Raw genomic sequence first — 115,343 nt, 5'->3', positions numbered from 1 at the left:
CCAGGCAGTTGATGAGGATGGTGATGGATTTGATGCTCGGGTGGATTGCGATGATAACAACCTGAATATCTTTCCGGGTGCTATAGAATTATGCAATGGGTTAGATGACAATTGTGATTTGAATATTGATGAAAATTCAATTGAGGTATTTGTTACGGCACTGGGAGAAACTAATATCTGTTCTACCGGTTTCGTAAAACTAAAGGCCAATGGAGGTTCCGGCTTAACGTATCAATGGTACAAAGACGACCTGCTCCTTGCAGGAAAAACCAATCAAACTTACAAAGCAACTGTTCCGGGAACTTACAAGGTATTAGTCACTAATCTCAGCTTTTGCAGCAATACTTCAACTCCTGTAAATGTGTTTAGCTTTTGCAAGGAAGATTCAGTTGCTCAGTTAACAAAGATTGGCACCTTCCTGCTGTATCCAAATCCAACGAGAGACAACTTTGTGATTGAATTAACTCCCGGTAATTCCAGTGCTGCAATGAGTGCGAAAACCATACAAGCAAACATTAGCATTACCAATCTTTTCGGACAGATCGTTTATGCAGAAAACATTCAATTGGTTAATGGCGAATTGAAAAAGGAAATAAAATTATCCGATTCCTTCATCGAGGGAATGTATCTGGTAAAAGTGATACTGAATGATGAAACAGCTACCAGCGAAGATGTGCAATGGACAGGACGGATTATGATACAGAAATAATATTTGTCAAACTCCGGTGATGGCATCAGCATGTCACCGGAGTTTTTTTCAATGCAGCAGCATGATACAAAATATGTTTGTAACCACTTTCATCCCTACACATTTCAATAGCAATATTTTTTAATAGCAGGAACACAACTTTCATATCGCTGTAGTTTATTGACAACAACTATTGTTGAAGATTCTCCATATTAAATTCACTGTTTATTTCTTATTCATGCAGCTATCGAAGATTTTGAAGTGTCTTCACTACCTACTTCAAATCATTTTTCTTTATGAAAAAATTAGCCGGCAGCTTATTCATCATGCTAATACTGTCATCCTGTAAAAAGGAATCAACGAATCCTGCAGACAATGGTCCTTATTTTTCACAGGTGAAAACAATTGTTGATCAACACTGTGTCAGTTGTCATTACCAGGGTGGGCAAGGGATGCCGGTGATATTGACTGAAGATTCTGACATTGTAAATAATGCAGCCAATATTAAATCAGCCACCATTGATACACCATCATGGTTTAATAAAAGAATGCCTCCGGATGGTGAATTGTCAGATGCTGACAAAACAACTATTCAAAATTGGTTTGATAATGGGGGGCAAATCGATGATTAAAAAAAGTATTCGGTTGTATATTATTTCTGCAAATCAATTATCAATACAAGAGAGCTCACTCCCTAACCAGGCGGCAAGACGTGTTGAACCTGAATCATTCAAATGATTTTCATCTTTAAAATTTTCAGGGTCAGAAAAAATTTCAGCAGGAGGAATAAGTACCGTTCCATATTTTTTGTAAAATAAATAGGCGTTTGGCATTTGCTTTACAGGATTAAAACCCGGCAGAAAAACAAATTGGAGTTGCACATTATTGACGCTGGCAAGTGCTGCTATTTCCGAAATGAAATGCTCAGGAAAATTCATTTTCATATCCTGCAATAAAGAACCCTGATCCGGCTCAATAATATTTAATGCTGGCACTTGTTGACGCGCTGAGAATTTTTCCGTTGAAGCACCATAACCATACAATGATAAAGCAACGGTGCGCTGTTCAAAATCTTGTGGACGAATATGCAAGTACGATTTTAATAAAACTATTCGCACTTGTAATGCTTTCCAAAAATCACTGAAGTAACGTGTATTGAAAAATACAGGTTTCAAAACATCTGCTGAGGAAGCAACATATCCGAAATCAAGATGACTATAAGGATCTTCATCTTCCCGGACTTCGACCACCAAATTTTTAATTTGTTTTGATGCAAGCAAATCCTTCACTACTTCGTAATCAAAGTTGCGCCCGAACCGGCAATAGCCAAGGTTAGCAACATGCAGCGCATTGCCACACCTTTGCTTAATCAGAACCTCCAGCAGTGAATCAGGAATTGCATGAATGGTTCTGGATGAGCCAATAAATGCGATGTCAATACCTTCAGGATTATTCATTCTGCCATAAATCCAGCTCGCATGGTTGTAACAATCATCTTTTATGAAACGATAACCAAACTCCTTGTTAAACGGAATCACAAAAAGGAATCCTATAATAGAAACAGGAAGCAATGAGAATATTAGAAGATTAATAATCAGTTTGCGCGTCATGCTTCAGAATTGAAAATAAATGAAAGTAGGTGCAGCTTCATACACTCCAAAAAGAACTATCGCTGCAATCATTGCATAATAAAGAGTCCAACGGATTGCTTTGGGGAAAATATTTTCAATCAGTTGTATTCGTTTTGACTTTATGAGCCACTCTGCTACTGCAAAAATTACTAATAAGATGATCAGGAAAACCGGAAAAACAGGGTGCAATTCCTGAGCAGCAAGTTGGTGCCAGACAGTTTGAAAATCCATTGCAAAAGTTTCAGGATTAAACTGCAGTGATTTAACAATCTCGAGTGCAGTGCTTAAATTTTTCGCACGAAAAAAAATCCATGCAAAGCTGACGAGATTGAAAGTGATGACCACGCTCAAAAAGCTATTCAGTCCGCTCAAATGCTGCAAACCGGTGATGCGCTTCACTTTATTTCTTAATGCAAAAGAATATTTTTCTGTAATTACAAACACACCATGCAACAATCCCCATATAACAAAAGTCCAATTTGCACCATGCCATAATCCCGAAACGAGAAAAACAATAAAGATGTTGAATGTCCATTTAAGAAGAGATACCTGATTACCTCCTAAAGGAATATACACGTAGTCCCTGAACCAGGTTGATAATGAGATGTGCCAGCGACTCCAGAACTCACTTACAGACCTGGATGAATAGGGGCTGTCAAAATTCTTCATCAAGCTGAACCCCATAACTTTCGCAGCACCGATAGCAATATCAGAGTATCCTGAAAAATCACAATAAATCTGGATCGCGAAACACCAGGTGGCAATAAGCTGGAAATTGCCATGATAGTGAGCAGGATTATTATACACGGCATCTGCATACATGGCAAGATTGTCTGCAATTACCATCTTCTTGAAAAATCCCCACAGCATTTGTTTTAAACCGGAAGTGACGCGGTCATAATCAATTTCATGTTTTTCATAAAACTGGTGTAGCAAGTTTTGAGGACGCTCGATGGGTCCCGCTACCAACTGCGGATAAAACATAACGTACAATGCATAAATACCAAATTTCCTTTCCGGTTGCTGGTTGCCACGATAAACTTCTATTACATAACTCAAGCTCTGAAAAGTGTGAAATGACAGGCCAATCGGAAGAATCAGGTTCAATGCTGCAATGGAATAGTTACAATGAAAAAAAGTGGCTATGAATGCAAAGTTTTCATTGAAGAAATTGAAATACTTGAAAATAAGTAGTGCAATGCACGTAGAAAATATGCTGACCATCAAATATAGTTTCCTATGATTAGGGTCTGAGGATGCAATCATTCTTGCTGCAGTGTAATCTATCAGAATCAGCAAAAACAAAATGAGCAGGTATGCCGGAATAAAATACATGTAAAAAATGCAACTGGCTGTAAGCAGCAGGAGCCACCGATAGCGATGCTTCAGAACGAAATATAGTATGGTAACAACAGGAAAAAATATGAGGAAGTCACCAGAGTTGAAACGCATCCCGCTTTATTTCAAATGTTAACTGCAGATTAAAGAACCGGAAAATTTACAGCGTTCAAAAGATACATCGATTTTCAGAAATATTCACAAATCATCAAGGTTGCGGCGAGAGCTGATGATACTAAAAAAGGTGCAGCAAAAAGTCTCGGGTTCAGGTTATTGAGATTAATGCAGAACTTCAGTCCTCTAAAATAAAAAACCCGTCCCGACAAAGTCGGAACGGGCTCTGAATCTTGAAGATATTGGAAGAAACAACTTACCAGCAGGTAAGTATTTGTCCCGACCCTAGGGTCGGGAACTTGCTCTAAAAAGGAGGTATTCCAGCCGCACCTTCCGATACGGCTACCTTGTTATGACTTAGCCCCAGTTACCGGTTTTACCTTGAACGACTCCTTACGGTTATCGTCTTCAGGTACACCCGGCTTCCATGGCTTGACAGGCGGTGTGTACAAGGTCCGGGAACGTATTCACCGCGCCATTGCTGATGCGCGATTACTAGCGATTCCAGCTTCATGAAGTCGAGTTGCAGACTTCAATCTGAACTGAGACGGGCTTTTTGGGATTAGCTCCTTGTCACCAAGTGGCAACCCATTGTACCCGCCATTGTAGCACGTGTGTAGCCCTGGACATAAAGGCCGTGATGACTTGACGTCGTCCCCTCCTTCCTCACTGCTTACGCAGGCAGTTCCACTAGAGTCCCCGGCATTACCCGATGGCAACTAGTGATGGGGGTTGCGCTCGTTGCGGGACTTAACCCAACACCTCACGGCACGAGCTGACGACAGCCATGCAGCACCTTGCAAACAGTCCCTTGCGGGAAAGACACCTTTCGGCATCGGTCTGAATGCATTCTAGCCCAGGTAAGGTTCCTCGCGTACCATCGAATTGAACCACATGCTCCACCGCTTGTGCGGACCCCCGTCAATTCCTTTGAGTTTCAACCTTGCGGTCGTACTCCCCAGGTGGATTACTTAATGCTTTTGCATAGACCCGTACAGTGTATCGCACAGATCGAGTAATCATCGTTTAGGGCGTGGACTACCAGGGTATCTAATCCTGTTTGATCCCCACGCTTTCGTGCCTCAGCGTCAATGTCAGTTTAGCGAGCTGCCTTCGCAATTGGTGTTCTGTGTCATATCTAAGCATTTCACCGCTACACGACACATTCCGCCCACCTCAACTGAATTCAAGACCAATAGTATCAATGGCAGTTTCCCGGTTGAGCCGGGAGATTTCACCACTGACTTAAAGGCCCGCCTACGCACCCTTTAAACCCAGTAAATCCGGATAACGCTTGCACCCTCCGTATTACCGCGGCTGCTGGCACGGAGTTAGCCGGTGCTTATTCCTCTGGTACCGTCAAGCCCCGTAGAAACGGGGTGTTTCTTCCCAGATAAAAGCAGTTTACAACCCAGAGGGCCTTCATCCTGCACGCGGCATGGCTGGTTCAGGCTTTCGCCCATTGACCAATATTCCTTACTGCTGCCTCCCGTAGGAGTCGGGCCCGTATCTCAGTGCCCGTGTGACTGGTCGTGCTCTCACACCAGTTACTGATCGTTGCCTTGGTAGGCCGTTACCCTACCAACTAGCTAATCAGACGCACACCCATCTCTTACCACCGGAGTTTTAATCTTTAGATGATGCCATCCTAAGATTTTATGGGGAATTAGCCCCGATTTCTCGGAGTTGTGCCCCAGTAAGAGGGAGGTTGTGTACGTGTTCCTCACCCGTCTGCCACTCGTCAGCATGTATTGCTACACCTGTTACCGTTCGACTTGCATGTATTAAGCCTGCCGCTAGCGTTCATCCTGAGCCAGGATCAAACTCTCCGTTGTAAAAAAACTTGAGTTAATTCTAGCTTAAAACACTTACCTTTTTTTAATGCTGGCTTATTGTTATCTTCCAATACTTCAAAGAACATTATCCCGACAAAACCGGGACTTGCAAATTGCCGGGAAATCTCTTCCCAACTACCTGATATTTTTAATTACTAAGAACTGTTTTAAGGAGTGCTTTTTCAAAAGCGGGACACAAAGGTAAAGGGAATTATTGAAAATGCAACCGCAGCTTGAAAATAATTTAAAGCTGTGCAAAATCCACATTCCATAGTAGTTGAATATCAAATCATTAGGTGAAATATTCCGTGGATAAAATAATCTTCTCAGGGTCTGCATAAGTAATAAAAAGGTACCACAATTCGAATTATGGATAATTTATGCTGCTATTTAAAATGCAAACTGCCGATGACTTAAATTTAATTGATGAACACAAAACCATTATGAAAACCAATTCAAATGAATTGTATTCCTTCGATATAATCAGACCTCAGCTTCATCCTTTGACGCTGGCCAATATGCGTTAATAACGCATTATCTGAAACCTGTTTCCATAAGACTATCATTTTAAAAGATTCATTTATCACCCCTTCATTGTAACTGAAAATTGATACTGGATAATTTTTCATTCCAGCATTAAATATTCCTGTTGTCGAGCCAAAATGAAATCTCTCAAATTATTGGTGTTGCCCGAGGTCTTGTTAAGAGCTGTTATCTCCTATTCTTTTACCTTTATCGAATTATTAAACCAAAAAAATACAGTTCAATACCTTCTAAATGCACTTGATTGAGTGTCGTGTTTGATTTTCTAAATAAAGATGTAGCAACCATGCAAAAGAAGACTTCTACTCTAAGAATCAATCGTTGGCATTTTTGTAATTCTTTCCTTATTGCAGTAACTTTTCAGTCTTTCATTTTCTTTTCATCTCAAATTACCGCCGTTTGAAATTACTATCAGTCAGAACATTTGTAGTACTGGCACTGCTGAATTTATATTGTCCGTTAGCGCATGCACAAAATGAGACGGATACACCTTCTCGGATTGTGCCTGATAGCAGCCGATGCCCGGTAGAGGACCTTGCTGATGTAATCCGCAATGGGAAACCGCGAAAAAATGAGAAGCCGCCAAAAAACCATTATATCTTCCTTACGCCGGTAATTGGATCATCACCGGCTACAGGATTCATAGTAGGTGCTGCCGGACAGTTGTCCTTTAAGGGAATTGACCCTAATGATAAATACTCCGTTATCAATTCAAACTTGCAGTTAACAACAAAGAACCAGGTCCTTTTCCAGATCAAAAACAATCTCTTGCTCGCTCATAACAAACTTTTCATGTCAGGTGATTTACGGTTATTTATTTATTCTCAACCGACTTATGGCTTAGGCACTGATGCACTCAATAAAGATGTAGACGGCGGTGGAATAATAATTGGTAATGAAAGCATAGAAGCTGATTCTGTAGCACAGAGTATGAAATACCACTATTTTAAATTACATCAACTCGCTGCCTACAATTTCAATGGCATTTTCTATATAGGCGCAGGAATCAAGTTTGATGTATATAACAAGATAAGTGTGGAATATCCGCTGCTCAATGGAGCAGATACTTCTTTTCACACGGAGTACAGCTTGCTGAATGGGTATGATTCAACAAGGTATTCGTTAAACGGCTTTAGTTTGAACGGTATTATTGATACAAGAGACAATCAGATTAATGCTACCAGGGGTATGTTCATGAACCTGAGCTTTACTTATAATCCGCAATATGCGTCAGCAAATCATCCGTCAGCGCAAAAACGAAGTTCCATTTTTGAAGGTGAATTGCGCTACTTCAAAACGTTTAAGGTGCGCCATCATGATAATACGGTGGCTTTATGGGTTCTTGGTACCTGGATCGCCGGCGGCACAGCGCCTTATCTTACTTTACCGGCCATCGGCTGGGACCAACGCAGCCGGAGTGGCAGAGGATATGCGCAGGGAACATTCAGGGGAGAGAGCTTCCTCTATGGTGAGTTTGAGTACCGTTTTCCAATTACTTGTAATGAAGTGCTGGGAGGAGTTGTATTCGTAAATGGCACCACCACCAGTGACCGTTCGCGTGACCTGCCGCTCTTCCGCTACATACAACCTGCATTTGGTTTCGGACTACGGATTCTGATAGACAAGGCCTCGCGCACCCATCTTGTATTGGATTATGGTATCGGAAAAAAATCAAGCGGGTTTTATCTGAATGCCGGAGAAACGTATTGAAATAATTGCAATTGAAAAATCAGTTTCAAATTGTTTACGCTAAATTTTATAAAAACATCCCCGCTTTCATCGGAGGATTTTTATAGCAGATGCCATGATAACAACATGCAATTTCATTTTCAAAATCGATCTCTTATAAAACATGCAGCAAACATAAAATGAAACAAATCACACTTCGCATGATCAGTCTTACAACGCTGATCTATATATCATTTCTATTGTGCACTATCAATATGGTTCAGGCACAAACACAAAAGAATTCCGGTATCCATTACATTTACCTGGTGCGTCATGGTATTTATGACTATGATGCAAATGCCACCGACAACCGCGTATCCAATGCCCTCAATACATTGGGCCATGAGCAGGCAAAACTGATTGGTAAGCGTTTGGCCGCTCTACCCATAAAATTCACACACTTCGCCAGCAGTGAATTCCTTCGCGCCAAACAGACTGCCGATGACATGGGAAAGATTATGAATCTAACTCCCCTGCGTGACAGCTTATTGAATGAATGTATGCCGTCTTCAAACAATACTGATTTAATGAAAGGTGGAAGGCCTGCAGATTTGAATGCCTGCGATTCTGCACGCTACAGGGCCTGGAAGCATTGGTTCGCTGCTACTCCTGCAAGTGACACTTATGATCTGTTGGTATGCCATAGTGGAGTAATTACCTGGACGGCATTGCATGCAGTGGGCGCAGATACCAGAGATTGGAACAACATGGACATTGGGAATGCGTCCCTTACAATTATTGCCATTAAGCCTGATGGAACGGCATCGCTGGTGATGTACAGTGATGTAGGTCATCTTCCTGTGGAGAAACAAACGTGGAGTGCAACTGGTGGAGGTTGGGTGAAATAACACCAGATAACCACTTAGAACATATGATCAAAAAAATGCTCCGTCAGGATTTTTGAATTAACCAGTGAAGGCCAACCTGGTTTCACTGAATTTTCATGAACCTATTTTGAAATCAAATTCACAAACAGCCGGTAAGCTCCCGGCACTCCCGCAGGCAGTTCGCGAAAGAAAGAAAGTCCGGTGTACACATATCGACCCTTTCCATAATTGCAGACGATCAATGATCCGTCAAGTGGTTGTTCTCCTTTGTCATTCATCCCAAAAATCTTTTTGTAATTACTGTCAACATCAGTAAGAAAGTAAAGGCCTCGTTCCTGTATCCATCCGTCAAAATCGTTATCCGTTATTTTATTAGGAGTAAACAAAAGCTCTTCATCCGGTTCAAGAAAAGTAACCTTTGCATGTTCATCGGTTACACGATCACGTGAAATCTTAAATGGATACGGACCGATATTATTCATTACCAGGTCACTTCCACTGGTGTTGTATTGAACCAGCATCACACCACCGTTTTTTACATACGTCAGTAATTTTTCATTCAGAAACTTTAGTCGTTCATTGGTATTATAAGCCCTTATGCCTACAATAATAGCATCATAAGCCGCAAGATTGCCATTTGCAATTTCTTCATCGCTGAGCATGGCAACTGAATAACCTACCTGTTTCAGCATTTCAGGAATAACATCGCCTGCACCTTTTACGTAACCGATATTTTTTCCCTTAGTTATCAGTGGAACGCTTACGAGCTTTGCCTGCGACAACGGATAAATAGTGATAGCAGGAATATGATCGTAACTGATCGCAAACAGTCCGCGATCGTAGGTGTTGCCATTCAATGTTACTACCGCTTTCATCGTGTCCACTGCTGCAACCAATGTATGTGTTGCCGGAATCACTGAAAAACTGACAGTCGTTTCATCGCCTTTCGCTTTTAATTCAAATGTATTCCCGACAGGTATAACTACCCAACCCTGCGGAACATTTAATGAAACAGACCCTTTTGCATTATCAATACCACTCTTAAGATCCACTTTCACCACTCTTGACTGCACGCTGTTGAAGATGTACGTTGAAGCTTCAATAGTTGCAGTAATGGGAGGGGAAACTTCTAACGGGCGATACACTTCGCCTCTCACCGGATCAACGGACTTATAAACGAGCGGACGTTTGTATGTGATTGCTCTTCCTGAAATCTCAAAGTTGAATGTTGCATTGATGACCGGTTCATTTTCCGGCCTGCCTATGTTTGATTGCTTTGGAATTTTAAACATACCTGGTCCGTGTGGCTGTTGTAACCAATAGGGTTGCGTGACAGCAGTTGCAGCATCCAGCAATTGCTTTCGCTGAAGCGTGAGCATTTCATTATTAGCGAGGGTTTTATTCATCGTTGTATCAAATTGTTGCAAGGTTACCGATTTCAATACCACCGGCACTACTCCCCTATTGATGGCTTGTAGCTTCCATTCAAAAGTATTACCGGCAGCAAGCGTTGTTTGTGTTGCATATGCTTCAAACCACAATCCTGAACAAAGGCAGATCAATTGCTCCACTTCTTTTTTCTTTTGTGATTTCCAGTATCCTTCAGGCAATTTTTCCACAGCATCATACACTTCCAATAATCCAGCAACAGATGCGGAAGGATTTTCCGGTTTAAAATCAGCTATCAATTTGCTCACCAGCGATTGAATTACTGCACCACCTGCAACTCTGTTCCATCCCGGATTCACATCATCAAACAAATCGGTTTTAGGTGCAGCACCTTCCATTGTTTTAAAATATTCCAATTGAGTTCCCCTGTTTTTTCCGGAACCAAATCCCTGGCTTTTATGCATGGTGCGGCTTTCCGCGGCGATTTCTAAATAACCTTTTCCAAGCAACTGATTGTAAACACCCACATCAACTTTAAGCTGATCATCAGCAGTTGTATTGTTGCCACCGAAGTTGAAAGTGTTCCACATCAATTTTTGCCTGCCATACAGCAACCGTTTTCAGTTGTTCAGGATAACGATTAGGATCGGCCGCAGCTACAAAAGCTTCCTCTGCTAAAATCGCGGAAGCGGTATGTTGTCCGTGACCACCTTCGCCTGTAGTTGGAAACCTGCAGATGATTACGTCGGGTTGAAAAGAACGAATCACATACACCGCATCAGCGAGTATGGAATCTTTATTCCAGAAAGTAAATGTTTCTTCCGGATTTTTGGTGTACCCAAAATCATTCGCGCGTGTAAAAAACTGTTCGCCGCCGTCAATCTTTCTTGCTGCTAATAATTCCTGTGTACGAATCAAACCAAGCAATTCACCTAATTCATTTCCGATCAGGTTTTGACCACCATCGCCACGTGTAAGTGAAAGATATCCGGTTCGGTACAACTTCTCTTTTGACAGGTAAGCAATCAAGCGTGTGTTTTCATCGTCGGGATGCGCAGCGAGATACAACACACTTCCCAGCACATTCAATTTATTGAGTTGAAGTTTTATCTCCGCGGCATTGGCGGCAGGAGCTGTCTGGGCATTTGCTGTTTTAATGAAAAAAGTCAGCAATAAAACACATCCTGCAAACAGCATCGAACGTTTGGTCATGTCTGTAAAATTTGGGGAGTTCAAAAATAGAAATATTAGCAACTGAAACAGGGGAATAACGGTTCATCTTGCATCAGTATCGTCATAAAATGCATAAAAAAAGCAGGACAATGTGCCCTGCTTCTTTCAATATCAGAATAGAAATTATTTGCTCACGATCAGTTTAGAAACAACCGGTGAACCATTGCCTGCTTTTAACGAAACCATGTAAGCACCTGCATTTACATTGCTAAGATCAATGTTGCGCACATAAGATCCACCGGCATCATTGGCTTTGTAAAGATTGGTAACCAATCTGCCTGAGATGTCATAGAGATCAATGGTAACATCAGATGCCGTACGTAAACCGTACAGAATTTGCGTTGAATTGTTTGCAGGATTCGGATAAATGGTGGTAAGATCAAGGTTATCGAAATTATCAGCCACACCTGTTAATTCAGTATTGATTGTCACCTTAAACCAGTCAATCCAGTTTTGAGCAGCAAAGTATCCGATTGTATTGCCTTGAGCATCCACATATACAATATTAACACATTTGGTAACCGAAGGAATGAAAGGGGGATATCTCATATAAGAAGTCGCATAAGAACTTGGAGAGACAGAACCACCCTGGCCATCATCCAGGCAACCACCCACTACTGCAAAAGTGTCTTCCTTGGTAGCGTTATGATAAATGAAATTGAACGCTGCTTTCTGCCCTGGATCAAGTGTGTATCCAGGACCAAATCCTAGCACAAAAGCATCGCCTCCTAACCAATCATTGCTTCCTGAAAGCCCGAAATCAACAGAATCCTTATTTGACCACAAGATGCTGGAAGCACTCTGTGAAGGTGAACCATTGCTAAGTGTCTTTACGATCTGTGCTTCAATTTTATCGAATGTTCCGGAATTATTTTCATGAGCAGCGATCATATAAATACTGTCGATCGTAACCTGAACATTGCTGGGAAAGGAATCATTCAAACCAAAAACACTCCAGTCAGCCAATGAATTGGCGGGATCCGCAGCATCTGTATATCCAACGAGGTTGTTCAATACCACCGCGGAATAATTAAGAGCCGTATCAACACCTGTGTAATCTGAACTGAATTGAAACAGATAAGCAACATCATCATAGTTAACGTAACTGTAATCCACATACATTTCATAAATGTCACGTGTGTTACTTCCCAACGCAGGGCAACGAGTTGATTTCAGATGTTGAATTTCAGCGCCTGATATTTGACCGGGCTTTAAATTCTTAAACGGCACCTGTGCAGAAGCACTCAATGCGGTAAACATAATAATAAAGGCTAAGTAGTAATTTTTCATTTTAAGGAGGTTTTAGGTTCGCAATTTATGGATTTTGAATCAAAGAAAAAAAAATTGTCCGGTTATTGAAAACAATAACACTTTAATGACAAAAATAAAAACGCTCAAGCATTAGTACATTGGTCAATCTACTACCAAGGGAAAAACGTGCTGTTCCAGTACATCAGAAACCTTCACAAAGTAGATTCCTCCAGGTAACTGCTGCAGATCTATGGTTTCTATATGCTGGCCGGCTTTAAGCGAGCCTCGTTCTTTTTTTTGAATGATTTCTCCGCGATCATTCATCAGACAAATGGTCACCGTTCCGCTTTGGTTGATGCTATAAATAAGACTGGTTTGTTTCAATGCAGGATTGGGATACAATTTTCCTTGCATTGCTGTTATTGAAGGGTTTTGAAAGCCAACATTAAAAGGAAGATCCATGACAGGAAAAATAGCCAGATCGATATCAGCTAACCACGAATTTATTAAAGTATGCCAGCTATTGTTAGACCATTGTTCCCAGGACCAACCTTCATAGGAACGGCAGCCTGCCATTGTTGAAACGATGGCAATGGTATCACCGGTTACAATGGGGAGTAATACACTCACAAAAAAAGAATCGTCAACAAGAACAGGCACGGAAAATGAAAAAGTGTTGACCGAATCTGTTACCTCAATATCATTAATCGGGATCGGAATGGAGGTCGCTAATAAAGTGCCTGGTCGAAATCCATTAGTATCCACCGCATAAATATTAGCATAAACTCCACTGGAACCCGCCATTGAAGTTTTTAATCCAATCAGTACCTGTACACTTTGCACATAAGCAGGTGCAGTATAGCCCATCTGATGAAGACTGTAGAATTGCGCTTTCTGAAGATCGCCATATTTATTATTGCCGGTTACGTATCCTGAATCAGGAGCTGGATAGATGCCTGTTTCGCAGCCTAACCCGCCGGCATCCTGAGAAATAAAACTGGTGGCCTTTAGCGTATCAATATAATCGCGGGTATCTCCGGGATTGCTTAATTGAATGTTTATGGGTTCAAAAACACCTACCGGTCTTTGTGCCAGCGTGTAAAAATGAACCATCAGTAAAAATGCTATCAGTGGAATACGCTGCATAAAAAATGTTTGCGCAAAAGTAATTGAATTCGAAAGACGGATCAATTTGCCACGGATTTGTGGGCCTGTTTTATTTAGGTTTGCAGAAACCATTTATTACAGTCATCAGTTTTTTCTTCCGGTTTCAAAACAAATCAATCAGCAGGAATCCGATTTCAAAAATATGAACGCATTATTTCTAATGAAAGAATATCTGCATTACCTGCTGAAAGCAAGAGGAGTCGGGAATATGCATTCGCCGTTTGTATATGATTTCATGGTACGGGTGTTGAATGACAAACGTCATTTCTATGCTTATGATGAAATTGAAACTTTACGCAACCGGTTGCTCTTACAAAAGGAGGAAATTGACATTACCGATTATGGAACCGGCGCCACTGCAACAACTACTTCACAACGCACGATCAGTTACCTTTTAAAAACTTCAGCTAAGCCACCTCGCCAGGCACAGCTACTTTTTCGGATAGCCGTATTTTATCAATGCCGGCAAATATTGGAGTTGGGAACTTCGCTTGGGTTTTCTGCCATGTATCTGGCGGCTTCAGGTGCAAATACAAAAGTGATCACCCTGGAAGGTGCTCCGGCATTGGCTGAAAGGGCCAGAAAAAATTTCGAAGCACCCGGAATGAAAAACATTGAAGTGATGGCAGGACCATTTGAGAAAACATTGCCGCTTGCGCTTCAACAAACCCAAAAAGTTGATTTAATTTTTTTTGATGGTAATCACCGAAAGGAACCGACATTGAATTATTTCAGGCAGGCACTTGATTATACAAATGATGATTCCATTTTTATTTTCGACGACATTCACTGGTCACCTGAAATGAAAGCTGCCTGGATTTCCATCAAAGCACATCCGCAGGTAACTCTTACCATTGACCTTTTCTTTTTTGGAATTGTTTTCTTCAGAAAACAATTGTCGAAGCAGAATTTTGTGCTCAGATTTTAGTATCCAATAGTATATCATTATTTGCCCGGCGAATTTTCCACAACCAGCATCTAAACCATATCTGGGACAACCTTTGCGGATAATGTCGCCCTTACAGGGCTTCGTTTAAATTTATTCTTTTGGGGCTACCATAATTTCGCCCCTACGGGGCTTTAAAAATTCAAATCCTCCACAGAGGTGAAATCATTGCAGCAATATTTCTTGCAGGAATCAAATCAACTCTGTAAAAGTGAAATTGAAATAGCGATAGTTTCTGCAAACACCAAAGTCTTTAATGGGCGGAATTATTTTTTTAGGCAACAATTTTTTGTCGGACAACAATGAAATTATATACTGAGAACCCAAACTAATTTCAGCTTCGCTGCAACAATTAAACAATCAAACAATTAAACCATTTAGCCCTTTATCAAAAATCGCAAACGCAATTTACAGTTCCCACCATTCAATCCTTCATAAACAACTTTCTCAGTTCAGCGGCATCTTCCACTTTCATTTTTCCACCAAGTATTAATCGCACCTGCCTGCGGCTGATGGCACCTTCATACAGACGTATTTCTGCTTCTGTTTCCGGATGAATTTCAGCTACAGGAATCGGCTGACCGGCTTCATTCAGAGCAACAAAAGTGTAATAGGCTTCATTGCATTTGATCCTGGTATTCTTCGGAATATTCTCTGCCCACACTTCAATAAATACTTCCATAGAGGTTCTAAAAGTACGGGTGACTTTAGCGATGATGGTAACAAAGCTTCCCAGCTCGATTCTGTTCTTGAAAGAAACACCATCCACCGAAACGGTTACTACAATGGCGCGGCTGTGTTTGGTTGCACTAATGGCTGAACATTCATCCATCCAGTACATTAATTTTCCTCCATGTAAGTTGCCCAATGGATTGGTATCATTCGGTTGCACCACCTGCGTCATGATGGTTTCTGTTTGGAAGGGACGCTTTAGTTCGCTCATAAGAACCGGAATTTGTTGAATGCTGTTTAATAAATTGAAAGCTATACCACCGCGCTGTTGATAGAAATCTGCTTGCTGATTCGGCGAACCATTCCACTAATTACGTGAGGGGGGCCACAGTCAACAAAATCATTGGCGCCATCCATCATCATGTTTTGAATGGTTGTAGTCCACCGAAGAGATTTTATCTGCTGAAGAGTAAGATATTCCCTGATTTCATCGGTGTTGATGGTTGCTGTTCCCGTAACATTCGGATAAATTGGACACTTCGGTTCATTGAATTTAATCGTTGCTAATTTCTTTTCGAGGTAATCTACAACAGGCTGCATCAGTGGTGAATGAACTGCTCCTCCCACCTGCAACGGTACAAAACGTCTTGCACCTTCTTTGGTGAGTGCTTTGCAGGCTGCCGCAACTCCTTCCGTTGTGCCTGCTATCACCAGTTGTCCGGGACAGTTATAATTGGCAGGCACCACCATCTCCTCTATAGAATCACAAACCCTTTCAACAATTGCATCATCCAGTCCCAACACGGCTACCATGGCTGCAGGCACTTTATTAAATGCTTTCTCCATTTCCACCGACCGTTCATTCATCAGCATCAATCCGTCTTCAAAGGAGAGACAACCGTTGGCCACTAATGCTGTAGTTTCTCCCAGGCTGTGACCGGCTACCATGGAAGGTCGAAAATCATTGCCTTCTTTCAAGGCACTGATTAACGATACAAGATAAATGGCATTCTGCACCACTTGTGTTTCAAATAATTTTTCTTCAGGGCCATTAAACATGATGTCAGTAATCCGGTAACCGAGCAAGTCATTCGCCGCTTCAAAATAATCCCGCGCAAGCGGAGAACTTTCATAGAGCGATTTCCCCATTCCTACGTATTGAAATCCCTGACCCGGGAATAAATATGCTCTGTTCATCTCTTACTTTTACTTTGCTTTTTTCTTGTTTTCTTATTTGAAGAAGAATAAAAAAATACGGTTTTGTCAGATTGCAGCTGTTATCGCATCTTTGTTAATTTTCTTTACCAAACCCTGCAAAACATTACCAGGTCCGCATTCAATAAAAGCTGTTGCGCCATCGGCAATCATGGCTTGAACAGACTGTGACCAACGTACCGGTGCCGTTAACTGCGCAATCAGGTTCTTCCTGATTTCATCCGCATCCATCACGGCATTTGCGGTTACATTCTGGTACACCGGGCAAACAGGTGTTGAGAAGCTGGTATTTAACAGTGCAGCTTCCAGTTCCTGGCGCGCGGGTTCCATTAATGGCGAGTGAAAAGCACCGCCGACAGATAATACCAAGGCCCGTTTTGCTCCTGCCGCTTTCATTTTTTCGCAGGCAATATTTATTCCTTCAATAGAACCACTGATCACCAGTTGGCCGGGACAATTGTAATTGGCCGGCACCACCACTTCTTCAATAGAGGCACATATTTCTTCTACCACATTATCAGCCAAACCTAAAATCGCGGCCATGGTAGAGGGTTGAAGTTCACAAGCCTTTTGCATAGCTAAGGCTCTTTTAAATACCAGTTGCAATCCATCTTCAAATGACAATGCCTTATTCGCTACCAAAGCAGAAAATTCACCTAAGGAATGTCCAGCCACCATTTCCGGCATAAAACTATCACCGGCCACCATCGACTTGATAACAGAATGAATAAAGATAGCAGGTTGTGTAACCTTGGTTTGCCTTAAATCATCATCAGTGCCGTTAAACATTATATCTGTGATCCGGTAGGCCAGTATTTCGTTGGCTTTTTCAAAATATTCCTTCGCAATTGTATTGGATTCATACAAATCTCTACCCATGCCTGCAAACTGCGAACCCTGACCTGGAAAAATGTATGCTTTCATACTGGAAGATTTGATGCTGGCTGATAAATCGGGCGCAAATATAATAAGAAAAGGGAGGGAAAAGGCTGGATTTCCAGTAGCACCTCAGTAAGATAAATTCTAAAAAAATTACGACGGAAGGAAGGAAATGAACGGAGAATAATAAATCAGTTTACCTGATATTACTGCATCAGATCAGCAGAGATCAGTCTGAGAATTTTGAACGTGTTCGCTCGTGGAAATTGCCACGGGGGTACAGCACTTCACGGAGAATAATAAGTCGATTATTTTTTCAGTGTCCGCCTTGAAATAATTGCAAAAGAAGCTGACTACATCTTCGAGACATATTTTACAACACTGAATGCTGACTATTAATGCATCAGATCAGCGGAGATCAGCCTGATAAATTCTGAACGGGTTCTTTCCTGCGCAAACTCACCGGTAAAGGCCGAGGTGGTGGCTACTGAATTTTGCTTTTGAACACCACGCATCATCATACAAAGGTGCTTTGCTTCTATCACTACCGCCACACCAATTGGATTGAGGGTGTTTTGAATACAATTAAGGATTTCATGGGTAAGGCGTTCCTGCACCTGCAAGCGCCGGGAGAATGCGTCCACAATGCGACCCAGCTTGCTAAGACCTACGATGTAACCATTCGGTATATAAGCAATGTGAGCCCTGCCAAAGAAAGGAAGTAAATGGTGCTCACACATCGAATACATCTCAATGTCTTTTACAATCACCATCTCGCTGTATTGTTCTTTAAACATCGCCGATTTCAAAATAGCTTCCGGGTCCAGTTGGTATCCATGTGTCAGGAACTGCATGGCTTTAGCGGCTCGCATAGGGGTTTTTTCAAGACCTTCACGAGTTGCATTTTCACCTAGTGTAGTGATGATATCGCGATAGTACTCAGTCAGCGAATGAGTGGTATCCTCTTTGTAAATTTCCAATTTTGAATAACGTTTTTGTAAATCGGTCTTGCTCTTTTTCTTTGACTGAGCTTTAACAATTTGCGTCATGAATAAAGGTAGGTTGAATTGTTGAAAATCAATCATTCAATAACCATCAACATCTTCAAAAGTTCAATCTCCGTAGTATTCAGCAAAAATATTTTCTGTTTCATACAACCGCACACAATGAAGTTTACACCCGGAAATATGTGGTTCCAGCTCCATCCAGATTGCCCTTGCAAGATTTTCGGTACTCGGAATGATGCCTTTCAAAAAGCCAATTTCCAGGCTCAGGTTCTTATGGTCGAGCTTATCCACCACGGTTTCCCTGATAGTTGCACTCAGTTCTTTCGCATTAATAATCAGACCGGTTTCAGGATCAGGTTCTCCTTTCACGGTAACGAATAAGTCGTAATTGTGCCCATGAAAATATTTGTTGGAGCACTTACCGAATACCGCTTCATTTCTTTCATCGCTCCAGTTTGGATTAAATAGCCGATGGGCTGCGTTAAAATGTTCTTTCCTGGTAAGGTACAACATGGTGATTTATCATTTTCTGCAAAGATAGTTGTGTAACAGACGTTTTTATACATCAAAACAGGACATCGGCAGACCATAATATATTTATTAAATATATTCTCTATGCTAAATAATTAAATGCGCGGCTTCTTTGGCCGCCGTATTTCAGGTGCTCCTCAATTAAGAAAACGTGATTGAGTACATAGCATCCCATTCTTCATGGGAAGTACAAACTGTGCGTTTAATTCTACTTTTAACACATGAAGATCCTGATAGTAGCTGCTACAAGAATAGAAGTGGAACCACTCGAACAATGCCTCCTTCAATGGGATGAACAAGGCTTGCTGAAACAACATGCCATTGAGTTGATGATCACGGGTGCAGGAAGCGTATTCACAGCTTTTAAGCTTGGTAAAATGCTACCATTGGATAACTGGGATCTCGCTATTAATCTTGGCATCTGCGGAAGCTTCAACAGAAATTTTCCCATTGGTACAGTTGTAAATATTACTACCGACACTTTTGGAGACTTCGGTGCAACGGATGACCATACATATTTAAATGCGTTTGAGATTGGATTGGCGGATGGAAATGCATTTCCATTCTCAAATGGATTGATTTCGAATACTATCGATCCAAAATACAAGGTGATTCAATCACTTCCAACAGCGCGTGGAATTACCATGAATACCGTATCCGGAAATGAAAACAGCATCAGGCGACTCATCGAAAAATTTCCCGCTGATGTTGAAAGCATGGAAGGCGCTTCTTTCCTGTATTGTTGTTTGAAAGAAAGTATTCCTTGTGTTCAGTTGAGAGCTGTTTCAAATTATGTTCAGAAGCGCGACAAGTCTAGCTGGAATATTCCACTTGCCATCAAAAATCTCAATCATACTGCCACCAGTTTAATAATGGAAATGATTGACATTGATAATTCTCAATTCCTAATTCTTAATTCTTAATTCCGCATCAGGTAATAAAAATAAACCATCATCAGAATTCCCATCAGCATCACTATTTTAATCACGCTGCTCACCAGTGAAAATTGCTTTTGCGCATCCGCTTTGTAAAGCAGATATATTGCTATTCCCAAGGGAATCTCCAGCATCGTAAAAAGATTTAGAACAGAAATATAATCACCTCCGTTTGCCTGCCTTACCTGGAGATATATGAGAAATGCTACCATAAGTGCGCTGATGGCATACACCAACCATTTAGTCTTCTGAACACCAACGACTACCGGTAGTGTTTTGCAACCATAGAGTTCATCTCCTTTCACATCTTCCATATCTTTAACGAGTTCTCTTACAAGGGAGATTAGGAAGGCGAACAGGAAATAAAAAAACACAAGGATAAATATGGTGTACGCGGCTGCATTTACAGCAATTGTATCTGGCTTAAATAAGTGTTGTTCATACAAGGCTACAATCAAAATTACAAGTGCAGTTAGAAAGGAGATTATAATATTGCCAATCAGCAATTGTCTTTTATAACCTGTAGAATAAAACCATAACAATCCGGATACGATCGGGTGAATAAAACCTAAGCGTATATTTCCGGCTTTCCACGCAACATAAAAACCAAGCAACACCCCTGCACCAGTCAGGGCCTGGTGCAACAACATTGCAGAGCGTCTTTTGATTGTCCGGTCGATAAAAATGCGTCGCGGCTTGTTGATGGCATCTATCTTCACATCAAAATAATCGTTGATAACGTATCCACCTGCTGCAATTAAAACAGTGGATAACACCAGTAAACTAAAATTAAACACATCAAGCGTAGGTACTACGCCGGCTTGTCCAAGAATGGGCTTGATAATAGTATATTGAACCAGGCATTGCGTGAGCGCAATGTAGAGCAGGTTAACGTACCGGATGAGTCTCAGGAAAGAGATGATTCCTTTCATTCAGAAAATAGATTGCGGCAAATGTATTGAAGTCCGGTAGGATTTGATGACGAAAAATGAATACTAATTAAAAGTACACAGTAAAAATTCTACTGCCACTTACCCTGAAGCTTCATCACTTTCTCCATTACATCTCTTACGCAACCTTTGCCGCCGGCAATTGGTGATATATACTTTACTACAGATTGCACTTCTGTAACTGCATCCAGCGGACAACAGGGAATACCACACAATTGCATTACGTCAAGGTCGGGTATATCATCGCCGATATAAATTGTTTTTGAAAGATCCATCTTCAGTGCAGCGGCAAGCTGCAAAAGCGCTTTGGGCTTATCTTCCACACCGGCCATCACATAGAGAATACCTAACCTGTTCAGCCTCCGAACAACCCCTTCTGATTTACCACCGGAAATAACCGCCACTGTATAACCTTTCTTAACAGCCAACTGCAAGGCATAACCGTCGCGAATATTCATGGAACGAAGTTCATCACCGTTGTTAGTTACCAGTAAAGATCCATCTGTCAGCACACCATCAATATCCAATACAAAAGCATTTGCCTCCTTAAAAAGGTCGAAATAGTGTGGGATTGTTGTTTTCTTTTTGGCCATTGAGAGAAGTAAGAATTAATGTGCCGATGATTTAATGTGTCGATGAGCAGGAAGTAATGACCCATTGACTGATGACTATTGACTATTTGACAAATTGCCCAATGACCAATTTGCTAACGACTCAGGACTAACGACTAACGACTTTTTCTCACTTCCCCTGATTATCCCGCCATTCATACACCCACGCCGATTGAATCATTTCCAAATGGCTTTCATTACTTTCTTCACGCTTGCCTGAAAAGCCCGGAATACTCAGTACCCATTCAATTAATTCCGTAAAACGCAAACGGTAGATTTTCGATTCATTAAAATCATCGCCGAATTTTTCATACAGCTTTTGAGCAATGTCTTCGTGGTCATTCCAATGTATTGGTGGTTCGTGCATTTTAATGCTGTTTTATAGTTTGATGGGTATTGGGGAAAGAGGGCTATATGGTTACATACATGGTTAAATGGTTAAATTGCTAAATGGTTAAATTGTTGTTTTACTCCTTTCACCTTCGTGTCAACAATTGAGCAATTTGACAATTAATTCAATTCTTAATTTAAGAAATCACCAAGTGATTGAATTCCAGTTCGTCTTCAGCTTACACTTCGTGTCAACAATTAAACACAATTAAACAATTATCTAACCCATCCTATTCTCCCAAAATTCCCGACTGATCCGGCACCACCACTCTTATCTCTCCTTCTCCTTCATTCAACAAACACTGACAGGAAAGTCTGGAACTCAGCTTTGGGTTGCGTGCACGGTCAATAAAATCTTCTTCTTTATCGGTCATCTCATCTACAAAATCAGCTCCTTGTTCCAAATAAATCTGACAGGTACTGCAGGCACACACGCCGCCACAATTATGATGCAGATGAATATCATTTTTTAAGGCAACCTCCAACAATGTGTCTCCTTCCGGCGACGTTACCGTCAATGGTGCAATCTCCTTCTCCTCAAATGTGAAATGAATGGTGTACATCTTGCTTTGGTTATGCTGATAAACGTGCAAAGATACTATTAGCGCGTTAACATATTTTGCAAGAATAACAGAAGCTGTTTTGAAATGATCTTGAAATTCTAACATATCTCCTCAACCATTCGACCACTTGTCCTGAGCAGGTAGAAGGAGGCTATGAATTGAAAAAAATCAACCTCAGCTTAGAATCTGTTTTGAAATCAATTAATTTTTTTACAATGCTCTTTGGCCTTGGCTTTGCCAGAAGCGCACCCTGAGCGCAGCCGAAGGGTAAGTGATGTAACAATTATATTGACTGATTTCAAAACAACTTCTTAGAAGCCGTGAAACATAATTCAGTTTTTAATAGATCTGTTGAGTACCTGATTTTGAAGAACAATCAATTCTGCAGATTACCAATATCAGATTTAACAGGTTCCCATCGCTGTATATCATCCGTGAGAATTTTATAAATCTCTGCAAACCTTCCGTCATTTCTCAGAAATTCTAAATGCTTTTGTATAGTAATCTCATCATGACGGATGGCAGGACCTGTTTGTACGTTCGGCGGATCATGATTTTGAATTTTGCGCACCGTTTCATTGATGAGTGGCTTGAAGATTTCGAACGATAATCCACTTTGTTCGAGTAATACCTGAGAGATAGTAAAGAGATGGTTCGTAAAATTATTGGCAAACACTGCTGCAACGTGAATGGCGAAACGTTGTTCATCATTTACTTCAATGATTTTACTCGTTAACGTTCCTCCAAGTTCCCTCAATACCAACAAGGTCTTTTCATTCGCAGCATCCACACAAATCGGAATTACTGAAAAATCTACCGACACATTTCTCGACATGGTTTGCAATGGATAGAAAATCCCATAATTCTTGCTTACCGTTTTCAACACACTGCCGGGTACACTTCCTGAAGTATGTGCAATTACCTGACCGTTCAATTTTAGTTGTTCGGCAACTTCCTTAATTGCATCATCTTTAACCGTTACGAGATATATATCCGCATCCTGCGAAATATCATCGTATGAATCGGTACAGGGAATATCCATCAGGTTGCCAATCCATTTTGCGGAAGGTAAATGCCTGCTGAATACCTGCACGATCTCGTGCCCGCTGTTGTGAAGATGCCAGGCCATCTGGTAGCCCACATTACCCGAACCAATGATTACGATTTTGTATGCCGTCATTGCACTAATTTTTAAGGGCGCTAAATTATCAATATTACGTTGCCGGTTCCATTTAAGGACTGCTGATTACTTCCCTTTTTGATTTAAATTTCTTTTGCCAGATACGAACCAGGCTGATTAAAAATCCAAGGATAGTGACCACTATACCTAACCACAATAAGTTGATGTAAGGGAATACAATAGCGGTCATCACAATAAAATCAGGTTGCACTTCTTCTTCTGCAATCTGCAGATCCACTTTATTTTCTTCCGGAATAATTTTATTCAACCTGAAAGTCAATCCCATTTCCGGCAATTCATCATCAATTAATGTTGCCCTTTCACCGCGTATATAAAACAATGGTTTCGCCGTAAAACTTTGTCCATCCAGTTTTTTCACCACTAAATTGGCAGATACTGCAAGGTCACCTTCAGCAATCACCACCTTTTTTGAATTGATGACGCGTTCAATAGATTCCAGAACCACATAACTGTTATTGGTGAATACTGTATCACCTTTTGAAATCAGGTGTGATTTGAATTCTTTGTCTACTCTTTCATTTTGCTTGGACTTATCAGGAACCGATGTTACATGTGTATACAAATCGCGGTTGAGATAATGTCGCGTATCAGGATTGGCAATCAGTCCCATCTTTGGATTAATCTGTGCATTGGGATACAAGGTGAATCGATCCGTCGATTTTCCGGTTGCAGAATCAAACACTTCATAATTTACTTTGTAATAAAAATTAGGCTGTGCGACAGAATCCCCAACATAGGTCACCATGTATTCTTTCATCTTCACCGGCACATTTTTATACAACAACATATTTGACCGCTGTGCATCCTCCGAAAATTCTTTTCCAAAATTTACGCCCATCGAATTATGAGAGATGGTTTCCTTCTTTGCGGAAGAAAAAAGTATTCCTAACAGCGTTAATGCAAATCCGAGGTGAGCCACTGCCGCACCTGATAATTTCCATTTTCCTGATAAGACAATAATGAAATAATACAAATTAGAGATGATACCAAAAATGGCAGCAAATAATAAAACGATATTCGATACCACATTAAATTGCCCTGCATAAGCAATAATGGCTGTTAATGGAATAGCTATCGAAACCATCACCAGCATTCTGCGGTAAAATTGTTTTGTATCCGCCTGCTTAAATTTCAGGTAGAGCGAACTGGCCGAAAACAAGGCAATAATTATTGCTGCCCAAATCTGTACTTTATTATAAAACGCAACGGCATCAGCAGGAACAGCGAGGTTGGCGCCAAACAATTTGTTCCACACCGGAAGTGACGTATTGAATGCAATATGAAGCGAAGACAACAGGAAGACCAGTGAGCCGATGAAAATCCAAAACTCCCGCGACAGTACATTTTCATCTTTTTTCACCGAAGGAATTTTATTCCAATACACTGCAAGCAATACAATAGCAGGAATAGAAAGACCGGCCATATAAAAAATCAATTGTCCGCTCATGCCTAAATCAGTGAATGCATGCACGGAAGTGTCACCCAAAATTCCGCTTCTCGTTAGAAAAGTGGAATACAAAACAAGTATGAATGTGAGAATGAAAAAGATATACGTTGTTCTGAGTGAACGCCCGGTTTTATTGAACACCAAAGCAGTATGAACGCCTGCAATTAATGTAAGCCAGGGAACAAGCGATGCATTTTCTACAGGATCCCAGGCCCAGTAACCGCCGAAGGTGAGTGATTCATAAGCCCATGCTCCACCCATCATAATGCCTGTTCCCAATACCGCTGCAGAAAACAAAGCCCAGGGCATTACCGGTTTAGTCCATGCAGTGAATTGGCGATTCATCAAACCCGACATGGCAAATGAAAATGGAATTAAGGTAGAAGCAAATCCCAAAAACAAAATGGGTGGATGAATAACCATCCAATAATTCTGCAACAAAGGATTCAATCCATTTCCGTCCTGGATGAAACTCAGGTAATCGGCACGTTGAAAAATCGGTGCATTCGTCATTTCATTACGAAGCAAAGCGAATGGTGTGCTGCCGATTTTATAGCCAAACACATACAGGCCGAGTAACATCGAACCTAAAAATCCCTGCACCACTGCAAACACGCTGAGTACACGGCTTTCAGATTCTTTAAGTGTAAAAATGAGAATGGTCCCAAGCACTGCATTCCAGAACATCCAAAGGAGAAAACTACCTTCCTGTCCTTCCCAAAAACACGACAACAGGTATTTCATGGGTAGCGCTTTGCTGGAATGTGACCAGGCATAATAGTATTCGAAAAAATGACTGTGAATGATGAGATACAGATTCACAATAATGGCGAGTACACCAATGCAATGAATGAAAAAGGCAATTCTGCCAGCCCATTTCCAGGATAACTTATGTTCTTCATTCTTAGAAAATGAAGCAATGAAAAAAGCTGCAGCAGCTACTAACGCAAAAATAAAAGCAGTGTAAACAGCAATCTGGCCGAGCTGACCGGGAAGTAAATGCTCTCCCTCAAAATTAATTCCCATCAGGTATTCGATTTGTATTCTGTTACTTCCAATTCGTCCACCTTATATTTTGATGGGCATTTCATTAATATGTGTGAGGCGTGAAATTCTGATCCATCCATTTTACCTGTGAGTACAATTTGTTCCGAACGGTCAAAATCCTGCGGTTTGGTTCCTTTAAAAACCACTTTGCACTGATCACCATTCTTATCCTGGAGAAAAAAACTAAAGTAGTTGGGATCTTTAATCGGATCATAAAACTGCGCCTGATCCTTTACCAGGGTGCCAACAATATGAAAATCCTTCTTGGTTTCTCCTTTGGCAGAAGAAAAGGTTTCGTACTGACTGTAGTCGCTGGCCATCGTCACAATAAACCCAATGGCAACGGCGATCAGTACAAGACCGGCAATGTGCATCTTTTTCATAGGTGGTGGTTTCGGCAAAATTACAACATTCCAAAGGATTCACTTGGTTGAAAATAAAAAGGCGGATGTATTGAAGCGTTGTAATCTGAAAATAAATAATGATTCGGTGGGTAAACGACTTTTCTTCAAAATAATTTGCATCCAAAGGCGCAAAGCAGGAAGATTTTCTTTACTCCCGGCTCGCCTTAGCGCGCAACTTCTTGTCAGCATTTTGGTACCGCTTTAATCCTTGTAAACAGTTCTCCTGTACTCACCTCACTTATATTATCTTTGAACCCTTGTAAATATCCTTGCAAAAATGAATAAAGAAGAAAAAATCGCTGCATTTGACCCGAGCAGCATGGCGGAAGGTGATCAATTATTTGGGTTGCCGTTTTCTGAATCAGAATCTGATATTGTTATTTTACCCGTGCCCTGGGAAGTTACAGTTTCCTATAGAGCGGGAACAGCGAAAGCACCGATTGCAATTCTTGAAGCATCGCGACAGGTTGATCTATATGATGCGGATGTGCAGGATGCCTGGAAATATGGTATTTACCTGAAAAAGGTAAATAAGAAGATTGCAAAATGGGGTAAAGAATTGCGTGCGAAGGCGGAGAATTATTTGTCTTTCTTGGAAGATGATGCGGATACTGCTCCGGATAAATCGCTGCTCAAAATGCTGGAAGAGATCAACGTTGGTGGCGCGGGTTTAAAAGACTGGGTGCAGGAAGAGATGCGCGACATTCTTCACAAAGGAAAGATGCCCGGATTGCTCGGTGGTGACCACAGCACGCCATTGGGATTTATACTGGCACTCGCGGAAGTATATCCTGAATTTGGCATGCTGCAGATTGATGCCCACTGTGATTTGAGAAATGCCTACGAAGGCTTTACGTATTCTCATGCGTCAATCATGTACAATGCATTAAAGATTCAGGAAGTAAAAAAGCTGGTACAGGTCGGTATTCGTGATTTTTGCCAGGAAGAAATAGAGGTAATAAAGGGCTCCAATGGTCGTATAAAAACTTTTTTTGATGCTGATTTGAAAAGAGCGATGTATGATGGTGATTCATGGAAAATGATCTGTGACAATATTGTAAATCACCTTCCGCAATTGGTTTATGTGAGTTTTGATATTGACGGACTGGATCCAAAACTGTGTCCAAATACAGGAACACCTGTTGCAGGAGGTTTGGAATTCGAACAGGCAGTTTACCTTATTCATAAAGTAGTCCGTTCCGGTAGAAAAATTATTGGATTTGATTTGAATGAAGTGGTGCCGGGCGAAACGGAATGGGATGCAAATGTTGGCGCACGGATGCTTTACAAGCTTTGTAACCTGATGGGACTGAGTCAACGGGTGTTTGCAGATAATGCGCAAAACGAACTTCCAACGAATGATGAATTGGTGATTAAGCAAAAACCATTAAAGGAAGATAACGCACAGCAAGAAGATTTTGGAGATTAAAAATATTTCTACAAAATCATGAACCATAACATTGAACGATGCACTTAGCAACTTCTATGAAATGGTCGATCAACTTTGTTATAACCGAAGCGATTAACTTTACCGCTACCTTTTAAACATGTCAAAACCAAAACGCGTCCCGAACCTTGTCTATTCCGATGGCAGTGGAATCATCAGTGATGATCCCAACCTGCTGATGTCGGGCCGTTCCGGTTTTGATGCTGTCGCTTTAACAGCTGATGATTTTATTGAATTACCTGAGGGAAGTGATCTTTTTGAATTGCCAGGTCGGAGGCCAATTGGATTTGATAAAAAAACCGGCGCACTCACACTTTGCGATAAGGGTGTAGCAGTTGCAGCACAGATGGCACCTGCGCATACGCAACTTTATCTTTCCAGCTATGTGAAAGAAAAAAAAGATTCCCCTACGCTTCCACTGTTTGCATATACTGCTGTCGGCTGGCTCGATGGAAAATATTATGTGCCTGCAGTACGGATTGATGCAGATATCCGCCAGGAACCAAAAGGTTTTGATCATAGCCAGGTAGAGTCAGGTGTAAAAGCACTGATCGAAAAATTTCCGGAGAACAGGTTGTTGCAGCACATTGGTTACAATTGCGCATTGACTTATTACTGTCCTGCTGCAAGAAATTTTTTCCTCAACAGGTATGAAGCTCCCATACCGACTTCACCTGCCTGTAATGCCAATTGCATCGGTTGCATTTCCTTTCAGCCGGAACTGGAAAGTATTCAAAGCACACAGGAACGGTTGACATTCAAACCGACTGCGCTTGAAATTTCACAGTACACGATTGATCATTTGGAAAATGCGCCGCGACCGATTGTAAGTTTCGGACAAGGTTGCGAAGGCGAACCTTTATTGATGTGGGAAACCATCCGTGATGCTATTCGTGCCATCAGGAAAAAGACACAGCGTGGAAGTATTAACATCAATACCAATGGCAGCATGCCGGAAGCGGTGGAGAAACTTTGCAAAGCAGGACTTAACAGCATACGTGTGAGCACCAACAGTGTGCGGAAAAATATTTATGAAGCGTATTATCTTCCGAATAACTACTCATTCGAAGCATTGGCTGAATCCATTAAAGTAGTGCGCAAATTCAATGGCTGGGCATCCATCAACTATTTTGTGTTTCCTGGAATGACAGATGAAAGAGAAGAATTTGAAGCGCTCCGCAGATTCATTCGGGACACTGACCTTAACATGATTCAATGGCGCAATTTCAACATCGATCCGGATTGGTATTTGGAACGAATCGGTGTAACGGATACCGGCGAAATTATAGGTGTGAAAAAAGTGATGGACCTCATCAAAGAAGAATTTCCGCATATCACCTTTGGATATTTCAATCCACCGATGGAAGTTATTAAAGAACGGATGAAAGTGCTTTCATTGTGAAATGCATCTATTAATTCCTTTTTCTTTTGTCCCCTCAATGGGACGCCTTAAAGTGATGGAGTTATCGGATGACTGCATATGCAATTCAATCCGAAAATTATTGAAGTAAGGAAAAGTCACCCCGGGGCCACGGGGTGACTTTATCGCACCTTTCTCATCTGCCTCACTGCGTCTTGCACTTTTTTCACCGGCAACAGACACGTTTTATTTTCACAGACATAAATCATCGTTTCACCTTCCACATATTTATTTTCAAGCAATGGCAATGTGCTTTCATTCAAATCTCCAGTCAGCATTTTATCCGGTAAATAATAATTCCCGAACTCAGCTCTCCGATTATTTGCATCTTTCCCTATAACAGCCACTTCATAAAAAGGCGCGGCATAATTCATCAACAACATGCACCAGTTTGAATAACTGCTTCCCCATTTCACTACGTTGCGTTGCATGGTATGCATCATCTGTTCAGCAATCTGCAAGTATTTTTCATCATCAAAATAATGTCCTATCAGGAAAAGCTTATTAGCCATCACAGAATTGGATGCCGGAATCACATTGTCCTGCAATTCCATTTTTCGCGCAATCAGAGAAACATCCAGGTCAGAAGTAAAATAAAATAGTCCGGTGGCACTTTCCTGATCATGAAAATGCGTGATGGCATAATCAGTTAATTGCTTTGCACGATCCAGCCATTGCCGGTTGAAGGTTGCCTGGTAGAGTACAATACAAGCGTCAATCACAAAACCATAATCTTCCAGAAAACCATTGATAGAAGAAGTACCGTTTTTATAACTGTGGTTCAATCCACCGTCCGTACGAACTTGTTTACTGAAAATGAATTGTGCATTTTTTAAAGCAGCTTCTAAAAATTTTGGTTCATCAAAAGTGACATATGCATCTACATAACCACGTATCATCATCGCATTCCAGGAAGTGAGCGTTTTATCATCCAGTCCGGGATGAATCCGTTGCTCACGTACAGCCAGCACTTTTTGCTTCATCACTTCCATTTTATGCTGAAGCGTTTCTACGCTCAGGTTATTTGCCTTTGCAATTTCAGTGTCGGTTTTCTTACGAAGCAATATATATTGATCTTCCTCCCATACACCAATTTCATTCACATTAAAATAATCAGCAAACAGTGTAAAATCATTTTTCAAAATAGTTTCCAATTCCTCTTTCGACCACACATAATATTTTCCTTCCACTCCTTCTGAATCCGCATCCAGCGCTGAATAGAAAGCACCTTCATCGTTTGTCATTTCCCGGCTGATCCATTCCAGTGTTTCATGCACAACAGCTTTATACAATGGATTTTTATTTTCCTGGTAAGCTTCGCAATAAAGTGAAACCAGTTGCGCATTGTCGTACAACATTTTTTCGAAGTGCGGCACTTTCCACAATGAATCAACCGAATACCTTGCAAAGCCGCCACCTATTTGATCATAAATGCCGCCATAGGCCATCTTCATCAATGTGAGATCAACCTGCCTTTTAATTTCTTCATCTCCGGTTGCAACTGCATATCGCAACAGGAAACGATAGTTGTTGGGAAGTGGAAATTTGGGAGCATGTGAAGGACCTCCTTCCATGCTGTCAAAATAATTTTTCCAGCTAGTAATAGTTTCATCAAGCGTGCTGAATTTAAATTCAACAGCGCCAGGATTTAATTTCACCAAATCACTTTGCTGAATTCCTTCCGTCAGCTTTTCAGCATATTCATTTGCCTTATCAGGATTGGTTTTGTAAAGATCCGCCAGGTTAAGCAATACATTTTGCCATTGCTTTTTCTGAAAATAAGTGCCGCCGTAAATCGGTCGACCATCGGGCAATACAAAACAGTTGAGCGGCCAGCCGCCGCTTCCCGTCATCAGTTGAACAGCATTCATATATACCTGGTCAATGTCAGGCCGTTCTTCACGATCCACTTTAATGCATATGAAATTTTCATTCATGATGCGCGCGGTAGCTGTGTCTTCAAATGATTCATGCTCCATCACATGGCACCAGTGGCATGCTGAATAACCAATGCTGATGATCATTAATTTATTTTCCGCTTTCGCCTTTTGCAAAGCTTCTTCGCTCCATGGATACCAATTCACCGGATTGTGTGCATGCTGCAGCAGGTATGGACTTGTTTCATGAATGAGGTGATTGGTGTATGCGAAGTTTGAATCGTGATCTGGCTGCATGTTGTTTGAAAGGTCTGACTGGTTTGAAAGGTTTGTACGCTGTTGACAGGCTGTGATTATGAAACTTAAATACAACAGGCAAAATAGATTTGTTTTCATCTTGCTGATCAATCATGCACTTCTTTATGCAAAGGTGAATAAGAAAAAGTAAACGGCAGTAATAAAGCGTTTAACCACTCTTCTCTAATGCAATGGTCTTTTCTTCACCATTCCGCCACGTGTATCGCTGATAGCCTGTTGAATGATGAATGCATGCCTGTCAATTTTCTCCACTTCATTTTTAAGCTTCTGCACTTCAAGTCGGGTGATCACGGTGAAAATAATATCAAGATGAAGATCATTGTGTTCATGACTCCCAAAACCTCTTTTACCATTGTAAATGGTTACGCCACGTCCGAGTTTCTGAATAATCACCTCTCTTATTGAATTGCTATGCTCCGAAATAATGGTGATACCGGTATATTCTTCGATACCGGTAATGATAAAGTCTACCGTTCTTCCCGCAGCTAAATAAGTAAGCATGGCATACATCGCGGTTTCAATATCAATCAGCAATGCTGAAGTGCTGAAAATGATAATGTTGAATATCATAATCACATCACCTACTGAAAGTGTTGACTTTTTACTGATGTAGATCGCGAGCACTTCCGTTCCGTCAATCACAGCACCTCCACGGATACACATTCCGATTCCTGCACCCAAAAAGAATCCTCCAAACACGGCGACCAGCAATGGATCAGTAGTAACTTCAGGAAAAGAGATAAAGGCCAACACCAATGAAAGTCCGGCAATAGCGACCATGGTTTTTAAAGCAAAAAAAAGTGATACCTGCTGATAGCCAAGCAAAATGAAGGGGATATTAATAATGAAAATTAACAATGGTAACTGCATCCCTGATAAACGGTTAATAAGCAAAGAGATACCGGTAACACCACCATCCAAAAAGCCGGAAGGCAATAGAAAGCCCTTTAAGCCCAATGCAGCAGACAAGACTCCAATTGCTATAAATGCGGTTTGACCAATAGTTTGCCAGAGTATGATTCTGTTCAGTAGCAGGTTTCGGGTTTCTGAATTTTTCATGCAATATTCATTTACGATTTAACTAACAGGGAATATTGCAAGAATATGCATAACGTGGCAAATCGTGGAATAAAATTATTTTTGCAGCCTTGTTTTAGTGAATGGTGAATGGTGAATGGTGAATGGTGAATGGTGAATGGTGAATGGTGAATGGTGAATGCAATGACTAAATGACTAATGACCAATATACCAATGCCTGATTTTCGGTCCCGTAGTTCAATGGATAGAACGGAAGTTTCCTAAACTTTAAATGCAGGTTCGATTCCTGCCGGGATCACACAATTAGTCTTTAATGTCTGGTAAATCAATGATTTACGAGGCATTTTGATTTATAGGGTAAACATTGTCAACTAAGGAACCATCTCGTTAATCCGGATTTGTAATCACAAGTGTTTGAAACATCATAAAAGCCTTATCCAATATATATCGTAGCTCTTTTCACAGGAACTTATTTTGAAGTAAGTGTTCCGTTCTGATTATGACGCTGATTTTTTTGCAGAGTGAAAAACATTTAAAGAACAATTCATGTTTAATTTAACCTTCAATTTTATTCGCTGAAAGGATCATTGTAATCCATGCCAGTAAGGGCTTTCAAAGGTTTCGAACACCTATGATTTGTAATCACAGGTGATCGAAACCTTACTAGCTTTCAGCTTCGCTGAATAATTCAAAGAAATTCAAGTTTGAAATTTACACGGACGACGGCCATGAGAGGGGAACAAAAGCAATGTCACACTGAGCGCAAACTATTTTATATCGAGTTCTTTGAGAATGACACTTTTAACACATCTTCAAAATTAATTGATCAAACCAAATGTCATTAGCAATGCATCGTCCAATCAAAGCATCGTCCAATCAAAGCGTCATCCCGAATTTATTTCGGGATCTCCAATAAGTAGAAACGATGTCACTATGCATCTAAAAACTGCAACTCAAAAAAAACAATCCAGGCCTTTGGATACGAAGTTCAAATTGGATGGGATGCCGAAATAAATTCGGCATGACAGCCCCGTGGCGAGAAACGCTCTATCAACCCTTCATCAAGAATCAACCATCGTCCAATCGTCGCCTCATCACGAGTGCAAACTATTTTGCAAATCGATTTCTTTCAAACTCCCTCTTTTTTCACATCCAGAAAATCAAATGATTAAACTATGTGTCATTAGCAGCACTTCGACTACGCTCAGTATAAACTCAGTCGAAGTGAGACATTGCTTTCGTGGTCAGTTCTTCAGAAAAAATACCATGCTTCGACTCCGCTCAGCAAGACATTTTTTACTACTCTCGTCACACAATGTTTCGAACACTTATAATTTGTAATCACAAGTGTTTGAAACATCATAAAAGCCTTATCCAATATACATCGTAGCTCTTTTCACAGGAACTTATTTTGAAGTAAGTGTTCCGTTCTGATTATGACGCTGATTATTTTGCAGAGTGAAAAACATTTAAAGAACAATTCATGTTTAATTTAACCTTCAATTTTATTCGTTGAAAGGATCATTGTAATCCATGCCAGTAAAGGGTTTCAAAGGTTTAGAACACCTATGATTACAAATCCGGACTAACAACGGATCAGGAAGGTTTATAAAGTAGTTTAGCAGCATGCCACTTCACCATAAAATGGAAATGAAATTACTCACCCAAAGAGATCCACGGGTATTAATTAAAAAGTTCAGAATTACTCTGTGATAATAATTTTTGTTGATGCTGTTTCATTGCCTGAAGCAACCGTCAAAATATAGATTCCCGGCGAGAGTCCTGAAACATCCGCTTCTTCAGTATATGCTCCTTTTGGAATATGACTCAGGTGTTTTGACTTTACTATCAGTCCAATCTGATTAGTGATGGTCCAATCAATTTCATGTTCCGGAAGGGTAGTCAAAAAATGCAACTGTCCTTCCACAGGGTTGGGAATTACTTTCAATGGAAGCAAACCGACGGATATTGATTCTGAGTCAGAGGTATAAAAACTGCTATCCAAAATAATATCTTCATCACCGGGCTGGTAATCAATTACCCAAAAACGTGCAGACATCATTTCAGCGGTGGTTGCTTCGCCGGCAGAGATATTCTGAGGAGGGTTAAAAGGGTTATTCGGATTATTGATCGTATTGTCAAAAACAGCTTCTCCAAAGATCTGTGCACCTGCAGGTATCTTAATTATTTTATTAAAGAAATAACACATCTGCCAGTTGAAATTCCAATTAGGTATGTAAATCAGATTCGTGGTGTCACCCGGAGCAGTCACCATAAATATCTTCCACGACTTACCTATCAGATGACAATGCGGTTGCAAAGCCAGCAATGATAAATCTGTTGTAAACACTTGCGACTGCTCATGAAATGCTTTTACCTGGTTGGCAGGTATATACAAGGGCCCATCAATTAGTGAAGGCAGATGCCAGTATAAATAACGGGGAACAGTAACTGTTCTCACATTAGTTGAATCAATAAACCTGAGGTTAACTTTTGTGCTGTCTGTTTTCCCAAGGCTGTTTGGCGCATAATGAAAAGCTAATACATAGTCTGTTCCTGCCGGCATTCTGAATCCCATATTCGGAGGCAGCGTCAGCAGATCACTTCCCGGAATCCATCCTCCTATTAATTCTGCTGCCTGACTGGATACACCGGCTCCATCACTTGGATAACCAGGACCCGGAGAGAGCGAATCCTGTGTAAAAGAAATATTCGTAGAGTCCTGGAACATCAGCAGGTGATGCACCATGGAAAAGTCGCCCGGAATGATTTCAATCTGATTTACAAATTTTGTTTCAGCATACCCGGAATGCACAACGAACGTACGGAAATCGTCAACTTCCTCAGTCACCTCATAAACCGGCATATGTACCGTATCATCAATTTGTTGCATCGAAGAAAATCCATTATAAACAGGCGGCTCAGGTGCCTGATTCAAGTCACCCGCAGGCATTCCACCATCCACCCAATTATTGATTGCAGTGAGTTCCGCTTCCGTCAAAACTTTTTCATCTCTGAAATGACTGTAATCCGGATCAGGTGGCCAGGGTGGCATTTTATGCGCATTCACATTAGTCTGAATGGAAAATCCATAGGTAACAGCGGCATCATACGTCATCAGGGAAAATGGAGCAATGGCTCCTTCGTGATGGCAAGAGGTGCAATTACCATAAATAATGGGAGCAATGTCAGTACTCCAAACAGGTGTTTGTGAAAATAGTAAACAGGGAAAAGAAACAATACTGAGGAGGAATGTAAATTTTTCTTTCACACAGCAAAAGTAATTAAATAAAGCAAAAAACATGAATCTGTCTTATCACAGGGAGTGCATTTTTAAGCGGAATTTTTAAGATAAATAATTCTTGACTGATAACACCTAAAAAATCACGAAGACATCGGAGGACGGATTCATACCTCCGTTAACTTAATGATATGCTTACGAGTTTGGGTGAATTCTCTTCATAAATTGGAACGGATGGACCATTTAAACACATTTTTTTATGATATAGCTTATTCCAATACGTAACCCTGCATGATACTGCTTCATATCTATTTCCTGATGCAAAAGAAAATACTTTACGAATGCATTTGCATGCAAATTGATATTATCGGTAGCTTGAAAATAAAACCCTCCCTGCGCCACTAATGCAAAATCAACATTCCTGAATAATTCGGCTTCAGATACTATTTCCTCGGTTCCATTGCTGTAATAAATTGTAGCGTGGTATTTTTTATTCATAAGAAAATCTGTTGCACATCCGGCGGAGAGGAATGGTGAAAATTTTCCGGTTGTAAATTTATATTCTGCTTCCAGCGGCAAACTTATAGCTATAGCTTCTTCGGTGTAAATAACATGTGAATCATTAAAACCTGTTCCGTTAAAGTCCTGGTAGAAATGCAATCCATCGAGTCGGTATTCGAGTTGTTTGTTTTCAATACCAGGAGAAAATTTAATCTTAAAACGATCATCAATGTAATATGCAGTAATGATGTTACCTGAAAAATTCCAGACACCGGTTATACTTTGTGTTACATCTTCCGGCAAACTGTTATTATCCTTCAGCACCGCATTATTTGCAAAGAGTCCAGCTTCAAAACCTATGGAAAATTTGCTTTTACATTGTACGCTTTCGAAAGATTGTGCTGTTGCTGATCTGTTAATTTGGAATACCATCAATGATAGGAAAAACCAGATTGCTATACGGTTCATACAGATAGATTTTAAAAGTTCAGTTATTTGAAAGATGAAATAAAGGTCTTGTAAACGAACGTGGGAACTTTCAAGTATATGAATTAAAAACAAAAGTGGCTGGTGCACAATTGAACTTCTTAGCAAATTATCGATATTCAAAACCGGACTGCTGAGTATTTGCTACGGTTCGTACTTTTGCAATTAATAAAACAATTCTACATTGCACGTATCCACCACTCAATTTATACCATCAACCACTCTTGCTTTCAAAAAAAATAATCTGCATCTGTCCAAATCCCTCAGTGGATACTTATTTAACGGTTAATGAATTGAATCCTGCTGTTTTAAACAGGACCTTCGATGAACAACATTATCCGGGTGGCAAAGGCATTCATGTGGCTATTGCTGCTACTGAACTGGGAGAACAAGCGGTGGTGCTTGGATGTTGGGGTGGCCCTACCGGGAAATGGCTGAAAGAAAAATGCGTGGAGCTTAATGTTGCCTGTTCAGGCCCTGAGGTGAATGGCTGGAATCGCATCAATACCACCTTACGGTCAGAAGGAGTATGGAATGATACAGAGCTGGTAGCGCAAGGTCCTCACATTACTGAAAATCAGTACCACATTTTATGCAAAGAATTTGAAGCCTTATTACCTGAAAGCGGTGCGGTAGTGATGAGTGGCTCCTGGCCGCAAGGTGCGCCTGCTGATGCGTATGGTCCCTTGATTGAACTCACTAAAAAATACAGAATACCTGTTTGGATTGACTGCAGTGGAGATTTATTGTTAAAGGCACTGTTGCACCGGCCGTTCGGCATTCACATTAACCAATCGGAATTGAATGCGGTGTTGCCTAAACATTTTGAAAATAAGCCTGCCGATTACTTTCTTCATTTCGTTCAACAGGTTGCACTTACAGCCGGAGCAGCAGGGTTGCAGCTTGCAACGAACAAAGAAAGCTTGCGTGCAAGCTGCTCCCTTGAAAAGATTTTTAGCGCAGTAGGCAGCGGCGATTGCCTGACCGCCGGCTTAGCGGTTGCGCATTTGCGTGACTACGACCTGAAATCGACAGCGAGATTTGCTGCGGCTTGCGGAAGCGCTAACTGTATCCGCGAAGAGCTGGGGTTGTTATATCGAAAAGATGTGGAAGCACTTCTTGAAAAAGTGGTAGTTAGTCCCATGTAGCATGAGCAATCATGTTTACTGCAAATCAATTTTTTAATGCTGAAATAAGGTTGATTCTTCTTCCGGGTGCTGTATCATGTATCCTGCCAGGCGCATTCTCTTTTACCTTAGCTATAGATTGTACTCTTTGCCAGCATCATTCGATCATATTGCTCCCTATTATGATACCGTGGCTTCCCTGGTGTTCGGTACAAAACTGACTACTGCGAAAAAACAGTTTCTGAACCACCTGCCTTCAAACGGAAACATTTTATTGATTGGTGAAGGCACGGGAACGATCTTAAATTATTTGCTGAAAATATATCCTGCACTGACTATCGATTATATGGAAGCTTCCGCAAAAATGCTGAAGCTGGCCCAAAATAAAGTGCACGGACAATTTCAAGAGCGCGTACATTTTATTCACGGAACGCATTTGCAGATTATGACAGAAAAAAAATACGATGCTGTGATCGTATTTTTCGTGATGGATTGCATGCCACAGCAGGATGCGTTGGAATTTGCGACTAAAATAACACAGTCGTTAAAAAATGATGGCTGCTTTTTATTTGCAGATTTTTTCCCGCCAGAAAACTGGTATCACCGCTTGTTGTTGTGGTTGATGTACCGGTTCTTTCGATTCACTGCAGGAATTGATGCCGTACAGTTACCTGAATACGATTTCATATTCAAGGAATTAAAATTAAAAGAACTGGGAAGAAAAAATTTTATGGATGGATTTATGCAATCGAGGGTATATAAAAAAACATCATGATACTGCTGAGTTTCCTGAAGTGTGCCGGAGTATTACCATTCTCTTTCAACAAACACACGATCCTTTCCATCAAATTCAGGTGCCTGAATGGAAAGCACTTTCATCGGAGTTGCTGAAGTGACTTTCAATGCATGAATAGTTTGCTTCGGAATGAAGATTAAATCACCGGGCTTCACTTCCATCGTCTTTTCACCCAACAACATTTTACCGGTTCCTTCCAAAACATATACCTGTTCAGAATGAATAGTATGCACATGGGGTTTTACTTCTTTCTTTATCCAGATCACAATACTTGTAACATTCGAGTCTGAATTTAATAGTTGCGATGATATGTTTTCATAAGCTTCCTTAGGAATAAGCGAACCAATATTGGTCTGCGTTTGCGCCGCAGCGATAAAAGAGCAAAAAATAAAAGTGATGAAAAGCAACTTCATCATGCAACTGATTATCCGCAACAAACCAATGACTTAATGACTCATGACCAAATGACAAATTCTCACGCAACCTTTAGGTGTCGCAACTTAGATTTGTCAATCTTTTCCTGCGCCAATTCAAGCGTGACAGTAAATTCTTTGATATCCTTTTTCGAAGGAATTGTAAACATAACATCCGTCATTATAGCTTCACAGATTGAGCGCAATCCACGCGCACCAAGCTTGTATTCGATAGCTTTCTCTACAATAAATTCAAGTGCATCATTATCAAAAGTCAATTGAACACCTTCCAGCTCAAACAACTTTTTATATTGTTTCACCAAAGCATTTTTGGGTTCGGTGAGAATACGCAGTAATGATTCTTTATCCAGCGGTTCCAGGTAAGTAACAATCGGAACACGGCCAACCAATTCAGGAATCAATCCAAAGCCTTTTACATCCTGAGGCGTTACATACTGAATCAAATTACCACGATCCAGCTTGTCACGTTCTTTATCCAGCTTATAACCAATCGCGTGTGTTTTGTTACGTTTGGCAATAATTTTATCAATGCCTTCAAATGCACCACCGCAGATAAACAAGATGTGCGTGGTGTTCATTTTTACCATCTTTTGTTCCGGATGTTTTCTTCCACCCTGTGGAGGAACCAGCACATCCGTTCCTTCCAGCAACTTCAGCAATCCTTGCTGTACTCCTTCACCGGAAACATCACGTGTGATAGATGGATTATCATTCTTTCGTGCAATCTTATCAATCTCATCAATGTAAATAATTCCTTTCTCAGCGGCCTGTATGTTGTAATCACAAACTTGAAGCAAACGGGTAAGAATACTTTCTACATCTTCGCCAACATAACCTGCTTCCGTAAAAACTGTAGCATCCACAATGGCAAAAGGCACATTTAAAAAACGTGCAATGGTACGGGCCAACAATGTTTTCCCCGTACCGGTATCACCCACCATCATGATATTTGACTTTTCAATCTCTACCTCATCCTTTCCAACATGATTTAATCTTTTATAGTGATTGTACACGGCAACGGCGAGCACCTTTTTCGCGTCATCCTGTCCGATGATATACTGATCGAGAAATCCTTTGATCTCCTCCGGTGTTTTGTATTCCGGCGCTGAAGTATGTGCAGCGGACTGCTTGCGTTCACCCAATTCTTCTTCAATAATTGTGAGTGCCTGTTCCACACAACTTTCGCAGATATAAGCATCCTGTCCGGAAATAAGGATGAGTGTATCTTCTTTGCGCTTACCGCAAAACGAACATTTTTCGGCCGGTTTCTTCATATTGGTTTCTTTCAATTACTCAAGTTATTTAGAGAAATAAATCTTCTATTAAGTTGCATCACTAAAGTCTGATGACTAATGGCCAACGACTTACTTCTTCCCCTCCTTCTTATCCTTCGTCCTGATCAACACCTCATCAATCATTCCATATTCCTTTGCTTCTTCGGCTTTCATCCAATAGTCACGGTCGGAATCCTTTTCCACTTTTTCAACTGACTGACCAGTGTGCAATGCGATGATCTCATACAACTCACGTTTCGTCTTCATGATTTCTTTTGCCATAATTTCAATATCGCTGGCTTGTCCTTCGGCACCACCCATTGGTTGGTGAATCATTACACGACAATGTTTCAAACCTGTACGGCTTCCCTTTCCTCCTGCACATAAAAGTACAGCGGCCATAGAAGCTGCCATTCCCGTGCAAATGGTTGCAACATTCGGATTGATGTATTGCATTGTATCATAAATTCCAAGACCTGCATATACTGAACCACCCGGACTGTTAATATAAATCTGTATGTCGCGTTTTGCATCAACAGAATCCAGAAATAAAAGTTGCGCCTGGATTACATTGGCTACATAGTCGTTAATGGCCTCACCCATAAAAATGATACGGTCCATCATCAAACGCGAAAACACGTCCATTGAAGCCACGTTCATTGGGCGTTCTTCGATAATGTACGGTGTTAAGTTGGTTACTGATTTTCGCATGTATCCTTCAAGGTGCATAGAACTCAATCCCTTGTGTTGTACAGCGTACTTCATGAAATCATTTTGATACATATTTCGTTGGGTTTAGATTTTAGTGGTTAAAAAATTCATGCTCATTCACAGGCTTTTCAACAGGAATAATTTTGGCCTTTAACAAATCGAATATTTTATCGTTCAAAACCTGGTCACGCATTCTTGCTACATATTTTTCATCGTTCAGTAGTGAATCTCCAAGCCGGTCCAGTGCGCCCGGATCATTTTCAAATGCAGCACTGCCACCATAATAATTCGCAATGTCCTTTTTTGCGCGGTCAACCAATTCTTCGCGTGTGATAGAAATACTGTTATCACGAACGAGCTTATCGTGAATCAAATCCCACTTTACCTGTTGCAGCGCCTGCACCATCTGCTGATCATCAAGGTCTGCAGCATCGGCCTGTTGGTTGGAGTTAATCAGCTTTTTCAAAAAATCTACCGGCAAATCCATGTTGGTTTCTGTAATCAGTGTATCCTGAATGTCCCGATCAAATTTTGAAGTGGAATACTTCTCATATTCACTGGTGAGGTCAGATTTGATACGATCCCTCCATTCTACTTCTGAATGAACTACATCTTCTCCATAAACTTTGTCAAAAAAAGACTGGTCAACATTGGCTTTTTCCACATGATTAATATTGATCAGTGTAAAACGGAACCGTTCATTCATGTTTTCGGCTGCATGATGATTGGTCTTCAAAATGTTATGGATGATCAGCTCCATATTATTACCAAATGCATTTTTTATCGCGATGTCGCTGCTTTCTTTTTTCTTAAGGTTTAACAGGATTTGGCGGGTTACTTCGTCCTTCACCAGTTTCATAGAAAAGGAAGAAGTGGCTGAAATTCCGTTTTCCCTAATCTCACCATTCTCATCCAGTTCTTTCCATTCACCATACAGGATATCTTCTTCACCAACTGCTTCAGGATAACTTCTTTCACCCTGCATTGATCTTACACGTTCCATTTCTTCCGTAATCATCTCTTCGCTGATCAGCAATACTTTCTTATCCATGGTGCGGCCATCCAATGCGGGTAATTCAAAAGGAGGAATCAATCCCAACTCAAATCCGAAATCATAAGCTTGCAAACTGTTTACATCCAGTTGCTGCTGGTGCACTTCAAATGGGATCGGTTGGCCAAGCACCTTAAGGTCATTTTCCTTGATGTAGTTCAGTACAGAATCATTCAGCAACTTGTCCAGTTGTTCGGCAAGCACTGAATTTCCGTACAACTTTTTTGCCATCCCAACCGGTACTTTTCCAGGACGGAATCCGTTGATGCTCATTTTTTTGCTGAGCGACTTTATTTCTCCTTCAAGTTTGGTTGCATAATCTTCCGGATTAACATTTACCACCAGTTTAAGGTGGTTATCGTTCATTTGCTCCTGCGTGATGTTCACTTTATCGTATTGTTTGGTTTATGGTTTAAAAATTTTCCGGAACATGCATGATACAAGACCTGACGTTCCGGTGTAGAAATAATTTTATGTGTTATGTTCAGATAAAAACCAGATTCGACTCCCCAAGACTTCCGGCATCCTGACTTTAGCCGGGACGCAGCTATCTATCACACCTTTTTGCCATTCATCACTTCAAAACTGATTTAGTAAAAAAATTATTTGCAGTGCGGATAAAGGGACTCGAACCCCCACGCCTTTCGGCACCAGATCCTAAGTCTGGCGCGGCTACCAATTACGCCATATCCGCAATTCCATCAATTCTACTAACCTTTTCTTGAAAGAAAGTTGCAAAGTTAACCATTTGCCCATTGAAAACACAGTAAGCTTCCAACATAGACATCAGAACCGCGGATGGCAAAGTCAATCTGATTAAAAAGTAAGGGGAGATGAAAAAAGCCGCTCAAGCGCTCCGGGGGGAGATTGTATCAGAACTAAACCGGAAAGTAAAACACCAAAAACTATCCGGTAGAGGGAGATTGCTTGAGCGGCAATTCTTTAAAATGAATTAAATGATTAATCAAAAGTAGGTAACTTTTTTACATTACCAAATTTTTATTCTTTTTTTTTAAAAATAAAAACCCCAAAAAAAAACCCTGACTTCAGCCAGGGTTTTGAAAAGCATCCTACTAAAAACTATGATTGATATTACGATTCAAGCAAGCCGTTCATAACAGCATATTTTACGAGGCCGGCAGTATTCTTGACTCCGAGTTTGCGGAGCAGGTTTTTGCGGTGTGTAATAATTGTCATCGGACTATTATTCAGCTTCTTGGCAATTTCAACATTGGTGAGTTCCTGTGCAATCAGTCGTACAATATCAAGTTCCCGTTTGGTGATCTCCGCTTTTCTGGGTGTCCGGCTTCCTTCATCCTTCACTTTTTCATTATCATCAAACATCTTCTCAATCAGCTTCATCGACATCTCGCTGCTCAGGTATTTTTCCCCATGATAAACATGCGTGATAGCGCTGATCAGTTCCGGCTTTCCGGTAGTTTTCAGCAAATAGCCCAGTGCACCTGCCCGCATCATTTCAGAAACAGAATCTGCATCATCAGACATTGTGAGCCCGAGTATCTTCATTTCCGGAAAAAGAATGCGGATCTTCCTGGTAGCCTCAATACCATTCATGTTTGGCATGCTCACATCCATCAGTACCACATCAGGTCTTTTTGTTTTTAATACCTGCATCAGTGTCTCGCCGTCACGGGCTTCCCCAACCATAATCAGCTTTTCAGAATCCTTGACAAGCGACTTTATACCCTCTATAAAAATCTGGTGATCATCAGCAATTACTACCTTGATTTTATTTTTCATAGCTGCAATTTAATTAAGAGTTTCGACATGAAGTTATATTTTCATCAACATTGTTGGTTTATGGCAATTTGAGGGAGGTCGCTGTGCCCACCAATACATTTTCAGATTTGAAAACAAAAAACCACGAATGATTATCTTCCGCTGTTTATTAAATTTACTACCTGATATAAAAAGATCGATCCGACGGAGGCCATGATTCATGCAAATTGATAAAACAAGGACAATAACAGCAAAGGCGACCAATGCACCAGCCATCTCCATTCAGGAACATGAAAAAAAAGAAATTCTCCATCAATACAGGAGACTGCTTCAGGCATTAAAGCCACAATTGCAGAAAGGTGATCGCAAGATGATCCGGCTTGCCTTCGAGATTTCCTACGATGCACATAAAGATATCCGTAGAAAATCAGGCGAACCCTACATTCTGCATCCGCTGGCAGTCGCTCAGATTGTAGCGAATGAAATAGGATTGGGAGCAACCGGTGTTATTTGTGCGCTTTTGCATGATACGGTGGAAGATACGGAAGTAACGATTGAAGATATTGAGCGCGAGTTTGGTAAAGCCATTGCCGAAATTATTGAAGGCCTCACAAAAATCTCCGTGATTTTTGATGTGCACGGGTATATCCAGGCAGAGAATATCCGCAAAATCATGGTTACCCTTTCGAAGGATGTGCGTGTGATTCTGATCAAACTCGCCGACCGCCTTCACAATATGCGCACGATGGAATCTATGCCGCGCAACAAACAAATCAAAATAGCTTCGGAGACTATTTATCTCTACGTGCCGCTGGCGCACCGCCTTGGATTGTTTGAAATAAAATCGGAGTTGGAAGACCTCGCCATGAAATACAGCGAGCCTAAAATCTACAAACAGATTGCGGATAAGATCATTGAATCAAAAAAGGAACGGAACAGGTTGATTGCTGAATTCATCAAGCCACTCAAAGAAGAGATGACGGGCCAGCATTTTAATTTCGAGATTTATGGCCGGCTTAAAACGGTGTATTCCATCTGGCGCAAAATGCGTGAACAAAGCATTCCCTTTGAAGAAGTATATGACAAGTTCGCCATCCGCATCATTATAAAGACAGAACAGGAGAATGAGAAAACTGATTGCTGGCGCGTGTATTCCATGGTAACCGATTGTTACCGACCCAATCCTGACAGGTTGCGTGATTGGATCTCCAATCCAAAAGCAAACGGCTATGAAGCTTTACACACTACCGTGATGGGGCCTGAAGGAAACTGGGTGGAAGTACAGATCCGCACCCAACGCATGAATGAAATTGCAGAAAAAGGTTATGCAGCGCATTATAAATACAAGGAGAAGCAAAGCTCGGATACTTCTATTGATGAATGGCTGAAGAAAATTCGCGAACTGCTTGAAAATCCGGACACCAATACCCTTGACTTTATCGATGACTTTAAGCTGAGTTTGTTTGCTGAAGAAATTTACGTGTTTACACCAAAGGGTGACCTTAAAATTTTACCTGCGCGGTCTTCAGTTCTTGACTTCGCTTTTGAAATTCACTCAGATATCGGCCAACGTTGTATTGGCGCAAAGGTAAATCATAAGATTGTTCCGATCAGTTACCGTTTGGCAAATGGTGACCAGGTTGAAATTCTGTCTTCAAAAAAACAGAAGCCTGCTGAGGACTGGCTGCAATATGTAGTTACCGCCAAAGCTAAATCAGGAATTAAAAATGTGCTGAAAGCAGAAAGAAAACGGATTGTTGAAATCGGCAAGAAAGCTTTAGAAAATATTTTCAGGGAAAAGAAAGTGGCTTTCAACACGCACAACCTCAATAAGGTGCTCGATTTCTACAAGATTCCTGCAGTCAACGATTTGTTTTACAGTATCAGTGTCGGCAATTTCAAAATAAGTGATATGGATAATTTCGTCAGGGTCGGCGATAATATTGAATTGAAAGATGAATCAAAAACAACTGATGAGAACGTGGAACTGGCCATTAAGAACAAGCTGGTTTCCAACTCAAGCCTTTTCGTGTTTGGCGATGGCGCGGAAACGGTAGACTATAACCTGGCGGGCTGCTGCAAACCCATTCCGGGTGATGATGTTTTTGGGTACGTAAACAAAAACAAAGAAATCGAAATCCACCGAACCAATTGCCCCAGAGCTATAAATGCCATTTCCAAATACGGTTATGATATTGTACGGACCAAATGGACCAAACAGCACCAGATTGCTTTTCTCACCGGATTAAAACTGACCGGCATTGATGACGTAGGCGTTATGCAAAAAATAACCAATGTAATATCAGGTGATCTGAAAGTTAATATGCAATCGATTACCATCGATACGAAAGACGGCATCTTCGAAGGCATTATAAAAGTATTTGTGAAAGACACCTTTCATCTTACTGAGCTGATGGATAAGTTGCGTCAACTGGATGGTATATTATCTGTAGCTCGCTATGAAGAAGATCAGGATACCGCTTAACATGCTAATCGTTTCAGTAGCCGGTATGATTCGGTTTTGAAGTGCTTTATTTCTTATTCAGTTCTCACTGCTCATCATCTTAGCTTAATTGGGCTGCATTGCCGCATTAAAAAAAAAGCTTTAGGTTTGCTATTCCTTTTTTCACACCCTGTTCAGTTCTTATACGTATCGTGCATTCTGCGATAAATTCAAGAAACCAAAAGCGGAAAAAAAATCATCACGGCATACGGCTGGGCAATCACATCGTTCTTACCATCAAAACAAAAAATGGCTGACAAAAAAGATCTTGATTTCACTTACACTACGATAGATAAAATATTCCGGTTGAGCATGGGTGAAACCGGTGACTACAGCGGGGCTAAATATGATGGTGATTTTTCCTTGTCACTTGAACAGGCGCAAAAAGCAAAACATCAATTTATCGCTGACAGTTTAAACATTGGAGAAGGCTCAAGGGTACTCGATATGGCCTGTGGCTGGGGACCCTTTTCAAGATACATTATAAATGAAAGAAAAGCGGAAAGCATTGGGCTAACGCTTTCGGCAGGGCAAGCAGAAGCCTGTCGTGCAAATGGTTTGAATGTAGTGGTGAAAGATTGTCGAACAGTAACTCCGGCTGATTATGGAACATTTGATGCCATCACCTGCATTGGCGGATTGGAACATTTTTGTTCCATAGAAGAATACCAGGCTGGTAAACAGGAAAAGGTGTACAGTGATTTTTTCAAAACTATAAACGACTTGTTACCAAAAGGCGGACGTTTCTACATGCAAACAATGACCTTTAGCAAGAACATGCTTCCCTTTGATCAGATTGATGTTACTGCCGATGAAAGTTCAGCAGCCTATGTTTTAGGACTGATGGTGAAACAATTTCCCGGCTCCTGGTTGCCTTATGGACCGGAGATGGTAATTGAGAATGCGGCGCCGCATTTTAAACTCATTAGCAAAAGTAGTGGCCGGCTGGATTATATTGAAACCATTGGCCAGTGGAGAAAAAAATTCAGGGCCTTCCACCTCAAAAAATACCTGCTGTATGCGTCGCTGATACCAAAGTATCTTACCAGCAGAGAATTCAGACACCAGGTGGCCATTTTTAAGGTGAGCCCGAACAGGGTTTGCTTTGAACGGGAAATCATGGATCATTACCGGTTGGTTTTTGAAAAAGTGTAGGGCTTTTCTTCCGGATTTCTATCAGTGCTGAACATAATTTTATAGAATGCGCAACTATTTGGTCATCACATTTCAGCATTCAACTCTCCCACCTTTTCCCCGTGTCAAAATGATTTCATCTTTTTAGTTAATGCTATTTGCCGAATGCCTTGTTTTACATTAGGTTTGTCTTTTTAAATCAAAAATGAAACAGGAAGATTTATTACTACAGGTTCAACAGTTATTTTCTGAATACCTGGAACTGCATCACCAAAGAAAAACCACAGAACGCTTTGCGATCCTGGAAGAAATCTATTCACGTAGTGATCACTTTGATGCGGAATCACTTTTCATGGAGATGAAAAAAAAGAATTTTGATGTGAGCCGCGCCACGGTTTACAATACGCTCGACCTATTGCAGGAATGCCAACTGATCACCAAACACCAGTTCGGAAATAACCAGGCACGTTACGAAAAATCATATGGTTATCGTCAGCACGATCACCTCATTTGCATCGATTGTAATAAGGTACTTGAATTCTGTGATCCAAGAATTCACCAGATCACCACCCGAATGGGTGATTTACTTCATTTTGATATCGCCCATCATTCCCTAATATTGTATGGACATTGTCGCGGATGCGAAATTAAGGACAGGTTGACAACAGCTCAGCAGAAAACACCTGCTGAAAATAAAAAAGCAGGCAAAAGAGATTTGGCTTCTAAAAAACAATACGTGTAATGCAATTCAGCGTTCAGAAGGTAGATCAGTCAATCATCATGATGCTGGAAGGTAAATTGATGAATGAACAGCAGACTTCAAAAATCCGCGACAGGATTTCAAGTGGCCTTTCAGACAATGAAAAGAAATTCATTTTCGACCTCAAGAGTCTGGAGTTTGTGAACAGTGCCTGCCTTAACTTTCTGGTTTCTTCGAGAAACAGAATTGTTGACCAGGGCGGAGATATTGTGCTTTGCAATGTTTCTGATCAATTGAGAAAATTGCTGACCATGACAAGACTTGAATCATATTTTAAGATAGCCGGCCGCACGGCAGACGCTATTGCAATTTTAAATCATGCTGGTAAAAGCTGAGAATATTCAAAGAAGCAGGTAGTCTTTAACAACGTTTCAAAAAATCAATCCGATAAATTATGGCTGTAGATGTGTTGCTGGGTTTACAATGGGGTGATGAAGGCAAAGGAAAAATCGTAGATTTTCTTGCACCCAATTATGATGTGGTCGCACGATTTCAGGGTGGGCCAAATGCAGGTCACACACTGAACATCGATGGAAAACGGATTGTATTGCGCACCATTCCTTCCGGTGTTTTCTGCGAAAGACCCTGCAACCTGATCGGTAATGGTGTTGTAATTGACCCGATTGAATTCTTTAAAGAAGCTAAAGAACTGGAAGCCATTGGAATTAACCTGAAGAAGAAATTAAAAATTTCGCAAAAGGCGCACCTGATTGTTCCGACGCATCGATTACTCGATGCTGCTTCAGAATCATCAAAGGGTGAAGGTAAAATCGGTTCTACTCTTAAAGGAATTGGTCCTGCTTATATGGACAAAACCGGCCGGAACGGTTTACGGGTGGGGGATCTTCAGTCACCTGATCTAAAATCTCTGTATGAAAAATTGAAGAAAAAGCACCTTGATTTACTAAGTCTCTTCAACTATGAAAGTGACTTTACGGAATTAGAACAAAAATGGTTTGAGGGAGTGGATTATATCCGTTCACTCGATATTGTTTCCGGTGAATATTTCATCAATGAAAAACTTCGCGATGGTAAAATAGTGCTTGCAGAAGGGGCACAAGGCTCCATGCTCGATATTGATTTTGGCACTTATCCATACGTTACTTCCTCCAATACCATTTCAGCAGCAGCCTGCACTGGATTGGGAATTCCACCTACTGCCATTCGGGATGTAATGGGCATCATCAAAGCTTACTGTACTCGTGTGGGTGGCGGACCATTTCCAACTGAATTGCTGGATGAAACTGGTGAGGAACTTCGGAAAGCAGGTCAAGAATTTGGTGCGGTAACGGGCAGGCCGCGCCGTTGTGGCTGGCTCGACCTGGTTGCAGTGAATTACACTATCATGCTGAATGGCGTCACCAAACTGATCATCACCAAAGCAGACGTGCTGAATATTTTTGACGAGGTGAAAGTGTGCAACGAGTATTCCATTACTGACTCGATAATGGCAGCCGTTCCGTTTGACATCACTTCAGCTTCGATTGTTCCCGTGTATGAAACATTACCCGGTTGGAAAACTGACCACTCGATGAAGACCAGTGCTGAACTTCCTGCATCACTTCATTCCTTTATGAATTATATAAGACATAAAACAGGAGTTGATATTTCCATTATTTCCATCGGTGCGGGAAGGGATCAACTGGTTGCATTTTAACGATGAAGGAATCAGTTTAAATCACGTCTTACTTAAAACATTCAGAAAATAGAAAGACCTTGTTTATTCATCGCAATATTTTAAGAGAACTTAATTTATAGCATCTGGCGAGTTGACATTTTTTTTCGTCATAAAAAAATTTGAAAATCTCAAAACTTAGTTCAAAATTTACGATCTAAATTTATTTGCATGAAAATCTCAAAAAGCAAAACACCTTCCAAATCACCGGCGAAGAAAGCTGCTCCGGCAAAAGCTCAGCAGGCGGATGGAAAAAATACTCCTGTAAAAAAAACTGCTCCTTCAAAAGAGGTTAAGAAAACTGCACCACTCATTAAGAAACTTCCGGGTAAAACTACAGGCCCTTCCAGTGTCAATCGCAAAAAAGCAAAGGACGATGAGGATGATGACCTTAAAGAATTTATGGATGATGATGATGATTTACCCGTCACGAAGAAATCAAGGAAGGATGATCTTGGCGATGACGATGATTTTAAAATGGAAGATGATTTCAAAATGGAGGATGATCTGTCAGAAACTTTTTCTGATGATGACGATGATGATTATTGATTTCTTTTACCAGCGATTCCTTGTTGTGCCTGCAATGGCTCTTCTCACTTCTGATTTAAAACACGATCTTATACTGTATTGAACAGGCAAATTTGATTTTCATGCGGAATTCCGCAACGTTCCCTGCCGGAGACATCACGCTTCTTAAAAAAAAGCTGGTTCGCTGGGCAGGGAATTTTTCTTGTGCCCTTTTTATTGATCACAACAATTACCGCAACTTTCATCCCGGGCTGGAATGCATAGCAGCTGCCGGCGCCATTGATTCCATTTCACCACATTCGGGTAATGCATTTCCTGGATTAGCGGCTTTTTTTAATCAACATAAGGATTGGCTCTTCGGATATCTTTCTTACGATTTAAAAAATGAAGTTGAACCTGCTTTACTCAGTGCGAATCCGGAACACAATGATGATATAAAATTTCCTGTTGCTCATTTTTTCAGACCCCGGCACATCGTAAAAATTGCAGGCGACCAACTGTTCATTGAATCAACAGAAAACCCAAACCGGATTTTTGAAAATATCAGTAACACCGTTATCGCAGACTACCTTCCACCTCCTTCAGGGCTGATCAGACAAAGAATGAAGAAGGAAGAATACATGGAAAGTGTACGGAAACTTCATCAGCATATTTCAGATGGCGATTTGTATGAAGTGAATCTTTGCCAGGAATTCTATATTGAAAACTACTCCGCAAATCCAATTTATTTATATGAACGCCTCAATGCGATTAACCCTGCGCCCTTCGCTTCCTTTTTGAAATTTAATGATCATTACCTGCTGTCTGCAAGCCCTGAGCGCTTTTTAAAAAAAGTGGGTAACAAAATCACTTCCCAGCCAATGAAAGGAACACTTCGCCGTGATCATGCTACAAGTGATTTTTCTCAACAAGAAAAACTGCGGTATGATCCAAAAGAACGCGCAGAAAATGTGATGATCGTTGACCTGGTCAGAAATGACCTGGCCAGAAGTGCTGTTCCGGGTTCTGTGAAGGTGGAAGAACTTTTTGGTGTCTATACCTTTCCAACAGTACATCAAATGGTATCTACCATTTCTGCTACTCTCCGGCCGGAAGTTCATTTTGCTACGGCAATCAAGAACGCTTTTCCTATGGGCTCCATGACTGGCGCACCCAAAATAAAAGCAATGCAATTGATTGATCAGTATGAAAAAACAAATCGGGGATTGTTTTCCGGAACAGTAGGTTTTATAACTCCGGCCGGGGATTTCGATTTCAATGTGGTGATCAGAAGTTTTCTTTACAATGCCAGTTCCAAATACCTTTCTTTTCAGACCGGCAGTGCCATTACCTATGATTCGATTCCTGAAAAAGAATATGAAGAATGCCTGTTAAAAGCCAAGGCATTGATTGCAGCACTTCAATAAACCAACGCACCTGATTTCAACTCAGTTTATACAATTTTCCCGGTAAAGCAATCACCACTGCTTTAAACTCTAATCCTAATAAGGAAGCTGCCAGTTTGCTGCCGAACTGATTGCTGAGCCTTGCAATCTCATCCACATGCATAGGTTGGGAAGCAGATAAGATTTCTGTAATTCTTTTTTCCTGTTCATTCAACTCAATAAAAATCTCTTTTTGTTTTACAGCAACAAATTTTTTGTCGATCCAACCAGATAAATATGCAATGTCATTCGCACATTCTACGAGGTTGGCCTTATTGCTTTTAATAAAATAATTACAGCCTTCTGAAAACTTGTCTCCAACTCTTCCAGGCACTGCAAATACATCACGATTATAAGAATTGGCGATTTCAGCAGTAATCAACGCACCACCTTTCACCGCAGATTCAATTACGATAGTGGCATCTGCGAGGCCGGCTACGATCCTGTTTCTCTTGGGGAAATTTTCACGGTCGAATGAATCAGAACTCCTGAACTCTGTAATGAGTCCGCCCTGTTCCAGCATTTTTATAGCGGTTGCCCGGTGTTGTGCCGGATACAACCGGTTTAAACCATGTGCCAGCACACCAATGGTAGACATACTATGATTTACTGCAGCACGGTGCGCGCATATGTCAATACCATAGGCCAAACCGCTCAGTATCGTCACATCATATTGCTTCAGATCCTCTATCAGGGTTTCCGTGATCATTCTGCCATATTCAGATGCATGACGCGTTCCTACGATGGCAATCATTCTGCTATTGTTCAGTTGAACATTGCCTTTTGCATACAGCATAACAGGACCGTCAGTAATTGCTTTTAACCTCGAAGGATAATCATCATCAAGATAAAAAAACATCTTGATTTTATTTTTTCCGATAAACTCTATTTCTTCTTCGGCTACTGAAAAATTCCGGTAGGAAAGAATGGATTTCGCTCTTACTTCATCCACACCAGGCACCCGCAGCAGGTCGTGCTTCCTGCTTTTAAAAATTCTTTCAGCACTTCCGCAATAACTTACAAGATTCTTTGCAAGCACATTTCCGATATTGGGAATAAGCGTAAGTGCGATACGATAAAGTTGTTCACTTGATTGCATAACCGGCTGATATAAAATTACAGGCAGTAATGATATTATTACTTACCCCATATTCAAGATACACAACTGCTCTTTAATACTTTAAAATTTTATGGGTATGAAAATAGAATTTTTTTGATTCAATATTAAACGGTGGCCTTAGAATCTCCTATGATTAATCAATTAATTTTTTTACAATGCTCTTTGGTTCGGCTTTGCCAGAAGCGCACCCTGAGCGCAGCCGAAGGGTAAGCGATGTAACAATTATATTGATTGATTTCAAAACAACTTCTTATAGAAATTGCTTCATGGCCTTTATGAATAACTAAACAAAACTTCTAACTCCGAAATCTGATGTATCTGGAAAGACTTTCTAAAAGCAAACAATAAATTTTTCCAAAAAGAAATCTTCTTCGAAATAGCTGGTAACAGGAATCAGCTTTGCGATCCTCTGCAACGATTGCAACTCCTGCTCCAGGTTGCCACCTTTCAAAACCAGCCAGCCATTCTTCCTGCTGTTTTTACTTTCAACGGAAAGCAAATGCCTTGTCCAACCATAAAGCGTATCCAATGGAGCTACCGCCCGGCTTACAATAAAATCAAATCGACCTTCCAGCTCTTCTGCTCGTGCATGCAATGCGTTTACATTCTTCAGTTCAATGGCATCCGCAATTGCACGCACCACCTTTATTTTTTTTCCTGTGGCATCAATTAATTGAAAATGCACGTCGGGAAATAAGACTGCGAGTGGAATTCCCGGGAAACCACCACCTGTTCCTGCATCTAAAATGCGGCTTCCGGGTTTAAATGAAATAACCTTAGCGATAGCCAGTGAATGCAGCACATGTCGCTCATACAACTGATCAATATCCTTTCTTGAAATCACATTGATTTTTTCATTCCAATCATGATACAATGAATCCAGTTGTTCAAACTGCCGGAACTGAATATTTGAAAGTTGAGGGAAGTATTTCTTTAGCAGCTTCACAATAAGAATATTCAGGAGTTTACATGTGCTCTTTACTGTGTGATAGAATCTGGAATAACAGCCCTTTTGCACGAAACAATTGAGCCTTTACAGTTCCTAACGGCAATCCTGTTTCTTCGGCAATCTCATCATACGATAACTCATCATAATATCTTAATTCAATCAGCACGCGATATTTTGGACTGATCTTTTCAATCACTTCGCGGAGCAGTTTATTCCGTTGCTTTCTGATATAACTTTCTTCCGGGTCAGGTGCGGTGCTTTGAATATCGACCCTGAAATTTTCAGCCTGGTCATTATCATTCAATTCAAAAAGTGAAAGTGTTTCCACTTTCTTCTTCCTGATAAAATCAATGCAGTTATTCAAAGCAATCTTATACAACCAGGTACTGAATGCAAAATCAGGTGTGTACTTTGCCAGGTTGCTGAAGGCCTTTCCAAATGCTTCAATGGTAAGGTCATTCGCATCGTCCTCATTGTGAACCATTTTAAGAAGCAGGAAATAAATAGAATCCTTATAGCGCGTCATTAAAGCTGCGTATGCTTTCTGATCACCATCCAACGCCATTTGCACCAGTTCAATATCCTCTTTTGCCCGCGGTGAAAAATTCGAGTTTACTTCCATGCAGCCTGTTTAGTTTGAAAGACATCCGGAAATAACTTGAGGTAATAAATCAAAAACAAAATGTCCATGACAGGGAAATACCAATACAAATCCTCTTCACCCAATTTCTTCATACAGGCCCTGAAAATGATTGCCTGTGAAAGAAATCGGAAAGAAAATAATATGAGGGCTTCTGGTAGATAGCTGGAGTACATGACTACCATTAAAAATAAGCAATAAAACAACAGGTGCGTTACAGAAAAAAGTCCTAACAACATCATATGTCCAAATCTATAATACTTACCGGTGCTCACGTGCCTTCGCTTCTGTTCCCAGTATTCGTCCCATGATTTTTTAGGTTCTGAAAACATAAATGAATCTTTTTCTATTTGAACAATCGTGTTGGAAGCAGTGGCCGCTTTATTAATCAGCAAATCATCATCGCCCGAAATAAGGTGAGGATGCTTCGGGAAAACATTGTTATCGAAAAAAATCCGTTTGCGATAAGAAAGGTTTCTGCCAACACCCATGTATGGCATCCTGGCCAATGCAAAAGACAGGTAGCAAAGCGCTGTCATAAATGTTTCATACCGGATAAATTTATTGATAAAGCCATTGTATTTCCGGTATGGTGCATATCCCAAAACAATTTGTGTTTGTGTATTGAATACTGCTGCCATTGATTGTATCCAATTTTTTCCGGTGGGAGTGCAATCCGCATCCGTCAGCAAAACCACTTCATTCTTTGCTGCGCGGATGCCAACAGTAAGCGGATATTTTTTTCCCTGCATGATATTCGACTCCTGGGTAATGGTTCGAACAACCAACCTTGGATATTTTGCAGACATCCGCATCAGCAATAATTCAGAATCATCCCGGGAATTATCATTCACCACCACCACTTCAAAGTCAGGATACTCCTGCTCCATTATCAGTGGAAGATTTTTTTCCAATCTCACTGCTTCATTCCTGGCACAGATGATAACGGTAACCGGAGGCCATTCTGCCTGCTTTGGCGATTTATATACTGCAAGCGAGCGGAAAAGAATCAGCAGGAAAAGAAGTTGGACGACGACGACTGAAATAAATAGAATAAAGAGTACTTCCAATTTCTGTTATTTTGAGGCGGCAAAAGTAAATAAATCATCGTTCTTTTCCCGTTTACAAATCACATGCAGTTTCAAATTGATGCATTAGACAAACAATCATCAGCGCGTGCGGCTACTATTATCACCGGGAACGGAATAATTGCAACGCCGATCTTCATGCCCATTGGTACTACCGGTGGAGTTAAAGCAGTTCATTTCCGTGAACTGGAAGATACTGTTGGCGCCCAAATAATACTGGGCAACACTTATCATCTCTACCTTCGTCCGGGAATGGAAGTGATGCGGGAAGCCGGCGGCTTGCATGGATTTAACGGTTGGAAAAAGCCTATTCTCACCGATAGTGGCGGTTACCAGGTTTTTTCATTGTCAGATAGAAGAAAAATTACAGAAGAGGGTGCGAAGTTCCATTCGCATATAGATGGATCAAAACATTTGTTCTCTCCGGAAAAAGTGATGGACATACAGCGAATCATTGGTGGCGACATCATGATGGCCTTTGATGAATGTCTTGCATGGCCGAGTGATTATATACCTGCAAAAAAATCAATGGAACTTACCCACCGCTGGCTCGATCGGTGCATCACACGGTTTGAAGAAACTGAACCACTTTATGGATACCATCAATCACTTTTCCCGATTGTGCAGGGAAGTACATTTATGGATTTGCGCAGACAATCGGCCGAAGTGATCGCCGAAAAAAATGCAGATGGAAATGCGATCGGAGGACTATCCGTTGGTGAACCTGCAAATGAAATGTATGAAATGACTGAAGCAGTCTGCAACATCCTGCCCGCCAATAAACCCCGTTACCTGATGGGTGTTGGCATGCCGGATAACATACTTGAATGTATTGGGTTAGGAGTTGATATGTTTGACTGTGTTATTCCTACACGCAATGGAAGAAACGGAATGATCTTTACCAAAGAAGGAATTATCAATATCAGAAACAAACGCTGGGAAAAGGATTTTTCAGCACTCGATGATCTCGATAATTTTGCAAGCCGTGGACATTCCAAAGCATTTCTCAGGCATTTGCTGATTCAAAATGAAATACTTGGTTGTCAGATTGCAAGTGTTCACAATCTTTGTTTTTATTTATGGCTGGTGAAGGAAGCAAGGCAACACATTATTGACGGCGATTTCACCTCATGGAAAAATAAAATGGTGAAACAGTTGATGACGCGCCGTTGAAAATGTTACCGGTGCACTGCTGAAATAACAACAGCAATTAAAGAGTTATCACAAGATGACAATGCAGGAATACTAACCTGCCTGAATACATTATGAATATTAAAATACTCGACCGATACATCATCAGAAAGTTTCTGGGTACTTTCTTTCTGACACTTGCATTGTTCATCATTATTGCGATCGTATTTGATGTAACGGAGAAACTGGAAGACTTTCTCGATGGAAAAGTTCCACTCTCAGAAATCATATTCGACTACTATCTCAACTTTATTCCATACTTCGCAATATTGTTTACGCCTCTCTTCCTTTTTGTGGCGGTCATTTTTTTCACTTCCAGAATGGCATACCGGTCAGAAATTGTAGCCATCCTTAATTCAGGTATTACTTTCAACAGGATGTTGTTACCGTACATGGTAGCAGCAGGTTTTATTGCAGGACTTAACATTTATGCCAACCATTGGCTGATTCCCAATGCGAATAAAGTACGTATTGCTTTTGAAGATGAATACATAGGCTACAGGCCACGAAATACGGGCCGGGATATTCACATGCAAATTGCCAAGGACCAGTTCATATACCTCGAGAGTTTTAACTTCGAAGACAGCAGTGGTTACAAATTTTCTTATGAGATATTCAGAGAGGGCAACCTCATTTATAAAATGCGCTCTGAAAAAATAAAATGGGATGGAAAAAAGAAGCAGTGGTTACTGAAAAATTATATGGTGCGTACCAATAATAGTATGCAAGAAACTTTAAAAACGGGCAAGGATACTTTGATCACTTACAACTTCCTCCCAAAAGATTTTGAAAAGAAACTCAATGAAGTGTACACAATGAACGCCCGCGAACTGAACCAGGTAATCAATGAACTTACTCTGCGTGGCGCTGACAACATCGCTTTTTATGAGGTGGAAAAATACAAACGCACCGCTTTTCCATTTGCCATTTTCATACTCACACTTATCGGTGTTTCGCTGGCTTCGCGTAAAGTGAGAGGCGGAATCGGATTGCACTTAGGCTTAGGCATCACCATCAGTTTTTCTTATATTATGTTTCAGCAGTTTTCACAAACCTTCTCTACCAACGGAGAACTTCCTCCTGTAATTGGCGTTTGGATTCCCAATCTCATTTTTGGAGTAGTGGCTGTTTTTCTATATTTGAAAGCTCCTAAATAATGCAATTTCTTCCTGAATAAAACAGGCACTATTATACTTGCTATCTTTTTAAGGGGAGAAACCAGCATTCAACTACACAACTGCATGGTTGTAAAGTATCAGGCAATCAGTCGATGAAATTTTACCATGGCAGTGGCTCTTCGGAAGGTTTTGCTTCCTCTTCATCATCCATATCGTCCATCCTGGATTTAAGAATCCTTACCTTACCTTCAGGTTGTGCCGCAAATGAATCCATCTCTGCAAATTTCGCGAAGCGGTCAATAAATTTTACCGGCACATTAGCGAGGGCTCCATTCCGGTGTTTGGCAACCATAATTTCAGCCATGCCAATAGTGGAATTTCCTTCTGCATCCTGGGTGATCTTATAATATTCAGGGCGATAAATAAAAATGACCATATCTGCATCTTGCTCTATGGCACCTGACTCACGCAAATCTGAAAGCTGAGGTCTTTTATCACCTCCACGCGTTTCTACCGATCTGTTCAATTGAGACAATGCTATTACGGGTATATCCAGTTCTTTTGCAATACTTTTTAAAGCCCGCGAAATGTTACTGATTTCCTGCTCTCTGTTACCTTGTTTTGAATCAACCGTTCCGCTCATCAATTGAAGGTAATCGATGATGATCATTTGAATATCGTGCTGCATCTTTAACCTGCGCGCCTTGGCACGCAATTCAAAAATATTGATGGCGGGAGTATCATCAATAAACAAAGCGCATTCTGAAAGCGTATCTACTTTTCTTACCAGTTGTTCCCATTCGTAACTTTCTAAATTGGCTCTGCGGATTTTCTCAGCAGGAATTTCAGTCTCGGCTGAAATCAGGCGATTGGTAAGCTGAATAGAGGACATTTCCAAAGAGAAAAAAGCTACCGGTTTTTTAAAATCCACAGCAGCATTTCTCGCAAGCGAAAGCACAAAGGCCGTTTTTCCCATGCCGGGTCTTGCTGCCACTATTATAAGATCAGAACGCTGCCAGCCACTGGTGATCCGATCCAGTAGCACGAAACCGGAAGGCACTCCGGTAACGGTGTCTTTATGATCCTTAATGGCCTGCAACTGGTTCAGCGCCTTAGTTACCAATGCACTGATAGGATTATAGTTGCGCCGTAAATTCTGATCAGTAATTTCATAAATACCCTTCTCAGCAAAATCAAGCAATTCAAATACATCTGTTGTATCTTCAAAAGCATCACGCACAATTTCTGATGAGATACGAATGAGTTCTCTTTGAATATATTTTTGTGAAACGATTCGCGCATGGTATTCAACATTCGCAGCCGATGCAACACGATTAGTGAGTTCTGTTACATAATAGGCGCCACCGACACTTTCCAACTCTCCACTCTTTCGCAATTCATCAGTCACCGTTAATATATCTACCGGTTGTGAACGAAGAAACAATCGTTGGATAGCTGCAAATATTTTATTGTGTGCCTCCACATAAAATGCTTCCGGCTTCAGAATGTCCACTACCAGTGAAAGAGCATCCTTTTCCAGCATGAGCGCCCCGAGCACCGCCTCTTCAAGATCACGTGCCTGTGGTGGAATACGGCCAAACACAAAACTGCTTAAATCTGCAGCCGGCTTACGTCGCAGAGACCTTGCCTTGCTAACAACTTTGTTAATGTCTTCGAGTGAATCTGCCATTTTTTTTTCGGAAGGGAGACAAAGAAAATTAATTAGAAAACACCGAACCAGAAAATCAAAATAAAAAGTTGTGCACAAATTTTCCTTAGTGCATTATCAACATGATATCAACTTTTTGAAATTATGGTAACCTTGAATTTATAGTTTTTCAAAACGTGTCGTCCATAAAATAGTAATCAAAAGAAGTGTACAGCAGGATCTTTTTTATTTCAATGCTAATTCAAAAAAAGAAAATTGAAAATGTTCATTCAGGAATTTGCAGGAGAGAAAAGTGATTCGTTTGCATACTTCCAATTTTCCCGGCAGTTTCTGCATCAGAGAACTATTGCAATGGTTCAACTGATAAGGAATTGAAAATAAAATGCTGTTGTTTATTTGAATCGAATGGCATCGACCGGACGCATTCGTGCCGCTACAATGGCCGGAATAATTCCGGCAATAAAACCAATCACTGCTGAAGTTCCAATGCCCCATATAATATTCTTAAGGTCGAGCGTCAGTTTAAAATTAATTGCTGCCGATAATCCTTCCACTGTAAAATAAACGAGGATCAATCCAAAGATGCCGCCAATTACAGAAAGTATAATGGCTTCAATCAAGAACTCCAGCAGTATAAAATAATTTTTGGCCCCAAGGGCTTTTTTGATGCCAATCAGATTGGTTCTTTCACGCACCGAAACAAACATGATATTCGCAATACCAAAACCTCCTACCAGAATTGCAAATCCACCGATAATGAGTGCAACCACATCCAAAACACCAAACAACTGCGACAGTTGATTGGAGATAATGCTGATCTGATTAAGAGCAAAGTTATCTTCCTGATTGGGCCTCACCCTGCGATCCGCGCGCATCAGACCTCTGATTTCGTCCTTCAATTCATCAAGCGACACGCCATCTTTCGCTTTTACGAGAATAGCAGGTTCTACCTGAAAACCATCCACTTTCACCTTTGACACCAGGAATTGATACGGCACCATCACAAGATTGTCGTTGCTGTTCTGTATCAATGTTTTTCCTTCCTTCGAAAAAACTCCGATCACCATCACTTTCTGTCCGTAAATATCAATTTCACGTCCAACAGGATCTACATTGCCTGGAAAAAGCTGCGTCGCAACTTCATAGCCTATTATTGCTTTTGGTTGCCCTGCATTAGCTTCTGCCGGAGTAAAGTAACGACCCGACTGCAGGTTAAGATTCATGATACGGTTGTAATCCTGCGAGACTCCATTGATAGTTGAATTGCTGATATTTCTCGCGCCATACTTTATTACCGGCGCACCAATCCAGATGGAAACAGCTACTGCATCAGAGCCGGTAAGTTTCTCCTGCAAACTTCGCATTTCATCAAACTTTGCGTAAGGCCTGTTCCAGTATTTCCACCAGGGATATTCAGTTTCTCCTTCTTCAGGTGCCCATGGAAATTTTGTAATGTAGATTACATTGCTTCCAAATTTATTGATGCTTGTCCGCAGATTATTTTCTAATGAATCAACCGACGAAAAAATAGAGATAACGCAAAAGATACCGATAGAAATACCTAACAACGTTAGTATGGTACGCAATTTATTAACCCGCAATTCCCTGATGGCAATTGCAACAGACTCATTAAAAATGCGGAACAGAATTCTCATCGGGATGCAAACCTACTTTAAATCGGGAATTAACTCTTGCACAGTGTACGACAAAATTTAAATACCTTATTATTTATACTGCGTGAATTTTCGTGTCTCTTTGCCAAAAAAACCAGAAAACAGTTTGAAACGGCAGTTGTCATACACCTCTCTATCAAAATAAATTAGTATCAGAAACTAAAAATTCTATCTTTGCAGTCCGTTTTTCAAAAATCCTGAATGTATTGTTCCCTCAAAAGGAGTTCATTTATAGGCTTTGATCAACTTTTAATAAACCGTAATTTATTGAAAGTACATGAAATTATCTCAATTCAGATTTGACCTCCCACAGTCCCTGATTGCCCAAACACCCTCAAAGAACCGTGATGAATCACGGCTAATGATCATAGAACGCAAGACGGGGAAAATCAAGCACAAGACCTTCAAAGAAATCCTGACCATTTTTGGCGAAAAGGATTGCCTTGTCTTGAATAACACAAAAGTTTTTCCTGCCCGGCTTTATGGAAGGAAAGAAAAAACAGGTGCAAAGATTGAAGTATTCCTGCTCAGGGAATTGAATCACCAAATGCGTTTGTGGGATGTGCTCGTTGATCCTGCCAGAAAAATACGCGTAGGTAATAAACTCTATTTTGGAACCGACGGGATGTTGGTAGCTGAAGTAGTGGACAATACTACCTCACGTGGCAGAACGATCCGTTTTCTTTTTGATGGTACGGATGATGAATTGAAAGAAACACTGTATTCTTTGGGAGAGACACCGATTCCGAAGTATATTAAACGTAAGCCGGATGCCATGGATAAAGAACGGTATCAAACTGTTTTTGCCAGGCATGAAGGAGCAGTTGCTGCACCCACTGCAGGTCTTCATTTCAGCCGCGAATTATTAAAACGGCTGGAGATAAAAGGAGTGGACATTGCAGAGGTTACTTTACACACCGGGTTAGGAACTTTCCGCCAGATTGAAGTAGAAGATCTCAGCAAACACAAGATGGATGCAGAGTATTTTAAGATTGATGATCCTACCTGTAAGATTGTAAACCGTGCAATCGACAACAAAGCCAAAGTTTGTTCCATTGGCACTACTACTATGCGTGCGATTGAATCTGCCGTTTCTGCACATAAATATATTAAACCGGTGGAAGGATGGACCAATCTTTTTATTCATCCACCGTATGAATTCAGCATTGCCAATTGCATGATCTCTAATTTTCACATGCCGAAAACCAGCTTGCTGATTATGGTTTGTGCCTTTGGAGGATATGATCTGATTATGGATGCCTACAAAGTTGCACTGAAAGAAAAATATCGTTTCTCAACCTATGGCGATGCAATGCTGATTATCTGAAAATTGATCGGTCTGAATCAAAAAGTCAGGAAATTACAATTGACAATTGTGCGCTGCTCTGTAATCAGTCCATTGGATTTTTGACCTTCCCTATTAAAAAAGAATAATTTTAATGAACTGATGATTTATTAGTTGTTTTTATTACGACCTTTAATTGATTCCTCCCCATTCATCGTTAAATCATCCGCACTTGACTACTAAGAAGTACGTGATCATTGCTGCAGCCGGATACGGTTCACGGATGGAGTCAAATATCCCGAAGCAGTTTATGTTGCTGGCAGGTATTCCGGTAATCGTACATACTATACTTTCCTTTTTAAAAATTTGGACAGATGCTGAGTTTATTGTGGTACTGCCAGATGATGAACTTGTACGCTGGGAAAAAATTCGTAAAAAATTTCTACGGAAAAATAAGATTCAATCTGTCTCAGGTGGCGCGACCAGGTTTCACTCGGTTAAAAACGGGCTGAAGCAGGTAAAAGAAACCGGCATGGTTGCGGTACACGATGCCTGCCGTCCGTTTGTAAACGAATCGTTGCTCTCCAGGTGCCTTGAAACGGTTGCAGAAAAAGGCAATGCGGTTCCGGTGGTGGATATTAAAGACTCCATTCGTGAAGTGTTGAAAGATGGTTCACGCCATCGTAACAGGTCGCGCTTTAAATCAGTACAGACTCCCCAGTGTTTTGAAACAAGGATATTGAAAAATGCTTATCGCCAGACCTTCTCGGAAACATTTACAGACGATGCATCAGTGGTGGAAGCAGATGGTGTTAAGATTCATATCATTGAAGGTGATTCGCGAAATTTTAAAATCACCACGCCTTTTGATTTGATACTTGCTGAAAACATTATTTTGCAGGGTAAACATACAGTACATTCAAATTACAATGTCTGACATCGGCGATCAAATGATTCGCTCATTGTTTTAAGCATGTTTCTTAACCTCTGTAAATTATTGCCTGAATGAAAATCAGTGGTTTCACTTTTATCAGAAATGGCATAAAGCTTACCTATCCATTTATTGAATCCATCCAATCCATTCTTCCTGTTTGTGATGAAATGATTGTGGTGGCTGGTAAAAGTGATGATGGAACAAAGGAAGCGCTGTTGAAGCTCAATGATTCCAAAATAAAAATTATTGATACGGTCTGGGACGACAATTTACGTACAGGAGGAAAAATTCTCGCCCAGCAAACAGATATCGGGCTGAATGCTATCAGTGGTGATTGGGGCTTTTATCTTCAGGGTGACGAAGTGGTGCATGAAAAGGAGCTGCCGGTTATTGTTTCAACTGCTGAAAAATTTCTTAATGACCCACTTACAGATGGGTTGTTATTCAATTACTACCACTTCTACGGTAACTATCATTATATCTCGAAACCAAAGACACGCGGCACCTATCCGCACGAGGTAAGGATGGTAAAAAAAAATCCTTTGATACGTTCTTTCCGCGATGCGCAGGGCTTTAGAAAATTTCCTTCCGCCAGCAGCATGGAGAGATCGGTTACTCCCAATAAAATAAAGGTCCGGCAGGTTGATGCTCATATTTTCCACTATGGAAAAGTGCGCGGACCGAAAAACGAGCTCGAACGCTCAAAAGATTTTCACAAGCTGTGGCATGATGATGAATGGGTGCGGCAATTTGCTGCAAATCGTGAGGTGTTTGATTATCAACCGGATTATCCGTTGATCTCATTCAGAGGTTCCCACCCCTTGGTAATGAAAGACAGAATAAGAAAACTGGATTGGGATTATAAGTACGATGAAAGAGCTGTTCGCATTCCGTTGCGGCACCAATTCATGAATTTTCTGGAGCAAAGCACAGGGCTTCGTCCATTCGATTTTAAAAATTATATCCTTCTTAAATAAGAAAATTAATTTAAGTAAAGGCTATCGCACAAAGCGGCCTTGCTAATATTCATCTTCGTTGAAAAAGAAATCGTCGTGGGTTGGATAATCCGGCCAGATATCATCAATGCCTTCAAATAATTCACCTTCATCTTCCAATTCCTGTAGGTTTTCGATTACTTCAATCGGTGCACCCGAACGAATTGCATAATCAATCAACTCATCTTTTGTTGCGGGCCACGGCGCGTCTTCCAGGTATGATGCCAACTCAAGCGTCCAGTACATAATCGAATAAGGGGGTCAAATTTCCCGCAAAAATAGTCGAATAATCAAGAAAGCAAAATATTTTGACCGGTATATGGCGGAAATAGTTAGCAACTCCGCAAACCCTTTACAGGCGCGGCTTCCAGGGCACCTCTTCAACACCTTCATTTGCTGAAATTTTCCTGGCGAGTACAAAAAGATAATCTGACAATCTGTTGATGTATTTAATAATGAGTGGTTCCACCACATCAGTTTCATCAAGGTGTGTTACCAATCGTTCCGTTCTTCTGCAAACACAGCGTGCAACATGACAAGCAGAATTCGCAACATGACCTCCCGGAAGCAGGAATGATCTCATTTCAGGAAGTGATTCATTCATATAATCCATCTCCTTTTCTAAAAGCTCCACATCCCTTTCATGAAGATCAGGCACCTTCATACGTGATGAAGCAGGATCACTCGCCAATTGAGATCCGATAGTAAACAACCGGTCCTGTATTTCTTTCAATACCACTTTTGCTCTTTCCTCTGTGGCAAGATCACGTATCCATCCGATCCAGGAGTTGAGTTCATCAACTGTGCCATAGGCTTCAATGCGGATATGATGCTTGGGAACCCTTGTACCGCCTATCAATTGAGTGGTTCCTGTATCTCCTTTCCTTGTATATATTTTCATGACAGCAAAAAATTATTAAGGCTGATTTAATTTCTATGTTCACAAAAATAGAGATACATGTTATCATTTCAGGATGAATTTTACATTGTTTTCGTTGCGGCAGCTTCCACACAAATATTCGTTTCGCATGAAAAAATTCAACGCAGAAAAATTCGTCCGCATTAATAAAAAATACGCAGCATTTTTGTCTGTTGAAATATGAAGTCATTCTCATTGTGATTCGCATTTCTGAACAACATCATCCCCATTCAATAACACACAAAAACTTTATCATGAACAAAAGATTGCTGACCGCTGGAGCTTTATCAGGCGCAATAGCCGTAGCACTGGGTGCCTTTGGCGCTCACAGCTTGAAAAACACTTTGAATGAAGATGCATTAAGGGTTTTTCATACCGGCGTTGAATACCAGTTCTATCATACACTTGCTTTGCTTGTTGCAGGCATAATGGCCGCAAAAAACACCTCGCGTTATATCAACCGGGCAGGAATATTTTTTATTACAGGCATCATCTTATTTTCAGGCTCACTCTATTGCATGTCTATGTTTCCTGCAATGTCATTCATTGGAATCATTACACCAATAGGTGGTTTGTGCTTTATTACCGGCTGGCTACTACTCGGCTATTCAATACGGAAAACTGATAATAGGGATTGATCAAAAAAAAACTTCCCGCAAATAATGCGGGAAGTTCAATTCATTTTCAGATTTATTACACTGCTTTTTTTTAAGCAACCCTTTTATTTTTCCTCTTCTTTTTCTTCAGGCTGATTGTCCTCATCCTCTTTAATCTGGTCAGGATCAAATCCCGGATCACCCTGCTCATAAATCAATTCCTTACCAGGAATAGTACCAATGATTTTAAATTCTGTACGACGGTTAAGCTGACGACCTTCAGGATTATCCTTACCGTCAGGCAAAGTATTGGGTGCAATCTGATTTGATTCACCATATCCTTTTGCTTGCAGACGTTCAGCAGGAATTCCTTTCTGCACAAGATAATCCACTACAGATTGGGCACGTGACTGAGACAAGCGCATGTTGTATTTATCATCGCCCTTACTATCGGTGTTAGCGCCAATTTCCACAATGATCGCTGGATTGAGCATCAACAAATTTGCAACAGTATCCAACGGTGGGAATGACTCAGGACGCAATGTGGCTTTGTCAAAATCGTAGAAAATATTTTTTACACGAATAGGTTCATTGGGGATTTTCCGAATGTATACATCTACCCTTGCAGTATCGTTGTCGTTTTTTGTTGTTACAGAAAAAGTGGCCGATCCTGTAAAATAGCCTTCCTTCGTTGCTTTTAATGAATAGACATTTTGTGGTTTGGTGTTCCAGAAGTAAAGTGTGTCCTTCTTCGAAATACTCTGACCAATCTGCTTGTCAGATTTATCAAGAAAAATAATTTTTGCGCCGGGGATCACTTGTCTGGTATCCTGATCATATACATTACCGCGTACTGCATAGAATACTTTTTTAGGATATTCAACCCTCCAGATATCATCGCAGCAGGTTTCACTCTTTACTGAAATTGTTCCAGGACGGTTAGATACCAGGTAGCCTGTATATCCATTATCATCCATCACGTAGTACATATCATCTACACTTGAATTAATCGGATAGCCAATGTTAACTGCAGTTTCCCATTTCTTTTGATTACCACGTGTCTTGAAAATATCATAACCGCCCAATCCAATTTGCCCATCCGAGCTGAAATACAAAGTGCCTGTTTTGGAATCATAGAACGGTGTGGCTTCGTTAGCTGCGGTGTTAACTTTACGACCAACGCTTTGCGGATTGGCGTACTTGCCGTTTTTATCAATGGTAGAAAACCAAATGTCCTGGCCGCCTTCGCCATTTGTTCTGTCAGATACCCAATACAAGATGTCGCCCAATTTGGATGTTCCCATATTAGGTTGTGTATTCGTAGATCCCGGGAAGTTGATCTTATCGTCCATTTTCTGCGGATCGGTCCATTTTCCATTCTTTAATTCACTCAAATAAATGGCGCAAACCATTTTCATGGAATCGGCCAGCATATCGCATCGGGTGAAGTAAAATCTTTTCTTATCAGGAGAAAAGCAACCGTTACCGGTATGTGAATTCTCAGAATTGAAAGGCGCGCCTGTGTAAACAGTTGCCTTTTGAAAATTTTCTCCGCTTTTTTTCGATTCATAAAACTCTGCATACGCATTGTTCTTTTTGATTTCATCCACCATAATAATTGTATCCGATTTCAAGGAAGCAAACAAAAGTGCGGTATCACCAAGGGGTATCGGTCCGAATTCAGTATAAGGTGCGTTCACATTCGCACCGATATGTGTAACTTTTACAGTATCGGGTGTTTGCATTTTCAGCACAGCAAGATCACAACCCTTGGCCTGATTTTTTGCAAATTTTTTCAGGTTCTGAGAGTTAACTCCTTTATATGATTTCTCAAATGTATTGAACACCGTTTTTGCTTCCGCATATTTACCATTCGCCTTTAACGACAGACCATAATAGTAAGGCGCCATCGGATACAATGGATCATTGGCATCCACTAATTCTTTGTACCATTTTTCAGCCTCTTTAAAATCGCGCAGTTTAAATTCGCAATCCGCAATCTGTGAGAGTACATATGCATTTCCTGCCTGTTTCTCATTTACCGCCTGATAATACTGGGCTGCATTAAAAAAACTACCAATACTGTATAGATAGTCACCCATCTTCAGGCTCTTTTTAAAACTAAGTTTCTGAATGGGAATCTCCTGCGAATCCTGTGAAAAGGCAGTTCCGATATTGAGCAGAAAGGCGAGCAACAACGTTATTCTAAAATATTTCATCTCCATGGTTTTTAAAATCTGTTTGAACCGACTACTGAAAGTTTCTTATTGAAAACATCCTGAAGCTGCAATCGAATTGGCTTTGATGAGCGATTTATTAAGTCAGGAAAAATTCTTAATACCTCGGGCAGAACATGATTGGTTTATCAAGCACAAATCCTCCAAGGCAACCGGTGTAACTCAGCGAGAGTTCAAAACCACCGTTGTTATTACTTACTGCATTTAATGCTGAGGTATTTACATCGTAGCTGAATCCTAACCGCACTTTTTTGAATTCTAATCCTGCCACAGCAATGATCGCATCACCCAGACGGTCATACCCGCCAATGAACAATGCTACATCTGGATTGATATTGTATTCCAAAGAGAGACCAAGATTAATTTCCTGGGCTTTCGATTGGCTCATGTACAATACCTGCGGAATGATATCGAGTTTGTCTGTTACACCAATGCGTACTCCACCATGACCGACTATGCGCATTCCCAACTTGTTATCGCTGTTAAGAAACGATTCTTTGGGTGGAATAAGATGAAAGAAAGAACCTCCAAGGAAAACACCTGAATTTTTTCCGAAATCATAGGTCAGATAAACACCTGCGTTCAAATCAAAATAACCGAATTTATCAACGTAGTTTTCATTGCTTGATAACGTATTATTAAAAACCTGTCCGTCAAACTGATTTTCAAAAGTGAGCTTTGAAAAATCAACTTTCTTCTGAACGTATCCGGGCTGTACGCCAATGGAAAGATTTAATTTACGACTGGCATTCAAAGGACGCTGATACGCAATAGAGCCGGCAATGGTAAGATTTGACAAGTCGCCTGCTCCGGCTTTATCATTCAACACAAGTGCACCCAGCGAAAGTGTGCCTGTTTTAACAATGCGTTGAAGTACATTATTAATATCAAACGAGATAGATGGTGTTGTATACGGATCATCGCTCACGCTGCTCCACTGGCTGCGATACATAATTCCTACTCTGTAATTACATGAGTTCACACCTGTTAAAGCGGGATTAAGTGTAAGTGGAGAAGAATAGAATTGAGAGTAGTGAATGTCCTGAGCCATGCCGGCCATCACAGAAAATATCAGTGTAACAAGAAGTGTAATTTTTTTCATCAGCATAAGTTGTTTGTTCGGTAATAAAACGAAGATGCAAAGAAACCTACACGATTACAAATTATTTACGAATTCAGCAGTTAAATAAAATTTGTAATCAAGCCGGTAACCTCTTCATTTCAAATGGAAGTGTTTATTATGAAATTAATTCAGTGTTGTTTTTAATCGAATAAATTGCTGTTCACTCTTACTTTCATCCCTTTTTATTAAGATGAATATTTTTTAAAAAAAGTTAACGTAACAACAAGAAGTTACCGTGCTTAACAAATGATTGTCCGTTTCCGTCTTTTCCTTCCACCACGTAAACATAAGCGCCAACTTCCGCATCCTTGCCACCTTTCACTTCTCCATGCCAACCTTCGTTAAGATCGGAAGTAACAAAAACCAGTTTGCCCCACCTGTCTATTATTTTATAACTATCGAGCGTAACATTTCCACGCCAGATGATCTTCATTTCGTCATTTAGTCCGTCGCCATTGGGAGTAAACGCATTTGGCATTTCCAATAATGTTTCTGTAGTTACTTCAACACGTGTGGAGCCTGTAAACAAACAGCCATCAGCAGAAGTAATCACCACATAGTAAGTAGTGGAAGTATCAGGTGTCACAAGCGGATTATAAACAGTGCCGTCTGAAATCTTAAACTCAGGTTTCCACGAATAAGAAGCGCCGGTACCTGCATGCGCAAACAGTTGCGCACTTTCACCCTCAAAAATGGTAACAGGTTCGTTGACTATAACAAGAGGATCAGGATAAACTTCTACTAAAATCTGTACAGTGTCTTTGCATTGATAAACATTCGTAACTACCAAAGTATAAGTGGTAGTAACCATTGGATTGCAAAGTGGCGCAGCCGTTTCATCATAATCGAGATAAGTGGGAGGACTCCATTTGTAAAAATCTCCACCCTTCGACCATAGTTGAACAGGCTTACCAGGACAAACTATTGTATCTGATCCTGCTGATGCAATCAAATTGGGCACTACATTGATGAGTACTGTATCATTATCATGACACAATGGATTTGAACCAATGGCTGTAACAATGTAATTAGTGGTGATAGCGGGAAATGCATCAGGATTTGCTACAGTTGGATCACTCAATCCAATAGCAGGACTCCAGAAGTAAGATGTTCCACCTGTTGCCAACAGGGAAGTAGTATCTCCAAGACATAAATTCTCATCCGTACCGGCAAAAGGATCTACAAGTGTCACCTGTACAGAAACTGTATCGTAATTGGTGCAATTACCGAGCGTAACCGCAACAACATACGCCGTTGAAAAATCGGGGAACCCCATTGGATCCGGACATGTGGTACAAGTAACCATTGTGGATGGTTGCCACTCGTAAGAATAGAATGAACTGTAAGTAACATTTAACTGCAATGAATCATGTTCACAAATAGTAGTATCATTTGAAACTACAAACGGGAAATCATCAAGAATATTTACAATAAAACTGTCAGTAATAAGTCCGCTGCAAGGTTCAACTGTATAGATAATAATGGTTTCCACACCTTCCGTTACACCATCCGCATTTGCGTCAATAAAAATGGATTGTGAAGTATCACCGGGATAAAATGCAATGGTATCTGCTATGGTTGTATAATCGACACCATTTGTTGCAGTACCGCCAATGATAAAGGGAAAGTAAATCGTGTCATTCGTAAAATTATCGAGATTGATATTAATAACACTTCCTTGACACCCTTCTACAACAGAAAGTGTGGAGTCAAACGGATTTACATAATTATAAACCGGATCAGGTGCGAAGCTGACATCATATGGTTGCAAAAAATTTGCCTGTATAAAAACGCCCGAATCATACCATGTATCACCAGCGTCGGCAATAGCCAATGTTAAGTGATAGGTTTGCCCGGGAATTACGGCACTCTTTGCCTCAAGGGGGGTAGTCAACCCATCATATTGTATGGTGGTACCGCCTACGAATGTCGGGCAACCATAACTTGAATTGCAAATTGAATTAGCAGGATCGTTGCATTTATAATAAGGAGAATTTCCCTGGCAATTCACGTTGCTGATCGTTACCGGGAAACTGGTACCGGGAACTTTGGCCATGTTCACCATGCCGGGTATTCCGGGTCCACTTATCCAGAGTGCGAACACGTCGTTGAACGATGTGCCTACCCATTCCGCATATTCTTCAGATGCAAAAACATACTTGAACCGTAAAGTGTCGGTATTTACAGTAACATCAAAATCAAGTACAGCCGCATTGTAAGTTGGTTGGCCTGATAATGTTGTAAGAGGAGGATAACCGGGACATCCATTGTCAGAAGTCTGATTAGGGAGATTATTAGGACCTACCGCAAGATTCGCATTTCCTGAAGAGATCAGTACCCCACTGTCAATTCCGAGATTCGTATTTACCGCATTAAAGAAACCCGCTGAAGTACCACAACTGTTAAATACAATATTGGACGCAGCGCTGCTGCATCCCAGTATATTATCTACTATTTGTTGAGCAGTAACCGGAGTGGTAATCACCAATTGAGCGTTCACAAAATTCGGGAGATTAATAAACAGTAAAAAAAGACAACAATAAGACAACCCTTTGCCGCGCCCGCCGGTGAGGAATTTAATTTTACGCATGTAAAGTTGTTTCATAACTAAAACCTGGTCTTACAATTATTTAAAAAGCCCTCCAGAAAATCTTCTCACCACATTCGTTGAAATTACGCATTTTACTCAAAAAATGAAACTTCTGTGACATCAATTCTTCCTTACCTCAATAGGGTTACGCTACCATGCTTTTGAATGGTTAATCCTTTTATGTCAGTACCATCAACAGAATAAACATATACGCCTACTTCCTGTGGTTCATTTTTAAGTTTGCCATCCCATCCTTTTGCTAGATCAGTAGTTTCAAAAACCAATTCACCCCAACGGTTAAAAATGTAAAAATGCTTCAGGTTGAATACGCCACGAGCCAGTACATGTAACACGTCATTAGTTCCATCATTATTGGGTGAGAATCCTGAAGCTACTTCTACCAGTGCATCATATTTTACTGCCACCGTTACAGAATCTATCAGAATACATCCGTCCGCAGTTGTGATGGTTACGGTATAAGTGGTTGTTTCAGTTGGCGTGGCAATGGGGTCAGCAGTGTTAGTGGAACTCAGTCCGGTGGAAGGCGACCATTGGTAGTTTGTTCCTCCGGTAACAATGATAGGATAGCTGTTTCCAAGATATATCAAGGTATCATCGCTTATCGTGATGTCTGGAATATCATAGGTGGTGTACAAAACTTTTCCTGTATCAACGCAACCAAAATTATCAGTAACCAACACAATATATTCAGTTGTAAAATCAACCGTTGCAGTAGTGGAAGCACTATCCGGGTTACTCACTCCATTTACCGGAAACCATGAATAACTGATGCCGCCGGAAGCAAATAGATTTACCATATCACCAGGACAAACAGTGAATCCGGGAGATACAGTAACATCCGGCAAGGGATGCACGATTACAGTAATTGTATCTGTAGTTGAAAAACAACCGTTTACTCCCGTTACATAATAAGTGGTGGTTACTGAAGGTGTGGCAGTTGGATTAGGAACAGTTGTGCTGCTTAAACCTGTAGCAGGTGTCCAGGTATAAAAAGTGGCATTAGTTGCATTGAGTTGAACAGATTGACCAAAGCACAATTCCATATCACCACCGGCCTGAACAGGTGTCGGATTATCAACAGTGATGGTTACGGTATCAGATGCGATGCAGGTGCCAATGGTAATGAATACAATGTAGGAAGTAGTACCAATGGGAGTTGCCACCGGATTCTGACAGGTAGTACAACTTAGCCCGATGGTGGGTCCCCAGTTGTAAGAATCCGCATCGTTCACTGATAGAGTAACACTCTGACCAGCACAAATGGTAGTATCATCGTTGGCTACAGCATTGATGTTATCTACAATATAAATGGTCGCGCTATCATACGCAATCGGAGAGCAGCTCAGGAATAATGAAAGCTTAATTGATTCGGCACCTTCAGCAATGGCATCAGCTATCGGATGAACTCCTAATGAAACATTGGTAGCACCCGGCAAAACCATTATACTATCAGGAATGGGAGAATAATCTGTTCCTTCGATGGCACTGCCAGTGATAGTATAATGAATGAATGTTGTATCAGTCAAAGGATTAGAAAGAACAAATGCGAAAGAACCATCAAGGCAACCTTCCACCACAGCCGGGAGATTAGAAACAGGATCGATGTAAGCAGAAACCGGATCAATTGAAATGCCCGCGGCTACCAGGCTTCCTGCTTCAATAAATACACCTGAATCCAAAATACCATCTGATGCATCAGCAATGGCAAGTTTCAGATGATATGTTTCGCAAGGTTGCACCACCGCTATGGCTGTTAAAACCACTGTTAAACCATCATATTCGATACTGGTTTCACCTGGATCTGTAGGGCAATTATAGGAATCATCACATTGGTATGGGCTATTGGAAGGGTCGTTACAAATATAATAAGGTGAACCGTTCAGACAGTTTACGGTAGATATTGATACAGGATCTGAAGTGCCCGGAAGCAACGCAATATTTTGAGGCACCGCAATCCCGGGACCGCTGATGAAAAAAGCAAATATATCATTGATAGAACCCACATATTCAGTGTATTCATCCGACGCAAAAACATATTTAAACTTTAATGTGTCACCCGTTGCTTTAACATCAAATTCCAACACACACGCATCATGGGTTGTTTGCCCTGCCAGCGCTTCGAGGTCAGGATCACCGTTTGCAAAAAAATCTGTAGTGATGCCGGAAGATAAATTAGGACCGACAGCATTCGTAATGTTGCCACAGGCCAGGATGATGCCTGAATCCATTCCAAGACTCGCATCTGTGGCATCAAACGAACCCCAGGCGCCGTTAGGACAATTCAGTGTGACATTCGAGATAACGACTCCACTTCCAACAAGGCTTTCGGCCAATTCTTCAGGTGTTCCAACTGTCCCAACTATCAATTGTGAATACAACTGCTGTGACGAAAAAAAACATAGGGATATAGAGCAAAAAAGACGAGTAAGAATTTTCATTTTTTTAGTATGATGGTCAAAATTAACCCGAAGGTATAAGATACCTCTTAGATAAACAAACAAAGCGTTTTAGCCATTAACATATATGAAATTACGCTACCGTATTCATGAAATAAAACCGGTTGAAAGATGAATCATATATTAAGTTTTTCACGCGCCCACTGATACGACACCATGATTTCAGGAGAAATACGAAAAACTATCAGTGACACACAAATGCCAATAGTGATAACCGCAGTTTCATAAAAACTATTGAACCATGTATTGGATGTTGAAGGCATCAGATAATACACGACAAAACCTGATGCGAGTAATAGACATGCTTTTAAGGTATTGGTACTGAAAGGCTGCATTTGATATTTATAATAAAGGAAAAGCATACGGATCAAATTGTATAGAATTAAAGATAATGCAGTTGCCATTGCAGAACCTGCAATTCCCCAAATTGGAATCAGCAACAAATTTGCAACCGTGGAAGCCACAATCAAAATCAGATAGGTGGTCATTGTTACTTTTGAATGTTTCGACAACATCAGTATCTCACCATTTACACCTGTAGCAAGGTCAATTAATTTACCCAACCCCACAATCATGATGATTGGTTTGGCCTGTTGGTAATTTTCCGGCAGGAAACTTAGCAACAGATCAATATTGATCCATATTAACAGGAAAATAAAACCACCAATAATCAATTGATTCAACGAAGTCTGTGTATATAACTCCTGTAACTTTCCCATGTCCTTACGTTTCCATGCATCTGTAATTATTGGCAAAGCAACCTGGTTCATCGCCCTACCGGGAATTTGTATCATAGTGCCGATAAAAAATGCGATGGTATAAATGGCAATGCTCTTTAAACCGATAAGAGAACCAATCATGATCTGGTCAATATTTGAAGTATAATACGAGGCAATTACCGCTACAAACATAAACATCGAATAGCGGATAATTTCACGCACTGAAATCAATCCTTTGAAATCTATTTTAGAAAAAATAAAAAGCTGTTTCAGATAAGAAGTATAAACAAGGATGGCAATCAGATGTATTAAATAACTGCCGATAAAAAGCAAAAAGAAACCATCAAAATCCACGATCTTAAAATAGAGTAATACGATCGCGCAGGTTTGCAGCACTCTCAATACTACCTCCTTTATTAATATCGCAACTACGTTTTTGTACAATGCCCTCATGTACATGAAAAACAATTCATACACCATCAGAAAGAAGGAAAGCGGAAATACATAGTAATAGTAATCGAGAAAAAGAGGCGATTTACTGATGAATAGACCGGTGAACTCTTTTTTAAACAACAACAGCAGGATGGTTAAAACTAAAAAGCCGGCCATACAGATAAGCAACAAGAAACTGAGAAAACCGTGATGTCTTAACTTTTTATCTTCCAGATATGGAAAAAAACGGAGAATAGACAAGGTGGTACCGAACAAAGCAAACTGAGAAAAAATAACGCCCACAGAAATAATCAACCTTGTAAGGCCAACCTGATCCTGTGTTAGAAAATTAGGAAACAGCAGCGCCATATTCACATAACCAATCAACACTCCGATATAAGAGATAACCGATGCCTGAACGCTTTGACGCTTTACAATACCCATTATTTAATTAATGCGTTAAAGATAGTTTCTAACCGCCATTTTCATCCCGGGAGTCTTCATCGGGCTGAACAATAAAAATTATAAGTGACTATTATTCTCCGTGTATTTCTATGCCCCGTGGCAAATGCGTGCCGCGAAAAAATCAGTAACCGTATTTCTCTTTCCATCTGTATCTCAGAAAATCACGCAGTTCATTCTCGCGTGCATTTTTTCCCGGTTCATAAAATTTGGCGCCGCTTATTTTATCCGGAAGAAATTCAAGTGGAACAAAATTATCATCGTAAGAATGTGCGTATTGATATTCCTTCCCGTAATTTAATTCTTTCATAAGCCTGGTGGGCGCATTGCGAAGATGCAGTGGAACAGGTAAATCTCCCTGTTGCTTTGCTACAGTCAACGCCTCTTCAATGGCTGTATAGGATGCATTGCTTTTGGGAGAAGTTGCCAGGTAAATTACAGTTTGAGAAAGAATGATCCGGCATTCAGGATAACCTATTACTTCCACTGCCTGGAAACAACTATTGGCCAACACCAATGCAGTGGGGTTTGCATTCCCGATGTCTTCAGCGGCCAGTATCAACATTCTGCGTGCAATAAACTTTGGATCTTCTCCTCCTTCAATCATTCTGGCCAGCCAATAAACTGCTGCATTCGGATCACTGCCGCGCATTGACTTGATGAAAGCGGAAATTATATCATAATGCTGCTCACCGGATTTATCATACAAGGCAATTTTTTTCTGCGCTATTGAAGTTACCATCGCGTCCGTCAGCTCTATTTCTTCTTCATTCATCGAATCAACAACCAGTTCAAATAAATTCAACAACTTTCGCGCATCACCACCGCTCAATCGAAACAACGCTTCTTGCTCCCGAACGATTATTTTTTTATTTCGCAGTTGCTCATCCTCCCGCATAGCACGATCAATCAGTTCGGTTAAATGTTGCTTATTAAGCTCCGTCAACACATACACCTGGCAACGCGACAACAACGGTGAAATGACCTCAAAAGATGGATTCTCTGTAGTTGCTCCAATTAGCGTAATGATTCCTTTCTCCACGGCGCCAAGCAATGAATCCTGTTGTGATTTGTTAAAACGGTGTATCTCATCAATAAATAAAATCGCTTTTCCCGCCTTCTTTGCTGTATCAATTACCTCACGTACATCCTTTACTCCGGCGCTTATTGCGCTTAAAGTAAAAAAAGGCAACCCTGCTGCCGAAGCGATAATATGTGCTAATGTAGTTTTTCCTACGCCCGGCGGACCCCAGAAAATCATAGATGGAATCTGCTTTTTTGCAACCAGGTTACGCAAAACACCTTTCGCTCCTACCAGGTGCTCCTGTCCGATAAAATCATTTAATGACTTTGGACGCATGCGTTCTGCCAATGGAATATTTTTGTTCATGTGATGGATTGAGTAATAAATAAATAAATGAAAGAAGGAAGTAAACTAACTGGATACAGTTGAGTTTATTTTCATCAGCCAATTTCAAAACGGTATTCTATTTTTGCCACGAAGTTAATCGAGGGTGTACAAACTATTTTTAAAACCGCTGTTCTTTCTTTTATCTCCTGAAAACGCGCATCAATTCGTTGTCTGGTTACTGGAAACTATTATCAGGATTCCCGGTGGTGAATGGCTCATAAGAAAAATCTGTTGTGTTGAAAATCCTGCACTGAATAAAAATATTTTTAACCTGCACTTCATAAATCCGGTAGGGTTAGCCGCTGGTTTTGATAAAGATGCGAAGCACATCCGTGCGATGAGTGCCTTGGGATTTGGAAGTATTGAAGTAGGCACTGTAACACCACTTCCCCAGCCTGGTAACGACCGTCCACGCGCATTTCGTTTACCAAAAGATGAAGCACTTATTAACAGGATGGGATTTAATAACGAGGGAGTGGATGTAATGGTAGCGCGTTTAAAATCCACAAACCGTAAGAATGTAATTGTTGGTGGCAACATCGGAAAAAACAAGTCTACGCCGAATGAAAAGGCGATCAGCGATTATGAAATCTGTTTTGAAAAGTTATTTGATTACGTTGACTACTTTGTAATTAATGTAAGTTCTCCCAACACGCCCGGATTACGATCATTACAGGACAAAGAACCACTTACCGCCTTGCTTACCAGAATACAGGAGTTAAATCATCGGCACGAAAAGCCGAAACCTGTATTTTTAAAGATTGCACCTGATCTCTCATTTTCTCAGTTGGATGAAGTAATTGAAATTGTAATTCAAACCAAACTGTCGGGCATTATTGCAACCAATACAACTATTTCCCGTGAAGGCCTGAAGACTAATATGGCAGCAATTGAAAAATGCGGTGCCGGCGGATTGAGTGGAAAACCTTTGACACAGCGTTCCACTGAAATTATTAAATACCTCAAATCAAAATCACAGGATAAATTTTCAATTATTGGTGTGGGTGGCATTCATTCTTATCAGGAAGCGCTGGAAAAATTAAATGCCGGAGCATCCATCGTGCAGTTATATACAGGATTGATTTATGAAGGTCCTTCATTGATAAAAGCAATCAACAGGCAAGTTATTCTTGCTGAGAAAGCGAAAAAATTAAACCATGATTTCTAGGTTAAAAAAAGGTATTTTTCTACTGCCACTCTAACTACTTCGTAGCAAGTGGTGATTACTCATGTTCCCTTTTCATTTTTCAATGAAAATACATATTGAATAATATTGGCACCCATCTGCAGCGCTTTCTCTCTCACATCCCTGGGATCATTGTGAACATCATCCCATCCATCACCTAAATCACATTCAAAGTTATAGAAACATATAAGCCGTCCTTCAAAGATCAATCCGTAGCCCCGCGGTGTTTTATTATCATGTTCATGAATTTTAGGTAAGCCATTCGGGAATTCAAATTTCTCATGATAAACAGGATGAGAAAATGGTAACTCAACAAAGTCCAACTCTGGGAAAACCTTTTTCATTGCAATCCTTGCATACGGATCAATACCATAGTCATCATTAATAAACAAAAAACCACCGCCTGCCAGATAGGTTCTCAGGTTACCAGCTTCCTGATTATCAAGTGTGAAATTGCCGTGCCCCGTCATATAAACAAACGGATAATTAAAAATATCAGGACTGCCAGGTTCTACAACCGCATGCTCCAGGTCGAAATTGGTACCCAGGTTATCGTTACAGAATTTTGCAAGGTTCTTCAGTGAATTCACATCATTGTACCAATCGCCCCCACCCTTATATTTCATCAATGCGATCTTTAGCGTGGGTGCCCGCATAAATGCAGTAAGCACAAAGCTCAAAATCAGGAACACGAATAGTTTTTTCACGGATTTAATTTTAATCATTGCGTTTAACGCTTTTTTAACTGCCCGACGTATAAACATTTTTATTCTTGAAAGAACAGGCAAGCTAATTACTTAAGAGTTGAATTGTATGTATGGCAACAATTCCTGCGGTTTCAGTTCTTAATCTTGCATTACCTAAACTCAATGCCTGAAACCCCTTTTCTTCAGCAAGCCTGATTTCTTCCATCGTAAAATCTCCTTCTGGTCCAATTAACAACAACACTTTTTTCTTCGGTTGAAAAATTTGTTTTAGCAATGGTAATCCTTTCTGCTGACAATGGAAGATCGCTTTGAAATTCTCCTGATCGTCAGTATAAATGCTTGCATTATTACTGAGGAAGTCAGCAAATTTAATCGGTTGATGCAATACCGGAAGCCAACATCTTAAGGATTGCTTCATTGCAGCAACAAGCAATTTATTGAGCCGGTCCGATTTGATTTGACTGCGCTCCGATCGCTGACAAACAATGGGGGTAATTTCATCAATCCCGATTTCGGTCGCTTTCTCCAACATCCATTCAAAACGATCCATATTTTTAGTCGGTGCAATGGCAAGGTGCACGTGCGTATTGCTTCCCGGAACTGTTTCTATCACTTCCACAACCTCCAGCACACATGCTCTCCTATTCTCATTGATTACAGATGCTGTAAGTTTCTTTCCTCTTCCATCCGTCACTTCCAGCAGATCGCCTGCATGATGACGCATGACCTGAATACAATGATGCGATTCTTCTTCTCCAAGAAAGATCTGTTCATTTTCAATTTTGCTTGCCAGATACAATTCCATGTCAAATCAGTTCCTCCTCATTAAAAAGGGGCTTTCGCCCCTTTCCACTTTTTTCGTATAAAAAGGTTTTAGGCGCTCACCGACACTTTTGGTGCCGCAGCCAATGTTTCTTCATGAGCTGTGGCTGCAAACTTTTCAAAATTTTTGACAAACTGAAGCGCCAGCGAATTTGCCTTTTCATCGTAGCTGTTTTTATCTGCCCATGTATTCCTGGGATTTAATATCTCCGAGGGCACGTTTGGACAACTTTTAGGATAAGCAACTCCAAAAACAGGATGTACGTCAAACGCTACTTTTTCAAGGTCGCCCTTTAGCGCTTCGGTAATCATAGTCCTGGTATAAGATAGTTTCATACGATTTCCGGTACCATAACCACCACCCGTCCAACCGGTATTTACCAGCCAGACATTGGCTCCGTATTTCTTCATTTTTTCTGCAAGCATTCCTGCATACGTGTTAGGGTTCAATGGCAGGAAAGGAGCACCAAAGCAGGTAGAAAATGTTGTTTTCGGTTCCGTAATTCCCGCCTCTGTTCCGGCAACCTTTGCAGTGTATCCGGATAAGAACCAATACATAGCCTGACCCGGATTAAGTTTTGAAATGGGCGGCAAAATTCCATAAGCATCACAGGTAAGGAAAAAGATATTTTTAGGAATGCCACCAACAGAAGGATGCACAGCATTTTCAATAAAATCTATCGGATAGGAAACACGCGTATTTTCAGTAACTGAAATATCATCGTAATTAACTTTGTTCGAATTGGGGAAGTACCTGACATTTTCTAGCAATGCGCCGCGTTTAATGGCTCCGAAAATCTCCGGTTCTTTTTCCTCGGTCAGGTTTACACATTTAGCGTAGCAACCTCCTTCAAAATTAAAGATGCCATCATCACTCCATCCATGTTCATCGTCACCAATCAATCCTCGATCAGGATCAGCACTTAAAGTTGTTTTACCTGTTCCAGACAAGCCAAAAAAGACAGCAGTGTCACCTTCTTCGCCAATGTTGGCCGAGCAGTGCATGGCAAGCACGCCACTTTCAAGAGGCAGCACATAATTCAGCACTGTAAAGATGCCTTTCTTGATTTCGCCTGTGTAAGCTGTTCCGCCTATGATGATGATTTTTTTAGTAAAATTCAGAATGGCAAAATTACCCTGGCGGGTGCCATCAACTGCAGGATCGGCCTGAAAGGAAGGAGCATGAATAATTACCCAATCAGGTGACAGCGTTTTTATCTCTTCCATGGATGGACGCAGGAACATATTTCCGGCAAACAAAGCTGCCCACGGCACTTCCGTAATGAGCCTTACATTCAACCGGTACTTCGGATCCGCGCAGGCGCTGGCATCTTTTACATACACTTCTTTATCCGCCAGATAACTCACAAGCTTATCATACAACGGTTGGAATTTCTTTTCATCAAAGGGAATATTGACATCACCCCAATAAACAGTATCCTTTGTTTTAGAATCTTCTACAAAATATTTGTCCTTGGGTGCCCTTCCTGTAAATGCTCCTGTATCAACTGCTAACGCACCTGTATCTGTTAAAGTCCCTAACCCCAGCGACACTGATTGATCAATCAGTTCATCCTGACTCAGGTTCCAATAGACTTTCGAAACCCCTTTTAATCCGTAAAGCGATAGATCAGCCGATGGATTTTTAGTTCCTGTTTCAATCATAGTTTATTTTTTTGGTGAAAATGGAGGCTGGCAAATATAGTATAATTTGCCTTTTTGGAAGCTGATTTTTGATTAAAAATGGGGTGAATACAGGGCGTGCCTTTTCAGGCAAATTAAAAGCGGTCCAAATCTGATTTTCGAACAATAAGCATTAAACGACAGGAAGAAATAGTGCATGCAAAGTTCACATGGCAACGGCACTTTAAAGAATATTTTGACAGGGCGTCAATTATTCCGCAAAAAACATATCTTTGCCCTCTCTTAAAAATAGCCGGTCATGGATGCGATTAAATTTTTTCACCAGGAGGTGACTCAAAAGAAGGATTATCCATCTTTTAAAGCGGGTGATAACGTAACTGTTAACTATAAAATTCTTGAAGGTACCAAAGAACGAATTCAAGCTTATCGTGGTGAGGTAATTCAACGCAAAGGACATGGCGCTACGCAGACGTTTACCGTTCGGAAAATTTCTAACGGAATTGGCGTAGAACGCGTTTTTCCATTGTTTTCGCCAAGTATTGATAGTATTGAAATTAATAAACATGGTAAAGTCCGCCGCGCCCGTATTTACTACATCCGCGACCTGAAAGGCAAAAAAGCCCGTATCAAAGAAAAACGTATGCCTACCGCTGCTGCAGCTTCTACTGTTACAGAAAACGCATAGTCTCAAAAATACTTTTACAGCCCGTTGTCCTTCGACAACGGGTTTTTTATTATAAACATGCAGGATATTATCCTTTGAGTTCCCGCAAATACAGTTGAATAGTATTTTCAAGGCCAAGATAAATTGCATCACAAATCAATGCATGACCGATGGAGACCTCTTTTAGTGCAGGGATATTTTCCTTAAAAAAACGAAGATTGAAAAGATTGAGATCATGACCGGCATTTATTTCAAGACCGATGGAATCAGCATATTTTGCTGCAGGAATATAGTTTTCAATCGCTTTCCATTTATCCTGATGAAAAAGTTCTGCATAAGGTCCTGTATAAAACTCAATGCGATCCGCTCCTGTCATTTTAGCTCCTTCAATGAATTGCTCAATAGGATCAATGAAAAGCGAAACCCGAATCCCTGCAGTCTGCAAATCCAGGATTCGCTCCCGTAAAAAGGATTTATTTTTTAAGGTGTCCCACCCCTGATTACTCGTAATTACCTCAGGTGAGTCGGGTACCAATGTGGCCTGTGCGGGCTTCACTCTCAATACCAACTCCATAAAACGGCTGTCAGGATATCCTTCAATATTGAATTCCGTTGTAACTACTTTTTTCAATTCCAAAACATCCTGATAACGAATGTGCCGCTCATCAGGACGCGGATGCACCGTAATTCCTTCTGCACCAAAACGTTCACAATCAAGAGCCGCCTTAACGATGTCGGGCAGGTTATTTCCTCTGGCATTCCGCAAGGTTGCGAACTTGTTAATATTTACACTTAACCGGACCATCGCGTGTTAATTAATTGATGAATAAAAAAGGAGTTTCATAATGAAACTCCTCTTGATTTAAAGCGCTGACTACGTTTAATAATTATTAATAGCGGTAATATTCCGGCTTAAATGGTCCATCCTTAGGAATTCCCAGGTAGGAAGCCTGTTCAGTTGTAAGCTCATCCAGTTCAACACCAATTTTTGCCAAGTGCAACATGGCGACCTTTTCGTCGAGGTGCTTAGGGAGCGTATAAACTTTATGCTCATACTGATCGGTACGCAACCACAACTCAATCTGCGCAAGAACCTGGTTGGAGAAAGAAGTGGACATCACAAATGAAGGATGACCCATTGCAACTCCAAGATTGACTAACCGGCCTTCCGCTAAAATGATGATGTCTTTTCCGTCAATGGTATATTTATCAACCTGTGGTTTAATTACATCCTTGGTATGACCATAATTATCATTTAACCAGGCCATATCAAGTTCCACATCAAAGTGACCGATGTTACAAACGATGGTTTTATCTTTCATCAACCGGAAATGTTCTTCCCGGATTACTCCATGACAACCGGAGGCAGTTACAACAATATCCGCTTCTTTAACTGCATCAATCATCTTCTTTACCTCATATCCTTCCATAGCGGCCTGCAAGGCGCAAATGGGATCAATCTCTGTTACAATTACACGGGCATTAGCTCCACGAAGTGATTCTGCCGAACCCTTACCCACATCACCAAATCCGGCAACTACTGCCACCTTTCCTGCCAGCATAATATCGGTTCCTCTTCTGATAGCATCCACCAAAGATTCGCGGCAACCGTATTTATTATCAAATTTAGATTTGGTTACAGAGTCATTAACATTGATAGCAGGCATTGGAAGCGTTCCTTTAGCCATCCTTTCATATAGACGATGAACGCCGGTGGTGGTCTCTTCTGAAAGTCCGCGTATATGAGAGATGAGCTCAGGATAAACATCAAATACCATATTGGTTAAATCTCCGCCATCATCAAGAATCATATTTAATGGCCGTGAAGGATCGCCAAAGAATAAGGTTTGCTCGATGCACCAGTTAAAATCAGGCTCATTCATGCCTTTCCATGCGAAAACAGGAATACCTGCCGCCGCAATAGCAGCAGCAGCGTGATCCTGTGTTGAGAAAATATTGCAGGATGACCAGCGTACTTCTGCTCCTAATGCAGTAAGTGTTTCTATTAACACAGCAGTTTGAATGGTCATATGGAGGCAACCTGCTATGCGCGCACCTTTCAAAGGTTTTTGCGCACCAAACTCTTCGCGAATGGCCATTAAACCGGGCATTTCTGCCTCGGCAAGTGTAATTTCTTTACGTCCCCATTCAGCGAGCGAGATATCTTTTACTTTGTAGGGAAGCGTTAATTCTAATGTGCTTTTAGTCATTGGTAGGAATAATTTTGTGTAAAAACGTTCGCAAAATTACAAAAGACAACTGTAAATGTTCATGTATCCTGAAAAGATTCAGACTTTTCTGCTTCAGTACACTAATCTACTAATGTCTTTACTTACTATATACTGAACAAACCCGATGAAGAACTGAACTTTTTAGTGAGTTGCATCATTTTAACCTCGTTTAATTTACTTTTGCACCAAAATCAACAACATTATGTACCCAGAAGAAATGGTTATGCCGATGGCAAGAGAACTCACCAACGAAGGATTTACAGAGTTAAAGACTGCGGCAGAAACTGAAGCTGCTTTGAAGAATAATTCCGGCACCATGTTACTGGTGGTAAATTCTGTTTGTGGCTGTGCTGCAGGCAGCGCCCGTCCCGGAATTATTGAGTCATTGCAAGGCGCCAAAAAGCCTGATCATCTTTTTACTGTTTTTGCAGGTGTAGATCAGGAAGCAACCAAAACGGCCCGTGAATTTTTACTGCCTTATCCTCCTTCTTCTCCCGCTATTGCTTTGTTTAAAGACAATCAATTGGTACATATGGTTGAACGACATCAGATTGAAGGTCGACCTGCTCAAATAATTGCCAAGCACCTGGAGCAGGTGTTTGATCATTTTTGCTAAGTAGAAATTGCTTGAATAAATGATTATTCCTTTTTGATCAATTCAAAGCCGGTTCGAAATGAATCGGCTTTTTTGTTTTTAACGTGTACACGGCAAAATTCAAGTTCCAATAATTTCTGGTGCCTTTATGTGTAGCAATGGAACTGATTTCTGAAATTATTGCGACCAGGCACGAAATCACAAAAATTTGTAAGCAAGTCCTTTCAAATATGCAATAAGAAGTTCTTCTGTTTTTAATCATCTTTGATCATGGATGAAACGTGGTTTGTGCTTGTAAATCCTGCCGCAGGAGGCTTTAAGGCCGAAAAAAAATGGCCGGCCATTTCATTGATGTTGCAAAAAGAAGGCATCGATTTTATATGTCAGTTTTCCAAAAGTGCAGAAGATATTATTTCAACAATTAGTGAAGCTATTCAAAAAGGCTTCAGGAAATTTATTGCAGTAGGTGGTGATGGTACGTTGAATCTTATCATCAATGGTATCTTTTCCCAGCATGAAGTCAGCTCAGACAAGATAACTGTAGCCATCATTCCTATTGGCACCGGCAACGACTGGATCAGGACTCACCGGATTTCTAAGTCCGCCGGTAAAGCAATTGCGCTTATCAAAAGCAAAAAGATTTCCTTTCACGATGTTGGAAAGATCAGTCTTTCCGGAAACCAAAATACTTCTGTAAAATATTTCATTAACATGGCAGGTTTTGGCTTCCAGGGTTTGGTGGCTGAACGGATCGAAGGTGTTTCTTCCGGAATCAAGAAAGGTATATTCGCTTTTGTGCTTGGAATATTCGATGCACTTTTCAGATACAACACGACACAGGTTTCAATTACATTAGACGAGGAAGAATTTTCAGGAATGATCTACAACGTTAATGCAGGTATCTGCAAATTTTGTGGTGGTGGTATGATGATGACACCGGACGCGCTAAATGATGATGGTTTATTTGATATTACGATTATAAGAAAAATCAGCAAATCAGAAGTCATCAGGAATGTTCCCGGATTATTCAGCGGAAGATTTATTAATAACAGAAAAGTAAGTCAGCACCGCACCAAAAAGATGCGGATCACTTCAATTCCGTTTATGCCTGCTGAATGTGATGGTGAGGTGTTGGGATATGGCAATGTGACCGCAGAAATTTTACCAAAGGCAATAATTGTAGTTGTGCCATAATCACCATGCTCGAATGCTTACTCCTTAAATCAAGCAGGATTCATTTTCTTACCTGAGTAAATTGTAAAACGGAAAACCAATGGATCAGATTTTTTAGCTGTCTAATTGGTAATGATTGTAGCAGTAACCGCAACTTTTATCCTACCAGCCCTTCACAAAAAAAGTCCGGAAACTTTCCGGACTTTGTCTATTTGAGAACTAGCTGACTGTTACTAATCCTTTATCAGTTTATAGGCATTGATCTGTGTTCCCGTTTTCACGCCAACAATATAGATTCCAGATGGCATTGCAGAAAGATCAAGTGTAACCTCGTGTTCACCTTCTGACATTCTTCCGAGATTAAGTTCCATAACATGCTCACCTAAAATATTTGAGACGGTAACCAAAACGTCAGCGTCACTCAGCAGGGAAAGCTCCAACACAGTGTTTCCCGTAGTAGGATTTGGATAAATATGATCCGTGGTAACGCGATCCTGAATAACCTGTGCGGTAGTTGATTTCTCTTCTCCGCACTTAAATATTTTAATCAGGTTACCTCCCGTCGATAGCTGTCCGATTTTTACTTTCTTGAAAGTAATCAGACCGTTTCCATTGCTGCTCGGATGATAAGTAAATGACTTAGATTGAATCAGGGTACCGGCTTGCCAATTCTCCATGCAGATTATTGATCCATCAGAAATATTTACAAATTGCTGAAGCCGTCTTGGGGTGATGTCAGTTTTAACATATTTAGGTAATCCGCTAAATGGAAACCATGTACTATCGTTGAGCATAAACTGACTTGAATAAATCACCGTCTCCCAGCTATTGGCAGTTTCAGCAATTGTGTTATCTACCCAATTCAGCACTCCATTTACGGAACCCACTGTATCAGCATCATAATAAGGAGGCAGTGGATTCACCTCATCTCCCGGATCATCATTTAGACTGCAATTGGAAAATGCAGGGAAAGAAAGTTTGGTACTGAACCTTAAGAGTTCATCGAGCGGCACATCCCTGATCGCATGATTGCCGCCTTTGTGCGCCCGCAGATCCCAATAGTACCAACCGCCAGCCTTATATTGATTTACTGATTTGTAGAACGGAATCTTCTCTTCCCAACAGGTAACATTGTCTTCTTTTCCGGAAGTAAGAAACATAACAGGCAAAGCATTGTATTTGTTATCCTTCATCAGCGTATTATAATTTGCAAAATCCCATATCTTATAATTTCCGGTACCATTAATCTTAGGAAAATCAGTTTGGAGATTAGTTGCCAACTGACCCAGGAAAATTTCTGCACGGTGACGTGTTGATCCGGTAATATTCCATTTGCAAGTTGGATTATCATCATTCAGGTATTCGGCATTTAATTTTGCATTCACCACATCACAGGCAGCAACACGATCAGGATACAGGTAAGCCATTTCCAATGCACCGGTGCAACCACTGGAAGATCCATGAACTGAAATCCGGGCCGGATCGATTACATCTTTATATTCCTCTAAAAACCAATCAAGTGTCCACACAACGCGTGCTATGGTATAAGTCTTATCGATGCCTGTAGTAGGCGGCGGAGTATCTTCATTCGCATTGTACACATCAAAATTCTCATTGTATCCAATCCATTTTGTATTCTCTCCGGAAACGGCATCCCAGCTAAAATTTGGAATTACATCTTCCAGGGACACCTTGTACATTCCATCAATGTTCTTATCGTTGCTGTTCTCGTATGCATTTCCTCCTCCTCCGAAAAAGAAGAACGTAGCCGCCTTTTTCTCAGTGGTTACGTACGTATCAGGTATAACCCCAAAATTATACACAAGACAGCCTTCATTTCCTGTTGCCGGCGTATATTGAGTTTTCACATTCCCTCCAAAAAAAGCAAAAGCATCGTATAACATATCCGGTTTATCCGGTAATGGAATATCATTTATCTGAAGAATGGGCTTCACCCGTTCCACTTTTTCAGCCACTCCTGAGATCATCGCATTTGCGCCGGGCACCACCTTCATATTTTCAACCTTTACGCCTAGCGGAGTGATAGAATCTGAGGTAACCACGTAGTAAGCAGTTTTTTGTTTGTTGCAGGTAGCTACAAAAAGCCCCTTAGTTGCATCCAGAGAATCCAATGGATTTCGATTAATAACCAGGTAGCGGTTGGGATGAGCCGCGTCAGAACCGCCTTTGGTTCCGAGATCAAGAAAATAATTCAATGAGAAATTATAAGGTACTTTGCCGGCATAAAAAGCACTATCGATATTGTTGTTCGTGATAGGATGATCAAAACGATAGATATAGTAAAAACCGGTGTAAGCAGGTATTACATTCCAGACCACAAATGTTTGTCCGTCCCGATAGCTCGCTGAAATATTGGTGATAGTAGCCGCATCAACAAATTTTGACACGAATACCATGGTTAAAATGATAAGTAATGTCCTTCTCATAATTGTTTGAATTTTTTGCTAAAGTAAAAAATAAGCATCAAATAAAAAGCTACAGGTTATTATCCTTTTTAACTGATATAAACATTTGATTTCAAGAGCGGGAAACGGGACTCGAACCCGCGACCTTTAGCTTGGGAAGCTAAAGCTCTGCCAACTGAGCTACTCCCGCCTGATCCATGTCGTTTGTCAAGAGTTATTTACCTGGAATAACGAATATCGATCAACGATTTTTTGATTGAAGAATTAAAAAGTTCTCTAATCGCAATTGATTGCTGTGCCTTTCATTTTTGATTTTGAATTTCCGAAATCTAAATCAAGATGCATTAAACCCGGTTTTTATTTAAAATCCCTCTTCGCTACCACTAACAACTGCATATGGTATGTTCATACTCACTAAAATTAATTGCTTCGCTCCGCTGAACCAATCTGTACGCTGATCCTATTTTCTGAAATTTTCAGACACTTCGAGGTCTTTACTTCCTTTCGAATAACTATAAAAGCCTTTACCACTCTTGATTCCCAGGTTGCCGGCAGCTACCATATTACACAGTAGCGGACAAGGAGCATATTTTGGGTTTCCAAAACCGGAAAAAAGCACCTGCAGAATAGAAAGACAGATATCAAGTCCAATGAAATCAGCCAGTTGCAAAGGGCCCATCGGATGCGCCATTCCTAACTTCATAACCGTATCAATTTCTGTAACGCCTGCAACGCCTTCATGCAAAGTATAAATAGCCTCGTTGATCATTGGCATCAGGATTCTATTGGCAACAAATCCGGGATAATCATTTACTTCTACAGGTACTTTTATCAGTTTCTCTGAGAGCAACATGATTACATTGGTCGTTTCATCAGAAGTAGCATAGCCCCTTATCACTTCTACAAGTTTCATCACCGGTACCGGATTCATAAAGTGCATTCCTATTACCTTATCTGGCCGGCCGGTAACCGCGGCAATTTTAGTGATGGAAATAGATGATGTGTTAGAAGCCAGAATAGCATCAGGCTTTGCATATTGATCCAATTCCCGGAATATCTTAAGCTTGAGCTCAGCATTTTCAGTTGCAGCTTCCACAATCAGGTCGGCATCTTCAATACCATTTGCAATTGATGTGAAAGTAACTATTCGCGAGAGCGTTTCGTTTTTTTCCTGTTCTGTAATCGCGCTTTTTGAAATCATCCGATCCAGGTTTTTAGCTATGGTAAGCACTGCCTTATCGAGCGCCGGTTGTGAAACATCAACAAGACTGACATTAAATCCCTTTAAAGCAAACACATGGCAAATGCCATTGCCCATAGTGCCTGCTCCAATCACAGCAATTTTATTCATCGGCTATTTAATTTAATTGATAATAATTATGCTCGTTGTCAACTTATGATTTTTTGTATCCGTTTCGCAAACCATGTAAGGTCCTGCAGGCCAGTCATGCACATCAATAATTAATTCAGCCCTGCCCTTAACAGGATTTTCATGAAAAACCAACCGTCCGTAAAGATTATAAATTTCAATAAAAGCGTTTGAATCAGGAGATTTAATCGAGATGCTAATGGTTTCTTTTGCCGGATTTGGAAAAACCAGCAGTCGATCTGCGTTTGAAAATGCTGCAATTACCGGTTCAGATAATAATTGACAGGGATCATTGGGAGAATTTATTGTTGAATCCACTTTATCATAGTCAAAAATTCCAAAAGCATATTCCCCTTTTGCAGCATGATTTACTGTAAAATAACCACGCTTGTCGGTGTGACTTCCGGTAAAATTCTGAATTACATCGCTCAGGATTTCCCAGTCATTTTTACAGGAAGTGCGATACAACACTTTAATACTGTCTTCCACATTCGTAATAAGGTTGTTGTCAAGATAACCTCCTGACGTAAAGTTGCTGCCATCATAGTGAATAATTGCCGATGCATCAAATCCCGCAGGAAACAATCCGTCCATTTTCCAGTAATGATAATCTGAAATATGAAGCCCCGAAACCGGGAATTTAAAAGGATCAGGTGGAGCGTAATTGTGTTCAATCCGGATGAAAGCAGAATCGGGTAATGTTGAAACATTGAGTGTAATTCCACCATTCGCAAATGTTTGCAAACCGGTGGTCTTCACGGTATTGGTTCCGGTAGTAATTGCATCTGAAATTTTCTCCGACAGATCAAGCCCTGCGTAAATTGGATTGAATGGAAGAATACCTGAATAGATACTGCATGGGCCATTTATAACAGTGCTTTCCGTTAAGGTATTCCAGAATTGATCTTTAAAAGTTATTTCAAGCGGAACCTGCTGATAAAAATGCGGTGCATGATCAAGCTTCTGCCTTATAAAAACATTCACAGCGTAAGCACTTCCATCCGGAAAAACCTCCATTGAATCAATTGAAAACTGCGGAAATCCGGGACTAAATATCCAGTCGTTAAAAAAATGATAAAGATCGATACCTGAACAAGCTGTCAGATAGTCGCGCAGGTCTTCACTGGCCGCATCACGGAATGCAAATTCAGAAAGATAGTTGGTGACACAGTGAAAGAACAATGAATCTCCCATATAGCCACGCAACGTATGCACCACGTCAGCGCCTTTATCATAAACGGTTGTTCCATAAGTATAATCGTGTGAAATACCGGATACAGGCAGATACGAACCATCACCGGCGGGAGTATGAGCGTAGTGCACCACCTGCGCATGGTTGTTTGCAATGGCGATATCGTAGTCGGTTTTGCCATACACCGATTCATGAAATAGCCGCTCGCAATAAGCCGCCCAACCTTCATTAAGCCACATATCTTCCTGCGTTCTGCACGTTACAAGGTCACCAAACCAATGGTGAGAAAGCTCATGAACATAAAAATCTTCCCAGTCAAGAGTACCATTGGCCATGAATACAGGATAAGCGATATTGGTTGCGTGTTCCATAGCGCCGCTTGAGAAAGGCACAAGTGAATAGCCCACTTTATTCCAATGGTAAGCGCCAAAAGAGGTTTCAAAAACAGACAATGCATCGATTAAGTGTGCAAATGAGTTTTTCATTTTGGTGGTATCGGCGGCCATTGCTCCCAGTTGAACAGGAATGGTTCCGTTAATGCCAGCATATGAAAGATAGGCAGGGGAATAAGTTCCTACTGCAACACAGGCAAGATAACTAGGAATAGTTTGTATCATCTGCCAGTTCCAGGTTTTAGTGCCGTCGCCATTTTCTATCGCAGATGTAAGCTCACCATTACACAAAGCCATTTTTGTATTCGCGGTAGTAATAGAAAAATGAAAGGTGCTTCTCTCAATAAAATTATCAAAACATGGAAACCAGGCACGCCCGAAAGGATGCGGATCAGCTCCAAATCCAACTCCGAGGTTATATGCATAATCACCTGAAAAATAAAAACCGCCCCAACCCGTCACATCTACTTGTGGAATACCGCGATAATAAACGGTGATTGCCGTTGAATCACCGGTGTTAAGAGGCTGCACAAAATATACTCTTAACAACACATCATTTGAATAAGTAAAAGTGAGCGCCTCGTTGTTTTGTTTCGCCGAATCAATGGTGAGACCCAGCAGGTCCAAATCTATAAATGAACAGTCTTCGATCTTAGAGCGAAGCGAGATCGTACAATTTCCTCCAATCATCTTGCTTGTAAAATCAGTGATCGAAAGACTGATGTGATAGTCCAGGATATCTATCGAATCACTCCTGGAATTTTCCGCCCGTATTCCACCGTCATCAAGCAATGATTTTTTTTCCAGGTATGAAAACAAAGACCGTTTTTGGGGCAACCATGACGAATCCTGTGCAGTTGATTTCATTGTTAAACAGCATACAGAAATGATGATGAATAAAGAGAAATACTGCGATAGCTTCATCAGGACAAACAGTTTACGGTCGTCGGCTTTAATTAATTCAATGGTATTCAATACTGTTCATTTTCATTGGGAAAATCTTCGGTCTTAACATCATCAATATATTTGGATACAGCGATTTTTATTTCATCATATAAATTAGAATACCTGCGCAAAAACCGCGGTTTAAATTCTTTATTTATTCCCAGCATGTCATGAATGACCAATACCTGACCATCTACCTGATTTCCTGCACCGATACCAATGACCGGAATTTTTACTGAAGCCGCAACTTCTGCAGCTAACATTGCCGGGATCTTTTCCAAAACCACAGAGAAGCAACCTGCCTGCTGTAGAAACAGGGCATCTTCCCGAAGTCGTTGTGCCTCTTCTTCTTCCTGTGCACGCACTACATATGTTCCGAATTTGTAGATCGACTGCGGTGTCAATCCGAGGTGACCCATTACAGGAACACCTGCAGAGACAATGCGTTCTATGGAGTCTTTCACTTCTCTTCCTCCTTCCAGTTTTACTGCATGTGCACCCGATTCCTTCATAATACGAATAGCAGAATTAAGCGCTTCTTTTGAATTTCCCTGGTAAGAACCAAAAGGCAGATCAACAACTACCAGGGCGCGGCTGATACCACGTACAACAGATGAAGCATGATAGATCATCTGATCAAGCGTGATGGGGAGTGTGGTTTCATGTCCGGCCATTACGTTGGAGGCTGAATCGCCTACCAGAATGACATCAATGCCGGCAGCATCCACAATTTTTGCGAAGGAATAATCGTAGGAAGTGAGCATTGAGATTTTCACACCTTCTTCCTTCATTTCACGCAAGGTATGCGTGGTGATTTTCTTGGCACTGCTGAAGTCAGTCATTTTTTTCGGGCTGAAGTATATTGAAATAATGGCTGCAAGGTATGAATTGCACTTGTTAATTGGATGTCAGGTTCTGGTAAGTAATCTTTCAAATGGAAGCATATTAATTGTTTTTAGAACGGTCATGCAAAAGCAATTTTTCAAAACCTACTGCATTTGAAGCGCATGCAACGATCCTGGCAACAAACAACAATCAGAAGTTATTTATATTTTTGCCGCCATGAAGCGTTTCCTTTTAGCAGCCACCATTTTATCCACACTTATTTATTCCTGTAAAACTGATTTCAATGTTACTTCCGATTGGGAAGACATTGCAATTGTATATGGCTTACTTGATCCTACAGATAGTGCACAATATATCAAGGTGAATAAAGCTTACCTTGATAAAACAACAAGCGCTCTTGAAATTGCTCAGATTCCTGATTCACTCTATTATCAGCATATTACGGTTCAGTTGCAACAATACCAAAACGGTGTGCTAAAAAAAACCATCGATATGGAAAAGGTAGATGGGAACCTGGAAGGATACGTGAAAGACACTGGCATTTTCGCAGCTTCTCCGAATTATCTGTATAAAACCAAAGAAGTAATTGATCAAAACAGCAGTTATCATTTGATCATCACTGAATCTGACAATGGAAAAGTAATCAGTTCTGAGACGGAGATCATTAACGATTTCACCGTGTTGAGACCCACCCCCAGTCAGAAGGTGAATTTCTTTCCCGGTGATGAATACAATGGGCAATTTATTTCAGCAAAAGATGCAAAAATATACGGGCTTATCATCCGGTTCAATTACAGGGAAGTTAATGTTGCTGATCCTTCCGTCTTTACGGATAAATACATTGACTGGGAAATTTTTACGACCAAACGTTCCAATAGTACGGGAGGTGGCCAAACTATTGATTACGATATTCCCGGTGATGGTTTTTATTCCTTTGTGAATTCGCAATTGACAGACGATGTGACTATTTACCGCCAGGCTCTCAATTTTGATTTTATGTTTTCAGCAGGCGGAGAAACGCTTGACACTTACAACCAGGTTGCTATTGCACAGCAAGGACTTACATCCGGAAATATTCAGCCAGAGTACACCAATATTGAAAATGGCCTTGGACTGTTCTCTTGCCGTTTTTATAAAACAATTTATAAAGTGCAAATTGATGATCATACCATCGATACGCTGGCCTGCAGTCCCATTACGAAACACCTCCGGTTTGAGAATACCGAAGGCGACTTTTGCTTTTGAATTACTGTCTTTTTGTCACCATAGCAACAGGATAATCCCTCCTCTTATGGCATAGTGCCAATATTTCTTGCTATATACCCGGTGGCATAACTATTGACAAGCGGGGTTGTTCAAAATTCTAAAAAACAAATAACATGGGAAAAATAATAGGCATTGATCTCGGCACCACCAACTCCTGCGTAGCAGTGATGGAAGGTGCAGATCCAGTTGTAATTGCAAATGATGAAGGAGCAAGGACAACGCCTTCGGTAGTGGCATTCTTACAAAATGGTGAAAGGAAAGTGGGAGCGCCTGCAAAACGCCAGGCAATCACCAACCCTAAAAACACGATTGCATCTATCAAGCGTTTTATGGGTCGCAGACATGAAGAAGTTGCCTCTGAATTAAAATATGTTGCTTACGACGTACAGAAAGGAGAAAATGATACGGTGCGTGTAAAGATCAACGATCGCAATTACACACCACAGGAAATTTCTGCAATGATTTTGCAGAAGATGAAAAAAACTGCGGAAGATTATCTGGGTCAACCGGTTACTGAAGCGGTGATTACTGTTCCTGCTTATTTTAACGATTCGCAGCGCCATGCTACAAAAGAGGCAGGTGAAATTGCAGGATTAAAAGTCCTTCGTATCATCAACGAACCAACTGCTGCTGCACTTGCCTATGGCTTAGACAAGAAGCACAAAGACATGAAGATTGCTGTATATGATCTTGGAGGTGGTACGTTTGATATTTCCATTCTTGATTTGGGTGAAGGTGTTTTTGAAGTAAAATCTACCAATGGTGATACACATCTGGGCGGTGATGACTTCGACCAGGTAGTGATTGAATGGCTGGCTGATGAGTTTAAAAAAGATGAACCGAACATTGATCTGAAAAAGGATCCGATGGCTTTACAGCGCCTGAAAGAAGCTGCTGAAAAAGCGAAGATTGAACTGTCGTCTTCTGTTGAAAGTGAAATTAATTTACCCTATATCACTGCCGTGGATGGTGTTCCAAAACACTTAGTGAAAAAACTTTCACGCGCTAAGTTTGAATCATTGGTTGATCATTTAGTAGAGCGTTCGCTGGAGCCCTGCCGCAAAGCTGTTGCAGATGCAGGTGTGAATGTTTCACAAATTGATGAAGTGATATTGGTTGGCGGATCAACACGCATCCCAAAGATTCAGGAAGTGGTTGAAAAGTTCTTTGGCAAAAAACCTTCTAAAGGAGTTAATCCGGATGAGGTGGTTGCTATTGGTGCTTCGATACAAGGTGGTGTACTTGCAGGTGATGTAAAGGATGTGTTGCTGCTTGATGTAACTCCTCTTTCACTTGGTATTGAAACGCTCGGTGGCGTAATGACCAAACTGATTGAATCCAACACTACCATTCCTACCCGTAAATCAGAAACATTTACAACTGCTGCTGACAGTCAGCCTTCAGTTGAAATTCATGTAATGCAGGGCGAACGTTCAATGGCACGCGATAATCGTACAATTGGGAGGTTTATGCTTGATGGAATTCCACCGGCACCGCGTGGTGTACCGCAGGTTGAAGTTACTTTTGACATTGATGCGAATGGCATTTTGAATGTAAGTGCTAAAGATAAAGGCACTGGCAAAGAACAAACCATTAAGATTCAGGCATCAACAGGCCTGAGCAAAGAAGAAGTGGAAAAGATGCGGAATGACGCCCGTGCGAATGAAGCTGCAGATAAAGAGGCACGTGAAAAAGTGGACAAGCTGAACACCGCTGATTCACTTGTATTCCAGACAGAAAAACAACTGAAAGAATTCGGAGAAAAAATTCCCGGTGATAAAAAAGCCACTATTGAATCTGCACTTGGCCGGTTGAAAGATGCACACAAAAATCAGGATATTGCGGGGATTGATTCTTCCATGAATGACCTGAATGTTGCATGGCAGGCCGCTTCTGAAGATCTTTATAAAGCACAGCAACCACAACCCGGCGCACCAACTGATGGTGCTTCGAATGAAAGTGGAAATGAATCTACACCTAAAGAAGAAACTGTGCAGGATGTACCCTATGAAGAGGTGAAGGATGAGAAGAAGTAATTAAATAATGAAAGTCAAAAAATGAAGCCCCGACTCAGCAATGATTCGGGGCTTTTCTTTTAAAGCCTTGTCGTAAAATCAAATTCTTATTGGGATGATTATTCAGTGGGGATGATTTCCCTAAAAAATAAAGCCCTTCCGAAAAACATACTTTCTGATCATTATGCTTAAGTTTGAGAACACTAATTCAGAAATGATGAAAAAGCTCATTTCAATATTGTTAATTCTGTTCTCTTTTTTGAGAGTTCAGGCCAGTCCCTGTGAAGCATATTTTACGTTTGATGTAAACGACTATACGATTTCACTCAATGGTTCAGGTACTGCAGGTGATGTTGTTTCCTGGCATTGGTTTGCAAACAATGATCTCTTTAGTGATGCCGGACCGGAAACCAATATAACAGTTAATGAACCAGGCGAATATCAAATCTGTCTCGTGATTGAAACTTCTTCAGGTTGTGTGGATACTTTCTGTCATGGTGTTGTAGTGCCGGAACCTCAGGGAGATTGCGAAGCGCATTTTACCTGGAGCGTTGATGGATTTACTATTTTCTTAAATGGAAATTCTTCAACCGGTGATGTAGTCTCCTGGCATTGGTACATCAACAATGATTTGTTTAGCGACGGCTCTGAACCACATATTACCGTTAATGAATCCGGCGAATATCAAATCTGTCTTGTGATTGAAACTGCTGCAGGTTGTGTGGATACTTTCTGTCATGGTGTTGTTGTGCCGGAACCTCAGGGAGATTGCGAAGCGCATTTTACCTGGAGCGTAGATGGATTTACTATTTTCTTAAATGGAAACTCTTCTACAGGCGATGTAGTCTCCTGGCATTGGTATATCAACAATGATTTGTTCAGCGACGACTCCGAACCACATATTACCGTTAATGAATCCGGGGAGTATCAAATCTGTCTCGTGATTGAAACTGCTTCAGGTTGTGTAGATACTTTTTGTCACGGCGTAGTAGTAGAAGAACCTCAGGGAGATTGCGAAGCGCATTTTACCTGGAGCGTAGATGGATTTACTATTTTCTTAAATGGAAACTCTTCAACCGGTGGTGATGTGGTTTCCTGGCATTGGTACATCAACAACGACCTTTTCAGTGATGATGGCCCGGAAGCGCATATCACGGTTAATGAATCCGGCGAATATCAAATCTGTCTCGTGATTGAAACTGCTGCAGGTTGTGTGGATACTTTCTGTCATGGTGTGGTGGTTGAAGAGCCTCAGGGAGATTGCGAAGCGCATTTTACCTGGAGCGTTGATGGATTTACTATTTTCTTAAATGGAAACTCTTCAACAGGTGGCGATGTGGTTTCCTGGCATTGGTACATCAACAATGATTTGTTTAGCGACGGCTCTGAACCACATATTACCGTTAATGAATCCGGCGAGTATCAAATCTGTCTCGTGATTGAAACTGCTGCAGGTTGTGTGGATACTTTTTGTCACGGCGTAGTAGTAGAAGAACCTCAGGGAGATTGCGAAGCGCATTTTACCTGGAGCGTTGATGGATTTACTATTTTCTTAAATGGAAACTCTTCAACAGGTGGCGATGTGGTTTCCTGGCATTGGTACATCAACAATGATTTGTTTAGCGACGGCTCTGAACCACATATTACCGTTAATGAATCCGGCGAGTATCAAATCTGTCTCGTGATTGAAACTGCTTCAGGTTGTGTAGATACTTTCTGTCATGGTGTGGTGGTTGAAGAGCCTCAGGAAGATTGCGAAGCGCATTTTACCTGGAGTGTGGATGGTTTTACTATTTTCTTAAATGGAAATACTTCAACTGGTGATGTAGTTTCCTGGCATTGGTATATCAACAATGATTTGTTCAGCGACGGCTCCGAACCACATATTACCGTTAATGAATACGGCGAGTATCAAATCTGTCTCGTGATTGAAACTGCTGCAGGTTGTGTAGATACTTTTTGTCACGGCGTAGTAGTAGAAGAACCTCAGGGAGATTGCGAAGCGCATTTTACCTGGAGCGTAGATGGATTTACTATTTTCTTAAATGGAAACTCTTCAACAGGCGATGTAGTTTCCTGGCATTGGTATATCAACAACGACTTGTTTAGTGATGAGGCCCGAACCACATATTACCGTTAATGAATCCGGCGAGTATCAAATCTGTCTCGTGATTGAAACAGCAACCGGTTGTGTAGATACCTTCTGCAATCAGATTACGATTGAAGGATTTAATGATGATGAATACAATTTTAAAATATTACCTCCCAATGCTGACGGATCTATAAATCTCCTGTTAACATCGCCAACAGATGGTACTTTCGATTTATTCCTTACAGACGTAGCCGGAAAAAAGGTGATCGTTCAAAGTTCAAACCTGAGCGTTGGTACACATCAATATGTAATACCCGTTGGTGAAAACCTTTCGATAGGGATTTACTTAATCAGCATCCATTTCAATAATGAAACAATTATAAGCGAAAAAATTGCGGTGCTGAAATAATCCAGTCTTGTCAATACAAAAAATCAACAGTGTTTTGTTTTCAGTCCGGAAACCCTCGCCAGTTCTATCCCGATTTTGCCGGAAAAGTTGAACCCATTTCTGTTTGAACTGAAAAATCCGGGTTCAATGCATCACTACTATTTTACTCACACTACTTTTATCACCTGATAAAACTGAGAGGAAGTACATACCAGGCTGAAGTTCATCAACAGTTATTTCAAAAGGATAGATTCCATCAGGAATAAATTTCTCCAATTTTTGTTTTACAACATTACCCGTTTGATTGATCAATTTCCAATTCACTTCATGTTCCGGAATCATAGCAACTACATATAGCTTATCATTTGCAGGATTGGGTGAAATATTTACTGCTAACGCGACATCGCTATTGTTTAGTCCGGTCGTTTCATAAAATGATGAATCCAAAATAATAGTCTCATCTCCGGGCTGGTAGTCAAGTATTGAAAACCGGCAGCCCATCATTTCATCAAAAGTGCTTTCACCGGCTTTCACATCTTCTGGCGGGTTATTAGGATTAAACGGATTATTAATGGTGTTGTCATACACGGCACATCCAAAAATCTGTGCATTCACAGGAATCTTGATGACTTTTGTGAAAAAATAATTGAACTGCCAGTAAAAATTCCAGTCAGGGATATAAATGAGGTTGGTGGTATCTCCGGGTTCAGTAACCATAAACACTTTGTAAGATTTTCCGATCAGGTGCATGTGAGGCTGAACAGAAATTATGGATTGGTCTGTTTCAAACAGTCCCGAACGATTATAAAATGTTTTCACTGAATTCGCAGGAATTAAAAACGGAGGATTGATCAGTGAATTAGTAAACCAGGAAAGAATGCGCTCATTCTTCACTTTCCGCACCGTTGGTTGTGCAGTGAAATGCAGGTTTATTTTTGTGCTGTCGACTTTATTCTTGCTGCCGGGTGAATAATGAAAAGATATTACAAAATCGGCTCCTGCCGGAACTTCAAAACCCATATTGTCAGGAAGTGTGATCATATCGCAGCCGGGAATCCAACCGCAAAGCATTTCAGCGCTTGGACCTATATCTCCAAAACCTCCGCCTTTATAACCCGGACCGGGATCGTTAAGATCTCTGTTGTAAGAATAATCAGAAGTATCCTGTATCAAAAAAACATGATGCACCACAGAAGAATTTCCGGGAATAAACTCCACCTTGTCTAAATATTTTGTCTCCGTGAAGTTAGAATGAACCACAAAAGTCCGGTATTCATCGATGTCTTTCTGGATCTTATAAACAGGTACTTTGATTACGTCATCAATAACATTCATCAGAGCGTTACCATTAAAAACAGGAGCAAGCGGCGCTGTTATCAAATCACCGGCTGGCATTCCACCGTTTACCCAATTATTGATTGTGTTAATCTCTTCCTCTGATAAAACTTTCTCATCGCGAAAATGATTATAGGAAGCATCCGGCGGCCAGGGTGGCATTTTATGGGCGTTAACATCTGCCTGAACCGACCATGCGTTGTTCACCACATCGTCGTATGACATCAATGAAAATGGAGCAATTCCTCCTTCGCGGTGACAAGTAGTACAATTGGAATAAATAATGCCTGCGACATTTGAACTCCAATCGGGAATTTGCGACGCACCATTGTAAAAGGTAAGCATCAAACAACTTATCATAACCTGCCACTTCTGAATTTCAATTGTTTTCATGTTATTGCTTGATTTCAGCAACACAAAACTCCTCAGAATCGGTATTGGAATAAAATCGAATTCTGATGAAGATTAAGTTTCCAATTCGTTAACAATAACTTTCCGCCGAGCCCGATCACTCTTTTTGTGTTGGGAGTTGTGTTACAAATTCAAATTCATTTCACATCCATTTTTGCAATCATTTCGTAATTTGCATTTCATCAATAAATCCCACCCATGAAATTCATCCGGATAATAATGCCCTCCGTATTACTGACGATCAGCTTGTCATCCTGCGCAGAAAAAACCAAGACCGATGCACCTGAAATGAATTCTTCGACTGCCACAAAGACTTTATCTGCATCAGAGCTTGCAAAATATCACCAGGCCACTTTCGCCGCCGGTTGTTTCTGGTGTGTGGAAGGTGTATTTGAAAGCGTAAAAGGTGTGCAGGAAGCTATTTCAGGATATGCCGGAGGAATAGAAAAAAATCCAACCTATGAAGAAGTGGGCTCCGGAAGAACAGGTCATGCTGAATCAGTAACGGTTTATTATGATTCTGCTATTGTGGATTATCCAACATTACTGAAAGTGTTTTTTGCTTCGCAGGATCCAACGCAAGTGAATGGGCAAGGTCCGGATCATGGAACACAATACCGTTCTATTGTTTTCTATCGTAATGACATGGAGAAAAAACTTGCAATGGATTACATCAACCAGTTGAATGCATCAGGAAAATATGCAGCGCCCATTGCAACACAGGTTGTGCCCTTCACGGAATTCTATGAAGCAGAAGGTTATCATCAGAATTATATTCAACTCAATCCTTCCAGCGCATATGTTCAGCATGAATCCATTCCGCGCATCAAACGCTTTCAGCAACAGTATCCTGAATTACTGAAACCGGAAAGATCGCTGATTAAATAAAACTATAACGCGCTGTTATTAAATGGTGTAGCTGCTATCAATGCTGATGACCGCCGGCTCCATGAACATGGCCATGTTGCAGTTCTTCCAGCGTAGCTAAACGCACTTCGACTACTTCTCCAACGAAATGCAATTCTTTGTCAGAAAGCGGATGATTAAAATCCATGATCACCTGTTCTTCATTCACTTCCTTAATCCTGCCCTGATATTTATTTCCGGAATTATCTGACATAGGCAGCACATTACCAACTTTCAGTAAAGAAGTATCGGGCTTTCCTGAATCATCAACGAAAACAGTGATGGGAATGGGCACAATGTTTTGCACATCACTCAATCCATATCCTTTCTCTGCGCTGATAAGAAAGTCAAAAGTGTCGCCGGCACTTTTACCTGACAAATTAGTTTCAAAATCAGGAAGCAATTGTCCGGCGCCGAACAGGAATACAAAAGGATTTTCTGCAGTTGTTTTCTCCACTTCCACTTCGCTTCCGTTTTCATTTACGGTAAGCCGGTAATTCAAGGTGACCACCATTCGGTTTTCAATGATCATAACGTGAGGTTATTGATGAATTTTGGCACAAACTACTATAATAGTTGTAAATGAATACTTTCAAAAGCCATTACACTATTGATGTTGAATTTTCATAATAAAGCTTACTGTTGCAACCATTTTTTTGCGACTCACATCTTTCGCTCATAACTTCGCATTCAACTCCTGAAATATAATGTTGCTATTTCGCCAAATGCAAATCATGAGGATAGCATTAAGACGCACACGATGATAAATGTTTCACTCCAAATAATTCAAGCGCATACACTTTAACTTTTAGTAAAATGATTAAACCCTCTCTTGACCAGTGGACTACCCTTTTCCTCCTTGGTGCCGTGCAGGGATTATTTCTTTCTATTCTGCTCTTCATTCATAAAAAAGGAAACAGGAAAGCCAATACGATACTCGCTTTTGTGCTGTTATTTTTTTCCGTCATGATGATGTATTATGTTGCCTACTGGAGTGGTTATGCAGCAAAATATACCTGGATGAATTTTTGGATCGAACCATTCACCTTTTTATATGGCCCGTTAATTTATATTTATCTGCTGACGCTGGAAACCGGGCAACTTCCTAAAAAGTATGCGCTGCATTTTATACCGGCCATCATTCAATTTTTATTTCTTATCCCGCTGATTATCCGAAATACTTTTGGCAGAGTTGAATGGTTGCGCGTGCATTTCTTTTCGTTCGGATCAACGATTGACACGATTAACCTGCTTTTTACTCATCTTCAAAACATCAGCTTAGTTGTTTATGGCATTGCCATTTTTCTTTTTCTCCGGAACGACTACCATCAATTAAATAAATATGCTTTGAAAGAAGAACACTCAAAACATAACTGGCTGAAAAAAATCGCCTGGCTTTATGCAGGATTTACCGTCGCGGTATGGAGTTATTGGACGCTGGCCTGGTCTGGATTGATCAAAGTTGAATATGACTATTTGATTTCATTTTCCATGACGGTATTCATTTATACAGTAGGTTACCTTGGATTCCGTCAACCTGAAATTTTCAATGGAATAGTTTCTTCCAATGGAAAAAAACAGGAAGTAAAATATGCTCGCTCTTCACTAAAAGAAGAACATGCCAAGGCGAGTCTTGATAAATTATTGTCAGTAATGGAAACTGAAAAACCTTTTTTAGACAGCAACCTGAAAATTCAACAACTCGCAGAAAAAGCAGGTGTTTCTTCTCACCATCTTTCCCAGATCATCAATGAAAGCATGAATCAGAACTATGCAGATTTTATCAATTCATACCGTATCAATGAGGCACGTCGCCTGCTGCTTGCTCCCGATTACGGGCAGGAAAAAATACTGAGCATCGCATTTGATTCCGGCTTTCAGAATAAAGCCACTTTCAATGCCGCTTTTAAAAAATATACCGGCATGTCTCCTACTGAATATAAAAAATACCACCAAAGAGTATTGGCCAACTGAACCGCATTGCCATTTGGCTACCAAAAGAACATCCCTTCCGGGATGTAATGATGCCCGACCTGCCCCGGTTTTTCAAGATGTCTTCTGACACTATTCCCTTAATTAAATGACATTGCCGCGTAAGAGCCTGAGCACTTCAACTGACTCGTTAGAAGCGACGCCGGAATGGTGTCAACAATTCAATTGGGTAAAAACAAATTTGTATTTCCAAATACTCTTAAACTCAGTTTAAAATAAAATGGCCTATTGCGTCCAAAATGCTAATAATCAGGTCAGATATTATCGGCGAGAACCTTTTAGCTCATTTCAGGGAATATTTTTAGCTATAATTTATTCTTTCACCCAAAAGCCAATCAAAATGAAATCACTGTTTCTACTTCTAACCTGCATTTTGCTTTCACAGTTTTCGAATGCACAGCCGTTCTCAAAAATCACAGATCCGGATAATCCGATTTTCAGTGATACGCCTGAAACTTTTTACCAGGGCGCAAGTTGGATCGACTACGACAATGACGGCAGACTTGATCTGTTTGTAGTTAAAAAAGCATTGTACCACAATGAGGGGAATGGTAATTTCACTAAAGTCACCAACAGTGGATTAATCCTCAATGCAGGACTTGGGAACAGTTGGGCCGACTATGACAATGATGGAGATCTGGATTGTTTTATTTCAGGCGGTAACCTGCGAGGCTCCTCACTTTTCACTAATGATGGTGACGGAACTTTTACCCGCAACTTAAACGGACCCTTGTCAGACAGTCTTGCGTTGCGTGCCTGGAGTTGCGCCTGGGGCGATTACAACAATGATGGGTTTACGGATATCGTGCTGGCCGCTCCGTTAAATTTTATTGGGATTACTGATAAGAATAAATTTCTTCACAATTCAGGAGACGCAACATTCATACGTCTTGATACTTCAATAATATGTCAGCAAACAGGTCCGTTCACCATAGCTTCCTGGTCAGATTATGATGATGATGGTGACATCGATCTTTTTATTGGCAGTGGTCCGGTAGATGGAACAATTAAACCGGATTATCTCTATAAAAATAACTTGTCAGAAAACGGCATTCCTTATTTTACTGACGACATTCAAGCTCCACTTACGCAACCAAGAGATGGACAGCAATGGAACTGGATTGACTATGACAATGATGGTGATCTGGATGGATTTGTGACTAATTACGTTGGATTGGGTGCAACAGATGGCTATCCAAATGATTTTTACAGAAATGACGATGGAACATTTGTAAAGCTCACTTCTTCAGATGTTGGTGATATTGTTACAGACGAAAACATTTCACTTGCCAACGTTTGGGAAGATTTTGACAATGATGGTGATCTTGATTGCCTTATTATTAATGATGGTATTGAAAGCAACATTTATTATCAGAACAACTGGAATACCGGCAGTCTTCTATTTACGAAAGTGACCTCATTTCCATTTCTGAATACAGACAATACTAATTTCAGTGCAACTGCCGGTGATTATGATAATGATGGTGATCTTGATTTGTTTGTATCATCAGCCGGAAGTGCCAAAGGTCTTTATAGAAACAATCAGACCAATGGCAACCGATGGATCAATATCAAATTGATTGGAACTGTTTCGAACAAGGCTGCCATCAACACAAAGGTTCGGGCCAAAGCAATTATCAATGGAACATCAGTATGGCAACTGCGTGAAGTATCTGCGCAAAGCACCTTCAACGGAATGAATTCACTGAATGTAGAATTCGGATTCGGGAATGCTTCCGTGATCGATTCCATCATTATTGAATGGCCTTCAGGCGCGAAGGATTTTTATTCCGGAATCGCAGTCAATCAATTTTATACTGCCCTTGAATTACAATCACTCTCTGTTGGATTAAATGAAATTTTAAAAGAAAAATCGACGATTCTCATGCAGGTCCAGCCGAATCCTGCGTCCGATATTTGCAGAGTGAGAACAGTGCCGCATTTAAATGAAAATTGTTCCATCATCATTTTTGATCTGATGGGAAACAGCATAGCACAACTTTTCAAAGGTTTCCTGGCAGCAGGTATTCATGATTTTGAATGGTCTGTTAAAAATATTCCGGCCGGAACCTATACTTGTCAATACCAATCGACCACTTCGCTTTCCAGCATTAAAATTATAATCGTCCGATGATAGTACTGCAGGATTATCACGCGCTTTGCTATTGCGAACCATTTCTCAGGACGGTAGTTTATATTTGCAAAAAAAATAACTTACCATGAGAAAAACCGCTTATTCCCTATTACTGATTGCAATCGCTTTAACAGGAACATTTACTGCCGGTGCACAAACACTTAATGTCCCTGCTCCAAGTCCTACGGCAACCGTGAATCAAAAGTTTGCTACCTCATCCATCAACCTTGTTTATAGTCGTCCGGGTGTAAAGGGCAGAACGATATATGGTGATCTCGTACCCTACGACCAGGTTTGGCGGACTGGAGCCAATGCAGCTACAAAAATCGCATTTGGGGAAGATGTGAAAGTGGAAGGTAAAGATGTGCCTGCAGGAAAATATGCATTGTACACGATTCCCGGAAAAGAACAGTGGGTAATCATTCTTTCGAAAGACACCACGCTTTGGGGCTCTGAAGGCTATAAATCAGAAACTGATTTCATGCGCTTTACTGTTAAGCCATACACATTATCTCACCTCGTGGAATCATTTACAATAGATATCAACAGCATCAAACCGAATTCCTGTGATATTACTTTATACTGGGAGAAAACAGGCGTTACCTTTTCTGTAACAGCGGATATTGATGCCAAAATCATGAAGCAGATTGATGAAGCAATGAAAGGTGAAAAACCACCTTACTGGCAGGCCGCGAATTACTATTTTGAAAATGGAAAAGACATCAACCAGGCTTATGCATGGGTGAACAAAGCGATTGCTGAGCGCCCTGAAGCGTATTGGATGATGACTGCCAAAGCAAAGATGGAATTGAAGATGGAAAAAAATAAAGAAGCTGTTGCTACAGCAACACAAGCGATGGAACTTGCGAAGAAAGAAAATGACAACAGCTATATTCAGCAGAATGAAAAAACCATTGAAATGGCGAAAGGGAAAAAATAATTATAGATCTTAATAGCCAGTGTGAAGAGACTTGTTTATTAAATTCATCCAATGGTTGAATGGTTGAATGGCTAAATGGTTGCGGCAAAGCCGGAGAATAGTCTTACTAAATAAAAACACCGTCATCGTACTTTGAACAATGGCGGTGTTTTTATTTGAAGTATAACAACTTTTAAAACGCCAACTTAATTTCTACCATCATAACCAATCGGGAAGTGACTTTTTAAGTTTGATTGGCTTGTATAATTATCAATACAACTTTAACGATTACCATATTTTACCTTGTGATAAATATTGTTGCACGTAATCCTTTACTCCTTCTTCCAATGAATAAAATGGTTTTGTATAACCTGAATCAGTGAGCTTTTTCATATTCGCTTCTGTGAAATACTGGTATTTATCCCGAATGTCAGCCGGCATATCAATCCATTCAATAGATGGGTTGAGTTGCATGGCGCTGAATGTTGCATTTGTTAAATCAAGAAAGGTACGTGCCTTGCCGGTTCCTAAGTTATAGATGCCGGATTTTATCTGATGGCGAAAAAAGAACAGCATCACTTCGGTAACATCCTTCACGTATACAAAATCACGCAGTTGTTTTCCATCTTCAAAATCAGGACGATGCGATCGGAATAATTTTAAGCTGCCATTTTCTTTGATCTGATTGAATCCATGAAAAATCACCGATGCCATACGTGATTTGTGGTATTCATTGGGACCGTAAACATTAAAAAATTTCAATCCACACCAGAAAGGCGGTGTCTCCGCCTGGTGCAAAACCCATTTATCAAATTCATTTTTTGAAATACCATAAGGATTTAAAGGTTTCAGTTGTGGTACAATGGCATCATTATCATCGTAACCCACTTCTCCTGCTCCGTAGGTTGCCGCAGATGATGCATATACCAGCGGGATGCTGTACTTCACGCACCGCGTCCAGATATCTTTGGAATAGTTAAGGTTAAGGTCATCAAAAATCTGCGTGCTTAATTCAGTCGTATCCGTTCGTGCACCAAGGTGAAAAACAAATTCAATGGAATCGTGCTGCAAGTCGAACCAGTCAATAAATTCATTCCGCTCAATGATGTTGAGAAAACGCTTGTTCTCGTAGTTGCGCTTTTTTTTCTCTGAAGAGAAATCATCTACTAAACCAAGATGATAAATTTTCTCTTCATTCAGTCTTGCGACCAGACAAGATCCGATGAAGCCGGCGGCTCCGGTGATGATGATCATGGGAAGGGATTGAAGGGTTTGAAAAGTTTGAAGGGTTTGAAGGGTTTTGGCTTCTATTGAAAGTCTACAAGAAATCAGTTTCGGTTTAAAATGTTTTTGACGCTGCTTTAAATCCTTCTGTCTTTAAATTTTGATCCTTTGATTATTGATTTATTTAAATAGGTAATTAGATTACCAATTTTACTACCCAATTCTTTGGCGCTGATTTCAAGTTGATTTAATTCATCCTCACTAATATAATTGAAGTCAAAGGCACGGTAACCTTGAGATTGCGTTTCGCCACATGAACCTTTCGCTATTGAAAGAAACTGGATAAACTCAAGTTTACCGCCTCTTTCAAATCCTTCAGCAATATTGTCCATTATTGATCCCGCGGCACTAAGAATCTGACTTTTGAACTTAAAGTCACGCGAAAATTCCCCAGAGCTGCTTAACTTAAAAATAAGCTTGGAATATTTTCTTGCCATTTGCCATATTTCAAGCTCTTCAAACAATTTAATAGTTGCCATACATAGCTTCTTAAATATCAAATAATAACTGAAAATACAAGATAAACATTCCAAACTACATAAACCCTTCAAACACTTCAAACCCTTCAAACCCATAAACCCTTCAAACCCTTCAAACCCTTAAACCCTTCAAACCCTCCAACTCTTCAAACGTTGAAGAGAAAATGCATCACATCTCCATCCGCCACCACATATTCTTTGCCTTCCACACGCAATCTTCCAACTTCACGACATTTTGCTTCGCTGCCATATTTTATGAAATCATCATAAGCAATTACTTCAGCGCGGATAAATCCTTTTTCAAAATCAGAATGAATAACACCGGCCGCTTGCGGTGCAACCATCCCGTTTTTAATAGTCCATGCACGCACTTCCTGAACACCCGCAGTAAAATAAGTGCGCAGCTTTAATAAATGATATGCTCCGTGAATCAGCTTCTGAACTCCTGATTCCTCCAACCCAAGGTCGTGCAAGAATGCTTTTCGGTCTTCAAAACTTTCTAAAAGTGCAATGTCAGCTTCGATAGCGGCGCTGATAAAAAGTAATTCCGCATCTTCCTCTTTCACTGCTGCTATCAATTGCTGTGTGTATTTATTTCCGTTAATAACCGATCCTTCATCCACGTTGCAAACGTATAACACCGGTTTTGCGGTGAGCAAAAACATATCGGCAACTGAAGCTTTGTCTTCTTCACTCAAAGAAACACTACGCGCTGATTTTCCGGCTTCCAGATGTGATTTATAAGCCTGTAATGATTCCATGATTCGTTTAGCATCACGATCACCGGTTCGCGAAACTTTTTCCTGTTTGGCAATCCGCTTCTCAACAGTCTCGAGGTCCTTCAATTGCAATTCGGTGTCAATAATTTCCTTGTCACGAACCGGATTTACAGAACCATCCACATGAATCACATTATCGTCATCAAAGCAACGCACTACGTGAATAATGGCATCCGTGCTGCGTATATTCCCAAGAAACTGATTGCCCAATCCTTCTCCCTTACTCGCACCTTTCACGAGTCCGGCAATGTCAACAATCTCTACAGTGGTGGGAACGATTTTTTTCGGGTTCACCAGTTTAGCCAATTCTGTAAGCCGCTGGTCAGGTACTGTTATCACACCTATATTAGGTTCAATCGTGCAGAATGGAAAATTGGCCGCTTGCGCCTTCGCATTCGATAATGCATTGAATAAAGTTGACTTCCCTACATTCGGTAAACCTACAATCCCACACTGTAAACCCATGATGCGCTATTTTTTTTGAGGCGCAAATATAATCGTTTCAAGGGGAGAATCGGGTTAAATATAATGGCGGATTTGCTTTCAAAAGGTTGGATTTTCAAATGTGAATCTATGTTTTGAATAAAACTAAATGGTCAAATGGTTATATGGTTACGGCAATGCCGGTCACCAATACAATTCAGAAACTTTGAATGAACGTTGTTTTATTCAACTAACGACGCATCATTTGCCTGATAAGCTTTTGCAGGATATGGAGGTTCAAAAAAAATGACGTCATTTTATAACAATGAAATTTTTGAATCAGTGATCAAATCAAAATCAGAAAATCCTGATACCTGCAACAAATCCTGGCGCTAATCTTACAGTAGTATTGTCACTCACGTTTTCATAAAAATAATTGGGCAGAAAAGGATCATACCTGTTATCCTGCACACTCACATTGAAGGTAGGGCCGGCAAAAACACTCAAGTACTTATTGATTGTAAATCCACCCATTACGCGTAAAGTGTTGATCATATTAACCCTTGAAAAACTCACATAACTACGGTGCATCGACCAGGCCATTCCATCAATATCCACAAAAAACTTCTTCAAAGGGATGTGTCCGCCTATTCCTACTCCAAATCCAAAAGGTAGTTCATCATTGAAAGGTGAAACGCCATATGCGTAAATGTTATAGATATTTCTGGTTCCTACCCTGATGCCACCGTTAAAGGTCAGGAAGTCACTGCTCCATACATCCACATCAAAAATGCCATCAGAACTTACGCTGATCAAACCAATAGCAGCACCATTAATTGTGTCTGAAATGTTAATGAGTCCGATTTGAAATCCATTGACCTTCTTTCCCAAATTAATAAGTCCGATTTGTCCTCCGGTCAGTTGATTGGCAAGATTAAATACACCACCAATTTGTCCGCCTTTTGTTTTCGCCAGCGATACGTTTCCAATGCCGGCAATCTGCCATGAATTCGATTTCTTGTCCGAACTCTGCATATTAACAATGCCGGCAATCTGTGCACCATTTAAACTATCGACAGCAATATTTACAATGCCGGCAGTTTGTAAACCGTTTACATACGTACGACTGATGTTGGTGATTCCGGCAAACGCTGCACCTTCCAAAGATTCACTCACATTCACCAATCCTCCGAATTGTGCGCCTTTGGCATAACCGCCAACATAATTGGCAAGTCCGCCAAACTGAGCTCCCGTCAAATTACCGCCGACATAATTTGCAAGACCACCAAACTGTGCACCAATTGCATAGCCTTTCAGTCCATTTAGAAGTCCACCAAATTCAGCACCTTCCAAAGCGCCGTTATAACCCTGCAGCACATTGAGTGAAAAATAATGCATGTATTTGTAGCCATCAATTCCATTGCTGCTAAGTGGTGTGATAAAAGAAACCTGCGCATATCTTTTAATATACAGCGAATCGTGGCTCAATTCATCGGCAGATATTTTACTGTGAGCCGAATCCGTAGTAGCAGCATGCGTTTCATTTTGTTTGGCAGAATCCTTTCCAAAAACAAACCATCCCTTTTTTGTTTCATCTGATGTTTCATGCTTCGTGCTATCGCGATGAAAAAGGCTGATACCGAGAAATGCATTTGAAGTTGAATCTTTTTCTGAATTCTTTTTTGACGGAGCATCTTCTTTCGAATTCTTCTGTTTCGCTACAGAAGTTGCCGGTGAAAAATCAGGAGCAGCAAGCAATGCTGCACCACCAACTATTTCCGGTAAAGCACTTTTCGAATCTTGCTCACTTTTTTGCACATCGCTGTTTGCAGGTAAGAACTGCTCATCAGTTATCACCCCAGCAGGCTCCACTATGTTCAAATTATTTTCTGATCTCTCCGCATCTGTTGTAGTGGTTGGAGTTTCCGCGGATACAATTTTTTCTTCAGTAACATCAGTACTGATTGATGAAACAACCGCTTCTCTTGCAGCTTCCTGTTCTTCCTGCTGCACTTTCCCTTCGGTTGGTTCAGCCACCGGTAAGGTTGCTAAACCAACTATTTCAGCAGCGGCAGTGGTTTCATTCTTTGCAGACAAAGATTTATTTGCTTCATCACTGCCATTTTTCTTTTGGTTTTCCTGAACTGAATCGTGCGTCACCTCCTTTGCAACAACCGGTGATTTATTGAATGCAATGGATTTGGCAGCTCCCGTCTTATTGTCAACAGCAACCGAGGTTGCCGACGGTTCAACCTTTTTACTTTCTTTAATTTTATCATCACTTTCAACATCAGCAGTAATGTCCTTATTAAAAGAAAGACGCTCTTCTGCTTCGGGACGATTCTCCAACTTGTCCTGAATCGTTGTTTCATTTTTTATTTGTTCTACTATTGGTTCATGCATGGTAACAACATCCTGGTTATACCAAAACAATGAAGTGATAATTGCTCCTGAAATTAATCCTCCTCCAAACATAGTCCACTTTTTTTGAATGAATTGTTTAAACCAATTCGGTTTAGGTGCAGTAACATAAGCCGACAGCAACAGATCAAAATTTTTATGCCGGTTGATGGTATCATCGCTCAGCGGCACATATTCAGTTTTGAATTTTATTTTTCTCATGGCCGTGAATTAAACTGCTACCGTAATTAAATTTCTGACACGATCCAATATGCGATGCACTTTCACCTTGGCATTGTTTTCTGTGATGCCCTTGATGTCGCCGATTTCTTTGAAGGATCGTTTTTCAAAGAATCGCATTTCAATCATTTCAAGATCTGTTGCATTTAGTTTTTTAATGGCTGCAAAAAGAGCTTCTCTTTTTGCGACTTCGAGGTGACCATAATCTTCCTCCATTATTTCATTCACACCTTCATTCTCGATGCTTACAATTCTGAATTTTTGCTGATCGCGGAAGTACTGCATCACTTCATTGCTTGCAATCCGGTACAGCCATGCAGAGAATGGAATACCGCGGTAAGTATAGCGATCCATGCCCTGCATTGCTTTCAGAAATACCTGTTGTGCAAGATCTGCGGACACTTCTTCATCATCCGTTCTACGGAAGATAAAGAGAAAGATTTCTTTATAATGCCGGTCGTAGAAATACCTGAAGTGCTTCGGGTCTTTCTTTGCTGCATCAATCTTTGACTGTTCTTCAGTGTTCACTACAGGTGAAATAATGGTTGGAAAAATTACTAATCAGAAAAAATAGTCCTGTATATTAATTAACATGAATCACTGAACCGCTGCCGCCGATAGTAACATCCAACTGTGGATTTCCCATATACATGAGGCTGCCACTGCCGCTAATCGTTCCTTGCAGCAAGTCTGAAACATTCACTTGTCCGAGTCCGGAACCACTGATGGTGAAGTGACATACTTGTACAGGATACGCATACGCCATGATTGCACCGGAACCGGAAACTGTAAGATCAAGGCTACTTTGTAAGCCTGTGTCTGATGTATAACCTTTTCCAACCATCGTAATATTTCCTGAACCGGAAACTACTGAATTAGCAGTACGTGACTGACCTATGAAATCTATTTTGCCGGAGCCACTTACTGTCAGGTTAAGGTCTTCTGTAAATATAGAATCCTGGGCCTGGAAATATCCGGAGCCACTCACCACAAGCGACAAAGAATTGGCGGTAAAATTTCCGGTAGTTATTACAAGGCCGGAGCCACTCAAATCAACCCTTGAGAGTGTTGGCATGGTGATGTATATTTTAATTGGATCGTGATTCTTCAAACAGTGCTTTGACCAAATCTGGAGCTCGTCACCTTTCAAGTCGGTAGCAATTTCTTCCAGCAAATTTTCCTGCGCCACTATTTTAATTTCATATTCAGTGCCCTGGCTGATGTACACTTCAGCTTCCATTTCATTGTCTATCTGTGTAAAGCCTGTTTCACTTCTGAATTCAGTTTGAATAGCGCCTTTTCCATTCTTACAGGGCCAACCATCTTTTTTACAAGAAGAAAAAGCAATAACTAAAACACTGAGTATAATTGCATTTTTAAAAAAATTCAGTTTCATTTTATTATTTGTTTAGAGTTAGAACGGAGAAACGTTAAAAGGTTACAGGTGGAAGAAATAAATCTTGGATTTTAATTTACAACTGGCTGAAAAACTCATTTTTCAGGCATTTTCCTGAAAAAATGGCTTCGGGAATGTTTTAAATGCAAAGTTAGTTCAGCGGGAACAGATAGAAGGCATTTTAAATGTTATTCAACATTTGAGAAAGAAGGAGTGGGTGAGTTTGAATTTTATCGATAATCTCAACCCTATACAGAAATTAATACAGGAAAGTGCTGCATAAATAATTCAACAGTAAACACATTATCATCTGATGAATACCATCTTGCTAAATGTGGTCTTCTTACCTGAAACAAAACAGAGATAATAAATTCCATTGCTTAATTCATCCGAAGGTATCCACTTCACATTGTGCAGTCCGGCTGTGCTCAATTTATTATCAAGCAAAGTTGCAATGCGTTTGCCTGAATTGTCTGAAATATAAACCGTGATCGACTTTGTTTCCGGGATTTCAAATAGAATATTCGTTCCTTCCACTGAAACGGGATTCGGAAATACTTTTAATGACTGATTAATGGCAGTGGGTTGCTTAACGTTCACCGAAAGCAGCGCATCAATGCCGGTATTCTTCCACAACCCACCCGCAACACTTCCTGCCCAAATGGTTTGCCCGGTTGCATCATTCGGATCAATCATGATCGCTCTCGTTCTTCCTCCCACATCCAGTGGTCCCCGTTCATTCCAGTGAATTTCAAAATCAACACCATCCATCGGTACTGTTCCCGTAAACATTCCACGTCCATGAGTTGCAGCTACCAACACCTGATCAACAGGACGATAAATCAGCATATTGACTCTTACGTTTGCAAGTCCCTGGTTAGCGGGAAGCCACACCGTGTTATCACCATTTAAATTATTCGTATAAAAGACGCCGAGTTCTGTAGCGATATAACATACTTCAGGATGTTGTGGATGAGGAAAAATCCAGTTTACAGGCATGTTTGGCAAATCACCATCGTGAGAAATCCATGTTGCTC

92 protein-coding genes, 3 tRNA genes, 1 rRNA gene and 1 pseudogene (2 of these 97 running past the window's edge) are annotated in these 115,343 nt (G+C 40.7%); 36 read left to right on the top strand and 61 right to left on the bottom strand.

The window, feature by feature from the left end; all coding sequences use genetic code 11:
- Both IPO83_12275 and IPO83_12270 read left to right on the top strand, forming a co-directional pair.
- Nucleotides 1–709 carry the final stretch of a T9SS type A sorting domain-containing protein gene (locus IPO83_12275; protein MBK9732039.1) on the top strand. Its footprint begins 10,451 nt before the window's first position, so 709 of the gene's 11,160 nt are visible here — the last part of the coding sequence; its start codon lies off the left edge, out of view; its stop codon occupies nt 707–709.
- A 275-nt stretch (nt 710–984) separates the two neighbouring features.
- The gene (locus IPO83_12270) at nt 985–1,320 is read left to right on the top strand and encodes a hypothetical protein (GenBank protein MBK9732038.1); all 336 of its coding nucleotides are present in this window, start codon (nt 985–987) and stop codon (nt 1,318–1,320) included.
- A gap of 33 nt (nt 1,321–1,353) precedes the next feature.
- Here IPO83_12270 and IPO83_12265 read toward each other — a convergent pair whose 3' ends face one another.
- The 3 genes from IPO83_12265 to IPO83_12255 form a co-directional block, all read right to left on the bottom strand.
- Entirely contained in the window at nt 1,354–2,298 is a 945-nt protein-coding gene (locus IPO83_12265; protein ID MBK9732037.1) for a hypothetical protein, read from the bottom strand.
- A gap of 3 nt (nt 2,299–2,301) precedes the next feature.
- Nucleotides 2,302–3,771 (bottom strand): MBOAT family protein, encoded by a 1,470-nt coding sequence (locus IPO83_12260; GenBank protein MBK9732036.1) that lies wholly within the window; start codon nt 3,769–3,771, stop codon nt 2,302–2,304.
- 308 nt (nt 3,772–4,079) lie between these two features.
- Nucleotides 4,080–5,606, bottom strand: a 16S ribosomal RNA gene (locus IPO83_12255).
- 942 nt (nt 5,607–6,548) lie between these two features.
- Here IPO83_12255 and IPO83_12250 point away from each other — a divergent pair.
- Nucleotides 6,549–7,859, top strand: a complete 1,311-nt coding sequence (locus IPO83_12250; protein ID MBK9732035.1) for a BamA/TamA family outer membrane protein — start codon at nt 6,549–6,551, stop codon at nt 7,857–7,859.
- A gap of 158 nt (nt 7,860–8,017) precedes the next feature.
- On the top strand, nt 8,018–8,725 hold the full coding sequence (locus IPO83_12245) for a histidine phosphatase family protein (GenBank protein ID MBK9732034.1): 708 nt from the start codon (nt 8,018–8,020) through the stop codon (nt 8,723–8,725).
- 101 nt (nt 8,726–8,826) lie between these two features.
- Here IPO83_12245 and IPO83_12240 read toward each other — a convergent pair.
- The 3 genes and pseudogenes from IPO83_12240 to IPO83_12230 form a co-directional block, all read right to left on the bottom strand.
- Nucleotides 8,827–11,290 (bottom strand): annotated as a pseudogene (locus IPO83_12240) (PIG-L family deacetylase).
- A 159-nt stretch (nt 11,291–11,449) separates the two neighbouring features.
- Nucleotides 11,450–12,616, bottom strand: coding sequence for a T9SS type A sorting domain-containing protein (locus IPO83_12235; protein ID MBK9732033.1), 1,167 nt, complete (start codon nt 12,614–12,616; stop codon nt 11,450–11,452).
- Nucleotides 12,617–12,739: 123 nt separating this feature from the next.
- Entirely contained in the window at nt 12,740–13,723 is a 984-nt protein-coding gene (locus tag IPO83_12230; GenBank protein MBK9732032.1) for a T9SS type A sorting domain-containing protein, read from the bottom strand.
- 163 nt (nt 13,724–13,886) lie between these two features.
- Between IPO83_12230 and IPO83_12225 the strand changes: the two genes are divergently transcribed.
- Entirely contained in the window at nt 13,887–14,672 is a 786-nt protein-coding gene (locus IPO83_12225; GenBank protein MBK9732031.1) for a class I SAM-dependent methyltransferase, read from the top strand.
- A gap of 442 nt (nt 14,673–15,114) precedes the next feature.
- On the opposite strand, the gene IPO83_12220 is transcribed toward IPO83_12225, so the two are convergent.
- From IPO83_12220 to IPO83_12200, 5 genes are all read right to left on the bottom strand, one after another.
- A complete protein-coding gene (locus tag IPO83_12220) occupies nt 15,115–15,633 on the bottom strand; it encodes an acyl-CoA thioesterase (GenBank protein ID MBK9732030.1) in 519 nt (172 codons plus the stop codon).
- Between the two features lie 41 nt (nt 15,634–15,674).
- A complete protein-coding gene (fabD, locus tag IPO83_12215) occupies nt 15,675–16,559 on the bottom strand; it encodes an ACP S-malonyltransferase (GenBank protein ID MBK9732029.1) in 885 nt (294 codons plus the stop codon).
- Nucleotides 16,560–16,625: 66 nt separating this feature from the next.
- Nucleotides 16,626–17,501, bottom strand: coding sequence for an ACP S-malonyltransferase (gene fabD / locus IPO83_12210; protein ID MBK9732028.1), 876 nt, complete (start codon nt 17,499–17,501; stop codon nt 16,626–16,628).
- Between the two features lie 350 nt (nt 17,502–17,851).
- Complete coding sequence (folE, locus tag IPO83_12205) at nt 17,852–18,505, bottom strand: GTP cyclohydrolase I FolE (protein ID MBK9732027.1); 654 nt, start codon at nt 18,503–18,505, stop codon at nt 17,852–17,854.
- A gap of 63 nt (nt 18,506–18,568) precedes the next feature.
- Nucleotides 18,569–18,976 carry a 6-carboxytetrahydropterin synthase gene (locus IPO83_12200; GenBank protein MBK9732026.1) on the bottom strand — a complete coding sequence of 136 codons (408 nt, stop codon included), beginning with the start codon at nt 18,974–18,976 and terminating at the stop codon, nt 18,569–18,571.
- A 239-nt stretch (nt 18,977–19,215) separates the two neighbouring features.
- Between IPO83_12200 and mqnB the strand changes: the two genes are divergently transcribed.
- A complete protein-coding gene (mqnB, locus tag IPO83_12195) occupies nt 19,216–19,917 on the top strand; it encodes a futalosine hydrolase (protein ID MBK9732025.1) in 702 nt (233 codons plus the stop codon).
- Here the strand turns inward: mqnB and IPO83_12190 are convergent.
- The 7 genes from IPO83_12190 to IPO83_12160 all read right to left on the bottom strand — a co-directional run bounded on the left by IPO83_12190 (nt 19,914) and on the right by IPO83_12160 (nt 26,521).
- Nucleotides 19,914–20,861: a geranylgeranylglycerol-phosphate geranylgeranyltransferase gene (locus tag IPO83_12190; GenBank protein MBK9732024.1), complete on the bottom strand. Its 948-nt coding sequence runs from the start codon at nt 20,859–20,861 to the stop codon at nt 19,914–19,916. The two genes, mqnB and IPO83_12190, sit on opposite strands and share 4 nt — an antisense overlap.
- An 89-nt stretch (nt 20,862–20,950) precedes the next feature.
- Complete coding sequence (locus IPO83_12185) at nt 20,951–21,472, bottom strand: HAD-IIIA family hydrolase (protein ID MBK9732023.1); 522 nt, start codon at nt 21,470–21,472, stop codon at nt 20,951–20,953.
- A gap of 148 nt (nt 21,473–21,620) precedes the next feature.
- The gene (gene iscX / locus IPO83_12180) at nt 21,621–21,857 is read right to left on the bottom strand and encodes a Fe-S cluster assembly protein IscX (GenBank protein ID MBK9732022.1); all 237 of its coding nucleotides are present in this window, start codon (nt 21,855–21,857) and stop codon (nt 21,621–21,623) included.
- 253 nt (nt 21,858–22,110) lie between these two features.
- Complete coding sequence (locus tag IPO83_12175) at nt 22,111–22,443, bottom strand: 2Fe-2S iron-sulfur cluster binding domain-containing protein (protein MBK9732021.1); 333 nt, start codon at nt 22,441–22,443, stop codon at nt 22,111–22,113.
- Between the two features lie 376 nt (nt 22,444–22,819).
- Nucleotides 22,820–23,623 (bottom strand): DUF2520 domain-containing protein, encoded by an 804-nt coding sequence (locus IPO83_12170; protein ID MBK9732020.1) that lies wholly within the window; start codon nt 23,621–23,623, stop codon nt 22,820–22,822.
- Between the two features lie 52 nt (nt 23,624–23,675).
- Nucleotides 23,676–26,117, bottom strand: coding sequence for a cytochrome c biogenesis protein CcsA (gene ccsA, locus IPO83_12165; GenBank protein ID MBK9732019.1), 2,442 nt, complete (start codon nt 26,115–26,117; stop codon nt 23,676–23,678).
- The gene (locus IPO83_12160; GenBank protein ID MBK9732018.1) at nt 26,117–26,521 is read right to left on the bottom strand and encodes a cytochrome c maturation protein CcmE; all 405 of its coding nucleotides are present in this window, start codon (nt 26,519–26,521) and stop codon (nt 26,117–26,119) included. Before IPO83_12160 ends, ccsA begins: the two co-directional genes overlap by 1 nt.
- 298 nt (nt 26,522–26,819) lie before the next feature.
- Between IPO83_12160 and IPO83_12155 the strand changes: the two genes are divergently transcribed.
- Nucleotides 26,820–27,971, top strand: a complete 1,152-nt coding sequence (locus IPO83_12155; GenBank protein ID MBK9732017.1) for an agmatinase family protein — start codon at nt 26,820–26,822, stop codon at nt 27,969–27,971.
- Between the two features lie 118 nt (nt 27,972–28,089).
- A complete protein-coding gene (locus IPO83_12150; protein ID MBK9732016.1) occupies nt 28,090–29,391 on the top strand; it encodes a radical SAM protein in 1,302 nt (433 codons plus the stop codon).
- Between the two features lie 140 nt (nt 29,392–29,531).
- On the opposite strand, the gene IPO83_12145 is transcribed toward IPO83_12150, so the two are convergent.
- A complete protein-coding gene (locus IPO83_12145; protein ID MBK9732015.1) occupies nt 29,532–31,583 on the bottom strand; it encodes a thioredoxin domain-containing protein in 2,052 nt (683 codons plus the stop codon).
- A 183-nt stretch (nt 31,584–31,766) separates the two neighbouring features.
- Entirely contained in the window at nt 31,767–32,663 is an 897-nt protein-coding gene (locus tag IPO83_12140) for a YitT family protein (GenBank protein MBK9732014.1), read from the bottom strand.
- Nucleotides 32,664–32,868: 205 nt separating this feature from the next.
- Here IPO83_12140 and IPO83_12135 point away from each other — a divergent pair.
- Nucleotides 32,869–32,940 (top strand) — tRNA-Arg (locus tag IPO83_12135).
- A gap of 1,404 nt (nt 32,941–34,344) precedes the next feature.
- Here the strand turns inward: IPO83_12135 and IPO83_12130 are convergent.
- Both IPO83_12130 and IPO83_12125 read right to left on the bottom strand, forming a co-directional pair.
- Complete coding sequence (locus IPO83_12130) at nt 34,345–35,913, bottom strand: T9SS type A sorting domain-containing protein (protein ID MBK9732013.1); 1,569 nt, start codon at nt 35,911–35,913, stop codon at nt 34,345–34,347.
- 213 nt (nt 35,914–36,126) lie between these two features.
- Nucleotides 36,127–36,852 carry an outer membrane beta-barrel protein gene (locus tag IPO83_12125; protein ID MBK9732012.1) on the bottom strand — a complete coding sequence of 242 codons (726 nt, stop codon included), beginning with the start codon at nt 36,850–36,852 and terminating at the stop codon, nt 36,127–36,129.
- 284 nt (nt 36,853–37,136) lie between these two features.
- Here IPO83_12125 and IPO83_12120 point away from each other — a divergent pair, with 284 nt between their 5' ends.
- Together IPO83_12120 and IPO83_12115 are read left to right on the top strand one after the other, a co-directional pair.
- Nucleotides 37,137–38,018 carry a hypothetical protein gene (locus IPO83_12120; protein MBK9732011.1) on the top strand — a complete coding sequence of 294 codons (882 nt, stop codon included), beginning with the start codon at nt 37,137–37,139 and terminating at the stop codon, nt 38,016–38,018.
- 127 nt (nt 38,019–38,145) lie between these two features.
- Nucleotides 38,146–38,772: a class I SAM-dependent methyltransferase gene (locus IPO83_12115; GenBank protein MBK9732010.1), complete on the top strand. Its 627-nt coding sequence runs from the start codon at nt 38,146–38,148 to the stop codon at nt 38,770–38,772.
- A gap of 32 nt (nt 38,773–38,804) precedes the next feature.
- Here IPO83_12115 and IPO83_12110 read toward each other — a convergent pair whose 3' ends face one another.
- From IPO83_12110 to IPO83_12085, 6 genes are all read right to left on the bottom strand, one after another.
- A complete protein-coding gene (locus tag IPO83_12110; protein MBK9732009.1) occupies nt 38,805–39,209 on the bottom strand; it encodes a cupin domain-containing protein in 405 nt (134 codons plus the stop codon).
- 59 nt (nt 39,210–39,268) lie between these two features.
- On the bottom strand, nt 39,269–40,501 hold the full coding sequence (clpX, locus tag IPO83_12105) for an ATP-dependent Clp protease ATP-binding subunit ClpX (GenBank protein ID MBK9732008.1): 1,233 nt from the start codon (nt 40,499–40,501) through the stop codon (nt 39,269–39,271).
- 90 nt (nt 40,502–40,591) lie between these two features.
- Complete coding sequence (clpP, locus tag IPO83_12100) at nt 40,592–41,284, bottom strand: ATP-dependent Clp endopeptidase proteolytic subunit ClpP (protein ID MBK9732007.1); 693 nt, start codon at nt 41,282–41,284, stop codon at nt 40,592–40,594.
- A 19-nt stretch (nt 41,285–41,303) separates the two neighbouring features.
- Nucleotides 41,304–42,650 (bottom strand): hypothetical protein, encoded by a 1,347-nt coding sequence (locus IPO83_12095; GenBank protein MBK9732006.1) that lies wholly within the window; start codon nt 42,648–42,650, stop codon nt 41,304–41,306.
- Nucleotides 42,651–42,875: 225 nt separating this feature from the next.
- Nucleotides 42,876–42,957, bottom strand: a tRNA-Leu gene (locus IPO83_12090).
- A gap of 398 nt (nt 42,958–43,355) precedes the next feature.
- Entirely contained in the window at nt 43,356–44,024 is a 669-nt protein-coding gene (locus IPO83_12085) for a response regulator transcription factor (GenBank protein ID MBK9732005.1), read from the bottom strand.
- 199 nt (nt 44,025–44,223) lie between these two features.
- On the opposite strand from IPO83_12085, the gene IPO83_12080 reads away from it, so the two are divergent.
- The 7 genes from IPO83_12080 (at nt 44,224) to IPO83_12050 (ending at nt 52,009) form a co-directional block, all read left to right on the top strand.
- Entirely contained in the window at nt 44,224–46,488 is a 2,265-nt protein-coding gene (locus IPO83_12080) for a bifunctional (p)ppGpp synthetase/guanosine-3',5'-bis(diphosphate) 3'-pyrophosphohydrolase (protein MBK9732004.1), read from the top strand.
- A gap of 267 nt (nt 46,489–46,755) precedes the next feature.
- The gene (locus tag IPO83_12075; GenBank protein MBK9732003.1) at nt 46,756–47,661 is read left to right on the top strand and encodes a class I SAM-dependent methyltransferase; all 906 of its coding nucleotides are present in this window, start codon (nt 46,756–46,758) and stop codon (nt 47,659–47,661) included.
- A 184-nt stretch (nt 47,662–47,845) separates the two neighbouring features.
- Nucleotides 47,846–48,382, top strand: coding sequence for a transcriptional repressor (locus IPO83_12070; GenBank protein ID MBK9732002.1), 537 nt, complete (start codon nt 47,846–47,848; stop codon nt 48,380–48,382).
- Entirely contained in the window at nt 48,382–48,735 is a 354-nt protein-coding gene (locus tag IPO83_12065; GenBank protein MBK9732001.1) for an STAS domain-containing protein, read from the top strand. The genes IPO83_12070 and IPO83_12065 overlap by 1 nt, the downstream gene beginning before the upstream one ends.
- Before the next feature lie 59 nt (nt 48,736–48,794).
- On the top strand, nt 48,795–50,057 hold the full coding sequence (locus IPO83_12060) for an adenylosuccinate synthase (protein ID MBK9732000.1): 1,263 nt from the start codon (nt 48,795–48,797) through the stop codon (nt 50,055–50,057).
- Nucleotides 50,058–50,246: 189 nt separating this feature from the next.
- A complete protein-coding gene (locus IPO83_12055; GenBank protein ID MBK9731999.1) occupies nt 50,247–50,624 on the top strand; it encodes a hypothetical protein in 378 nt (125 codons plus the stop codon).
- A gap of 101 nt (nt 50,625–50,725) precedes the next feature.
- Nucleotides 50,726–52,009 carry an anthranilate synthase component I family protein gene (locus tag IPO83_12050; GenBank protein MBK9731998.1) on the top strand — a complete coding sequence of 428 codons (1,284 nt, stop codon included), beginning with the start codon at nt 50,726–50,728 and terminating at the stop codon, nt 52,007–52,009.
- A 16-nt stretch (nt 52,010–52,025) separates the two neighbouring features.
- Here IPO83_12050 and dprA read toward each other — a convergent pair whose 3' ends face one another.
- The 4 genes from dprA to IPO83_12030 form a co-directional block, all read right to left on the bottom strand.
- Nucleotides 52,026–53,126 (bottom strand): DNA-protecting protein DprA, encoded by a 1,101-nt coding sequence (dprA, locus tag IPO83_12045; protein MBK9731997.1) that lies wholly within the window; start codon nt 53,124–53,126, stop codon nt 52,026–52,028.
- Between the two features lie 352 nt (nt 53,127–53,478).
- Nucleotides 53,479–54,096: a 16S rRNA (guanine(527)-N(7))-methyltransferase RsmG gene (gene rsmG, locus IPO83_12040; GenBank protein MBK9731996.1), complete on the bottom strand. Its 618-nt coding sequence runs from the start codon at nt 54,094–54,096 to the stop codon at nt 53,479–53,481.
- Nucleotides 54,097–54,112: 16 nt separating this feature from the next.
- Nucleotides 54,113–54,718 carry a sigma-70 family RNA polymerase sigma factor gene (locus IPO83_12035; protein MBK9731995.1) on the bottom strand — a complete coding sequence of 202 codons (606 nt, stop codon included), beginning with the start codon at nt 54,716–54,718 and terminating at the stop codon, nt 54,113–54,115.
- Complete coding sequence (locus IPO83_12030; GenBank protein ID MBK9731994.1) at nt 54,709–55,806, bottom strand: glycosyltransferase; 1,098 nt, start codon at nt 55,804–55,806, stop codon at nt 54,709–54,711. The genes IPO83_12035 and IPO83_12030 overlap by 10 nt, the downstream gene beginning before the upstream one ends.
- A gap of 63 nt (nt 55,807–55,869) precedes the next feature.
- Between IPO83_12030 and tgt the strand changes: the two genes are divergently transcribed.
- Both tgt and IPO83_12020 read left to right on the top strand, forming a co-directional pair.
- Nucleotides 55,870–56,997, top strand: a complete 1,128-nt coding sequence (gene tgt, locus IPO83_12025; protein ID MBK9731993.1) for a tRNA guanosine(34) transglycosylase Tgt — start codon at nt 55,870–55,872, stop codon at nt 56,995–56,997.
- A 98-nt stretch (nt 56,998–57,095) separates the two neighbouring features.
- Nucleotides 57,096–58,172, top strand: coding sequence for an LptF/LptG family permease (locus IPO83_12020; protein ID MBK9731992.1), 1,077 nt, complete (start codon nt 57,096–57,098; stop codon nt 58,170–58,172).
- A 121-nt stretch (nt 58,173–58,293) separates the two neighbouring features.
- On the opposite strand, the gene dnaB is transcribed toward IPO83_12020, so the two are convergent.
- Both dnaB and IPO83_12010 read right to left on the bottom strand, forming a co-directional pair.
- Nucleotides 58,294–59,823, bottom strand: a complete 1,530-nt coding sequence (gene dnaB, locus IPO83_12015; GenBank protein MBK9731991.1) for a replicative DNA helicase — start codon at nt 59,821–59,823, stop codon at nt 58,294–58,296.
- A gap of 371 nt (nt 59,824–60,194) precedes the next feature.
- Nucleotides 60,195–61,457 (bottom strand): ABC transporter permease, encoded by a 1,263-nt coding sequence (locus IPO83_12010; GenBank protein ID MBK9731990.1) that lies wholly within the window; start codon nt 61,455–61,457, stop codon nt 60,195–60,197.
- Between the two features lie 295 nt (nt 61,458–61,752).
- On the opposite strand from IPO83_12010, the gene queA reads away from it, so the two are divergent.
- The 3 genes from queA (at nt 61,753) to IPO83_11995 (ending at nt 64,671) form a co-directional block, all read left to right on the top strand.
- Nucleotides 61,753–62,802, top strand: a complete 1,050-nt coding sequence (gene queA, locus IPO83_12005; GenBank protein ID MBK9731989.1) for a tRNA preQ1(34) S-adenosylmethionine ribosyltransferase-isomerase QueA — start codon at nt 61,753–61,755, stop codon at nt 62,800–62,802.
- A gap of 190 nt (nt 62,803–62,992) precedes the next feature.
- Nucleotides 62,993–63,697, top strand: a complete 705-nt coding sequence (locus tag IPO83_12000) for a 2-C-methyl-D-erythritol 4-phosphate cytidylyltransferase (GenBank protein MBK9731988.1) — start codon at nt 62,993–62,995, stop codon at nt 63,695–63,697.
- Nucleotides 63,698–63,765: 68 nt separating this feature from the next.
- Nucleotides 63,766–64,671 (top strand): glycosyltransferase family 2 protein, encoded by a 906-nt coding sequence (locus tag IPO83_11995; GenBank protein ID MBK9731987.1) that lies wholly within the window; start codon nt 63,766–63,768, stop codon nt 64,669–64,671.
- 42 nt (nt 64,672–64,713) lie between these two features.
- On the opposite strand, the gene IPO83_11990 is transcribed toward IPO83_11995, so the two are convergent.
- Nucleotides 64,714–64,935, bottom strand: a complete 222-nt coding sequence (locus IPO83_11990; GenBank protein ID MBK9731986.1) for a DUF2795 domain-containing protein — start codon at nt 64,933–64,935, stop codon at nt 64,714–64,716.
- Between the two features lie 106 nt (nt 64,936–65,041).
- On the bottom strand, nt 65,042–65,590 hold the full coding sequence (locus tag IPO83_11985; protein MBK9731985.1) for a cob(I)yrinic acid a,c-diamide adenosyltransferase: 549 nt from the start codon (nt 65,588–65,590) through the stop codon (nt 65,042–65,044).
- Between the two features lie 272 nt (nt 65,591–65,862).
- Between IPO83_11985 and IPO83_11980 the strand changes: the two genes are divergently transcribed.
- On the top strand, nt 65,863–66,246 hold the full coding sequence (locus tag IPO83_11980; protein MBK9731984.1) for a DUF423 domain-containing protein: 384 nt from the start codon (nt 65,863–65,865) through the stop codon (nt 66,244–66,246).
- Nucleotides 66,247–66,329: 83 nt separating this feature from the next.
- Here the strand turns inward: IPO83_11980 and IPO83_11975 are convergent, their stop codons facing one another.
- The 6 genes from IPO83_11975 to IPO83_11950 all read right to left on the bottom strand — a co-directional run bounded on the left by IPO83_11975 (nt 66,330) and on the right by IPO83_11950 (nt 77,634).
- Nucleotides 66,330–68,423 (bottom strand): OmpA family protein, encoded by a 2,094-nt coding sequence (locus IPO83_11975; protein ID MBK9731983.1) that lies wholly within the window; start codon nt 68,421–68,423, stop codon nt 66,330–66,332.
- A 115-nt stretch (nt 68,424–68,538) separates the two neighbouring features.
- A complete protein-coding gene (locus IPO83_11970) occupies nt 68,539–69,543 on the bottom strand; it encodes a PorP/SprF family type IX secretion system membrane protein (protein ID MBK9731982.1) in 1,005 nt (334 codons plus the stop codon).
- A gap of 232 nt (nt 69,544–69,775) precedes the next feature.
- Nucleotides 69,776–72,154, bottom strand: a complete 2,379-nt coding sequence (locus IPO83_11965; protein MBK9731981.1) for a choice-of-anchor L domain-containing protein — start codon at nt 72,152–72,154, stop codon at nt 69,776–69,778.
- A gap of 131 nt (nt 72,155–72,285) precedes the next feature.
- The gene (locus IPO83_11960) at nt 72,286–74,613 is read right to left on the bottom strand and encodes a choice-of-anchor L domain-containing protein (protein ID MBK9731980.1); all 2,328 of its coding nucleotides are present in this window, start codon (nt 74,611–74,613) and stop codon (nt 72,286–72,288) included.
- Between the two features lie 134 nt (nt 74,614–74,747).
- Nucleotides 74,748–76,226 (bottom strand): oligosaccharide flippase family protein, encoded by a 1,479-nt coding sequence (locus IPO83_11955; protein ID MBK9731979.1) that lies wholly within the window; start codon nt 76,224–76,226, stop codon nt 74,748–74,750.
- Nucleotides 76,227–76,368: 142 nt separating this feature from the next.
- A complete protein-coding gene (locus IPO83_11950; protein ID MBK9731978.1) occupies nt 76,369–77,634 on the bottom strand; it encodes a replication-associated recombination protein A in 1,266 nt (421 codons plus the stop codon).
- 124 nt (nt 77,635–77,758) lie between these two features.
- On the opposite strand from IPO83_11950, the gene IPO83_11945 reads away from it, so the two are divergent.
- On the top strand, nt 77,759–78,823 hold the full coding sequence (locus IPO83_11945; protein ID MBK9731977.1) for a quinone-dependent dihydroorotate dehydrogenase: 1,065 nt from the start codon (nt 77,759–77,761) through the stop codon (nt 78,821–78,823).
- Between the two features lie 59 nt (nt 78,824–78,882).
- On the opposite strand, the gene IPO83_11940 is transcribed toward IPO83_11945, so the two are convergent.
- The 3 genes from IPO83_11940 to pckA all read right to left on the bottom strand — a co-directional run bounded on the left by IPO83_11940 (nt 78,883) and on the right by pckA (nt 82,035).
- The gene (locus tag IPO83_11940) at nt 78,883–79,566 is read right to left on the bottom strand and encodes a DUF4159 domain-containing protein (protein MBK9731976.1); all 684 of its coding nucleotides are present in this window, start codon (nt 79,564–79,566) and stop codon (nt 78,883–78,885) included.
- Between the two features lie 64 nt (nt 79,567–79,630).
- Nucleotides 79,631–80,353: a 16S rRNA (uracil(1498)-N(3))-methyltransferase gene (locus tag IPO83_11935; GenBank protein MBK9731975.1), complete on the bottom strand. Its 723-nt coding sequence runs from the start codon at nt 80,351–80,353 to the stop codon at nt 79,631–79,633.
- A gap of 68 nt (nt 80,354–80,421) precedes the next feature.
- Entirely contained in the window at nt 80,422–82,035 is a 1,614-nt protein-coding gene (pckA, locus tag IPO83_11930) for a phosphoenolpyruvate carboxykinase (ATP) (protein ID MBK9731974.1), read from the bottom strand.
- A 277-nt stretch (nt 82,036–82,312) separates the two neighbouring features.
- Between pckA and rplS the strand changes: the two genes are divergently transcribed.
- Complete coding sequence (gene rplS, locus IPO83_11925) at nt 82,313–82,699, top strand: 50S ribosomal protein L19 (GenBank protein MBK9731973.1); 387 nt, start codon at nt 82,313–82,315, stop codon at nt 82,697–82,699.
- Between the two features lie 67 nt (nt 82,700–82,766).
- Here the strand turns inward: rplS and IPO83_11920 are convergent, their stop codons facing one another.
- Both IPO83_11920 and IPO83_11915 read right to left on the bottom strand, forming a co-directional pair.
- The gene (locus IPO83_11920; GenBank protein MBK9731972.1) at nt 82,767–83,483 is read right to left on the bottom strand and encodes a pyridoxine 5'-phosphate synthase; all 717 of its coding nucleotides are present in this window, start codon (nt 83,481–83,483) and stop codon (nt 82,767–82,769) included.
- Nucleotides 83,484–83,568: 85 nt separating this feature from the next.
- On the bottom strand, nt 83,569–84,888 hold the full coding sequence (locus IPO83_11915) for an adenosylhomocysteinase (protein MBK9731971.1): 1,320 nt from the start codon (nt 84,886–84,888) through the stop codon (nt 83,569–83,571).
- Between the two features lie 223 nt (nt 84,889–85,111).
- Here IPO83_11915 and IPO83_11910 point away from each other — a divergent pair, with 223 nt between their 5' ends.
- Together IPO83_11910 and IPO83_11905 are read left to right on the top strand one after the other, a co-directional pair.
- A complete protein-coding gene (locus tag IPO83_11910) occupies nt 85,112–85,525 on the top strand; it encodes a BrxA/BrxB family bacilliredoxin (GenBank protein ID MBK9731970.1) in 414 nt (137 codons plus the stop codon).
- A gap of 249 nt (nt 85,526–85,774) precedes the next feature.
- Nucleotides 85,775–86,698, top strand: a complete 924-nt coding sequence (locus tag IPO83_11905; GenBank protein MBK9731969.1) for a diacylglycerol kinase family lipid kinase — start codon at nt 85,775–85,777, stop codon at nt 86,696–86,698.
- Between the two features lie 212 nt (nt 86,699–86,910).
- Here IPO83_11905 and IPO83_11900 read toward each other — a convergent pair whose 3' ends face one another.
- The 5 genes from IPO83_11900 to panB all read right to left on the bottom strand — a co-directional run bounded on the left by IPO83_11900 (nt 86,911) and on the right by panB (nt 93,843).
- On the bottom strand, nt 86,911–89,124 hold the full coding sequence (locus IPO83_11900; GenBank protein MBK9731968.1) for a T9SS type A sorting domain-containing protein: 2,214 nt from the start codon (nt 89,122–89,124) through the stop codon (nt 86,911–86,913).
- Nucleotides 89,125–89,220: 96 nt separating this feature from the next.
- Nucleotides 89,221–89,293, bottom strand: a tRNA-Gly gene (locus IPO83_11895).
- 270 nt (nt 89,294–89,563) lie between these two features.
- On the bottom strand, nt 89,564–90,454 hold the full coding sequence (locus IPO83_11890; protein MBK9731967.1) for a 3-hydroxybutyryl-CoA dehydrogenase: 891 nt from the start codon (nt 90,452–90,454) through the stop codon (nt 89,564–89,566).
- A gap of 12 nt (nt 90,455–90,466) precedes the next feature.
- Nucleotides 90,467–93,031 (bottom strand): T9SS type A sorting domain-containing protein, encoded by a 2,565-nt coding sequence (locus IPO83_11885; GenBank protein MBK9731966.1) that lies wholly within the window; start codon nt 93,029–93,031, stop codon nt 90,467–90,469.
- Complete coding sequence (gene panB / locus IPO83_11880; protein MBK9731965.1) at nt 93,028–93,843, bottom strand: 3-methyl-2-oxobutanoate hydroxymethyltransferase; 816 nt, start codon at nt 93,841–93,843, stop codon at nt 93,028–93,030. The genes IPO83_11885 and panB overlap by 4 nt, the downstream gene beginning before the upstream one ends.
- Nucleotides 93,844–94,063: 220 nt before the next feature.
- Here panB and IPO83_11875 point away from each other — a divergent pair, with 220 nt between their 5' ends.
- The 4 genes from IPO83_11875 (at nt 94,064) to IPO83_11860 (ending at nt 99,629) form a co-directional block, all read left to right on the top strand.
- Nucleotides 94,064–95,092, top strand: coding sequence for a DUF4249 family protein (locus tag IPO83_11875; protein ID MBK9731964.1), 1,029 nt, complete (start codon nt 94,064–94,066; stop codon nt 95,090–95,092).
- Between the two features lie 134 nt (nt 95,093–95,226).
- Nucleotides 95,227–97,149: a molecular chaperone DnaK gene (gene dnaK, locus IPO83_11870; GenBank protein MBK9731963.1), complete on the top strand. Its 1,923-nt coding sequence runs from the start codon at nt 95,227–95,229 to the stop codon at nt 97,147–97,149.
- Nucleotides 97,150–97,342: 193 nt separating this feature from the next.
- Nucleotides 97,343–99,268 carry a hypothetical protein gene (locus IPO83_11865; protein MBK9731962.1) on the top strand — a complete coding sequence of 642 codons (1,926 nt, stop codon included), beginning with the start codon at nt 97,343–97,345 and terminating at the stop codon, nt 99,266–99,268.
- A gap of 28 nt (nt 99,269–99,296) precedes the next feature.
- A complete protein-coding gene (locus tag IPO83_11860; GenBank protein ID MBK9731961.1) occupies nt 99,297–99,629 on the top strand; it encodes a T9SS type A sorting domain-containing protein in 333 nt (110 codons plus the stop codon).
- A gap of 123 nt (nt 99,630–99,752) precedes the next feature.
- Here the strand turns inward: IPO83_11860 and IPO83_11855 are convergent, their stop codons facing one another.
- Nucleotides 99,753–101,336, bottom strand: a complete 1,584-nt coding sequence (locus IPO83_11855) for a T9SS type A sorting domain-containing protein (GenBank protein ID MBK9731960.1) — start codon at nt 101,334–101,336, stop codon at nt 99,753–99,755.
- Nucleotides 101,337–101,552: 216 nt separating this feature from the next.
- Here IPO83_11855 and msrA point away from each other — a divergent pair, with 216 nt between their 5' ends.
- Entirely contained in the window at nt 101,553–102,242 is a 690-nt protein-coding gene (msrA, locus tag IPO83_11850) for a peptide-methionine (S)-S-oxide reductase MsrA (protein ID MBK9731959.1), read from the top strand.
- A 37-nt stretch (nt 102,243–102,279) separates the two neighbouring features.
- On the opposite strand, the gene IPO83_11845 is transcribed toward msrA, so the two are convergent.
- The gene (locus tag IPO83_11845; protein MBK9731958.1) at nt 102,280–102,792 is read right to left on the bottom strand and encodes an FKBP-type peptidyl-prolyl cis-trans isomerase; all 513 of its coding nucleotides are present in this window, start codon (nt 102,790–102,792) and stop codon (nt 102,280–102,282) included.
- Nucleotides 102,793–103,076: 284 nt separating this feature from the next.
- Here IPO83_11845 and IPO83_11840 point away from each other — a divergent pair, with 284 nt between their 5' ends.
- The 3 genes from IPO83_11840 (at nt 103,077) to IPO83_11830 (ending at nt 107,326) form a co-directional block, all read left to right on the top strand.
- On the top strand, nt 103,077–104,234 hold the full coding sequence (locus IPO83_11840; GenBank protein ID MBK9731957.1) for an AraC family transcriptional regulator: 1,158 nt from the start codon (nt 103,077–103,079) through the stop codon (nt 104,232–104,234).
- A 358-nt stretch (nt 104,235–104,592) separates the two neighbouring features.
- Nucleotides 104,593–106,386 (top strand): CRTAC1 family protein, encoded by a 1,794-nt coding sequence (locus IPO83_11835; protein MBK9731956.1) that lies wholly within the window; start codon nt 104,593–104,595, stop codon nt 106,384–106,386.
- Between the two features lie 85 nt (nt 106,387–106,471).
- Complete coding sequence (locus IPO83_11830) at nt 106,472–107,326, top strand: DUF2911 domain-containing protein (GenBank protein MBK9731955.1); 855 nt, start codon at nt 106,472–106,474, stop codon at nt 107,324–107,326.
- Between the two features lie 267 nt (nt 107,327–107,593).
- Here IPO83_11830 and rfaD read toward each other — a convergent pair whose 3' ends face one another.
- From rfaD to IPO83_11795, 7 genes are all read right to left on the bottom strand, one after another.
- The gene (gene rfaD / locus IPO83_11825; GenBank protein ID MBK9731954.1) at nt 107,594–108,559 is read right to left on the bottom strand and encodes an ADP-glyceromanno-heptose 6-epimerase; all 966 of its coding nucleotides are present in this window, start codon (nt 108,557–108,559) and stop codon (nt 107,594–107,596) included.
- A gap of 107 nt (nt 108,560–108,666) precedes the next feature.
- On the bottom strand, nt 108,667–109,068 hold the full coding sequence (locus IPO83_11820; GenBank protein ID MBK9731953.1) for a four helix bundle protein: 402 nt from the start codon (nt 109,066–109,068) through the stop codon (nt 108,667–108,669).
- Between the two features lie 146 nt (nt 109,069–109,214).
- Nucleotides 109,215–110,312, bottom strand: a complete 1,098-nt coding sequence (gene ychF / locus IPO83_11815) for a redox-regulated ATPase YchF (protein ID MBK9731952.1) — start codon at nt 110,310–110,312, stop codon at nt 109,215–109,217.
- A 315-nt stretch (nt 110,313–110,627) separates the two neighbouring features.
- On the bottom strand, nt 110,628–112,892 hold the full coding sequence (locus IPO83_11810) for a hypothetical protein (protein MBK9731951.1): 2,265 nt from the start codon (nt 112,890–112,892) through the stop codon (nt 110,628–110,630).
- Nucleotides 112,893–112,901: 9 nt separating this feature from the next.
- The gene (locus IPO83_11805; GenBank protein ID MBK9731950.1) at nt 112,902–113,438 is read right to left on the bottom strand and encodes a sigma-70 family RNA polymerase sigma factor; all 537 of its coding nucleotides are present in this window, start codon (nt 113,436–113,438) and stop codon (nt 112,902–112,904) included.
- Nucleotides 113,439–113,493: 55 nt separating this feature from the next.
- Entirely contained in the window at nt 113,494–114,306 is an 813-nt protein-coding gene (locus IPO83_11800; GenBank protein MBK9731949.1) for a DUF2807 domain-containing protein, read from the bottom strand.
- 306 nt (nt 114,307–114,612) lie between these two features.
- On the bottom strand, nt 114,613–115,343 hold the final stretch of the coding sequence (locus IPO83_11795) for a T9SS type A sorting domain-containing protein (protein MBK9731948.1). 1,912 nt of this gene lie beyond the right edge of the window; only the last 731 of its 2,643 coding nucleotides appear in the window; the start codon falls outside the window, past its right edge — the gene reads right to left on this strand; it ends in the stop codon at nt 114,613–114,615.

Source organism: Chitinophagaceae bacterium (genome assembly GCA_016717285.1).
Taxonomy (GTDB): Bacteria; Bacteroidota; Bacteroidia; order Chitinophagales; family UBA10324; genus JACCZZ01.
The sequence above is the reverse complement of the archived record's forward strand: the minus strand, read 5'-3'. Positions and strand labels throughout refer to the sequence as shown.

What these genes read in the sequence shown, in the direction of transcription:
- IPO83_12225 (MBK9732031.1), top strand. Translation starts at nt 13,887, where the DNA reads ATGAACGCATTATTTCTAATGAAAGAATATCTGCATTACCTGCTGAAA.
- IPO83_12265 (MBK9732037.1), bottom strand. Translation starts at nt 2,298, where the DNA reads ATGACGCGCAAACTGATTATTAATCTTCTAATATTCTCATTGCTTCCT.
- IPO83_11975 (MBK9731983.1), bottom strand. Translation starts at nt 68,423, where the DNA reads ATGAAATATTTTAGAATAACGTTGTTGCTCGCCTTTCTGCTCAATATC.
- IPO83_12220 (MBK9732030.1), bottom strand. Translation starts at nt 15,633, where the DNA reads ATGAGCGAACTAAAGCGTCCCTTCCAAACAGAAACCATCATGACGCAG.
- pckA (MBK9731974.1), bottom strand. Translation starts at nt 82,035, where the DNA reads ATGATTGAAACAGGAACTAAAAATCCATCGGCTGATCTATCGCTTTAC.
- IPO83_12155 (MBK9732017.1), top strand. Translation starts at nt 26,820, where the DNA reads ATGAATAAAGAAGAAAAAATCGCTGCATTTGACCCGAGCAGCATGGCG.
- IPO83_11800 (MBK9731949.1), bottom strand. Translation starts at nt 114,306, where the DNA reads ATGAAACTGAATTTTTTTAAAAATGCAATTATACTCAGTGTTTTAGTT.
- rfaD (MBK9731954.1), bottom strand. Translation starts at nt 108,559, where the DNA reads ATGATCATCATCACCGGAGCCGCCGGCTTCATCGGATCTTGTCTGGTC.
- IPO83_11965 (MBK9731981.1), bottom strand. Translation starts at nt 72,154, where the DNA reads ATGCGTAAAATTAAATTCCTCACCGGCGGGCGCGGCAAAGGGTTGTCT.
- IPO83_12035 (MBK9731995.1), bottom strand. Translation starts at nt 54,718, where the DNA reads ATGGAAGTAAACTCGAATTTTTCACCGCGGGCAAAAGAGGATATTGAA.
- IPO83_11910 (MBK9731970.1), top strand. Translation starts at nt 85,112, where the DNA reads ATGTACCCAGAAGAAATGGTTATGCCGATGGCAAGAGAACTCACCAAC.
- IPO83_12170 (MBK9732020.1), bottom strand. Translation starts at nt 23,623, where the DNA reads ATGACGGCATACAAAATCGTAATCATTGGTTCGGGTAATGTGGGCTAC.
- IPO83_12055 (MBK9731999.1), top strand. Translation starts at nt 50,247, where the DNA reads ATGAAAATCTCAAAAAGCAAAACACCTTCCAAATCACCGGCGAAGAAA.
- IPO83_11835 (MBK9731956.1), top strand. Translation starts at nt 104,593, where the DNA reads ATGAAATCACTGTTTCTACTTCTAACCTGCATTTTGCTTTCACAGTTT.
- IPO83_11985 (MBK9731985.1), bottom strand. Translation starts at nt 65,590, where the DNA reads ATGAAAATATATACAAGGAAAGGAGATACAGGAACCACTCAATTGATA.
- IPO83_12190 (MBK9732024.1), bottom strand. Translation starts at nt 20,861, where the DNA reads ATGAAAGGAATCATCTCTTTCCTGAGACTCATCCGGTACGTTAACCTG.
- IPO83_12060 (MBK9732000.1), top strand. Translation starts at nt 48,795, where the DNA reads ATGGCTGTAGATGTGTTGCTGGGTTTACAATGGGGTGATGAAGGCAAA.
- fabD (MBK9732028.1), bottom strand. Translation starts at nt 17,501, where the DNA reads ATGAAAGCATACATTTTTCCAGGTCAGGGTTCGCAGTTTGCAGGCATG.
- folE (MBK9732027.1), bottom strand. Translation starts at nt 18,505, where the DNA reads ATGACGCAAATTGTTAAAGCTCAGTCAAAGAAAAAGAGCAAGACCGAT.
- IPO83_11890 (MBK9731967.1), bottom strand. Translation starts at nt 90,454, where the DNA reads ATGAATAAAATTGCTGTGATTGGAGCAGGCACTATGGGCAATGGCATT.
- tgt (MBK9731993.1), top strand. Translation starts at nt 55,870, where the DNA reads ATGCAGTTTCAAATTGATGCATTAGACAAACAATCATCAGCGCGTGCG.
- IPO83_11995 (MBK9731987.1), top strand. Translation starts at nt 63,766, where the DNA reads ATGAAAATCAGTGGTTTCACTTTTATCAGAAATGGCATAAAGCTTACC.
- rplS (MBK9731973.1), top strand. Translation starts at nt 82,313, where the DNA reads ATGGATGCGATTAAATTTTTTCACCAGGAGGTGACTCAAAAGAAGGAT.
- IPO83_11990 (MBK9731986.1), bottom strand. Translation starts at nt 64,935, where the DNA reads ATGTACTGGACGCTTGAGTTGGCATCATACCTGGAAGACGCGCCGTGG.
- panB (MBK9731965.1), bottom strand. Translation starts at nt 93,843, where the DNA reads ATGACTGACTTCAGCAGTGCCAAGAAAATCACCACGCATACCTTGCGT.
- IPO83_11875 (MBK9731964.1), top strand. Translation starts at nt 94,064, where the DNA reads ATGAAGCGTTTCCTTTTAGCAGCCACCATTTTATCCACACTTATTTAT.
- IPO83_12260 (MBK9732036.1), bottom strand. Translation starts at nt 3,771, where the DNA reads ATGCGTTTCAACTCTGGTGACTTCCTCATATTTTTTCCTGTTGTTACC.
- IPO83_12235 (MBK9732033.1), bottom strand. Translation starts at nt 12,616, where the DNA reads ATGAAAAATTACTACTTAGCCTTTATTATTATGTTTACCGCATTGAGT.
- IPO83_12065 (MBK9732001.1), top strand. Translation starts at nt 48,382, where the DNA reads ATGCAATTCAGCGTTCAGAAGGTAGATCAGTCAATCATCATGATGCTG.
- IPO83_12230 (MBK9732032.1), bottom strand. Translation starts at nt 13,723, where the DNA reads ATGCAGCGTATTCCACTGATAGCATTTTTACTGATGGTTCATTTTTAC.
- IPO83_12125 (MBK9732012.1), bottom strand. Translation starts at nt 36,852, where the DNA reads ATGAACCGTATAGCAATCTGGTTTTTCCTATCATTGATGGTATTCCAA.
- IPO83_11855 (MBK9731960.1), bottom strand. Translation starts at nt 101,336, where the DNA reads ATGAAAACAATTGAAATTCAGAAGTGGCAGGTTATGATAAGTTGTTTG.
- IPO83_11915 (MBK9731971.1), bottom strand. Translation starts at nt 84,888, where the DNA reads ATGACTAAAAGCACATTAGAATTAACGCTTCCCTACAAAGTAAAAGAT.
- iscX (MBK9732022.1), bottom strand. Translation starts at nt 21,857, where the DNA reads ATGCACGAACCACCAATACATTGGAATGACCACGAAGACATTGCTCAA.
- IPO83_11820 (MBK9731953.1), bottom strand. Translation starts at nt 109,068, where the DNA reads ATGGCAACTATTAAATTGTTTGAAGAGCTTGAAATATGGCAAATGGCA.
- dprA (MBK9731997.1), bottom strand. Translation starts at nt 53,126, where the DNA reads ATGCAATCAAGTGAACAACTTTATCGTATCGCACTTACGCTTATTCCC.
- IPO83_11935 (MBK9731975.1), bottom strand. Translation starts at nt 80,353, where the DNA reads ATGGAATTGTATCTGGCAAGCAAAATTGAAAATGAACAGATCTTTCTT.
- IPO83_12160 (MBK9732018.1), bottom strand. Translation starts at nt 26,521, where the DNA reads ATGAAAAAGATGCACATTGCCGGTCTTGTACTGATCGCCGTTGCCATT.
- IPO83_12145 (MBK9732015.1), bottom strand. Translation starts at nt 31,583, where the DNA reads ATGCAGCCAGATCACGATTCAAACTTCGCATACACCAATCACCTCATT.
- IPO83_12085 (MBK9732005.1), bottom strand. Translation starts at nt 44,024, where the DNA reads ATGAAAAATAAAATCAAGGTAGTAATTGCTGATGATCACCAGATTTTT.
- IPO83_11830 (MBK9731955.1), top strand. Translation starts at nt 106,472, where the DNA reads ATGAGAAAAACCGCTTATTCCCTATTACTGATTGCAATCGCTTTAACA.
- IPO83_12185 (MBK9732023.1), bottom strand. Translation starts at nt 21,472, where the DNA reads ATGGCCAAAAAGAAAACAACAATCCCACACTATTTCGACCTTTTTAAG.
- IPO83_12200 (MBK9732026.1), bottom strand. Translation starts at nt 18,976, where the DNA reads ATGTTGTACCTTACCAGGAAAGAACATTTTAACGCAGCCCATCGGCTA.
- ccsA (MBK9732019.1), bottom strand. Translation starts at nt 26,117, where the DNA reads ATGGGAATTAATTTTGAGGGAGAGCATTTACTTCCCGGTCAGCTCGGC.
- fabD (MBK9732029.1), bottom strand. Translation starts at nt 16,559, where the DNA reads ATGAACAGAGCATATTTATTCCCGGGTCAGGGATTTCAATACGTAGGA.
- mqnB (MBK9732025.1), top strand. Translation starts at nt 19,216, where the DNA reads ATGAAGATCCTGATAGTAGCTGCTACAAGAATAGAAGTGGAACCACTC.
- IPO83_12175 (MBK9732021.1), bottom strand. Translation starts at nt 22,443, where the DNA reads ATGTACACCATTCATTTCACATTTGAGGAGAAGGAGATTGCACCATTG.
- IPO83_11980 (MBK9731984.1), top strand. Translation starts at nt 65,863, where the DNA reads ATGAACAAAAGATTGCTGACCGCTGGAGCTTTATCAGGCGCAATAGCC.
- msrA (MBK9731959.1), top strand. Translation starts at nt 101,553, where the DNA reads ATGAAATTCATCCGGATAATAATGCCCTCCGTATTACTGACGATCAGC.
- IPO83_11865 (MBK9731962.1), top strand. Translation starts at nt 97,343, where the DNA reads ATGATGAAAAAGCTCATTTCAATATTGTTAATTCTGTTCTCTTTTTTG.
- IPO83_12110 (MBK9732009.1), bottom strand. Translation starts at nt 39,209, where the DNA reads ATGATGAAGTTGCTTTTCATCACTTTTATTTTTTGCTCTTTTATCGCT.
- ychF (MBK9731952.1), bottom strand. Translation starts at nt 110,312, where the DNA reads ATGGGTTTACAGTGTGGGATTGTAGGTTTACCGAATGTAGGGAAGTCA.
- IPO83_11920 (MBK9731972.1), bottom strand. Translation starts at nt 83,483, where the DNA reads ATGGTCCGGTTAAGTGTAAATATTAACAAGTTCGCAACCTTGCGGAAT.
- IPO83_11955 (MBK9731979.1), bottom strand. Translation starts at nt 76,226, where the DNA reads ATGGGTATTGTAAAGCGTCAAAGCGTTCAGGCATCGGTTATCTCTTAT.
- dnaB (MBK9731991.1), bottom strand. Translation starts at nt 59,823, where the DNA reads ATGGCAGATTCACTCGAAGACATTAACAAAGTTGTTAGCAAGGCAAGG.
- IPO83_11950 (MBK9731978.1), bottom strand. Translation starts at nt 77,634, where the DNA reads ATGAACAAAAATATTCCATTGGCAGAACGCATGCGTCCAAAGTCATTA.
- IPO83_12070 (MBK9732002.1), top strand. Translation starts at nt 47,846, where the DNA reads ATGAAACAGGAAGATTTATTACTACAGGTTCAACAGTTATTTTCTGAA.
- IPO83_12150 (MBK9732016.1), top strand. Translation starts at nt 28,090, where the DNA reads ATGTCAAAACCAAAACGCGTCCCGAACCTTGTCTATTCCGATGGCAGT.
- IPO83_11840 (MBK9731957.1), top strand. Translation starts at nt 103,077, where the DNA reads ATGATTAAACCCTCTCTTGACCAGTGGACTACCCTTTTCCTCCTTGGT.
- IPO83_11900 (MBK9731968.1), bottom strand. Translation starts at nt 89,124, where the DNA reads ATGAGAAGGACATTACTTATCATTTTAACCATGGTATTCGTGTCAAAA.
- IPO83_12270 (MBK9732038.1), top strand. Translation starts at nt 985, where the DNA reads ATGAAAAAATTAGCCGGCAGCTTATTCATCATGCTAATACTGTCATCC.
- dnaK (MBK9731963.1), top strand. Translation starts at nt 95,227, where the DNA reads ATGGGAAAAATAATAGGCATTGATCTCGGCACCACCAACTCCTGCGTA.
- IPO83_11810 (MBK9731951.1), bottom strand. Translation starts at nt 112,892, where the DNA reads ATGAGAAAAATAAAATTCAAAACTGAATATGTGCCGCTGAGCGATGAT.
- clpX (MBK9732008.1), bottom strand. Translation starts at nt 40,501, where the DNA reads ATGAAGAAACCGGCCGAAAAATGTTCGTTTTGCGGTAAGCGCAAAGAA.
- IPO83_12140 (MBK9732014.1), bottom strand. Translation starts at nt 32,663, where the DNA reads ATGAAAAATTCAGAAACCCGAAACCTGCTACTGAACAGAATCATACTC.
- IPO83_11845 (MBK9731958.1), bottom strand. Translation starts at nt 102,792, where the DNA reads ATGATCATTGAAAACCGAATGGTGGTCACCTTGAATTACCGGCTTACC.
- clpP (MBK9732007.1), bottom strand. Translation starts at nt 41,284, where the DNA reads ATGTATCAAAATGATTTCATGAAGTACGCTGTACAACACAAGGGATTG.
- IPO83_12080 (MBK9732004.1), top strand. Translation starts at nt 44,224, where the DNA reads ATGCAAATTGATAAAACAAGGACAATAACAGCAAAGGCGACCAATGCA.
- IPO83_11905 (MBK9731969.1), top strand. Translation starts at nt 85,775, where the DNA reads ATGGATGAAACGTGGTTTGTGCTTGTAAATCCTGCCGCAGGAGGCTTT.
- IPO83_11960 (MBK9731980.1), bottom strand. Translation starts at nt 74,613, where the DNA reads ATGAAAATTCTTACTCGTCTTTTTTGCTCTATATCCCTATGTTTTTTT.
- IPO83_11940 (MBK9731976.1), bottom strand. Translation starts at nt 79,566, where the DNA reads ATGATTAAAATTAAATCCGTGAAAAAACTATTCGTGTTCCTGATTTTG.
- IPO83_12245 (MBK9732034.1), top strand. Translation starts at nt 8,018, where the DNA reads ATGAAACAAATCACACTTCGCATGATCAGTCTTACAACGCTGATCTAT.
- IPO83_12010 (MBK9731990.1), bottom strand. Translation starts at nt 61,457, where the DNA reads ATGAGAATTCTGTTCCGCATTTTTAATGAGTCTGTTGCAATTGCCATC.
- IPO83_12075 (MBK9732003.1), top strand. Translation starts at nt 46,756, where the DNA reads ATGGCTGACAAAAAAGATCTTGATTTCACTTACACTACGATAGATAAA.
- IPO83_11970 (MBK9731982.1), bottom strand. Translation starts at nt 69,543, where the DNA reads ATGAAAAAAATTACACTTCTTGTTACACTGATATTTTCTGTGATGGCC.
- queA (MBK9731989.1), top strand. Translation starts at nt 61,753, where the DNA reads ATGAAATTATCTCAATTCAGATTTGACCTCCCACAGTCCCTGATTGCC.
- IPO83_12050 (MBK9731998.1), top strand. Translation starts at nt 50,726, where the DNA reads ATGCGGAATTCCGCAACGTTCCCTGCCGGAGACATCACGCTTCTTAAA.